This is a genomic window from Aminobacter sp. Piv2-1 (assembly GCF_037625995.1).
GTDB lineage: Bacteria > Pseudomonadota > Alphaproteobacteria > Rhizobiales > Rhizobiaceae > Aminobacter.
The window spans coordinates 57,672-167,477 of sequence record NZ_JARKMU010000008.1 but is presented as its reverse complement, the minus strand read 5'-3'; the positions used below and the strand labels follow the sequence as shown (position 1 = coordinate 167,477).

Genomic DNA, 109,806 nt, shown 5'->3' with positions numbered 1-109,806 from the left:
GACGCGGCCGGTGTCGCGCAGCCACGAATGCTCGGGGCCGACGCCGGGATAATCGAGGCCGGCAGAGATCGAATGGCCGTCGAGGATCTGGCCGTCGTCGTTCTGCAAGAGATAGGTGCGGTTGCCGTGCAGCACGCCGGGCTTGCCGGCGTTCATCGAGGCGCAGTGCTCGACGCCGTCGAGGCCGCGGCCGCCGGCTTCGATGCCGACGATCTTGACGCTGCGGTCATCGAGGAACGGATGGAACAGGCCGATGGCATTCGAGCCGCCGCCGACCGCTGCCACGATCATGTCGGGCAGGCGGCCTTCCTGCTCCAGCACCTGCTGGCGCGCCTCGGAGCCGATCACCGACTGGAAGTCGCGGACGAGTTCCGGATAGGGGTGCGGGCCGGCGGCGGTGCCGATCAGGTAGTAGGTGTCGTGCACGTTGGTGACCCAGTCGCGCAGCGCCTCGTTCATGGCGTCCTTCAGCGTGCCGTGGCCGGCGCTGACCGGGCGCACTTCGGCGCCCAGCAGCTTCATGCGGAAGACGTTGGGCTTCTGCCGCTCGACGTCCGTGGCGCCCATGTAGACGAAGCAGGGGAAGCCGAAGCGGGCAGCGACGGTGGCGGAGGCCACGCCGTGCTGGCCGGCGCCGGTCTCGGCGATGATGCGGGTCTTGCCCATGCGCTTGGCGAGCAGGATCTGGCCCAGGCAGTTGTTGATCTTGTGCGAGCCCGTGTGGTTCAGGTCCTCGCGCTTGAAGTAGATCTTGGCGCCGCCGAGATGGCGGGTCAGGCCCTCGGCGTAATAGAGCTTGGACGGCCGGCCGGCATAGAAGGTCGACAGTTCGTTGAGCTCCGCCTTGAAGGCCGGGTCGTTCTTCGCCTCATCCCAGTGACGCTGCAGATCGAGGATCAGCGGCATCAGCGTCTCGGCGACGAAGCGCCCGCCGAAAATGCCGAACATGCCCTGCTCGTCGGGTCCGGTGCGGAAGGAATTGGGCTCTGCCGGCTGGTTCAAGGCCGATCTCCTTGCGGCTGGAGGCTCACTCAGGCGGCGCTGTCTTCGCGCGCGGCCCGGACGGCCCTGAAGAAATTGTCGATCAGCGCCGCATCCTTGACGCCCGGTGCGCTTTCCACGCCCGAGGAGATGTCGATGCCGGGCGGGTTCGCGAGCCTGAGGGCGTCGCCGATATTGGCGGCGTTCAAGCCACCGGAAAGCATGTAATCGACGGAGGCGTCAAGGCCCGCAAGCAGTCGCCAGTCGAAGGAAACGCCATTGCCGCCGGGCAATTCGGAGCCGGCGGGCGGCTTGGCGTCGAAAAGCAGGCGGTCGGCTGTGCCGCCATAGGGCACGATCGCGTCGAAATCCTTGGCCTCGCGAATGGAAAAGGCCTTCATGACAGGCAGGCCATAGCGCGCCTTCACCTCGGCGACGCGCGCCGGCGTCTCCTTGCCGTGCAGCTGCAGCATGTCGGGTGCCACCGCAGCCACGATCGCGTCGAGGGAGGCATCGTCTGCGTCGACCGTCACGGCCACTGCCTGCGCCCGGCCCTTCGCCGCCTGGCGCAGCTGCCCGGCGAGCGTTGTTGTTACGTTGCGCGGGCTCTTGGCAAAGAAGATGAATCCGACATAGCTCGCGCCATTGCCTAGCGCGGCTTCAAGCGTTTCGGCGGTGCTCAGCCCGCAGATCTTGATGTCGAGTGCCATGGGCCGGGATTGGCACGAAAAGGCGGCGGAGTCGAGGAAAACAGCGAACAGGGAGCAGCAAGTAGCGAATAGGGAATGGTGAGTAGGGAATGGCAAATAGTCTGCCGCGGCTGGTCGGCCTGGCCCGGGGCGCATTGTCCGGGCGCGACCCCACTACTCACTATTCGCTGTTCCTTATTCGCTCACTCGAACACTATCGCCTGCAATGCCCCGCCATTGCGCTTGAGCCATGTCTTGCAGCGCTCGGTGTCGGGGCACAGCTCCTCGCACAGCCTCCAGAATTTCGGGCCGTGGTTCATCTCCCTGAGATGCGCGACCTCGTGGGCGACGAGGTAGTTGATGACCGGCGCCGGCGCCATCATGATCCGCCACGAGAACGACAGCGTGCCGTCTGAGGTGCACGAGCCCCAGCGGCTGGAGGTGTCGCGGAAGCGGATCGCCTTGGCGCGGCGGCCCACGGCCGCGCAGTGCCTTGCCACCATCACTTCTATGTCGCGCTTGGCCTCGCGCTTGAGGAAGTCGGCGACGCGGCGGGCCAGGTGCGCGCGGTCGCCATGGACAACCAGCGTCGGCCCGCTCTCATCCTCCGACTGATGCACGGTGCCGCGCGTACCCCCTTGGTGAACGATGAGATGCGGCACACCGCGAATGGGAATCTTGATGCCGGGGCGCACCTGCGGCCGGTCGGGCACCTTGGCGAGGCGCTGTTCCAGCCAGCCCTGGTGACGGGTCAGGAAGCGCTCGACCTCGCCCTGGCGCAGGCCGGGCGGCACGGTTATGCGCAGGCCTCGGCCACCCGCGTCGATGCGCAGCGTCAGCCGCCGCGCCCGGTCGTTCTCGACGATGCGCAGCGGCAGTGTCCGGCCGGCCACGATGTGCTCGCGCTCCTGCACGGGAGCCGGCTCGCGGAGCTTTCTCAGGAAACCGAAGGGCATGGGCGGGACAATAGGTGATTCGGACCGGAATTTGCGGAAACAAAAACGGCGCCGCGGGTTGCGGCGCCGTGTCGTGGGGGAGAGGCTTTTGCCTCAGTCGTCGAGCAGGCCGGACTTGCCGCCCTTCTTGGGCGTGACCGTGGGCGCGGTCGGCTTGTTGCGGTTCGCCATGAAGCGGTCGAACTCATCCTGGTCCTTGGCGCGGCGCAGTTCGCGGGCATAGGCGTCGAATTCGTCGCGCATCTCATCGAGCTTGCGGCGCTCCTCATTGAGGCGCTCGAGTTCCTTCTCGCGCCAGTCGTCGAAGGCGACGTTGCCGGTCCGGGCGTTGGCCCGGTAGGAAGCCCGGCGGCAGCCGGCGAAGACGCCGTCCGTCGCGCGGTTCACGTCACGCTTGAAGCCGTCAAGCCGGTCGCCCCAGATGATATAGGCAAGCATGGCGAGGCCGAGCGGCCAGAACACCATGAAGCCGATCACCATCAACGCGATGGTTGCCGGCGTCCAAGCCGGACGGATCAGTGCAGTCGTGTTCATCTAGATTGCCGTTCCTTTGTTCGAGGCAGCCGGGGAAAAAGCTGCTCCAATCGACATGGGAAGGCAAAAATGGCGATTCAAGATGGCGTCGTCCAAAACCGGACAAGGCCCTGGAAAGGCGATCCTTTTTTGAGATTCTCCAGGATCAGCACCACCAGCCCCGCGACAAGGCCCCAGAACGCCGAGCCGACGCCGAGCAGGGTGAGCCCGGACGCGGTCACCACGAAGGCCGTGGTTGCGGCCATGCGGTGGTGGTCGTCCTTGAGCGCGATCGCCAGCGCATTGGCGAGCGAGGCCATCAGCGCCAGCCCCGCCACCAGCACGATCAGGCTTGGCGGCAGCACTGCGAAGATCGCCACCAGCGAGGCGCCGAAGGTAGCGAACACCAGATAGGCAAGCGCGTAGAACGGCCCCGTCTTCCAGCGCTCGGCCATGTCGGAATGCACGTCCGGGCCGGTGCAGATGGCGGCCGAGATCGCCGCCAGGTTGGTGGTCGAGGCGCCGAAGGGCGCCGACAGGATAGAGAACAGCCCGGTCACTCCGATCAGCGGGCCCGGTTCGGGGTGGTAGCCGGCCGCCCGCAGCACGGCGAGGCCCGACAGGTTCTGCGAAGCCATGGTGACGAGATAGAGCGGCAGCGCCAGGCCGAAGATGCCGCCGACGCTGAATTCGGGCATGATCAGCGTCAGCGTCGAAAGCTCGGGCGCTGGCAGGCTGCCGACGCGGCCGGTGAGGAACGCGGCAAGCCCGCCGCCGACCAGTACCACCAGTACCGACAGCGCCGGATTGTAGAGCCGGATCAGGAAGAAGGCGGCGATCAGCGGCACGATCAGCCACGGGTCGGACGGCACCGTCTTGGCCGCGTTGATAGCGAAGGTGACGACGATGCCGGCGAGCATGCCCGAGGCCACCGAGGCCGGGATGCGTGAGATCAGCTGTGTCAGCGGCTTGATGAGGCCGGTCAGCACCAGCAGGGCGCCGGCGACCAGGAAGGCGCCGACAGCCTCGCCGATGGAAAAGCCGCTGCTCGCGGCGATCAGCGCTGCCCCCGGCGTCGACCAGGCGGAGATGACCGGCATCTTCGTCCGCCATGACAGCCATGCCGTCTCGAAGGCCATGGCGAGGCAGATGGCGGTGACCCAGCTTGCCGTCTGTATGTGCGTCGCTCCCACCGCGTTCGCCGCGGCGATGATGATGGCGAGCGTGCCGCCGAAGCCGACGATCGCCGCGACGAAGGCCGAGATCGGGATCGAGGCGCGCATCAGCCCGCCCGTCCAATCGTTTCGCCGACGGCGCGGGTGATCAGCTCGAGATCCTCTGGCCGCGACAGGCGGTGGTCACCGCCGGGCACCAGGGACAGCGTCGCGTCGTCGGCGGGCAGGAGGCTCATGAGCTTCAGCGCGTGGCTGTGGGGCACGTCGGGGTCAGCCAGCCCCTGGATGATATGGACCGGGCAGTGGGTGTGGATCGGCCCGGTCATGACGAGATTCCGGCGACCGTCCTCGATCAGGGCGCGGGTGTAGATATAGGGTTCCGGCGAATAGTCCGACGGCTCCTCGAAATAGCCCTTCTCTGCCAGGTCCCTGCGCTGCGCCTCGGTCAGCTGCGGTTCGACCAGCTCGGCGGTGAAGTCCGGCGCCGGCGCCAGAAGCACGAGGCCTGCGACGCGATCGCCTTCGCCCGCCTTGTTGAGCTCGTCATTCATCCTGAGCGCGATCCACGCACCCATAGACGAGCCGACCAGCACCTGCGGTTCCATTGTGAACTCTCGGAACACGGCCAGGCTCTCGGCCAGCCATTTCGAGATCGTGCCGTCGGCGAAAGCGCCGCCGCTCTCGCCATGGCCGGAGTAGTCGTGGCGCAGGAAGCTCCGGCCCTCGCCCGCTGCCCAGGCAGCCAGCGTCTCGGCCTTGGTGCCCAGCATGTCGGACTTGTAGCCACCCAGCCAGACCACGCCCGGCGCCTTGCCGGCCTGCTTGCGGTAGGCGATGCGATTGCCGTCGACGTCGATGAAGGCTGGAGCGCTTGCGGTCATGTCGGATCCCCTCGGCCCGGACTTGTGGCACAGCGCGGCAATGGCGAACAGTCCCGCGAAAAACCTTCGTTTGGCGCAGTCCGCATATATAGATGCTGGTGATTTGTTGTGATTGCTGTGCTATTGACATCGCCCGCGCGCTACCCACATTGGCGCGTCCGAAACCCATCGACGTCAATGGCTCGAGGAGACCACGACCATTCGCAGACCTTTTAAAGCAGCCGCGCCTACCAAGGACGGCCCGCGCTCCAACCGCGACATCCGGGTTCCCCGGGTCCAGCTTATCGACGCCGACGGCCAGAACCGCGGCGACGTCTCCATCAACGAAGCGCTCCTGGCTGCCGAAGAGGCCGGCCTAGACCTCGTCGAAATTTCCCCCAATGCCACGCCGCCCGTCGTCAAGATCCTCGACCTCGGCAAGCTGAAATACGCCAACCAGAAGAAGGCGGCCGAAGCGCGCAAGAACCAGCGGGTCATCGAGATCAAGGAGATCAAGATGCGCCCGAACATCGACACCCACGACTACGAGGTGAAGATGAAGGCAGTGCGCCGCTTCTTCGAGGAAGGCGACAAGGTCAAGCTGACGCTGCGCTTCCGCGGCCGCGAGATGGCGCATATGGAACTCGGCATGCAGCTCCTCAACAAGGTCCGCGACGAAGTCGCAACGATCGCCAAGGTCGAGGCCGAGCCCAAGCTCGAAGGCCGCCAGATGATGATGGTGCTGGCGCCACGTTGATGCCGCAATGCCCCGGCATGAGCCGGGGCCGGCATATCCTTCCATGGTGGGGCGCCAAGCGGTCTGGCCTGTCGGGCGGGCCGCTCGCGTTTGGGCTGGCATGAATTCACGAAACAGGAAAGCGCTGGGGCACTATCAGCGCATGCGCAGGCTCGTGCTTGCGGTGATGGTTGTCGCGATGTTCGCGGCATTGCTGTTCGGTCAGTCCTCCTTCCCGCCAGACACCACCGTCCACGAGGTCGTCGAGATGCTGGGCATCTTGATGATCTTCCTGGGGGTCGTCGGCCGTCTGTGGTGCACGCTCTACATCGGCGGGCGCAAGTCGGACGAGGTGGTGACCGGCGGCCCCTATTCGATGACCCGCAATCCGCTCTACGTGTTCTCGACGCTTGCCGCTGCCGGCGTCGGCGCCCAGATGGGGTCCATCGTCGCCACGATAGGCTTTGCGCTGTTGTGCGCCGGCGCCTTCCACGTCGTCATCCGGCGCGAGGAGCGCTATCTCGCTTCCGAATTCGGCGCCGAATACCAGAATTACCTAGCCCGCGTGCCCCGCTTCTGGCCGAATCCGTCGCTCTATCGGGAGGGCGACACGGGCAGCTTCAGGCCGAAGCTCCTGCTCAACACGCTACTGGATGGCCTCGTCTTCCTGGTGGCGCTGCCGGTGTTCGAGCTGATCGACCATGCCCAAATCACCGGCGCGCTGCCGGTGTTGTTCCGCCTCCCCTGAGGCCGCGGGTTCATTGCGCTTGCGGCCCTTTCAGGGTGTTGCGCTGCGTCGAACTTCCGCGTATATAGCCGCGTCCCAGAACCGCCCGGCAGGGCATGCCGTGGCGGTTTCATTTGCTTTTCGGGCTTTGGTCGGCCTGAAAACAACAACATGAAGGGATTTCGAAGCGCTTTCGGGTACTGCGGAATCCTGAAGAACGGAGTAGCAAAATGCCCAAGATGAAGACCAAATCGGCTGCCAAAAAGCGGTTCAAGGTTACCGCGACTGGCAAGGTCCTGGCGGCTGCCGCAGGCAAGCGCCACGGCATGATCAAGCGCACCAACAAGTTCATTCGCGATGCCCGCGGCACGATGGTTCTGGCTGAACCGGATGCCAAGAAGGTCATCAAGAATTTTCTGCCGAACGGCCTCTGAGCCCACGGCCTGGACAGCGTTTTAAGGAGATCATGACATGGCACGCGTCAAAAGGGGCGTAACCGCCCACGCCAAGCACAAGAAGGTTCTCGAGCAGGCCAAGGGTTTCTACGGCCGCCGCAAGAACACCATCCGCATTGCCAAGCAGGCGGTGGAGAAGTCGAAGCAGTACGCTTACCGCGACCGCAAGAACCGCAAGCGCAACTTCCGCGCCCTGTGGGTCCAGCGTATCAACGCCGCCGTTCGCGAGCATGGCCTGACTTACGGCCGCTTCATCGACGGCCTGAACAAGGCGAACATCGAGATCGATCGCAAGATCCTCTCCGACATGGCCATCCACGAGCCGCAGGCTTTCGCGGCCCTCGTCGCCAAGGCCAAGGTCGCTCTTGAGTACCTCAAGAACACCACCCCGAACGCTTTTGAAAGCGCTGTCGCGTAAAGACCAGCGCTTCCCAAGCTTTCTGCATTGTGATTTGGGAAACCCGCGCTGGCAGGGCTAGCGCGGGTTTTTCTTTTAGGCCGCAAGTCAACTGAAGGCGGATTGTTCGACGAGAACGCGATGATCCGCCGTTTCGAATAGGTTCGTTCATGAACGCCAGCAGCCACGATCTAGGATTGCTCGAAGCATCGCTTCTGGCAGAAATCGCCTCCGCCGCCGACGAGCAGGCGATCGAGGCGGTGCGCGTCGCCGCCCTCGGCAAGAAGGGCTCGGTCTCGGAAATGCTTAAGACCCTCGGCGGCATGAGCCCCGAGGAGCGCCAGACCAAGGGCCCCGCCATCAACGGGCTCAAGAACCGCGTCACCGATGCGCTGGCTGCCCGCAAGGGCGAGCTGCGCGATGTGGCGATCACCGCCCGCCTCGTCGCCGAGAAGGTCGACGTCACCCTGCCGGTGCGCCAGTCGCCTGCCGAGCGCGGCCGCATCCACCCGATCAGCCAGGTGATCGACGAGATCGCCGCGATCTTCGGCGATCTCGGCTTCTCGATCGCCGAAGGTCCCGACGTCGAGACCGACCACTACAATTTCACCGCGCTGAACTTCCCCGAAGGCCATCCGGCGCGCGAGATGCATGACACCTTCTTCTTCCCACCGGCCGCCAATGGCGAGCGCAAGCTTCTGCGCACCCACACCTCGCCGGTGCAGATCCGCACCATGGAGACTGAGAAGCCGCCGATCCGCATCGTCATTCCGGGCAAGACCTATCGCCAGGATTCGGACGCCACGCATTCGCCGATGTTCCATCAGGTCGAGGGTTTGGTCATCGACAAGACCGCCAACATCGCCAACATGAAGTGGGTGCTGGAGGAGTTCTGCAAGGCGTTCTTCGAGGTGCCCTCGGTCAAGATGCGCTTCCGCCCGTCCTTCTTCCCGTTCACCGAGCCGAGCCTCGAGGTCGACATCCAGTGCGACCGCTCGCGCCCCGGCGAAGTGCGCTTCGGCGAAGGCAACGACTGGATGGAGATCCTCGGCTGCGGCATGGTGCACCCGAACGTGCTGCGCTTCGGCGGGCTCGATCCGGACGAGTACCAGGGCTTCGCCTGGGGCATGGGCATCGACCGCATCGCCATGCTGAAATACGGCATGCCCGACCTGCGCGCCTTCTTCGACGCCGATGTCCGCTGGCTGTCGCATTACGGATTTAGGCCCCTCGATCTGCCGACCCTGTTCGGTGGCCTGAGCGCATGACCCAAGCCGCCGACCGATATGCCGGTGCGGTGACCTTCGCCTTTGGCGACAGCCCTGAGCTTGCGGACGAGTTGCTGGCGCTGGTGCTGTCGGGCAAGAAGACCGCGACCTGCGGCGCCTTGCGCGACTATGGCGGCGCCGAGCCGGTGCCGGAGGTCGGCCGCAGGGATGTCGTGCTCGACGGCCAGGGCCGCAGCGCTGCCGTCATCGAGACGGTATCGGTCGAGCACAGGCGCTTCGATGAGGTCGACGCCGCCTTTGCCGCGGCCGAGGGCGAAGGCGACCTGTCCTACGACTACTGGCGTGAGGCCCATGAGGGCTATTTCGCCCGCAACGGCGGCTTTTCGCCTGACATGATTTTGGTTTGTGAGCGGTTCCGCCTGGTGGAAGTGCTCGACCGCAACGACACGAAACGAGTGAACCCATGAAATTCACGCTTTCCTGGCTGAAGGATCATCTCGAAACCGACGCCACGCTCGAAGAAATCGTCGAGCGGCTGACTTCGATCGGCCTCGAAGTCGAGTCGGTCGACGACAAGGCGGCCCTCAAGCCCTTCGTCATCGCCAAGGTGCTGACGGCGAGCCGTCACCCCGACGCCGACAAGCTGCAGGTGCTGACTGTCGATACCGGCGCGGGCACGCCCATCCAGGTCGTCTGCGGCGCCCCCAATGCGCGTGCCGGCCTGATCGGCGCCTTCGCCGCTCCCGGCGCCTATGTGCCCGGCATCGACGTGACGCTGTCGGTCGGCAAGATCCGCGGCGTCGAAAGCCACGGCATGATGTGCTCCGAGCGCGAGCTGCAGCTGTCGGACGAGCACAACGGCATCATCGACCTGCCGGCCGATGCGCCCGTCGGCACGTCCTTCGCCGCCTACGCCCATCTCGACGACCCGGTCATCGAGATCAACCTGACGCCGAACCGCCCCGACGCCACCAGCGTCCATGGCATCGCCCGCGATCTCGCGGCCTCCGGCCTCGGCACGCTCAAGGGCGGCGCGGTCGTGGCCGTTGCCGGTGAAGGCGATTGCCCGGTCAAGGTTTCGATCGAGGCGCCGGAGCTCTGCCCGGGCTTCGCGCTGCGCCTCGTGCGCGGCGTCAAGAACGGCCCCTCGCCCAAGTGGATGCAACAGCGCCTGCTGGCCATAGGCCTGCGCCCCATCAACGCGCTGGTCGACATCACCAACTACGTCACCTTCGACCGCGGCCGCCCGCTGCACGTCTTCGACGCCAGGAAGGTCGCCGGCAATCTGGTGGTCCGTCGTGGCCGCGAGGGCGACAAGGTGCAGGCGCTCGATGGCCGCGAATATGTGCTGACGCCGGAGATGTGCGTCATCGCCGACGACAACGGCGTCGAATCCATCGCCGGCGTCATGGGCGGCGAGCATTCAGGCTGCGACGAGAACACGACCGACGTGCTGATCGAGTCCGCTCTCTGGGCGCCGCTCAACGTCGCCCGAACCGGCCGCACGCTCGGCATCATCACCGATGCGCGCTACCGCTTCGAGCGCGGCGTCGACCCCGAATTCATGGTTCCGGGCGTCGAGCTGGCGACCAGACTGGTGATGGACCTCTGCGGTGGTCAGCCGACCAGGACCGATGTCGTCGGCTACGCCGGCCACGCGGCCAAGGTCGTCTCCTTCCCGCTGTCAGAGGTCAAGCGCCTGACCGGCATCGAGGTCGCGAAGGCCGAGAGCCTGGATATCCTCACCCGCCTCGGCTTCGGCATTTCGGGCAACGGCGATGTTGTCGACGTCTCCGTTCCGTCCTGGCGTCCCGATGTCGATGGCAAGGCCGATCTCGTCGAAGAGGTCATGCGCATTCACGGCGTCGACAACATCGCGCCGCAGCCGCTCGGCGCGCATGACGCCGTCAACGGCAAGATCCTGACCACGCTGCAGATCCGCACCCGCTCGGCGCGGCGCGCGCTCGCCGTGCGCGGCATGATGGAGGCCGTCACCTGGTCGTTCATCCCGGCAAAGCATGCCGAGCTGTTCGGCGGCGGCCAGGAGAGCCTGAAGCTGTCGAACCCGATCGCCTCCGACATGTCCGACATGCGCCCGTCGCTGCTGCCCGGCCTGATGGCCGCGGCCCAGCGCAATGCCGACCGTGGCCTGGGCGACGTCGCTTTGTTCGAGGTCTCCGGCACCTATGAGGGCGACACGGCCGAGGGCCAGCGTCGGGTCGCGGCCGGCGTCCGTCGCGGCACCGCCAAGCTCGAGGGCCCGGGCCGCAACTGGTCGGGCAATGCAGGCAATGTCGGCGTGTTCGACGCCAAGGCCGATGCCATTGCGGCACTCGAAGCCTGCGGCGCTCCGGTCGACCGCCTGCAGATCGAGACCGGCGCGCCCGACTGGTATCACCCGGGCCGATCCGGCGTGATCAAGCTTGGCCCCAAGGTCGTGCTCGGCACCTTCGGCGAGTTCCACCCGAAGACTCTCGAAGGCCTCGACGTGTCGGGCCCGCTCTGCGGCTTCGAGGTCTATGTCGATGCCATCCCGGAGCCCAAGGCCAAGCCGACCAAGACCAAGCCGAAGCTCGAGCTGTCGCCGTTCCAGGCTGTCAAGCGCGACTTCGCCTTCGTCGTCGACAAGGCCGTCGAGGCCGGCACGCTGACCCGAGCCGCCCTTGGCGCCGACAAGAAGCTCATCACCGGCGTCTCCGTCTTCGACATCTTCGAGGGTGCCGCGCTCGGCGAGGGCAAGAAGTCGGTCGCCATCGAGGTCACCATCCAGCCGGTCGAAAAGACGCTGACCGACCAGGACTTCGAGGCGCTGGCGGCCAAGATCGTCGAGAACGTCAAGAAGCAGACGGGCGGTGCGCTCCGGAGCTAGAGTATTTTGCAGCCAGGTGGGATCGCCTGGCGTCGCACAAATGCGGCAAGAATAAACGGATAGAGCGGCAGCCCGGATTTCCCGTGTTCGCCGCTCTAGCCCCTTTCGGGGAGGAGTATGGAGCATCTTCGCTACAAGGGCCTGCCGTTCGAAGACCAGCAGCAGGTCCTGCTCGACATCCTCCTTGCCGACCCCATCGTCCGCCCCGCGCTCGCGGCTGCCGAAAAGTTCGACCTACCTGAGTGGATGCTGGTTTCGGGCGCGCTCTACAACAGCGTCTGGAACCATTTGACAGGCCGCCCGGCCGGTCACGGTATCCGAGACATCGACCTTTTCTACTTCGATGCCTCGGATCTCTCCTGGGAGGCCGAGGACGTGGTCATCCGCCGTGGCGCGGATGCTTTCGCGCATCTACCGCTGCCGGTCGAGATCCGCAACCAGGCCCGCGTCCATCTTTGGTTCGAGGACCATTTCGGCTCGCCGCGCGCCCCGATGGCTTCCTGTGCCGAGTCGCTCGAGCACTTTGCCTCGCGCACCCATGCCGTCGGCATCGCCCTCGTCGACGGCGCGCCGCAGGTCTGGGCGCCCTTCGGCCTCGACGACATCTTCGCCTTTCGCCTCACGCCCAATCATCGCAATGACAACCGCGCCACCCACGAGGCCAAGGGCCGGCGTGCCAGGCAGATGTGGCCCGAGATCACCGTCGTCGACTGGTAAGGTTTGCGCTGTCTGCGGACGAAAACCGTGCCAGATTCGTTGTGCCACGGAGGTGCCGTCGATGCTGCGCAACACCAAGACCCGCTATGGCTGGGCCGCGATCGTTCTCCATTGGCTGATCGCGCTCCTGTTCATCGGCCAGTTCGCACTCGGCCTGGCGATGATCCGGGTGGCCAGCCAGCGCACCTCCTTCGAGCTGATCCAGTTGCACAAGTCCTTCGGTTTCCTGCTGCTCGGGCTGGTGCTGATCCGCATCGGCTGGCGGCTCGGCAATGCCAGTCCGGAGCTACCGGCCGAGGTTGGGGCGATGGAGCGCAGGGCCGCGCCTGCCGTCCACCTTGCGCTTTACGCCGCGCAGCTCGCCGTGCCGCTGTCCGGCTGGGTTCTGGTATCGGTCTCGGTGCTCGAAATCCCCTCCATGCCGTTCAACCTGTTCGTCATGCCGCATCTGCCGTTGGGCGTGTCCGAACAGGCCGAGACCTTCTGGATCTTCGGCCATCGTTGGCTTGCCTATGCCGGCATGGCCCTGGTGGCGCTGCATTTCCTGGCGGCCTTGCGGCATCATTTCTGGTTGCGCGACGCGGTCATGGCGCGGATGATCTCGCCTTCCCTCGGTCGCCGGGATCTCGGTCCGGAATAGCGGCGGCACGAGATTCGTTCACTGCCTGCGCGGCTGGATCTGGCCGTGTCGACAGGGAGTGCCGAGGCAATGATCACTAGACGCTTGGGGCTTGCAGCATTCCTCGCCGTCACCAGCGTCGTCGGAAGCGCCTGGGCGGTGGCGCTTTCCGATGCCGCCGGGCGCTACGCCATTTCCGCCGACGGTTCGGCCATCCGTTTTGCCATCGGTAAGGTTGGCGGCGGCGGACTGAACGGCGCCTTCGGCCGCTTCAAGGGCACCATCCGTATCGACGGTGGCGACATCGGGCGGTCGCGCGTGGACCTGACCATCTTCCCCGACAGCGTCGGCACCGGCGAGGGCCGCGTCGATGCCTTCCTCAAGTCGGATGCGGTCTTCGACACGACCAACGAGCAGGAAATCGTCTTCCGTTCGACCAGCGTGACGCGCACCGGCGAAAACACCGCGATGATCACCGGCCGCCTCACCGCCAGGGGCCGCACCTTCACCGAGAAATTCCAGGCCGAGCTGCAGAGCCTCAATGGTCGCCAGATCCGCTTCCATGTCAGCGGCAACGTGCTGCGCTCGCGCTATCAGATGGATGTCGGTACGCCGATCTATTCGAACATCGTCGCCTTCGACATGGAGTTCACCGGCCGCCGCAGCTGATTGCCCGGGGCCGAATCCACTGGAATTTGACGCCCGCATCGGCCAACATCGGGACGCGGCCGCCACGGCCGATCCCATGACCAGCCAGTCGCGGAGGCCAGATGTTTCGTTGGGGCGTACTATCCACCGCCAAGATCGGGCGCGACCATGTCCTGCCGGCGATCGCCGATTCCGACAACGGCGTGGTCGCGGCGGTCTCCAGCCGCGATCTCGGCAAGGCCAGGGCGCTCGCCGACCGTTTCGGTGCTCGGCACGCCTTCGGCTCCTATGAGGAACTGCTCGCTTTGGATGCGGTCGACGGCGTCTACATCCCTCTGCCCACCTCGCAGCATCTCGAATGGGCGGCCAGGGCGGCCGAGGCCGGCAAGCATGTGCTGGTCGAAAAGCCGCTGGCGCTCAAGGCCGACGACATCGCGCCGCTGATCGCCATTCGCGACCGCAACAAGGTGGTCGTCTCGGAAGCCTTCATGGTCACCTACCACCCGCAGTGGCACAAGGTGCGCGACCTGATCGCGGGCGGTGCCATCGGCAGGCTGCGCCACGTCCAGGGCGCGTTCTCCTATTTCAACGTCGACCCCAACAACATGCGCAACAAGCTTGATCTCGGCGGCGGCGCCCTGCCCGATATCGGCGTCTACCCCACCGTGACGACGCGGTTTTCGACCGGTAAGGAGCCCTTGCGCGTGCAGGCGAGCATCGAGCGCGACGAAAAGTTCGGTACCGACGTCTATTCCAGCGTGCGCGCCGATTTCGGCGAGTTCGAGCTGTCCTTCTACCTGTCCACCCAGCTCGCCAACCGCCAGTTGATGGTCTTCCACGGCGACAAGGGATTCATCGAGGTGCGCTCGCCTTTCAATGCCGGGCTCTACGAGCATCACCGCGTCGAACTGCACAATGCCGGCCACACCGAGGCGACCGTGTTTCGCTTTCCCGGCACGCAGCAGTACCGGCTCGAGGTCGAGGCCTTCGTGCGCGCGGCCCAAGGCGGCAAGGACCGTGTGTTCTCGCTGGAGGAGTCGGTGCTCAACCAGAAGGTCATCGACGCCATCTTCCGCGCCGGCGAGCACGACGGCTGGGAAAAGGTGTAGCAGCGGCGCCGGCCCGCAGAGCGACGACTTGGCGTGTTGGATGGCCCATGCAGCCTGCATTGCCGTCCCGCCGGCTATTTTTTGAATGGCTCCATGTAGTTGAGACTATCGCAGCGCTGCCAAGCTGTCATAGCCTTGGTGGCGCGGGATAGCGAGTTGCCCCGCCGAATTGCTGGTCTACGGCAGAATTTGGCCCAATACTGCTTGGCAACGCATTCACAAGAAATCTCGTTCCGAGCAGTATACACGAATGTTCTATAAATGTTCTTGTATGAGGCAAGTTTTTGTGCTTGTCTGTCTGAGGGGTAGGGCCGTGTGCCTGGGGCAGGCCGCGCTCATCCATCGGACGGGAGGGGCACATGGTTTCGCGCGTTCGCACGGTCGCGTTCCAGGGCATCGAGGCGGTTCCGGTCGATGTCCAGGTGATGGTCGCACCGGGCAAGGCCGGCATGCAGATCGTCGGCCTTCCCGACAAGGCCGTGGCGGAGAGCCGGGAACGCGTGCAGGCGGCACTGCATGCATCGGGGCTGTCGATGCCGCCCAAGAAGGTGACTGTCAACCTCGCGCCCGCGGATCTGCCTAAGGAGGGCAGCCACTATGACCTGCCCATCGCCCTCGGCCTTATGGCTGCGCTGGGGGCCGTGCCGGGCGACGCGCTTGCTGCCTACATCGTGCTGGGCGAGCTTTCGCTCGATGGCACCATAGCGCCGGTGGCCGGCGCGCTGCCGGCTGCGATCGGCGCAAATTCCGAGGGCAAGGGCCTGATCTGCCCCTCGGCGTGCGGGTCGGAAGCGGCGTGGGCCGGGACCGACATCGACATCCTCGCGCCGCGCAGCCTGATTGCCCTGGCCAACCATTTTCGCGGCACGCAGGTGCTGTCGCGGCCCGAGCCGGGCATCCGCGCGCCGTCGACGGGGTTGCCGGATCTAGCAGATATCAAGGGCCAGGAGACCGCCAGGCGGGCGCTCGAGGTGGCGGCGGCCGGCGGGCACAATCTCCTGATGGTCGGTCCTCCTGGCGCCGGCAAGTCGATGCTGGCCGCGCGCCTGCCGTCGATCCTGCCGCCGCTATCGCCCAGGGAACTGCTCGAAGTATCGATGATCGCCTCGGTGGCGGGTGAACTGGCCGAGGGGCGGCTGACCGATCGCCGGCCGTTCCGGGCGCCGCACCACTCGGCCTCGATGGCGGCGATGGTCGGCGGCGGGCTGCGCGCCCGCCCCGGCGAGGTTTCGCTCGCCCATCACGGCGTGCTGTTCCTGGACGAGCTCCCCGAATTCTCGCCGCAGGTTCTCGATTCGCTGCGCCAGCCGCTCGAGACCGGCGAATGCATGATCGCGCGCGTCAATCACCGCGTCACCTACCCCGCCCGCATCCAGCTCGTCGCCGCCATGAATCCGTGCCGCTGCGGCATGGCGGGCGAGCCGGGCTATCGCTGCCTGCGCGGCGCGCGCTGCCAGGCTGATTACCAGGCGCGCATCTCCGGCCCGCTGCTCGACCGCATCGACCTGCGCATCGAGGTGCCGGCGGTGTCCGCCACCGACCTCATCCGTGGCGCAAGGTCGGAGGCGAGCGCCGAGGTGGCGGTCCGCGTCGCCCGCGCCCGCGCCGTGCAGCGGGAACGCCTGGAAAGGCTGGGTGCCACGAACGCCACGACCAACGCCCAGTGCTCAGCCGGCCTGATTGAGGACATCGCTGCCCCCGATGCCGGCGGGCTCGCGCTGCTCAGGGATGCGAGCGAGAAGCTCGGCTTCTCGGCCCGCGCCTATCACCGGGTGCTCAAGGTCGCACGCACGCTCGCCGATCTCGACGGCAGCGACAGCGTGGGCCGCATCCACCTGGCCGAGGCGATCTCTTACCGCATCGCTTCGGAGCGGATGGCGCAGGCGGCGTGACTTTGCGCCCGGTCACCGTCGGGTCGCGGGAGCTTCTGTCGATGCAGCGTCGGGGCGAACAGAAAGAGCCCCGCTTGCTTCGGCGCGGGACCAGCTTGGGCCGAAGGACGAGCCAGGAGCGCGAGACCGCCCGCGGGCGGTCGGAATGTCAGGATGCGTTCGTTCATATGCGCTGATTGCGGCAGCATGGGTCGACTGCCCGCGGGGCAGCAGCCCGGTCGGCGATGAAGGACAAGAGAACCGGAAATTCGGCGGCCTATGGTTGCAGGGCCTGCGAGTTGGAAGGCGATACATGTATTCGGCTGCTGGTCTCTGCGCGAACTGGCAGGCGATCAGTCAAGCCCCAAGGCACGCAGCGGAGTGCCCCGCCGTGCTGACAGCGAAGCGCCCGAACCCTGACGTTGCCGTTGGCTCAGACGAGCTCATGGAAAGTCCGGCGAGCTACTTGACCGAACCGACCAAGGTTGCCTGGCCCTCGCGGATGGAAACCCAGCGGCCCGTATTCTCGGTCGACTGCCGCTTGAGGAAGCGGTATCCCGTCTCGTCCCACTGGCGCACCAGGTCGGTCAGGTTGTCGAGCACGAAGTCGCCCTTGGTGGTCCGCACGGTCAGCACTGCATGCCCTTCGCCATCCGGCTTGCGCACGACGGTGATCAAGAGGTTGGACAGCGACACGCCTTCCTGGCTGAGCGTGCGGCGCTTCTCAAGCACATAGTCCTCGCAGTCGCCCTGGCCGTTGACGGGATAGGTCCAGAACTCGTCGCGGCCATAGATGTCGATATCGTTCATCGGCTTGATCGCGGCGTTGGCCGCCACATTGACGGCGACGAGCTTGCGCCACAGGTCGCCGTTCATCTGCTCGGGGCCGGGGTCACGTTCCTTGATCGAGCATTCGGCCGGGTTGATGCGGCAGAAATCGTAGTGGCCGATGGGCTGGGAGGTCAGTCCCCCCGTCACCATCGGCTGGGCCGCATTGGCCTCGCCGACCGACAGCAGGGCCGCTGCCGCCACGCCTACCAAAACTCCGGCACGCACTGCCGCGTACCGCACGCCTGCTGCGGAAATCATTGCCCCGCTCGCCCCTTCGTATCGTTAATAAAACGTTAAGGTCGAGGGGCATCTGGAGTCAATCGGAGCCGGAAACTGTTTGCGGACATGGTTACCGGGGCGGCGGCGGCGCGACTATTGTGCAACAGAAACGTCGAAGCCCGGCGATCGGGCGCCGGGCTTCGCTGTGGAAAACTCCAGAGCAATTCCAGGAAAAGTGCGAAGCGGCTTTCCGTCCGGAGTTGCGTCAAACCAAAGGAGCACGTCCGCTATTCGAAGAATAGCGGAAATGCTCGTGGTTGGCTCAGGCCCTGGCTTCGCGAACCAGCCTCGGCTTGGCGTTCTTGCGCGCGGCCGCGCCGTAGCTCGCCATGAAGTCGACGATACGCGGCACGATCTCGGCGCGGAAACGCGAGCCGTTGAAGACGCCGTAGTGACCGACGGCCGGCTGCATGTAGTGCGCCTTCATCTCGTCGGGAATGTTGACGCAGAGATCGTGCGCGGCCTGCGTCTGGCCAAGGCCCGAGATGTCGTCGTTTTCGCCCTCGACCGTGAACAGCGCGACGTTGCGGATGGCCGCGAGGTCGACCGGCTGCCCCCGATGGGTCATCTCGCCCTTGGGGAGCGAGTGACGCATGAACACGGTCTCCACCGTTTGCAGGTAGAATTCGGCGGTCAGGTCCATCACCGCCAGATATTCGTCGTAGAAGTCCCGGTGCTTCTCGGCGCTGTCGCCATCGTTCTTCACCAGGTGCATGAAGAAGTCCTTGTGGGCGATGATGTGGCGGTCGAGGTTCATGGTCATGAAGCCCGAAAGCTGCAGGAAGCCCGGATAGACGTCCCGGGAAAAGCCCGGCGCTGGCCACGGCACCTGCATGATGACGTTGTCGCGGAACCAGTCGATGTTCTTCTTCTCGGCCAGCAGGTTCACCGCGGTGGGGTTGCGGCGCGTGTCGATGGGCCCGCCCATCAGCGTCATGGTCGCGGGCGCAAAGCGGTCGCCGCGTGCCTCCATGACCGCCACTGCGGCCAGGACCGGCACGGAGGGCTGGCAAACGCCCATCACATGCGTGTCCGGCCCGAGCATGTGGAACATATCGATGACGTAGTCGATGTAGTCGTCGAGATCGAACTTGCCTTCGCTCACCGGCACCATCCGGGCATCGGTCCAGTCGGTGATGTAGACGTCGGCATGCGGCAGCATCGCTTCCACGGTACCGCGCAGAAGCGTCGCATAGTGCCCGGACATCGGCGCCACGATCAGGAGCTTGGGATCGGGACGGCGTCCTTCTGGCAGGGCGCGCTCGAAATGGATCAGATTGCAGAAGGGCCGCGACCAGACGATGCGTTCGGTCACGGCAGCCGGCTTCCAGTCGACCACCGTCTTGTCGAGGTCGAATTGCGGCTTGCCGTAGCGTCTCGTCGTGCGCTCGAACAACTCGGCCATCGCCGCCACAGAGCGGCCGAGCGGCATGTGCGAGAACGGGTTGAGCGGGTTCGAGTAGAAGAGCCGCACCGCATCGGCATAGGCACGCGCCGGCTGCAGGGCTGCATGCGTCGATTCATAGAGCTGGTAAAACATGCTGTCCCATCCGGTCATCGGGGCGGCGAGCCGGCGTGGGGCCCGTCATGCAATGCAGCAAGGTTAACAAACATCTGCTGCGATGCAATATCCCCTGCTCCGAGAAACGGGCACATCTTTTGGTCCAAACCGTTGAAAATACGTTTCCAATGCGGGCCGCCGGCTTAGCAAGCGGATGCTTCGACTTTGTGCAGTGCCAAAGGAGCGGGCAAACGCATTCGCCGGATCGCAGGCCCTCCAGCCGGCTCTCAGGACCAGAACCTGATGGTGTTGGGGTCAGATACCTTCGACCAGCATGATCTCGCCGACGGCGAATTGCTGGCGTATCGACTTGGCGTGCTGGTACTCGGGCGAGAAGTAGCAGTTGCGCGCGTCTTCCATCGAGGCGAACTCGATGATGACGTTGCGCGCCCGGCCCGGCCCCTCGACCGCCTCGTGGGCGCCGCCGCGGGCGATGAACTTGGCACCGAAGCGCTCGAAGGCTGGTTTGGCGGCCGCGACATAGCCCTTGTAGCCCTCGGGGTCGCGAACGTCGACGCGCGCGATCCAGTATGCCTTGGCCATCATTTCCTCCCCGTTGCTGTCTTGGTGCGAGCCTCGAAGGAGGCACGACGGCCTATGCGGCCACCATCTCCTCCAGGATAGCCTGGGCGGCGGCCCGCCTGTCAACCGCGCCGACGATCGGGCGGGCGACGACGAGGTGGCTCGAACCGTTGCGGATGGCATCGGCCGGGGTGACGACGCGTTTCTGGTCGCCGTGGTCGGCACCGGCGGGGCGGATGCCCGGGGTTACGACCGCCATGTTGGGCCCGACGATGAGGCGCACGGCGGAGGCCTCGCTGGCCGAGCAGACGATGCCGCCCATTCCGGCCCGAAGGGCCTGCTCGGCGCGGCGCAGCACCAGCGTGTGCGGGTCGTATTCATACCCGGCGTCGATCATGTCCTGTTCGTCCATCGACGTCAGCACGGTGACTGCGAGCAGGCACAGGTCGCTGCCCCTGGCGGCTTCCACCGCAGCCCGCATGGCCTTGGGATAGGCGTGCAGGGTCAGCATCGTCATGCCCATCTTGGCTATGTTCTCGACGCCCTTGGCCACCGTGTTGTCGATGTCCAGCAGCTTCATGTCTAGGAAGACCTTCTTGCCGCCGCTCGCCAGCTCGCGGGCGAAGTCGAGCCCGCCGGCAAAGGCGAGCTGATAACCGATCTTGTAGAAGCTGGCCGTGCCATCGAGATCGCGCACGACCTGTTCGGCTTCCCTGACCGTGGGCACGTCGAGCCCGACGATGAGACGGTCGCGCATCGCTTCAACGGTCATGCTTCCACCCGCGTCGACATCGGTATCGCCCTTTCCATCGATATACGGCAAAGCCGTTCCATCGGCGTGCCCCACCAAGGCCGCTCCGAGGTGTCGGGTATAGGCGAACGGCCCGTCAAATCAAGGCGCGGTTCAGTGCTTGCGGCGGCGGTAGACCCACAGCTGCGCCGGCGGGATGTTGCGGAAGACGAAATCGAGATGTTCGATGACGTAGTCGCCCTGGCCGGGCGGCACCGGCGACTTCGGACCATAGGTGATCTGCACGATCGGCCGACCGGCGGGAATGCGGTCGAGCAGGTCGTTGACGTACTTGACCCGCTGCTTGACCGGGAAGTTGAGCAGCGGGACGCCGGAAACGACTGAATCGAACTTCTGGTCCTTCAGCGCGCCCAGCGTGTCGTCGAGATTGAAGGCGTCGCCCTGGATGACGTTGACGCCGGGATAGAGGCGATTGAGGTGGCGGACGAAATCGGCCGAATATTCAACCGCATAGAGGTTTGCCGGTTGCACGCCGCGAGCCAGGATGGCCTTGGTGATGACGCCGGTGCCTGGCCCGAGTTCGAGCACGGGCAGGCCCGAACGCAGGTCCACCACCGAAGCCATGCGGCGGGCGGTGATCGAGCTGGTCGGCACGATCGAGCCGACGGTCTTGGGCTTGTCGATCCAGCCCTTGAAGAACTTCAGCTCGTCGTCGAACTTGGCTGCAAGGGTTTTGCGTATTCCGGAACCGCGTAGCATCGCTTGGATCTCCTCACCCCTGCTGCCGGAGAAATACCAGCAACTCGGATCATGGCAAGCCCAAAGCCAACTCAATTTACGTTACGGCAGCGGTAAGCTTCACTTATCCCCGAAGGACTCGAAGAAATCCTTCATCCGCGAGAAGAACCCGCTCGATTGCGGCGAGTTCTCGGTCGAGGATAGCTTCTCGAATTCCTCCAGTAGCTCGCGCTGCCGGCGCGTCAGGTTCTGCGGCGTCTCGACGGCCGTCTGGATGTACAGGTCACCGATCTGCGGCTGGCGCAGCACCGGCATGCCCTTGCCCTTGAGGCGGAACTGGCGGCCGTTCTGCGTGCCTTCGGGAACCTTGACGCGGGTCTGGGTACCGTCGAGCGTCGCCACCTCGAAGGAGCCGCCGAGCGCGGCCGTGGTCATCGAGATCGGCACCTTGCAGTAGAGGTCGGCGCCGTCACGCTGGAAGAATTCGTGCGGCTTGACCGACAGGAAGATATAGAGATCGCCATGCGGCCCACCCCGCAGGCCGGCTTCGCCTTCATTGGCAAGGCGGATGCGCGTCCCATCCTCGATGCCGGCGGGGATGTTGACCGAGAGCGAGCGCTCCTCGACGGTGCGGCCCTGGCCGGCACACTTGCCGCAGGGGTCCTTGATCGTCTGGCCGCGGCCCTGGCACTGCGGGCAGGTGCGCTCGATCGAGAAGAAGCCCTGGCTCGCCCGCACCTTGCCGTGGCCCTGGCACATCGAGCAGGTCACCGGCTGGGTGCCGGGCTTGGCGCCGGAGCCGTTGCACTCGGTGCAGGAAGCGGAGGTCGGCACGCGGATCTGCGCGGTCTTGCCGGCAAAGGCCTCCTCGAGGGTGATTTCCATGTTGTAGCGCAGGTCGGCACCGCGCTCGCGGCCGTTGGACGAGCGGCGACGGCCGCCGCCGCCCATCATGTCGCCGAAAATGTCCTCGAAGATGTCGGCGAAGCCGCCAGCGCCGAAACCGCCACCGCCGAAGCCGTTGGCACCCATGCCGCCATTTTCGAAGGCGGCGTGGCCGAATCGATCATAGGCCGCACGCTTCTGCGGATCCTTCAGCGTCTCGTAGGCCTCGTTGATTTCCTTGAACCTGTGCTCGCAGGCGTCGTCGCCCGGATTGCGGTCCGGATGGAACTGCATGGCGAGCTTGCGGAAGGCCGACTTGAGCTCCTTGTCGTCGGCGCCCTTCTGAACGCCCAGCGTTTCGTAGAAATCAGCTTTCATATCTTCCCGCTGCCCGGACGCTCAATGTCTTGTGGCATTGTTTGCCGGTGTTGTGGCGACAGGCTTCGATTTAGTGAGCCGGGGGCCGCAATGCCAGAGTTTGCGCGGCATTCGCCGCATTTTTTCGCTTCAGGTTGCAAAAAAGCCCGGCCAAACCGCCGGGCTTTCTTGTCAGAGCCTCTAAACCGGCACTTAGGCCGACTTCTTCTTGTCGTCGTTGTCGTCGATCTCTTCGAAATCGGCGTCGACCACGTCGCTGTCCTTGGCCGCGTCGGCCGCGGCGTCGGATTCGGCCGCTTCCTTCTGCGAAGCCTCGTACATCGCCTGGCCGAGCTTCATCGAAGCTTCGGCAAGGGCCTGCGACTTGGCGTTGATCGCCTCGGCGTCGTCGCCTTCGACGGCGGTCTTCAGCGCTGCGATCGCATCGGAGATCGCGGTGCGGTCGGCTTCGGTGACCTTGTCGCCATATTCCTTCAGCGACTTCTCCGAGGAGTGCAGCAGGCCTTCCGCCTGATTGCGCGCCTCGACGAGCGCCCTGCGCTTCTTGTCGGCGTCGGCGTTGGCCTCGGCGTCCTTGACCATCTTGTCGATGTCGGCGTCCGACAGGCCGCCAGAAGCCTGGATGCGGATCTGGTGCTCCTTGCCGGTGCCCTTGTCCTTGGCCGAGACGTTGACGATGCCGTTGGCGTCGATGTCGAAGGTCACTTCGATCTGCGGCACGCCACGCGGTGCGGGCGGAATGCCGACGAGGTCGAACTGACCGAGCATCTTGTTGTCGGCAGCCATTTCACGCTCGCCCTGGAAGACGCGGATGGTCACCGCCGACTGAGAATCCTCAGCCGTCGAGAAGACCTGGCTCTTCTTGGTCGGGATCGTGGTGTTGCGCTCGATCAGGCGGGTGAACACGCCGCCCAGCGTCTCGATGCCCAGCGATAGCGGGGTCACGTCGAGCAGCAGCACGTCCTTGACGTCGCCCTGCAGCACGCCAGCCTGAATGGCGGCGCCGAGAGCCACCACCTCATCGGGGTTGACGCCCTTGTGCGGCTCCTTGCCGAAGAACTGCTTCACGATCTCCTGGATCTTGGGCATGCGGGTCATGCCGCCGACCAGGACCACTTCGTCGATCTCGCCTGCCTTGAGGCCGGCATCCTTGAGCGCTGCCTTGCAGGGATCGATCGTGCGTTGGACGAGGTCGTCGACCAGCTGCTCGAACTTGGCGCGCGACAGCTTCAGCGTCAGGTGCTTGGGGCCGGTGGCGTCGGCGGTGATGAAGGGCAGGTTGATTTCGGTCTGGGTCGTCGACGACAGCTCGATCTTGGCTTTTTCGGCAGCTTCCTTGAGGCGCTGCAGGGCAAGCTTGTCGTTCTTAAGGTCGATGCCCTGTTCCTTCTTGAACTCGGCCGCCAGGTACTCGACCAGACGCATGTCGAAGTCTTCGCCGCCGAGGAAGGTGTCGCCGTTGGTCGACTTCACCTCGAACACGCCGTCGCCGATCTCGAGGACCGAGATATCGAACGTGCCGCCACCAAGGTCATAGACGGCGATGGTCTTGCCGTCCTTCTTGTCGAGGCCGTAGGCAAGCGCTGCCGCGGTCGGCTCGTTGATGATGCGCAGCACTTCCAGGCCGGCAATCTTGCCGGCGTCCTTGGTGGCCTGGCGCTGGGCGTCGTTGAAATAGGCCGGAACGGTGATGACCGCCTTCTCGACCTTCTCGCCGAGATAGGCTTCCGCCGTTTCCTTCATCTTCTGCAGGATCATCGCCGAGATCTGGCTGGGCGACTGCTTCTTGCCGCCGGCCTCCACCCAGGCGTCGCCGTTGTCACCCTTCACGATGTGATAGGGGACCAGCTTCTTGTCCTTCTCGGTGACCGGATCGTCGTAGCGGCGGCCGATCAGGCGCTTGACCGCGAAGACGGTGTTTTCAGGATTGGTGACCGCCTGGCGCTTGGCCGGCTGGCCGACGAGGCGCTCGCCATCGCCGCTGAAAGCGACGATGGACGGGGTCGTGCGCGCGCCTTCCGCATTCTCGATAACCTTCGCGTCCTTGCCGTCCATGACGGCGACGCAGGAATTGGTCGTTCCCAGGTCGATGCCGATAACTTTTGCCATTTTAGCACTTCTCTCCGCTTAGCAGGCTCTCTGGACCCATTGAGGCGTTCCGTCGAGAGCCCCTTGTCACAAGAAATTCCGCTCCGGATGCCGGATTTCCGGGCCGAAGCGGTGTTGCGGCGTATATAAGAACAGGCTCCTGACAGCGCAAGCGTCCTAGGGATTTCTCAAGAGACCCAGTAACGGTCAGGCCCTAGTTGGCCCCATCCAGACAGGCCTTTCGCTGCGTTGGCACACCACGCAGCACTGAGGATGATCCGGATTTATCCTTACGCGTACAATCTCGCCGGGCCACATACTCTCGGTACGAACCGAATAGAGATTCTCCGCCCGCGCCTCATATTCTCTGCCGTCATGCGTGTACGAAACCACAACGTCGTAGTCGGCTGGATCGGACGCAACAAATATTCGCTCGACCACCTTCGCATCGGCTTCCGGCCAGGACGAGGCCGCTTGCACGAGCTTTCGATTTCTTACTTGTCCCAAGATCAGCAGCGCGATCAGCAGAACGAACGAAAGCAAAATGAGATCTCGCATCCGCGCCGAACGCCCTTGAAGAATCCTCCGGCAACATACATCGATTCAAGATACGATAAAATTGGCTCGCGTGCCGGCCACGAACTGGGAAGCAGCCCTCGGCAAAGCCCTCAAGCCATACCATATTCAAGGACATGGATCGTCCCGACGCCCTCAATCTTCTCGAGCATCGCCGCAACCGGGCGGTGAACGCGCTGCAAACCTGGCTCCTCGGGGCCGGCAGCTTGCTGCTGCTCGCAGTCACCGCCTGGGCCTTCGGCGGCACCACCGGCATCCTCTATGCGGTCGTGTTCGGCGCCGTTTCGATGTGGGCGGTGCGGCGCATCAGCCCGCAGATGGTGCTGTCCATGTACAAGGCCAGGCAGGTAAGCCCTGCAGATTTTCCGGCCGGCTTCCGCATCGTCGAGGAGCTTGCCCGCCGCGCCGAACTGCCGGCCGTGCCGAAACTCTATGTCATCCCGTCCAAGATGATGAACGCCTTTGCCGTCGGCCGCCGCGACGATGCGGCCATCGCCGTCACCGATGCGCTCGCCCGCAACCTGACGCCGCGCGAACTGGCTGGCGTGCTCGCCCATGAGGTCAGCCACATCGCCCATGAGGACGTGAAGGTCATGGCCTTCGCCGACATGGTGTCGCGTTTCACTTCCTTCATGTCGACCGTCGGCCTGATCTCGCTGTTCTTCAATCTGGCCGGCTTTGCCGGAGGCTTCCGCACGCAGGTGCCGTGGCTCGCGGTGCTGGTGCTCCTGGCCGCACCCACGATAGGCGGCCTGCTGCAGATGGCGCTTTCGCGCACCCGCGAGTTCGATGCCGACCTGGGTGCGGTGACGCTGACCGGCGACCCGGACGGGCTAGCCTCGGCGCTGACCAAGCTCGAACGCGCGCAGGGCAGGGTGTGGGAAAACATCCTCTTGCCGAGCGGGCGCATCCCCGATCCCTCGATCCTGAGGACCCATCCGCTCACCGCCGACCGCGTGGCTCGGCTCAGGGCCCTGAAGTCGGCGGACATCGCCACCGAGGCCCGCGACCTGCCACGCACCCAGCGGCCCTCGATGGTGCCCAGGATCCGCGCCCATCCCGGCACCTATCTGCCGCTTGGCGCGCGCGGCTTCATCAACGCCGCCAATACCGACTTCGCCGACGACACGCGCCCGGCCTGCTCCGCTCCGCTCAACCCGCCCGACGGCGGCCCGCGCATCCGCGTCACCCGCGGCGGCGTCTGGTGGTGATTTTGCCGGCGACGGCTATCTGGCCCGCTTGGCTTCCACGGCGTCCCAGAACAGGGCCGCTATGTCGGCGCCGCCGAACTTCTTGACCTCGCGGATGCCCGTCGGCGACGTGACGTTGATCTCGGTCATGTAGTCGCCGATGACGTCGATGCCCACGAGGATGAAGCCGCGTTCGCGCAGCGACGGGCCGATTGCCGCGCAGATCTCGCGCTCGCGCGCTGTGAGTTCGGTCTTCTCGGCGCGGCCGCCGACATGCATGTTGGAGCGGCTGTCATGTTCTGCCGGCACCCGGTTGATGGCACCGACCGGCTCGCCATCGATCAGGATGATGCGCTTGTCGCCCTTGCGCACGTCCTTGAGGTAGCGCTGAACAATGTAGGGCTCGCGGAACATCTGGCCGAACATTTCCAGGAGCGAGGCGAGATTCCGATCGGCCTCGTGCAGGTGGAAGATGCCGGCGCCGCCATTGCCGTAGAGCGGCTTGACGATGATGTCGCCGAATTCCTTGCGGAAGGCGGCCACTTCCAGCGGATCCTTGGTGATCAGCGTTTCCGGCATCAGGTCGGCGAATTCGGTGACGAAGATCTTTTCCGGGCTGTTGCGCACCCAGGCCGGGTCGTTGACGACCAGCGTCTTGGGATGGATGCGTTCGAGGATGTGGGTGGTGGTGATGTAGTTCATGTCGAAGGGCGGATCCTGGCGCAAAAGGATCACATCCATCTCCGACAGGTCGGTGCGCACCGTCTCGCCGAGCGAATAGTGGTCGCCCTTGATGTCGCGCACCTCGAGCTTTTCGACGCGGGCAAAGACCTTGCCGTCGCGCATCGATAGCCGGTCGGGCGTGTAGTGGTAGAGCTCGTGGCCGCGGCGCTGCGCTTCGAGCGACAGCGCGAACGACGTGTCGCCTGCGATCGAGATGGTTGCGATGTGGTCCATCTGGACGGCGATCTTGAGGGTCATGGAGGTCTCCGGCGCGGCTGTCGGTGGTCGATGCGCACAACCGGGCTGCGGCGGCGCTGGTGATGGCGAGGATGTAGCGATTTGCCTGCCTTATGCAATGGCCGGACGCACGCTCGGCTCGCCATGGCCTCGCGCCCGGAGGCTGCATCCGCCTTCAATCCGGCGGGGCCAGTCGCGGGCGAAGGGCGCTCGGTTTCGTGCGCACACCGGTGAAACCGATTTCGACACCAGTGTCGAAATCCAGACGGAGTTGCGTTTTGAATACAAATTCTAAACGGTTGGATGCCACTGTCCGCCGAAACACCTTATCGAGACAGAGACGAGCATGTCATTCGGCGTTGGTCACGCGGACAGGGACACGGATCAGGCATTCACCGACGCCTTGACCGGGCTCGGCAACCAGCGCCGCTTCCACGACAAGATCGAGCGGTTGATCGACGACCGCGCGGAGGATCCCGCCCCCTTCACCGTCGGCATTCTCGACCTCGATGGTTTCAAGCCGATCAACGACCTGTTCGGCCACCGAGCCGGCGACGATATCCTCGTGCAGGTGGCGATGCGCTTGAGGGCGGCGTCCGACGGTTATTCCGCTGTGGCGCGTATCGGAGCCGACGAGTTCGCCTTCCTCTATCCGCTGGTGTTCAGCGAAGAAGCGGCGGCCGACAAGGCGCGCATGCTGATCGAAATCCTGTCCGCGCCTTACGATCTCGGCGAGCGCACGGCTCGTCTGTCGGCTTCCGTGGGCTGCTCGCTGTTCCAGTCGACCGAGGACACTACCGAGACGCTGATGCGCAAGGCGGAGACCGCGCTCTACCACGCCAAGCGCTCAGGCCGCGGCCGCGTCGTGGTCTATACCCGCGAGATGGAGGAGGCGGCCAAGCGCGTCACCCGCATCGAGCAGGCGCTGCGGCGCGCCGTGGCCGCCGGCGAAGTGACCCCGCATTTCCAGCCGATCGTCGATCTCGGCACCCGCCGCACCATCGGCTTCGAGGCGCTGGCGCGCTGGACCGACCGCGATCTCGGTTTCGTCTCGCCGTCGGTATTCATCCCCATCGCCGAGGAACGCGGCATCATCGGGCCGCTGTCGCAACTGGTGCTGCGCAAGGCGGCGGAAGCGGCACGCAGCTGGCCCCAGGACATGTTCCTGTCCTTCAACCTGTCGCCTTCGCAACTGGTCGATCAGAATACCGGGCTGCACATCCTGTCCATTCTCGAGCGTACCGGCTTCGACCCGCGCCGGCTCGAGATCGAAATCACCGAGACCGGCCTGATGACCGATCCGGTTTCGGCCGAAAAGATCGTCGAGGACCTTCGCCGCGTCGGCATCCGGGTGTCCCTCGACGATTTCGGCACCGGCCAGTCGTCGCTCGGGCGCCTGCGCGAATTCCGTTTCGACAAGCTCAAGATCGACCGGGCCTTCGTGGCGTCGATCCTCGACGACCGTCCCTCCGAACACATCATTCGTGCCATCCTCGCCATGTGCGAGGGCCTCGGCATGGACGTCGTCGCCGAGGGCATCGAGAAGGAGGCCCAGGCCGAGCGGCTGATGCAGTTCGGCTGTGCGGGTGGCCAGGGATATCTGTTCGGCCGCCCGGTCGATGCCGATGCAACGCTCGGCTATCTGCGCGAGGCCCATCGCGGCGCGGCCTACGCCAAGGCGATCTGAATCTGGTTCGGCGGAGCTGATCCCTGGGCAGGAAGCGTGCCCTTGGTGCTCGCGGCCTTACCGCTTCGTTGCCCCTTCAATCGCTTGAAAAAGACGGCTTCCGCATCGGAAAAGCGTTTCCGATTTGTATGATGATAGTCTAAGATTTGTATGATGATAGTCCAAGGCAGGCGCGCTTCGACCTGCCCGGACGGGCCCAGCCATGCAGAGGAGCAGGTCATGATGCCATCGGCGCGGTTTCCGGATCTCGCAGGGCGCTCGGTGCTGATCACCGGCGGCGGCTCGGGCATCGGCGCTGCCCTGACCGAGGGATTTGTGCTCCAGGGCGCGCGCGTCGCCTTCATCGACATCGCCGACGGGCCGAGCCATGACCTGTGCGAGCGACTGGAACAGGAAACCGGCAATCGCCCGCTCTACCTGCGCGCCGATCTCACCGAAGTCGATGAGCTGCGCAGCGCCGTTGCCGCGGCCGTCGAGGCGCATGGGCCGGTGACGGTGCTGGTCAACAACGCCGCCAACGACACGCGCCACGAGGTGGCAGACGTGACGCCGGAAAGCTGGGATGCCAACCTCGCGGTGAATTTGCGGCCGCAGTTCTTCGCCATCCAGGCGGTGGCGCCCGACATGGCGGCCGCCGGCGGCGGCTCGATCATCAATTTCAGCTCCACCGCATACATGCTCAACATCGGCACCATGCCGGCCTACACGGCGGCGAAGGCTGCCATCGTCGGGCTGACCAAGGGCATGGCCGGCCGCTACGGCCCGGATCGCATCCGCGTCAATGCGGTGGCGCCGGGCTGGGTCATCACCGAGCGCCAGCGCACGCTCTGGGTGAACGAGGAGAACCTCAACGAGCATATCGGGCGGCAGTGCATCCCCGAGATGATGCTGCCCGGGGACATGGTGGGCCCGGTACTGTTTCTGGCCTCGGACGCCTCTAGAATGCTGACCGCGCAGACGCTGATCGTCGATGGAGGACTGTTGTGAGCGGAGTTTCCAAGCCGGCGATTGCCGCCGTCGACTGGGGCACCACCAGGCTGCGCGTCTGGCTGCTGGACGGGGAGGGCAGGGTGCTCGACGAGCGTCGCGGCGACGAGGGCCTGTTGACCGCCCAGCACAAGGGCTTTGCGCCGATCCTCGACAACCATCTCGCCAGCATGGGCGCGCCCGCCGATCTGCCGGCGATCGTCTGCGGCATGGCCGGCGCCCGCCAGGGCTGGGTCGAGGCGCCTTATGTCGACGTGCCGGCGTCGCTGGCCGATATCCTCGGTGCCGCAGTGCCGGTGCCCGGCATCGCGCGCGACGTTCGTATCGTGCCGGGCCTCGCCCAGCGCAAGGCTGGTGCCCCTGACGTGATGCGTGGCGAGGAGACCCAGCTTGCCGGCGTCGCCGCCGAGATTGGCTCCGGCAGCCATCTGGTGTGCATGCCCGGAACCCACTGCAAATGGGTCGCCGTCGACGACGGCAGGGTCGGTGGCTTCGGCACCTGGCCGACCGGCGAGATGTTTTCGGTGTTTTCCCAGCATTCGATCCTCAGGCACTCGCTCGGCGAAAAGCCCGCGCCGGTGGCGCCCGACAATCAGGTGTACCGCGACTGGTGCCGTGAAGGCTTGACCGACGGCGATATCGGCGCCCGCCTGTTCGGCATCCGCGCCGCCGGCCTGCTCTCCGGCCTCGGTCAGGCCGATGCGGCGGCGGCGCTGTCGGGGCTCTTGATCGGCGCCGAGATCGCCTCGGCGACGCGCCGCTTCGGCAAGCGCGACACGCCCGTGGTGCTGGTCGGCTCCGGGCCGCTGGCCGCGCTCTATGCCGCGGCGCTGAAGCTCGGCGGATTGGCGGTGCGCATCGCCGATGCCGACAAGGCGGTACTTTCGGGACTGGTGGCCGCGGCGCGGCGCAATGGAATGCTTGCAGAAGGATAGCGACATGAACCTGACGGCTCCATTTCCTAGGCTTGGCCGCGGCCTGGTCGCCATCCTGCGCGGGTTGAGGCCCGACGAGGCGCTCGACGTCGGCCGCGCCGTCCATGACGCCGGCATCGAGGCGATCGAGGTGCCGCTCAACTCGCCGGATCCGTTCCGCTCGATCGAGATGCTGGCGAAGGCCTTGCCTGAGGCGTTGGTCGGCGGCGGCACGGTGGTGCGCGGCGAGGATGTCGACCGGCTGCACGATGCCGGCGGGCGTCTGCTGGTCAGCCCCAACATCGACGCCGAGGTGATGGGCCGGGCGATGGTGCACAAGATGGTGACGATGCCTGGCGTCTTCACCCCGACCGATGCTTTCCTGGCGCTGAAGCTGGGCGCCTCGGCGCTGAAATTCTTCCCGGCGAGCGTGCTCGGCACCGGCGGCATTTCCGCCATCCGCGCCGTGCTGCCGGTCGAAACGCAGGTCGGCGTCGTAGGCGGCGTGTCCGAGGTCGATTTCGATGCCTATGCCAAGGTCGGCGTGCAGCTGTTCGGGCTCGGCTCGAGCCTCTACAAGCCCAGCATGACGGCGGCCGAGGTCGGCGCGCGGGCCCGTGCGGCCGTGGCCGGATGGGACGCCATCGGCAAGGGAGGCTGAACAATGGGTGGCGCTTCGATCTTCTCCGACGAGGTTTGCGAACTGGGCGAGGGCCCGAGCTACGATCCTGCGACCGACACGCTCTACTGGTTCGACATCGTCGCGGGCCGCATGCTCGAGAAGAAGGTTTCCGGCGGTGAGACCCGAATACACCAGCTCGGCGAGATGGCGAGCGCCATCGCCGTCATCGACGGCGAACGTCAGCTTCTACTTACTGAGACGGGGCTCCACATCCGCGATGCCGCGACCGGTAAGCTGTCGATGCATCATCCGGTTGAAGCTTCCAACGGCTCCACCCGGTCGAACGACGCACGAGTGCATCCATCGGGCGCGCTGTGGTTCGGCACCATGGGCAAGAAGGCCGAGGCCGGGGCCGGGGCGATCTACTGGTACTTCCGCGGCGAGCTGCGCCTGCTCTACCCTGCGATCAGCATTCCCAACTCGATCTGCTTCACCGAGGACGGCAAGACGGCCTATTACACCGACACTGCGGTGAACATCCTCTATCGGGTCGACTGCGACGCCGACACCGGCCTGCCGGTCGGCGAACCCAAACTTTTCGTCGACAGGCGCGGCGACGAGGGCGGGCTCGACGGCTCCGTGCTCGACCGCGACGGCATATTGTGGAACGCCTGCTGGGGCCTCGGCCGCGTCGATGCCTATGCGCCCGACGGCAGGCATTTGCGCAGCGTGGCCGTGCCGGCGGTGCAGGCGTCGTGCCCAGCCTTCGTCGGGGCAGGGGCCGACCGGCTGGTGGTGACCTCGGCTGCGGCAGGGCTCGATGCCGAAGCGCGGCGGGCCGATCCCCATGCGGGCAAGACCTTCCTGCTCGACATAGCGGTGAACGGCCGCCACGAGCCGTGCGTGCTGATCTGAAATCCGCACGGGCAGGGGTGTCGCTGGAGCGCAGGTTCAAGGTCGATTTCCCGGCAGGGCCGGGATCCGGACGATGCCAATCTCGGGCTGTCGGAATGCCGTTGGCGTCCGCATCAGGAGGAATGACCGATGGCCGGACAGACCCCAACGCTCGTGCTCGTCCACGAACCCGAGCGGGCGTGCTTCGAGCGGCTGCTGGCCGAGGGGTTTGATCGCCGCGCCGCGACCGAAATCACTTCCTATCTGGCGCAATCGACCGATCTTGCCCCCGAATTCGACGCGATAGGCGAAGCTTGCGCGCGCCGAGGCATTCGCTTTCGCGCCGTCGAACTGGATGAGGCGGCCGGCGTCCTGGCAGCCTGCGACCGCTCCGGCACATTGGTTTGGACGCTCACCGACGGCATCGCCTATTTCCGCGGCGGCGCAGCACCTGCGCTGGCGCGGCTCAACGGGCTCGCGACGGTCGGCGCCGACGATTCCGTCTTTGCGCTCTGCCAGGACAAGTTCCGGTCCGGTGCGGTGCTCGGTGCCCTCGGGCTGCCTGTTCCCACAGCCGGCCTTGCCCGTGGCGGCCATTGGCTGGTCGAGCCGCCGGCCTCGCCTGCCGGCTACTTCGTCAAGCCCAACCGGCTCGGGGCCAAGGTCGGCATATGGGAGGATTCGCGCATCGCCAAGGCCGGGGAGGCGCTGGCGCTCGGGCGGCGCGTGCAGGATGCCTATCGCGACGATGTCGTTGTGCAGCCCTATGTTGCGGGCCGCAACGTCCGCGCGAGCTTCCTTGCGGTCGATCCTGCGGCGGGGCCGGAGGTGCTAGGCATTGCCTTCGTCGATTCTGGCGGTGACTTCCAGACCATGGCCGACAGCATGGCGCTCTATGGCGAAACGGGCGCCGCAGCCAGGGGCGAGGGGCGCTATGCCGAGCCGGAGCTCGTGCCGGTGGCCTCGGCTCAGCCGCGAGCGGCGGAGACGATCAGGCGGATCGCAGCGACACTGATGGCCGGTCTCGGGCTGCGCGACGTCTTCTCGTTGGACCTGCGCGTCGAGGCCGACGACACGGTCCATCTCATCGAATTCGAGGTTAGCCCGGGCCTGCCGTGCTTCGACTTCCGTGCCTATTGCCGGAGCCAGTGGGGCATGAGCCTCGCCGAGTCGATGGCCGAGACGGCGGCGCGGCGGGTCGGCTAGCCGCTGTCCCGCGCAATTGCGCGGGCTCGCATCAGGCGCGTTCCATGCACACCGCGGCGTGGCCTGAGCGGACGAAGCCGATCTGCTGCGCGGCGGCCTTGGACAGGTCGAGCACCCGGCCCTTGATGAACGGCCCGCGGTCGTTGATGCGGACAATGACGCTCTTGCCGTTCTTTTGATTGGTGACGCGGAGCTTGGTGCCGAAGGGGAGCGAGCGGTGGGCCGCGGTCATGGCCGATGGATTCATGCGCTCGCCCGAGGCTGTCTTCGACGTCAAGGCGTACCAGGATGCCCTGCCGCATTGCGCGGAGGCGTTTCCGGTGGAGGCGAAAATCATCATTCCGGCGGCGACGGAGGCCGCCACGATCGCTGGCTTAGCGCGCTTCTTCATCTTCTGGTTAATGCCACGTTGTTGAACACACGGAGTGGTTTCGGACGAAATGTGGCAGTGAATGGGGCGAGCCTCGGGCGGTTCCGTGGCGAACGGACACGTTTGGAGTCTCCGGGTAACAGTTTGTCAGGAAGAATCGCGATTCCCGGAAGGAATTTTTTCACAATTTCCGGAGCGAGAGCCAGATCAGCCGAGTTGCCAGGGAATCTTCGTGGAAGAATAATCGAAGCAATATTTCTGAAGTATACTTGCAAAATGATACGGATTCCTGAAGAATTTGCACAAAAGTGCAAAAACTCGTCGCGGAGCTTGCAAGAAAGATTGCATGAGCCGTGCGTCTGCTTGGTGCTGGTACGAGGCCCCTCGCGACGGCGCAGGACCAGAGTCTAGCGCAGAGATGTTTGCGACACGCCGAACAGGGCGTGCATGGCACGACGCAGCAAGCCGGTTACGGCGGCCGCCTCGCCCGGGGCATCGCGGAAGAACTCCGGGTCGGACAAGCGATCGGGGTCATACGGGACCGTGTACAGCGAATGCAGCTTGTCCCAGTCTCTGCCGCGGTCTCCGGCGACGAGTTCGCGCAGATTGGCGGTCGTCTTGGAATCGTGGATGAAGCACAGTTTGGCGTGCTCGGCCATGCGTTCCCGCTCGCGCGTATCGAAGAGCTTCACCAGCTTGTAGTGCCGCATCGGCAGCAGCAGCGGACTGCGCCAGCGCTCGCGCCCGGTCTTGGTCGCATCGGAGAAGGCGACGTCATGGAAGCCGTGATGCAGCGTGATATCGTGGCTGTATCTGACGAGCGGAACCTTGCGCAGCACGTCGAAGGTGCCGGCGAGGCGATACCGGGCATCGATGCAGTAGCTTGCCCGCCAGTGCCTGCCGAAGGCCCAGCGGATCGAACTGTTGCGCTGGTACGCGGCCTTGTCGCCGCTGCCGTCGAACAGGTGGTGGTCGAATTCACGGAGAAAGGAGCCGCGTGCCGTCCCACCGGGCTGATCCGAGGGTGCCGGCAGCATGTCCACGAGCAGCCCCGGCGCCCACGACTGGCCGGCCGCCTCGGCGGCCGCTGCTGCATCCGCCATGGACCTGCCGAGGCTCGAGGGCACATCGACGAATTCGTCGGCGTCGACCGTGAGCGTCCAGCGGCCCTGAGGCAGCACCGCCTTCATCGCCGCCATCAGCCAGGCTGCCTTGCAGGTGCGGTAGTGTCCCACCCTCGGCGTGAGCACGTGCACGTCGGGATAAGGCAAGGTTTCCGAGACCGGCACGGCTGAACCGTCGTCGACGATGAAGAACGGTCCGCAGCCGATGCGGCGGTAGTGCCGGTACCATTCCTCGAACACGAAGGTGTCGTCCTTGACGCAGGCGAAGACAGGGACCAGGCCATCGTCGAGCCGCGGAAGCGGCCGCGCGAGCGGTTCAAAGAAGCATTGCAGTGCCGCCGCCGGGTCCAGTGTCTGGACGGCCGCCTGCGCGCCCGTCATCGCTTCGGCGAAGTAGCGCTCCTTGCCGTCGCTGCTGCGGGCGTTCTTGGCGAAACTGGACGATCGGTTGAAGCGCTGCATCGCTTCGAGGAGCCCGCCATCCTCGATATAGCCCTTCTGCTTCGGGTTGAGCGGCTTGGCGGTGCGCAGGTCGGCCACCGGCCTGCAGTCGATGCCGACCCCTTCGTTGCGCAGGAATTTCGCCGTGGCCTTCGATTTTCGAAGCGCACCTCCCGGGAAATAGGAGACATAGGCGAGCCCGGGCTCGGCCCGGAGTGCGGACAGGATGAGGTCCATCTCGTCGTACTGGCGCGGCAAGGCCCTCTCGTCATAGCCGACGGAACGGTAGAGGTCCGCAGGCAGGGTGATCCTGCCGCAGGTCCCGTCACCCCAGTTGCCGCTGAAATGATGGATCAGCAGCCTGCCCTTATGCTCGGCATGAAGGTCGAGGATCTGCTGCGTTTCTGCGGCCGACACGAAATTGTCGGCGTCGAGGCTCGAATAGAGCTCGGCCGCGACATGGTCGCGGAACACGTTCTTGGCCCGGCCGAAATGCCAGGGGTCGAGGCGCTCGACCGGCACGAACCTGACGCGTCCCGAGGCGAGTTCCGACGCAAAATTCGTGCGGACATGGGATTCCAGCGCCGTGTCGCTGCCAAAGTTGGCGATGACGAACTCGACTGCCTGCCCGAACCGACGGTTGGCATCGAGGTTTTGCCGCAGCGTGGCCTTCAGCTCCGCCAAGCGGTTCTGAACGGGTATGCAATAAGACAGGGTCGGCTTCATCGCGGCTCGCACGCCTTCCATCGGATGCGCCAGATACTTCGATTCTCTGGTTGCAGTCCATGCTTGTTGCTACTTGTAATATGCATCCAAGTGTGTGATACGGAGCCGCCCCCGCACTGAGAGCCACGTCGCCGCTGCCCTGGCGACGCACCGTCGAATGGTTGAATGCGGAGTCAGGGCAGATGTCCTCCAGGTCCATGCCGCGCTTGCGGCTTTGCGTTGCGGCGATCACCCGCGAACGGCCTCTCATGCTCGCCCAACTCATGGCATCCTGGGCCGCGTGCGAGACGCCGCCCGGCGTCGATGTTGCCTTCGTCGTGGTGGAGAATGCGGCACGACCCGATTGCCGCGATCTGGTGGCCGGCGCGGCTGGCGGCCTGAAAATCGACTACCGGCTCGAACCGCGCATCGGCATTCCGATTGCGCGCAACCGCGCCGTGGAGCTTGCGGTTGCGTGCGGCGCCGACCTGATAGCCTTCGTCGACGATGACGAGCGCGTGGCGGCGGACTGGCTGGTGGAACTCGTCGCCGAATACCGCCGCAGCCGGGCGCTGCTCATCGGCGGGCCGGTCGAGGCGCAGGCACCGGCCGCGCCGCTGTCGCGATGGCGCAAGGCGATCCTGCGCGGCGTGCAGCAGCGCTTCGGCCACAAGGCGGAGGTCGCCCGGCGCCAGAACCTGGCGGGCAGGGTCGACCGCGTCACCGTCGTCACCAACAACTGGCTCGCGCACCGCGATCTGTTCGTGGTTCACGGGCTTAGGTTCGACGAGCGCGACCCGCTGACCGGTGGGAGCGATGCAGCCTTCGATCGCGAAGTCACGCGCCGCGGCCTGCTGAAATCCTGGGCGGACAAGGCCGTCGTGTACGAAACCATGCCGCCGGAGCGCCTGACCTTCGCCTATCAATTCCGCCGCGCCCGCGACCAGTCGCTCGCATCGTTTGCCCGCAAGCAGGGGCGGGGATGGCGCACAGCTTCCGGCATTGCGGCGATCCTGCCCTATCGACTGGTCGCGATAGGCGTGGTGACGCTCGCAATTCCACTTCGTGGCGGACCCGGCATCGTCGCCAGCGCGCGGGCGGCCGGCTGGTCCGTTGGCCGGATCCTCGGACTCTTCGGTACCCGGTCGCGCCTCTATGCGGAGGTCACGGGCAAGTAGGTGCACGCGCCGGCACCGTTCCCCGGCGGTTCAACAGGGTTAATTGAACTTGTTGGGGTTTTTTGAGATAATGGCGCCAGTGCGAAGAACGCCCGTTGAGGAGTTCGGCACCACGCACAAGTCCTCACGGGCGTTTGAGCTATACTCGAACTTAGCCTGAGAGGATTTTCGTCATGGCAACTCTTGACAGTATGGGACTGATGCAACACCGGCGCTGGGAGGACGTCGCCTTGATGATCCTCGGTGCCATGGTCCTGGTATCGCCGATGTGGTTCGACATCGGCGGCAACACCACGATGGCCGCAGCGACGGCTCTCGTGGGCGCAGCGATCGTGGTGCTCGGGGGCCTCGAGCAAATCTTCCTGCGGCGCTGGGAGGAAATCCTGACGCTGTTCTGCGGTCTCTGGATGGTCGCCTCGCCCTTCACCTTTGAATATGGCGGAGCGCTGCGTAACTGGCACATGGGCCTTGGCATCGCCGTAGCCCTGCTGGCCATCTTGGAACTCTGGCAGGACCGCAACCGCAATCTCGAAGCCTGACGCTTCGACGACCGGGGCTTGGCCCCCGCTTGGGGCCGAGCCCACTCGGCCAGGCGGCACGGCACGCCAACGGGACGGTGTCGAGCCTGGCCCAAGGCTAAGCTTCCCGGGATAGCAAAAAACCCCCGGGGTGACCGGGGGTTTTGCGTTGTCATGGATGCATCAAGAGCATCCTGAAACGGAAACTGGTGCCCAGAAGAGGACTCGAACCTCCACGCCTCGCGGCACACGGACCTGAACCGTGCGCGTCTACCAATTCCGCCATCTGGGCTGGTGGGCGCTGATGTAAGCGGGCGAAGCGACTGTGTCAACGCGCTTTTTCAGCTTTTGCCGGCGAATACGCCGCAACCCGCGATTTGTCGGCAATCCAGCCGCGGATATTCCCCAGGGGTAGTCTATCCGGAACCCGCAAACGTCAGGGTTTGTGCGCCCTGAAGCGACCGGGCGACGGCTCGACGCCCGATCGCGTGTTCCTGCCGGCCAGACGTGTCAGGCCAGCACTTCCTTCGAAGCGACGGTCGAATCGGCGTTGAGCTTGTAGACGATCGGCACGCCGGTCCCGAGCTCCAGCTTTACGATCTCTTCGCCCGAGATGCCGTCCAGCGCCATGATCAGCGCGCGCAGCGAATTGCCGTGGGCGGCCACCAGCACCGTGCCGCCGGACAGGACGTGCTTTTGCATGTCGTGCAGGTAGTAGGGCCACACGCGGGCGCCGGTGTCCTTCAGGCTCTCCCCGCCGGGAGGCGGCGTGTCGTAGGAGCGGCGCCAGACATGCACCTGTTCCTCGCCCCACTTGGCGCGGGCATCGTCCTTGTTGAGGCCGTTGAGGTCGCCGTAGTCGCGCTCGTTGAGGGCCTGGTCGCGGATGGTGGTGAGATCGCTCTGGCCGAGCACGTCGAGGATGTGCTGGCAGGTCTTCTGGGCGCGCACCAGCGCCGAGGTGAAGGCGATGTCGAACTTGAGCCCGCGGGCCTTGAGCTTTTCGCCAGCTGCCTTGGCTTCGGCGTGGCCTTTCTCGGACAGGTCGACGTCGCGCCAGCCGGTGAACAGGTTCTTGAGATTCCATTCGCTCTGGCCGTGGCGGACAAGCACGAGGGTACCGGACATTTTTGCTCCCTTGGATGAGGACTGGACTTGGATTGGACTAGAGGCCGAGGACGTCACGCATCGAGTAGAGGCCTGGCTTCCTGCCATGCGCCCAGAGCGCCGCCTTGACGGCGCCGCGGGCGAAGATGCCTCGGTCCTCGGCCTGATGGGACATGGTGATGCGCTCGCCGGTTCCGGCAAGGATGACGGAATGGTCGCCGACGACGGAGCCGCCGCGCAGCGTGGCGAAGCCTATGGTTCCGCCCTCGCGCACCCCGGTATGGCCGTCGCGCACCCGCACGCTCTTCTCGGCCAGCGCGATCTTGCGGCCGTGTGCCGCGGCCTCGCCGAGCAGCAGGGCCGTGCCCGACGGCGCATCGACCTTGTGGCGGTGGTGCATTTCCAGGATCTCGATGTCGAAGTCGCTCGGGCCGAGCGCCTGGGCGGCCTTCTCGACCAGCACGGCGAGCAGGTTGACGCCGAGGCTCATGTTGCCGGACTTGACGATGGTGGCATGACGCGCCGCCGCGGCAATCTTCGTGTCGTCCTCGGGCGAGCAGCCGGTGGTGCCGATGATGTGGGCGATGCGCGCCTGGGCGGCGTAGCCGGCGAATTCGACCGTTGCCGCAGGCGCGGTGAAATCGAGCACGCCGTCGGCTTTGGCGAAGGCGGCCAGCGGGTCGTCGGTGATGCCGACGTTGATGATGCCTAGGCCGGCGATCTCGCCTGCGTCCTTGCCGAGATGCGGCGAGCCGGAGCGTTCGACCGCACCGACCACGCGCACGCCGTCCATCGTGTGCACGGTGCGCAGAAGCATCTGGCCCATCCGGCCGGCTGCGCCCACGATCACGAGCCCCATGTCGCTCATAGCTTGCTCCCTGTGCTGGCGCCTGCGCGCGACAACTCCTCATCGGTGCCCAGGTCGTCCACCAGCCCGAGTCCGGCCTCGTCGTGGAGGTTGTGGAAGCGGGCATAGACGCTGCTGGGGTTGGCCATCAATCCGGCATGATTGCCTTCTTCGACAAGCCGGCCCTGGTCCAGCACCACGATATGATCGGCGTTGACCACCGTCGAGAGGCGGTGGGCGATAACGATGGTGGTGCGGCCCTTTGTGGCGGTGGCGAGCGCGGCCTGGACGCGCGCTTCCGATTCGTTGTCGAGCGCCGACGTCGCCTCGTCGAGAAGCAGGATCGGGGCATTGCGGACCAGCGCGCGGGCGATGGAGACGCGCTGGCGCTGGCCGCCGGACAGCGTTGCGCCGTTTTCGCCAACGGCTGTGTCGTAGCCTTCGGTCTGCTGGCGGATGAATTCGTCTGCGAAGGCGAGGCGAGCCGCCTCCTCGATCTCGGCATCGGTGGCGTCGGCGCGGCCGTAGCGGATGTTGTCGCGGATCGTGCCTTCGAACAGATAGGGTTGCTGCGAGACAAAGGCGATCGACTGGCGCAGCGAACGCTTGGTGACGGAGGCTATATCCTGGCCGTCGATGCTGATGCTGCCGCTGTCGACGTCGTAGAAGCGCTGCAGGAGCGCCACCAGTGTCGACTTGCCGGCGCCGGACGCGCCGACGATGGCGGTGGTCTTGCCGCCCTGCGCGGTGAAGCTCAGGTCGTGCAGCACCGCAGCCTCGGGTCCGTATGAGAACGCGACGCGGTCAAAGACGATGTCGCCCTTGCCGACCTGGAGCTGGCCGGCGCCGATGGCGTCGTCCTGGCGCGGTTCGGTGTCGAGGACCTCGTAGATCATGCGCGCATTGACCAGGGCGCGTTCGAGCCCGACCTGGGTGCGGGCGAGGCGGCGGGCCGGGTCGTAGGCGAGGATCATCGCCGTGAGGAAGGCGACGATGGTGCCGGGCGGCTGAGCCCCGAAGGTTGCGCGGTAGCCGGCATATGCAATGACGGTGGCGAATACGAAGCCGCCCAGCATTTCCGAGATCGGCGACAGCCGCTCGGACACGCGGGCGATCTTGTTGGAGCGCGCCTCGGAGTCGGACACCAGCAGGTGCATCTTTCCCGACAACTGGTCTTCCATGGTGAAGGCCTTGACGATGGCCATGCCCTGGACTGCCTCCTGCATCGCCCCGATGAGACGCGAATTGACCAGGATGGCGTCGCGGTTCAGCTTTCGCAGCCGGCGCATCAGGTGGCCGACGAAGTAGACCAGCGGCGGGCCGATCAACAGTGCGAAAAGCGACAGGATAGGATCCTGGAACACCATCACCGCGATCAGCCCGATCAGCGATACGAAGTCGCGGGCGATGGAGGTGACGGTGATGTTGAGGATCGACCGGATACCGCTGACATTTTCGTTGATCTGGGCGGCGACCTGGCCCGAGCGCGTCGCGGAGAAGAACTCCATGTCGAGCTTCATCAGGTGGTCGAAGAGCCGGCGCTGGTAGCGGGCGACGAGGTTGTTGCCCACCTTGGCGAGGATGACGGCCTGACCGTAGGTGGCGATGCCGCGCAGCACGAAGGCGGCGACGATCGACAGGCAGATGAGGACGATGAGGTCGGCGCGCTGCCGGTAGAAGATCTCGTCGACGATATCGCGCATGATCCATGCGGTGAACGCAGTGGTGCCGGCGATGATGGCCAGGAATGCTGCCGCAAGTGCATAATGCCAGACGAAGTCGCGACCGTTCTCGGCGGCGATGCGCTTGATGACGGCGACGACCTCGCCGGGGACTGCCCGGCTGCGTTTTGACTTATTCGAACTCAAGCCGGTTATCCCATTGGCCTCCCGCACGCTCGCGATGCCCTCATAGAGCATGAAGCCCGGCGGGGAAACCGCCTTTTGGCCGCGCCTAGACGTGCCAGCGCCGGTCGCCTGTCTCGATGCCGAAGAGTGACGGCGTGCGCGCATAGGCCGCCAGCCCGGCGAGGGCCGCCAGCGGGTGGGTAATGACATAGACCGGCATCGATCGCATCAGTTCGCGATGCGGAGCCTTGTCCTCGAAGGCCTCGCGGAAATTGCCCTTCTTCAGCGCCGGCACGATCTTCTGGGCGATTCCGCCGGTGAGATAGACACCGCCCTTGCTCTTGAAAACGAGTGCCAGGTCGCCGGCGGTGCGGCCGAGGCAGGTGACGAAGAGCGCCAGCGCCTCCTCGGCGATAGCGTCGCTGCCGTCGAGCGCCGCCGCGGTGACCTGCGCCGGCTGGGTGAGCTTCGGCGTCTTGCCGTCGGCCCTGGCCACGGCGCGATAAGTGTTGACCAGGCCGCGGCCGCACAGGATCTGCTCGCCCGAGATGCGGCCCTCGATCTTCTCGAGGTGGGGAAACACCTCGAAGTCGCGCGCACTCCGCGGGCCGATGTCCATGTGGCCGCCTTCGCCGGGGACGGGAATCCAACGGCCGAGCGCATGCACGAGGCCGGCGACGCCCAGCCCGGTGCCGGGCCCGAGCACGACGCGACCGGCGCCCTCCTCGGGCTCACCGGGGCCGATCTTCTCCATATGCTCGTTGCCGAGGGCGACGACCGCCAGCGCCTGGGCCTCGAAGTCGTTGAGCACCAGGATGTCGCTGAGACCAATGGTCGAGAACATCTCTTTCGGGCGCACCACCCAGGGGCAATTGGTGAGCGCGATCTCCTCGCCTTCCACGGGCCCAGCAACGGCAAGCACGGCCGAGCGCGGGCGTGCCGGCTGCCCGTCGAGAACGGCGAGGATGGCGTCATCGATGCTGGCGTAGCTGGCCGTCTGGACGATTCGCGGCTCCCCCGCCTCCCTGTCGGCGCTCTCGACGATGGCGAAGCGCGCATTGGTGCCGCCGATGTCGCCGATCAGGATCGGGAAGGGGAGTGCCTGCTCGTTCGGTTGTGACATGCCCGGTCTGATTCCCAGATGGTTGGCGGCGACGTTCAGCCGTTCTCTTGATTTTCAAGAATGATCTCGGCGGTCGCGCGGTTCAACGCCATCGGAATGTCGTAGACGATGGCGAGCCGCATCAATGCCTTGACATCGACGTCATGCGGCATCGGCGTCAGCGGATCAACGAAGAAAATCACCGCGTCGATCCTGCCTTCGCTGATCAGCGCGCCGATCTGCTGGTCGCCGCCGAGGGGGCCGCTCTTCAAGGGTGTCAGGTTCAGGCCGGGGCAGGCGGCAAGGACCCGCTGGCCGGTCGTGCCGGTGGCGACGATATGGCAGGTCTCGAGGAATTTGGCATGATCGCCGACGAAGGCGACCATGTCGTCCTTCTTCTGGTCATGGGCGATCAGCGCGACGCGCAAGGCTGGGGTCACAGTCGTTTCCGTGCTGCTTAAATCGGTTGAAATCCCATAAACGGATTTCCGCGCATTTGGAAGCGCCGAGCGGCCCGGCTCATTGCTTCGCCGGGCGGGGCCGTGGCAGCGGAATGTCGACCGACGGCCTGGGCGCATAGGCATCTGCGCTGACCGGCGTGCCGGTATCGGTGACGATCGGGGTCTCCGCGACCCCCGGCGCTGCCGGCGCCGGGGCGGCGACCACGGCCGAAGGGGCACCTCTGCCATACACGGTGACCGCCGCTTCGTTGACGGGCGAGGGCGCGGCGAGCACGGCTCGGCATTCCTTGGGCAGGCTCGCCATGGTCATGATGTCGCGCGCCTTGGGCTTTTCGGGACCGGTTGCCGGACGCCAGGGCTCTTCGGTGAACCACCAGGCCAGCGACTTGTCGCAGCCGTCGCCGGCCGGCGTCGGATCCTGCTCCTCGCAGCCCTTCGACCCGGCCTGGCAGCCGATGCGCATGTGGAAGTGATAGTCGTGGCCCCAGAAGGGACGCACCTTGCGCAGCCAGGAGCGGTCGCCCGTGACGGTGTCGCAGAGCTTCTTCTTGATGCCCGGATTGACCAGGATGCGCTCGACTTCGGGATAGCTCGCCGCCCGCTTGATCAGGCGGGTATGCGCTGGCGTCCAGAGCTTGTCCTTGACCAGGTGGGTCTTCTCGTCGACCATCAGCACGGCGCTCATGTTCTCGCGCTCGGTGGCGGACAGCTTGCGGTCGGGCATCGGGGTCAGCCAGATGTCGGCGTCCAGGCCGATCTGATGCGAGGCGTGGCCGGTCAGCATCGGGCCACCGCGCGGCTGGGAGATGTCGCCGATCAGCAGCCCCGGCCAGCCATCCGCGACGGCGTCGCGCGACAGCCTCTCGATCAGCGAGATCATTGCCGGATGGCCCCAGCGGCGGTTGCGCGACAGCCGCATGGCCTGCCAGGTCGGGCCGTCCGTGGCGATGGCCACACCTCCGGCGAAGCAGCCCTTGGAATAGAAGCCATAGGAGCGCGCAGCCGTCGCCGCGGGCAATTTCGTGCTGCCGAACAGATCCTTGGCAAGCTCGGCGGCGCCGGCCGCCTGCAGGTCGAGGCCGGTCATGCCGAGTGTGGCCGCGACTATCGCGAGCCGCGCCGTCCGTCCGGCAAATCTGCGAAAAAATGACGTCATGCGGTTTGACCCTCTCCGCAAAGCTTGCGCCGCCATGGTTACCTAACGGTAAATCCCGGCGTCACTGTCCTGATCGACTCGCTGCTCGCACTAGGCACGCCGTATCGGACTGCGCTTGTCGCCGTCACCTTCGCCGCGCCAGGAACCGTCCGCCCACATGCTGTCCAGTGCGGCGCGGTAGTCGGGAAAGCTGAGCGTGTAGCCCAGGGCCTTGATAGCCGTGTTTGAGACGCGCTTGTTCTCGCCATAGAAGGATCGCGCCATGGGCGAAAGTTGGGCGGTCTCGAAAGGAATTTCCGGCGGCGGCGCCACGCCCATCAATCCGGCGGCGTAGGCGACCACGTCCTGCGGCGGCGCGGGCAGGTCGTCGGTGACGTTGAACGTGCCGCCATACTCCCCGTCGGCGAGGAACCAGAGCGCCGCGGCGATGTCTTCCACATGGATGCGGTTGAATACCTGGCCTTGCTTGACCAGGCGCTTCGCCGTGCCGTTGGCGAGGTTGACGAAGGCGTTGCGGCCCGGGCCGTAGATGCCCGACAGGCGCAGTATGGCGACTGGCCGGCCCGTTTCCTCGCCGAGCTCGTGCCACTCGCGCTCGGCGTCCAGCCGCATCTGCGAGCGGCCGGGCTTCGGCCGGCACTGCGCCGTCTCGTCGATCCAGGCACCGCCATAGTCGCCATAGACGCCGACCGTGGAGAGATAGCCGACCCAGCGCAGCAGCGGCATGTGATGGGTGATCGCATCATGCGCCACGTTGAGCAGGGGATCGCCATCCTCGTTGGGGGCGGCGGAGACGACGAGATGCGTGGTCTCCTCTAGCTTGGCCCTGATTTCCGGGGACAGCCGGCCGTCGAACTCGAACGGCTCGATGCCGGCGGCCTCGAGGCCGGCGAACTTTTCCCGCGATCGCGTGGTGCCTATGACCGCCACGGCTTGCGGCCGCATGCGCGCGAAGGCCTTGCCGGAATAGCCGGCGCCGAAGATGAAGACCTTTTGTTCGCTCATGCCTGTGCCTGTTTCGAATCCCGGACTGCCAGCGCCGTGTGCCATTCGGCGACGACGTCGGCTGAGCTTTCGGCCTTCAGCGCCTGTTGTGCAAGGGCAGAAAGCGCCGCTGCGGGAAGGAGCCGAGACAATGCCCAGACGGCCGTGCCCCGCACTAGCGGCGACGGATCGGACAGCAGCACCCGGCACGGCTCGGCAAGCGTGGCATCGGCCGAATTGCCGGCGGCGATGAGCACGTTGCGGACGAACCGGTCACGGCCGATGCGCTTGACCGGCGAACCGGAGAACAGGTTGCGGAAGGCGGCGTCGTCGAGCGACAGCAAATCCGAAAGCCGCGGTTCGCGCAGGTCGTCGAGTGCGGCGAGCTTGGCTTCGGAAGCGGCTCTCGCGAACTTGTTCCACGGGCAGGCGGCGAGACAGTCGTCGCAGCCATAGATGCGGTTGCCGATCTTGTCGCGGAACTCGAGCGGGATCGGCCCCTTGTTCTCGATGGTGAGATAGGAGATGCAGCGGCGGGCGTCGAGCCGGTAGGGAGCGGGGAAGGCGCCGGTCGGGCAGGCGTCGAGGCAGGCGCGGCAGGAGCCGCAGCGGTCGATCTCGGGCTCGTCCGGCGCGAGCTCCGCGGTGGTGAAGATGGTGCCGAGGAACAGCCAGGACCCGAAGTCGCGGCTGACAAGATTGGTGTGCTTGCCCTGCCAGCCTAGCCCGGCCGCCTCGGCGAGCGGTTTTTCCATCACCGGGGCGGTGTCGACGAACACCTTCACGTCGCCGCCGGCGCGGGCGACGATCTTGCCGGCGATCTCCTTGAGCCGTCCCTTCATGACGTCATGGTAGTCGCGGTTGCGGGCATAGACCGAGATCGCGGCGCGATCTGTCATCTCCTGGAGTGCGCGCGGGTCCTCGTCGGGCCCGTAGTTCATCGCCAGAACGACGATTGAGCGCACTTCGGGCCACAGCACCGAAGGATCGGCGCGCCGCTCCAGTGTCTCTTCCATCCAGGCCATGGAACCGTGCAGTCCCTCGCCGACGAACTGGGCGAGGCGGGCCGGCGCAAGCGGGATGGCATCGGGACGGGTGACGGCAACGGCAGCGAAGCCGGCGCGAATCGCTTCGCGCTCGATCAGCTGGCGCAGCGCCGTGTCAGAAATCGAGGTCCGCATAGTGCGATGCCGGGGTAAGCCCGCGCACCCTGTCGGCAAGCAGCGGCCTGAAGGAAGGCCGCGACTTGACGCGGGTGTACCATTCGCGCGCGGACGAATATTCGCGCCAGTCGATTTCGCCGAGATAGTCGAGGACCGAAAGGGCGGATGCGGCGGCGAGGTCGGCATAGGTGATGCGCGGCCCAGCGAGCCAGTGGCGCGTGCCGGCCAGCCAGTTGGTATATTTCATGTGCTGGCGGATGTTGGCGCGGGCGGCGCGGATAGCGGCCGAATCGGGCGAACCGCCGCCCGCCGATTCCGGCATCTGCGGCTTCAGCACGCGCTCGCGCACCAGGTGCCGCGTCACCTCGCCTTCGGTCTTGGTCAGGTACCAGTCCGTCAGGCGGCGGATTTCGGCGCGTTCCATGGGGTCTTCGGCGAACAGGCGCCGGTCGCGCTTGAGCACGCCTCGGGTTTCGTCGATGTATTCGGAGATGACCATCGCCCCGACGATCGGCACGTCGCCCTCGGCGAGCAGCACCGGCAGCGTTCCGGCCGGGTTGAGGGCCAGGAACTCCTTGCGCCGGGTCCAGGGCTTCTCTTCGATCAGCGCCAGCTCCTCGCCATACTCTCCGAACGCCAGACGGACGAAACGGCACGTCGCGAACATGGGATGATGGAAAAGCGTCAGCATGGTCCTGCGAAATTTCGTGAACGAGGGCGCTCTGGCGAATCGCCCGCTGGGCCGCTAGAGCATCTGGGCCCGGTTCACCGGGCTCTCGGGCGAACCGACCTATAGGGTGAGTTCCGCCTCGTGACAAGCAATCGCGAATGAACCAGATCGCGGGGATGCGATGGAAAGCCAGACGATCATCGATGCGCTACTTCTCGGCGTGCTCGAGGGACTGACTGAATTCATTCCGGTTTCGTCGACGGGACATATCCTGCTCGCCGGCCATTTCCTGGGCTTCAATTCCACCGGCAAGACCTTCGAGATCCTGATCCAGCTCGGCGCGATCCTGGCGATCCTTTCGGTCTACGCGGCGAAACTCTGGCGGATGGCGGTCGACCTGCCCCGCGACCCGAAGACGCAGCGATTCGTCGCAGGCATCCTCATCGCCTTCCTGCCGGCGGCGGTGCTCGGCGTCTTCCTGCACGGCTTCATCAAGACGGTGCTGTTCGAGACGCCGATCCTGATCTGCATCATGCTCATCCTCGGCGGACTGGTGCTCTTGTTCCTCGACAAGCTCGACCTCAAGGCGAAGTACCACGACATCACCGCATTCCCGCTTTCGGTCTACCTGAAGATCGGCCTGTTCCAGACGCTTGCGATGATCCCGGGCACGTCGCGTTCGGGCGCGACCATCGTCGGCTCGCTGCTGATGGGCGTGGACAAGCGCGCGGCGGCGGAATTCTCGTTCTTCCTCGCCATGCCCACCATGGCCGGCGCCTTCGCCTACGACCTCTACAAGAACCGCGACGTCCTGTCGGCGGCCGACCTGCCTATCATCGGCATCGGCTTTGCCGCTGCCTTCATCACCGCGCTCTTCGTGGTGCGCCACCTGCTCGACTACGTCTCCCGTAACGGCTACGCCCTGTTCGGCTGGTGGCGGCTGCTCGTCGGCGGTGTCGGGCTGATCGCGTTGATGATCTGGGGCTGAGCGGGGCTCATGCTCTGCCCTCCCGCGAGGGGGAGCGTAGGACGCCGCCTCACACCAGCCCCATCAGCCCCCTTCGCAGCAGGTCCAGCGCCAGCACGGTGATGGCGATCTTGAACCATTTGCGAAAGCTCTCCTCCGGCATGCGCTCGAGCAGCCTGGTGCCGTAGAGGGTGCCGAGATAGCCCGACACGATCATCGCCGCGATGAGCGGAAGCCAGTCCCAGAAGGCGAAGCCGGCAAGCCCGAAGACGACGATCTTGAGCCCGTGCTGGGCCACCATGCCGGCGGCGTGGGTGGCGACCAGCGCCTTGCGGTCGTTGGCGAAGAACTGCGCGAACAGCACCGAAACCAGCGGCCCCGTGGCGCCAACCAGCATGCCGACGAGCGCCACCACGACGCTGCCGATGGCAAGTCCCGCGCGGGTCAGCTTGTCGATGCCCGGAATCTTGGTCCAGGTGATCGCGATGACGAAAACGCCGAGCACCAGCTTGAGCAGGGCGTCCGGCAGCTGCACGACCACGAAGGCGCCAATGATCGCGCCGATGACGCTGCCGGCGATGAAGGGGGCCGCCACATCCATGCGCACATTGGCACGCTGGTGCCAGGCGCGGCCGGTATTGGAGCCGAGCTGGACCGCGCCGTGGACCGGAATGAGGGCCGCAACCGGCACGAACAGGCCCATCAGCGTGAGCATCGCGACACCGCCGCCGACGCCGAAGGCGGCAGTCAAGGCCGAGGTGAAGGCGCTGGCGACGACCAGCAGACCCGCGACAAGCGGGTCGAGTCCATTGGGGAGAAGGGCGGCCAGGGCGTTCATCTGCGCCCCATCGGCGTCAGGCCAACGTCCTGTGCGTGAACTGGCCGGCGGCGCGATAGCGCCAGAGATAGGTCGGCAGGATCGAGGCGGTGGTCTTGGGAGCGATGCCGACGGCGGCGATGGTGCGGCCCTCGTCCTGCGCGGCCTCGGAGACGACGTTGTCGCTGCGCAGCAGGATCACCTGGTCCTTGGTGAGCAGCGGATTGGGCAGCATGCCGAGGATCGAGGCCTGCAGGTTGGCCACCCACCACGGCACGGCGACCAGCGTCCGCTTGCGGTCGATGACCTCGAGCATCTCTTCCATGCACTCGCGGAAGCTCAGCACCTGCGGTCCGCCAATCTCATAGATCGTGCCGCCCTTGACCTTGCCGTCTACGGCGCGCGCCACCGCTTCGGCGACGTCGCCGACATAGATCGGCTGGAAGCGGGTTTCGCCGCCGCCGATCAGCGGCAGGACGGGCGAGAAGCGGGCCATGTTGGCGAAGCGGTTGAAGAAGGTGTCCTCGGGGCCGAAGACGATCGACGGGCGATAGATCACCGCGTCGGGCAGCGTGTCGTGCACTGCCTTTTCGCCGCGCGCCTTGGTCTGGGCGTAGAGCGAGGCGGAGCTGGCGTTGGCGCCGAGGGCGGAGACGTGGGTGAGCGTGGCGCCGGCCGCGCGGGCCGCCTCGGCCACGGCGCGGGCGCCGAATTCCTGCACTGTCGAAAACCGCTGGCGGCCGCTTTCGTGCAGGATGCCGACGAGGTTGACGACATGCGCTGCGCCCTGCACGGCCCGGTCGACCGACCAGCGCACGCGCAGGTTGGCCTGGACTGGCTGGATCTGGCCGACATTGCCGAGCGGCTGGAGGTGGTTGGCGAGGTCGGGGCGGCGGCAGGCGACGCGCACCAGATAACCGCGCTTGGCCAGCGCGCGGACGACGTGGCGACCGATGAAGCCGGACCCGCCGAAGACGGTGACGAGTTGCGGGGTCTGGAGGATTTCGGTCATCGCTGGCTCCGGTGGCGCCTGAACGGCTTGGATTGTCAGCGTTTCTTAGCCCGTTTCGCGGAAAAGGCAATCATCGAGCGACCGCCTGGAGCGGCCCGCGCCGATGTGGCGCGGGCGGGTGGACAGCCTTGGGAGGCATTCTTGTCCCGAGGATCAAAACTCGCGGCCGAGACGTGCGTCGACCGAATGCCGGTTGCCGCCGCGGACGGCGAAGAACAGGAAGATCGCCGTCCAGAGAATGGACTTCTCCGCGCCCTCGTAGCCCTGGCCCATGGTCACCCAATGGAACCAGACCGTGACCATGAGCACGAACATGGCGGCGACCGAGGCCGGCCGCGTCAACAGGCCGAGCGCGATGAAGATGCCGCCGAAGAATTCGGTGCCGGACAGGAGCAGCGACCAGAACGCGCCTGGATAGAAGCCCAGTCCTTCGACCATGCCGGCGGCGCCGAACGGGTCGGCGATCTTGGCGAGACCATGGGTGACGAGGGCGGCGCCGGCGACGATGCGCAGGATCGTTTCGGCGGAATCGTGCAGGCTTGCATAGAGCCCGCGCAGGGCGGGAATGAGCAGGCGGCGGCCGGTCGTCTCGGTCGTAAGGGCCAAAGAGGGTCTCCATGTTCGTTGTCGTGTTGCCGCCCCGCGCAGGCGCCAGCAACCCAAACCAGCTCGATCTGGCCGGAAGATGACTTTGCAAGTCATCTTTCTGTGAACGCGGGATTGTGAATATGGGAACCGAGCCTGTCCAGAGGCGTTCAGGAACCAGTGCGGCGGACCTGTCGTGCCAATCCGAAAGGAGAAAGAGCATGAATTGGAACCAGACCGAAGGAAATTGGGAAGAGTTCAAGGGCAAGGTCCAGACCCAGTGGGGTAAGCTGACCGACGACGACCTCGACGTCATCAACGGCAAGCGCAAGGAACTCGCAGGCAAGCTCAAGGCCCGTTACGGCAAGGCGCAGGAAGAGGCCGAACGCGAGATCGACAGATGGCTGATGCGCCACTGAGTGGCGTCGTCTGAACTTGGCGGGTTGATGCGCCCGCCCGCAAAAGCCCCGCCTGACGCGGGGCTTTTTGATGGAAGAATGCCCTTGATGCAGAAAACCCCGCCAGGAGGCGGGGTTTTCCGGGTGGCGCAGATGCGGGCGACCGACGCCCAGGCAATTCGCCTCAGCCAACGTCAGGAGGGCTCCCAGCAGGTCTTGCCGCCCCAGCCCTGTTGACCCGACATCGTGCCACCTGCGGCCTTGCAAGCCTGGACGAACTTGGCATTGCAGGCCGGGAATTTGCTCGAACCGTCCTTGCAGTACTTGTCTTCGGTAGCGCCGCCGCCGTTGGACGAAGCCTTGTCGCTCGGGCCGGACGGCTTGTCGTTGCCCGGCTTGTCCGAGATGTCGCCGGGACCCGAGGGGCCGCCGCCGCCAGGCGCATCGGAGATATCGCTCGGGCCCGACGGACGATCGCCACCGCCAGAACCGGCCGAGAAGCCGCCGGCGGCGTTGGCGCTGCCGATGGCGCCAGCAAGGAGAAGCACTGCGGTCAGGATCGTGATCTTGGTCTTCATGATTGTTTCCCTTTTCGAGGTTGCGTTTCGGGGTCGCGGAAACACATGCTTCCACGTCGGAACGGTCTTTCGGTTTGGGTTCCCCCCCGGTGTTGATCGGGCGAGCTCACCTCGCCCTGGACATGGCTAGGTCGCAGCGGCCAGGAGAAAGGTTCACACGGGGGTTCGAAATTTTTTGAAGTGCCGGGTCAGCCGGTGTTTCGGGCCGCGAACTGGGCGATGCGGGCGTGGATGGCGGCCGGCACGGTGATGCCCTCGGCTTCGGAGCGGGCGCGCGCGGCCGCCTTGGCCGGGCCGGGGATGTGGACGTGATATTGCTCCGACAGTCGGCCGAGCTGTGCCCGCATTCGCTGCTCGAAATCCGGGTCGAACAGCTTGGGGTCGAGCGCCACGATGAACAGGCCGGTGCCCGGGGTCTGGTCGCCCGCCGTGATCGACGGCGCGTCGACCGACCAGTTGGCACCCGAGATGCCGGCGGCAAGCACCTCGACCATCAAGGCGACATTGGCGCCGCGGGCGCCGCCGAAGGCAAGCAGCACGCCCTTCATCGCCTTCTTGGGGTCAGTGGTCGGCTTGCCCCTGGCATCGAGTGCCCAGCCTTCGGGGATCTCGGTGCCTGCCTCGGCCGCCTTGCGGACATTGACGAAGGCGGTGGCGCTGGACGACTGGTCGATGACCAGTGGCGGGCCGTCGGCGGCGGGTGCGGCGAGCGACATCGGGTTGGTGCAGTAGACCGGCTTGGTCGAACCCGAGCCGGCGACGAGCGCGGGGCCGTTCGTGGCGGCAATCGCCACCAGACCGGCTTCGGCGAGGCGGCCGGTGAAATAGCCGAGCGCTCCGCAGGTATAGGCGTTCCTCTGGGCGAATACGGTGACGCCGAACAGACGCGCCGCCTTGGCGATCTCGTCGAAGCTGCGGTCGAAGCCGGTGTGCGCGGCACCGCCCTGCGCGTCGGAAAGATAGATGGCGAGCGCCGGTCTCGTGACCACCGGTTCAGCCTTGCCGTCGATACGGCCAGCCTCCAGCGACTCGAGATAGTCGATGTAGTGCGAGAGGCCGACGCTGGCCTGACCGTCGGCCTCCGCGGCGACGGCGGCCAGTCCGATCGAGCACGCGGTCTCCTTGGAGGCGCCGGCGCCCATCGCCGCGGCGATGCAGAGCGAGCGGGCCTGTTCGAGATCGAGGGTGACGGTTTGGGGCTGCTTTTCGGTCATGGCCTATCCCAATCGAGACGGAATGCGCGCCTCCAGCTTGCGGAAGGCGAAGACGATGATTCCCGTGATCACCAGATAGATCAAGGCGAGCAGCAGCAATGGCTCGTAGACGATGAAGGTATCCTGCCGGACTCGCGACGCCACGGCGTAGATGTCGATCACGGTGATGGTGGCGACGAGCGGCGTCGCCTTGAGCTGCAGCACCGTCTCGCCGGCGAGCGTCGGCAGGGCGCGGTGGATGGCCTGCGGCAGCCAGATGCGGCGGAACCGCTTCCAGGGACTCATGCCGAACGCGCGCGAGGCCTCGAGCTGGCCGCGCGGCACGCCGGCGAAGGCGCCGCGCATCACCTCGCCCTCATAGGCGGCATAAGACAAGGTCAGTGCCACGACGGCATACGGCCACGCCTGTCTCAAGATCGGCCACAGCTCGGACTGGCGGATCCACGGAAACTGCGGAAACAGCGAGCCCAGCCCGTAGTAGAGCAGCCAGAGCTGGAGCAGCAGCGGTGTGCCGCGGACAACCGTGCAGAAGGCCTTTGCCGGCCAGGCGAGCCAGAACGGCCCGGCTGCCTGGGCGAGGCCGAGCGGCACGGCGAGAAGGAAGCCGAGCACCGAAGTGACGACGAGGATCCAGATCGTGCGCCAGATGCCGAGGAGGGCGAGGTCGTAATAGGCGGGCAGCCACTCCCAGCGCAGGAAGAGCACTGCGCAGGCCACCAGCGCCAGGGCGATGCCGATGAGCACGATGCGGTGCGGCTGCAGCCAGGCGGAGCGCGAGGCTTCGATCGGATGCGCATCGGCCGCTGTCGTCATCGGCCGGCCTCTGCCACGGGTGGCATGCCGCGCCGTGCCCAGCGTTCGATGCGGCCGATGATGACGTTGGAGAACAGGGTCAGGAGCAGGTAGAGCACGCCTGCGGCGACGAAGAAGGTGAAGTAGGCCTTGGTGGTGGCGCCCGCCTGGCGGGTCTCCTGGGTGAGTTCGTTGAAGCCGACCACGGCGAGAAGTGCGGTGTCCTTCGTGGCGATGAGCCAGAGATTGGCGAGGCTCGGAATGGCGAAGGGCAGCATGGCGGGCAAGGTGATGCGCCTCAGCATCTTGCCGGGCGGCATGCCATAGGCTCGCGCCGCCTCGATCTGGCCTTGCGGGATGGCGAGGATGGCGCCACGGATGACCTCGGTGGCGTAGGCTCCCTGGACGATGCCGAGCACGGCGATGCCGGCGACCAGGCCGTTGATGTCGATCGCGGCGTAGCCGAGGCTCTCGAGTCCCCGGTTTATGAGGTCGGTGCCGGCATAATAGAGCAGAAGGATCAGCACCAGTTCCGGTACCGCGCGCACGATGGTGGTGTAGATCTCCATCAGGTCGCGCAGCATCGGGCCGCCATAGAGCTTGCCCCAGGCGCCGCCGATGCCGATTGCGAGGCCGAGCCCGAAGGCGCCGACGGCGATCTGGATTGAATTCGCCAGGCCGCGCAGAAGATTGCCGCCCCAGCCTGGCGGGGAGATCGACAGCAGTTCGACCGTCGCGGATTGCAGCAGCGGGTTCAGCAGGTACTCGATGGGCGTGGTCCTTTGGAATTACGGCAGCTCGAACGTGCGAAGTATCGGCAGGATGAACACCCCCTCACCGGCTCGCTGCGCTCGCCACCTCTCCCCCACGTATGGGGGCGAGGAACCCAAGCTCGGCGACGTTGCGCCAAGAATTGGCGATTCCTCTCCCTCACGAAGTGGGGGAGAGGTGCCGAGCACAGCGAGGCGGTGAGGGGGCCTAGACCGCGAGGCGCCCCGCCGGCGTCGCTCACTTGCCGTAGATGTCGAAGTCGAAATATTTCTTGGTAATCTCGGCGTATTTGCCGTTGTCCCGGATCGCCTTGATGGCGGCGTTGAACTTGTCCTTGAGTTCGCTATCGCCTTGGCGCAGCCCGACACCCACGCCCGGCCCCAGCACTTCGAGATCTTCGGCGACGTCGCCCTTCAGGTCGCAGCACGCCTTGCCCTGCTCGCTGTCCAGGAAGGTCTTGAGCGACAGCGAGTCCGCCTGGACCGCATCGATGCGCCCGGCGGCCAGGTCGGCCTGGGCTTCGTCCTGGGTCTGGTAGATCTTGATCTCGGCGGCGACGTCGGCGAAGTGCTTCTTGGCATAGGCCTCATGCACGGTCGACACCTGGACGCCGAGGATCTTGCCCTTCAGCCCTTCTGGCGTGGCGTCGAACTTGGCGTCCTTGGAACCGATGATGCCGGTCGGCGTGTTGTAGTACTTGTCCGAAAAATCGATCGACTTCTTGCGCTCCTCGGTGATCGACATCGAGTTCATGATCGCGTCGATCTTCTTGGAGTTGAGCGCGGGGATGAGCCCGTCCCAGGCGGTCATGCTGATCTCGCACTCCAGCTTGGCCTCGGCGCAGAGCGCGTTGATCATGTCGATCTCCCAGCCGCCCCACTTGCCGGAGGCGTCGGGCGAGGCGAAGGGCGGATAGGGCTCGGGCGCCATGCCCACCTTGATCGCCTGGGCGCTGGCGGCGCCGGCGAAGCCCATCGCAAGGGCGAAGGCCGCAGTTGCAAGCAGTGCTTTCATGCTTTCACTCCCGTCTATTTCGTTGTTCGGATGTTCCCCTGATCTTCCTCCGCGCTATCCGATGCTGCGGATGAATTGCTTGAGCCGCTCTGATTTCGGGGCGCCGAAGATCTGCTCGGGCGGACCTTCTTCCTCGACCTGGCCGTTGCACAGGTAGATGACGTGGGTCGCCACCTCGCGGGCGAACTTCATCTCATGCGTGACGAGCACCATGGTGCGGCCTTCGCGGGCGAGATCGCCGATGACCTTGAGCACTTCGCCGACCAGCTCCGGATCGAGCGCCGAGGTCGGTTCGTCGAAGAGCATGACGCGCGGCTGGATGGCGAGCGCCCGGGCAATCGCTGCCCGCTGCTGCTGGCCGCCCGACAGGAACGCCGGATAGACGTCGCGCTTCTCTGCAAGGCCGACGCGGGCGAGCAGGCGCTCGGCCTCGGCAATCGCCTCGGTGCGCTTGATGCCCAACACGTGCACGGGCACCTCGATGACGTTCTCGATGAGCGTCATGTGGCTCCACAAATTGAAGCTCTGGAACACCATGCCGAGCCGCGAGCGTATGCGCTCGATCTGGCGGCGGTCGGCCGGCACGCAGTCGCCGCGGCCGTTGGGCTTGAGGCGAATCTCTTCGCCGTTGACGCGGATGATGCCGCTCGTCGGGTTCTCCAGGCAGTTGATGCAGCGCAGCAGCGTCGACTTGCCCGAGCCTGAGCCGCCGATGATCGCCACAACCTCGCCGTCGCGCGCCGAAAGGGACACGCCCTTCAACACATGCAACTGGCCGAACCGCTTGTGCAGGTTCTCGACGTGGATGGCTTCGGCAGCGGTGCCGTCGGTGTGGATCGGGGGCCGGGCTGCGTCGACGGCAGCCATCAGCGATGGCTCCGGCGCGTCAACGTCTTCCCGTCAGCTGGCAATCGGCTGCTCATGGTTGCGTCGCGATGTTCCCCTGGCGGTTAGGATGGCCGTCCCGCCCGGCGGCGTCAACGGCATCGCATCCCGCGCTCTTTTGTGCCTCCATTACGGCACTTGCCGCCTTGTTATGCAAGTGTATAAATACTGGAAGGGCCAAGTTCGGCGATTTTTCCGGAAGAAGCGAAGGTGGACATGGCAGTCGCCGCGCGGAGAAAATTCCGCCGGGAAGGCGAGGAGCGCCGCCGGCAGGACCTGATCGAGGCGACGCTGGACTGCGTCGCCGAAAATGGGCTGGCCGGCGCCACGGTTCGTGCCATCGCATTGCGTGCGGGCGTCACCGCCGGGCTGATCAGGCACTATTTTCCGGGCAAGGAAGACCTGTTGCAGGCGGCCTACGCAACCGTCATGGGTCGCATGACCGAGCTGGCGAAATCGGCCCTCGAAAATGTCGAGCGGGCGCCGCGCCGCCGGCTCGCAGCCTTCGTCGAAGCCAGCCTCGTGCCCCCTGTCGTCGACGCGCGTAGCTTTTCGCTGTGGGCGAGCTTCATCGGGCGCGCGGGTTCGGACGCCGCGCTTGGGGCTGCGCACCGCGCCGGCTATTTGGGATTTCGCGACGAGGTCGAAGCATTGGTGGCCGAGGTGCTCGCCGAGGCGGGCGGGCGGGCGGGCGGGGCCGAGTTGCGTCGCCACGCCATCGCCATCAACGCCATCATCGACGGGCTCTGGATAGAAGGCTGCCTCGCCGGGGACATGTTTGGCGCGAGCGAGCTGAGCGAGGTTGGCGTCAGCTCGGTGGAGACATTGCTGGGTTTGAAGTTGCGGGAGAAGGCTGCATGACGACGGTCGGCGAGGCGCTGATAGGGCTGCTCGAGGCGCATGGCGTCGACACGGTGTTCGGCATTCCCGGTGTGCACACGATCGAACTCTATCGCGGGCTGGCAAAGTCGAGGATCCGCCATGTCACGCCGCGCCACGAGCAGGGCGCGGGCTTCATGGCCGACGGCTATGCCCGTGCCTCGGGCAAGCCGGGCGTCGCCTTCGTGATCACCGGGCCGGGCCTGACCAACACGATCACCGCGATAGCGCAGGCGCGCGCCGATTCGGTGCCGATGCTGGTGATTTCGGGCGTCAACGCCATGCCCACCCTGGGCAAGGGCTTGGGCTACCTGCACGAACTGCCCGACCAGCGCGGCATGATGGAGAAGGTGGCGCTGTCGTCGCGGCGGATAACCGACTCAGCCGAACTGCCCGGCGCGATTGCAAGGGCGTTCGAGATTTTCGCAATGCGGCGGCCGGGACCGGTGCATATCGAGATCCCGCTCGATGTCATGGGCAAGCCGGCGGCGGGGCTGCGGCCATTGCCGAAGCGTGCTGTTGCGCATGTTCCCGGCGAGCGCGCGCTCGCTGAAGCGCGGCCCTTGGTCAGCGCGGCCAAGCGGCCGCTGATCCTGGCGGGTGGCGGGGCGCGCCGGGCCGAGGCTGAGCTCAAGGCACTGGCCGTAAAGCTCGACGCGCCGGTCGTCACGTCAGCCAACGGCCGCGGATTGCTCCATGGCCATCCGCTCAACGTTCCGGCGAGCCCGAGCCTCAAGGCGGTCAGGGCGCTGATGGCGGAGGCCGATCTGGTCGTCGCCGCTGGCACCGAGTTCGGACCGACCGACTACGACATGTATGGCGACGGCGGCTTCGTGATGCCGAAGAACCTGATCCGCATCGACGTCGACGAGATGCAGCTAGCCCGGCGCCCCGCGGCGGTTTCGATCTTGGCCGATGCCGGAGCAGCACTTGCGGAGCTGGGCGCCGACATCGGTGCAGCCAGCCAGGCCGGAGGCGCCCTGCGCGCCCGATCCGCCCGCGAGGCGGCATGGCAGGAGATCGGTCCCGCCATGCGGAAGCAGGTGAGTGCCGTCGAGGCGATCCGAGACGCCCTGCCGGGAGCGATCATCGTCGGCGATTCCACCCAGCCCATCTATGCCGCCAATCTCTATTACGACCATGACCGGCCGGGCGGCTGGTTCAACGCCGCGACCGGCTACGGCGCGCTCGGCTTCGGGCCGGCGGCGGCGATCGGCGCGGCGTTGGCCGTGCCGGATGCGCCGGTGGTTTGCCTCAGCGGCGACGGTGGTTTCCAGTTCACCATGCCGGAATTGGGCGCCGCACTCGACGCCGAGGCCCCTGTGATTTTCGTCGTCTGGAACAACCGCGGCTATCGCGAGATCGAGGCCTCGATGCTCGATGCCGGCGTCGAGCCGGTCGGTGTGTCGCCGGTGCCGCCGGATTTTGCGCTGATTGCCCAGGCCTACGGGCTCGGGGCCGAGCGCCTAACCGATATCGCAGCCCTCGGCAGCGCCCTGAAGAAGGCACGCTCGACGGGAAAGCCTTGTCTGATAGAAATTGCCGTGGAATAGGCGGCGCGTCGCGGCTCACTGCGGGGGTCCATCATGACGAAGAGTTTCGAAGGCCGGCACGTCGTCGTCACTGGCGCGACCGGTGCGCTGGGCGCGGCGGTGGCCAGGCACCTGCTGGCCGAGGGCGCAATCTGCCACCTGCCGGTCAGCCGGAAGGCGGTGCCTGACGATTTCGAGTTCTCAGGCCACGAACGGGTGCACATCGCGACAGGTGTCGATCTGACCGATGCCAGGGCGGTGGACGCCTTCTACGACGCCATTCCTGGCCTGTGGGCCTCGATCCATGTGGCAGGCGGCTTCGACATGGGAGCGATCGAAACCGTCGACCCCGACCAGTTCGGCCGGATGATGAACATGAATGCCGGCACCGCCTTCCTGTGCTGCCGCGCTGCGGCCCGGTCGATGATCTCAGGCAAGGCGGGCGGTCGCCTCGTCAACGTCTCGGCCCGTGCCGGCATCGAGCCGCGCAAGGGCGGCGGCATGGTTGCCTATGCGGCGAGCAAGGCGGCCGTCGCGGCGCTGACGGTGGCCCTCGCCGAGGAGTTGAAGGGCGCCGACGTCCTGGTCAATGCGGTGGCGCCGTCGACGCTCGACACCAAGGCCAACCGCGACGACATGCCGAAGGCCGATTTCGCCAAGTGGGTCAGCCTCGAGGCAGCTGCAGCCGCGATCGCCCAGCTCGCCTCGCCGGCCAATCTCGTCACCAGCGGCACGGTTGCGGCGATCTACGGGCGCGCCTGAAACGCAGCCAACCTCCGCCCGGTTCGATCGAGAAGCCTGTTGGCCTACTGCGTCAGCAGGCCGCCATTCGGCACGCCGAGCAGCCGCGCCGGTAGGTAGATGACCAGCGACGCAGCGCCCTTGATGACCTGGCCGCCATCGGCCAGGATCGTCTCGGCCGGCGCGCCTTCGCCCCTGTCGGTGACGTCGTTCATCAGTCCGCCCTTGGCCGTCAGCGCCATCAGCGTCGGCGAGCTGGCGAAGACGCCGTGGCTGCCGCCGTCGAGATTGGACGTGTCGAGCACGGTGATGTTCTCGGCCTGCAGGGCGGCGACATCGGCGCCGGAGCCGACGCGCGGATGGCCGCCGGTCAGCCCGCCCGACAGGTTGAGCGCCTTGTCGCGCGTTGACACCAGGATCGTGAACGGATCCGGCAGGTCGTCGATATCGCGCATCTGGCTCTGGAACACGTCCATGTCGATGTCGGGCGCAGCCAGCACGAGGCCGTTGATGCGGCTGATGTATTTGTCGCGGCCGCTGAGCGACAGGCTGCGCAGCGCCTCCATCACCACATAGCTGCCCATCGAATGGCCGACCAGCACGATGCGCTTGGCCTTGGTGCGCGCGGCGATCTCGATGGTGTCGGCGAGGCCGTCGCGGCTGTAGGCGGCGCTGTCGCGGTCATAGACGTAGAGCGGCAGCGAGCCGGCCGACGGCCAGGCATAGTGCAGCGCCACCGACTTGACCTTGTAGTCGTGGATGATCTGGGCGTTGCGGAAGATGCTGTCGGCGAAATTGTTGTTGTAGCCGTGGACGAAGATGAAGATCTCGCGTTCGGACTCGGGACGGCGCATCAGGTCGGCGTCGAGGGCGGCGACGAACTCAGCCTTCTCGTCATAGGGTTGGAAGGTGCGGGCGACGAAGTTGCGTGCCGGGCTGGGCGAGCGGCTGGCGCTCTCGACCTCGCCGGCGACATGCGTCTTCGGGATGCCGATCTCGAACTTGGCGAAGTTGAGCTGTTTGGCGCGCTCGGACGAATAGGGCAGCGACAGGTCGTTCGACCGGGCCCGCATCGTCGCGACATAGATCGGCACGACGGCAGCCGATTCGCCTTCCTTGCCGTCGTCGAGGCCGAGCACTGCCCGGCCGCCGCAGCCCGACAGGACCAGAAACACCAGGACAAACGTCAGAAAACGCAACTTGGGCATGGTCTGGCTCTGAACGCGGGCAGCAATCCCGCGATTTAAGAGCAGCAATTCCCCGCTGCGGCAACCGCAGAGGCGGCCGCACGACGGCGCGGCGATGAATTCTGCTTTCGTCCTGAAGCATTCCGGCATCACTTCGGCTTCGCAATCTCGTCGCGGTCTGGCCGAAACAAGAAAAAACCCCGCCGGATCGCTCCGGCGGGGTTTCGATGTCGGCTGACTTGAAGCCCGGGCTACTTAGTTGCCGCGGTTCTTCAGGGCAGCACCCAGGATGTCGCCGAGCGAAGCGCCGGAGTCGGTCGAGCCGTACTGGGCAACCGCTTCCTTTTCTTCGGCGATTTCCAGCGCCTTGATGGAGACCTGCAGCTTGCGGGTCTTCTTGTCGAAGGCGATGACGCGGGCGTCGACCTTCTGGCCGACGACGAAGCGCTCGGGGCGCTGCTCGTCGCGGTCGCGCGACAGGTCGGAACGCTTGATGAACGTCTCGATGCCGCTTTCGACCAGACGGACTTCGAGGCCGCCGTCCTTGATCGCGATCACTTCGCAGGTCACGACGGCGTTCTTGCGCAGTTCGCCCGAGGTCGCGGCTTCGCCGACCGAGTCACGGCCGAGCTGCTTGATGCCGAGCGAGATGCGCTCCTTCTCGATGTCGACGTCGAGCACCTGAGCCTTGACCATGTCGCCACGGTTGTACTCTTCGATGACCTGCTCGCCCGGACGGTTCCAGTCGAGGTCCGAGAGGTGCACCATGCCGTCCACGTCGCCGTCGAGGCCGATGAACAGACCGAACTCGGTCTTGTTCTTGACCTCGCCCTCGACCTGCGTACCAGCCGGGTGGTTGCGGGCGAAAGCCTCCCACGGGTTCTCGAGCGTCTGCTTGAGGCCGAGCGAGATGCGGCGCTTGGCCGGATCCACTTCGAGCACGACCACGTCGACCTGCTGGGTGGTCGACAGGATCTTGCCGGGGTGCACGTTCTTCTTGGTCCACGACATTTCCGAAACGTGGATGAGGCCTTCGATGCCCGGCTCGAGCTCGACGAACGCGCCGTAGTCGGTGATGTTGGTGACGGTACCGGTGATCTTCTTGCCGATCGGGAACTTGGTGCCGATATCCGACCACGGATCGCTCTCGAGCTGCTTCATGCCGAGCGAGATGCGGTGGGTTTCCTGGTTGATGCGGATGATCTGCACCTTGACCGACTGACCGATGTTGAGGATTTCGGTCGGGTGGTTGACGCGGCGCCAAGCCATGTCGGTGACGTGCAGCAGGCCGTCGATGCCGCCGAGGTCGACGAACGCACCGTAGTCGGTGATGTTCTTGACCACGCCCTCGACAACCTGACCCTCTTCGAGGTTCTGGACGATCTCGGAGCGCTGCTCGGCGCGGCTCTCTTCGAGAACGGTGCGGCGCGACACGACGATGTTGCCGCGACGGCGATCCATCTTGAGGATCTCGAAGGGCTGCGGGTTGTGCATGAGCGGGGTGACGTCGCGGATCGGACGGATGTCGACCTGCGAACGCGGCAGGAAGGCAACGGCGCCGTCGAGATCGACGGTGAAGCCACCCTTGACCTGGTTGAAGATGACGCCTTCGACGCGCTCACCCTTGGTGAACTTCTCTTCGAGCTTGACCCAGCTCTCTTCGCGGCGAGCCTTGTCGCGCGACAGCATGGCTTCGCCAAGCGCGTTTTCGATGCGCTCGACATAGACCTCGACGGTGTCGCCGACCTTGAGCTGGCCGTCCTTGCCCTTGGCGCCGAATTCCTTCAGCGGCACGCGGCCTTCGACCTTCAGGCCGACGTCGATGATGGCCATGTCTTTTTCGATGGCCGTGACGATGCCCTTGACGACCTGGCCTTCGCCCGAGTGACCGTCCGAGAAGGACTCTTCGAGCAGGCTCGCGAAATCGTCGCGGGAGGGATTAGCTTGTGACATTGGATCTCCTGGTGCGTCCCGTCTTGCGGGAGCGGCGCCGTGGGTTCGTGTTGCGTTGGCCTGCCTGCATTCCGGGCTGAAAGCCCTTGGCCGCCTGAAGCGGCAAATCGGCGCAAGAAGAATGCTGGCAGGTCGGTTAAGCGGCGAAATCCGGGGATTTCAGCCTGTTCTCAGCTTCCGAGGACCCGATCGACGATGTCCCTGGCTGCAGAAAACGCGGCTTCTATATCCATTTCCGACGTATCGAGCAAGTGTGCGTCGTCGGCGGGCCTCAATGGCGAATCGGCGCGGCCGGTGTCGCGCTCGTCGCGGCGCTCGATGTCGGCCAGGATGCCGGCGAAATCGGCGGTGCCACCATTGGCCTCGATCTCGGCGAGCCGGCGCTGGGCGCGAACCTCGGCGCTGGCGGTGACATAGAGCTTCACGTCGGCATCGGGGCAGACGACGGTGCCGATGTCGCGGCCGTCGAGCACCGCCCCTTGCGGCGCGCGGGCGAACTCGCGTTGCTTGTCGACCAAGATTTTCCGGACCTCGGGGATGACCGCCACCTTGGAGGCCGCCTCGCCGACGGCATGCGCCGATAGCACCTTGCGGTCCAGCTGCCCGAGATCGACGAGCTTCGCTGCCTCGATGGCGTGGCCGACATCATCGAGCGGCCAGCCCTTCTCAATCAGCATGTGCGCGACCGCGCGATAGGTCAGCCCGGTGTCGAGCAAGGCGAGGTGGTAGTAGTCGGCCAGGCGCCGCGCGAGCGTACCCTTGCCGGCGCCCGCCGGGCCGTCGATGGCAATGGTGATGGAGTTCGGCATCGGTCGCGCGGTTTGCATTTCAGATGCCGCGCATCAGGCCGCCGTCGACCCTAAGGCTCTGGCCGGTGATGTAGGCTGAAGCCTCCGAGGCCAGGAAGGCGATGGTCGCGGCAACCTCTTCCGAGCGGCCGTAGCGCTGCATCGGCACCCCGGCGCGACGCTCGTCGGTCTGTGGCAGGCTGTCGATCCAGCCCGGCAGCACGTTGTTCATGCGGACATTGTGCTGGGCGTACTGGTCGGCGAAAAGCTTAGTGTAGGCGTTGAGGCCGGCGCGAGCGACCGCCGAAGTCGGGAACATCGCCGCCGGCTCGCTGACCCAGGCGGTCGAGATGTTGACGATGGCGCCGCCCTTCTGGGCGACCATGACCGGAGCGACAAGCCGCACTGCGCGCACGACATTCATGAAATAGACGTCGATGCCGGCGTGCCATTGCTCGTCGGTGATCTCCAGAAGCGGAGCGCGAGGGCCATGGCCGGCGCCGTTGACCAGTGCGTCGATGCGGCCCCATTTGTCCATGGTCAGGTCGACGAAGCGCTTCAGGTCCTCGTTCGACTGGTTGGAGCCGGTGAAGCCGATGCCGCCGAGCTCCTTGCCGAGCGCCTCGCCCTTGCCTGAGGAGGACAGGATGGCAACCGAATAGCCTTCTGCCGCCAGCTTCTTGGCCGCTGCAGCACCCATGCCGCTGCCGCCGCCGACGATCATTGCTACCTTACCGGGCATGCTGCGCTCCCTGTTGCTTGGCCAGACTAGGCGACTGCACGCTCGATCTCCGCCCCGAGCCCAGCCATCAGCCCCATGAACTCGGGGAAGCTGGTGGCGATCATGGTCTGGTCGTCGACCGTGACAGGTTTTTCCGACGCCAGACCCATGACCAGGAAGCTCATGGCGATGCGGTGGTCGAGATGCGTCTTCACCGTGCCGCCGCCAAGGCCCTTGCCGCCGGGCGCGCCACGCACGTACAAGGTCACCTCGCCTTCGGTGCAGTCGACGCCGTTGGCCTCGAGGCCGCGGGCGACGGCTGCCAGGCGGTCGGATTCCTTGACGCGCAGTTCCTCGAGCCCCTGCATCAGCGTCTCGCCTTCGGCGAAGGAGGCCGCGACCGCAAGCACCGGATACTCGTCGATCATCGACGGAGCGCGCTCGGCGGGAACCTTGACGCCCTTCAGTTCCGAGCCGCGCACGCGCAGATCGGCCACGTCCTCGCCGCCGGCACTGCGCCGGTTGAGGATGTCGATCTTGCCGCCCATCTCGATCAGCGTGGTAATGAGGCCGGTGCGGGTCGGGTTCATCAGCACGTTTTCGATGGTGACGTCCGAGCCCGGCACGATGAGGGCCGCCACCAGCGGGAAGCCCGCCGAGGACGGATCGCCCGGAACGGCGATGACCTGGCCGGTCAGTTTGCCCTGGCCCTCGATGAAGATGTGGCGGACGCCCTGTTCATCGGTCTCGACCTCGATGTTGGCGCCGAAGCCCTTGAGCATCTTTTCGGTGTGGTCGCGCGTCATCACCGGCTCGATGACCGTGGTGATGCCCGGCGTGTTGAGACCGGCGAGCAGTACCGCCGACTTCACCTGCGCCGAGGCCATCGGCACTCGGTAGGTGATGGGGGCTGCCTGGCGCGGGCCGCGCAGCGTCAGCGGCATGCGGTCGCCGGGGGCGGCATCGATCACCTGCACGCCCATCTGGCGCAGCGGGTCGAGCACGCGACCCATCGGCCGGCCAGACAGCGAGGCGTCGCCGATGAAGGTGGTTTCCATGTCGTAGGTGCCGACCAGGCCCATGGTGAGGCGCGAACCGGTGCCGGCATTGCCGAAATCGAGCGGGCCTTCGGGCTGGAGCAGGGCGCCGTTGCCGGTACCCTTGATAATCCATTCGCCGTCGCTCTTTTTTATTTGGGCGCCCATCGCCTTCATGGCTTCGCCGGTGCGCATGACGTCCTCGCCTTCCAGCAGGCCGGTGATGCGGGTTTCGCCTGCGGCGAGGCCGCCGAACATGAAGGACCGGTGCGAGATCGACTTGTCGCCCGGCACGCGGGCGGTTCCGGACAAGGGTTGCGACTTCCGGGCGACGGCCGGCTGCGGCACGGCGTTGTGCGACATGATTGTTCCTCTTGCGGAATGCCTTGGGCGGGCTTTCCCAACGATTGCGGCGGTGTCGTAGCATCGATTGCCATGGCGGTCATCCCCCTTGCGCGGCAAGGATTTGCGGCTCGGCCGAATCGCCCGGGATTTGGCTTTGACAGCGCCGCAAACTGCCGCTAAGGGGACCAACTTCTACAAAGACGAGGCCTGACGTGGCAAAATCCGAGCTTGGCACAAAGCGTATCGACCCGGAAACGGGCCGCAAATTCTACGACCTGAACAAGGACCCGATCGTCTCCCCCTACACGGGCAAGACCTATCCGCGTTCTTATTTCGACGACGGCAAGGCGCCGATCCTCGATGAAGAGGAAGACGTCGACCAGAAGGAACTGGATACCGAGGACGAAGGCGCGGAAGTCGTTTCGCTGGAAGACGCCGACGACGAAGCCAAGGGCGGTTCCGACGACCTGCCGGATATGGGCGACGACGACGTTGACCTCGGCGACGATGACGACGACACCTTCCTCGCCGACGAGGAGGAGGAAGACGACGACGTCTCCGACATGATCGGCGTCGGCGACGACGAAGACGAGATCTGACAGGCCTTTGGGAGAAACCGAAAAAAGGTTTCGAACAAGGCTTGCCAAGGGCAGAATGCGGCGCTAGAAGCCGCCCTGCAAATACGGCGCGGGCCACAAAATCCGCGCCGACCTCTTCGCCGGAAACGGCGCCGGCTCAATGCCGGGTGTGGGGCCATAGCTCAGTTGGGAGAGCGCTTGAATGGCATTCAAGAGGTCGTCGGTTCGATTCCGATTGGCTCCACCAAATCTTCTTCCGCTCGCTTGATTTTCTCCAGGTCGGCATGGAAATGTCCGTGGTCCGGCTGCGGGTGTCCGCATCTGCCGTCATCCAAGGCGCTATTCTGACGATGAAGCCCCGAGAAGGCGGCTTCTCGTTCTTTTCGATGTCGACGGCATGCGCCGAACCGTAAGCGTTGCTGCGATCGGGCTACCGATTCGCCGGCCGACGGGTCGCCGGCCTTGCCATCGGCTGACAGAATTGCTCTTGCGATTCAAAATTCACTAGAATGAAAATGAAATTCATGCTATGAATATAGCATACTCGGATTTGGGTCGACAGGACGACCGCTTCCGAACATTCGCAGGCACAACAATCCGTAGCTTCGCTGAAGCGGTCCGCGCTTCAGGCGGATAGCTTTTGACTGGCGAAGACCATGAGCACCGTATCGTCGTTTCTCCAGCTTGTCGCGCTGAGCGCATGCCTCACCGCTTACGCCTGCTCGGCTGGCGCGTTTCCAATTCCGGGTGTCCGCCGGGCCATGCAGACGATGGCGGGAGCTGGCCAGGTCGTGGCGATGGAGAGCCTCGGGCAATCATTTTCGGTGTGAACCTGCCGGGCGCGGTTCGACTGTTCTCGACCGTTGGCGGCAGCTTCCAGCGCGCATCGCCAGGTACCTGCGAGCCGTTCGTGGCATTCCATTCCGAAACGCATATGCGCGGTCTGCGACCAGCCAAGTCCGCACTGACAGCCTGCGGTTCAATGCATGGCTGCTCGCTCCGCGGTGCTCGCTGCGGGTGTGCCGCAGGCGTGCATGTAATTCACGGCGGGCTAGGCTGGAGGTGCGCTTCCGCGCCTGCCCCGCTGTTCCTCGCGGGGCGGTCTGCCGATTGGCGCCGCTTGCGATGAGAGGTGTAGCCAAAGCTGGAAGCCTATGCTATTTGTTGCGAATGGTTTGCAATTGCAGAAGGGTAGGGGCGTGAACGAAACGAAATTGTGGCTGCGGAAGAAGATCGATCGGCGGCTGCTTCTGGCGGGCGGGCTCGCCGCTGCCGGCGGCACGGCGATCGCCGCAGGCACTGCCCGCGGCGAAACCGGACACACCGGCCATGGAGCCGCAGTGGCCCCCGGCGGGCAGGAGCCGCCGGCCCACAACGCTGCTCATGGTGCGATGATCACGGTTGGCGAAGTCGACGACGCGCGCAACGGGTTTGACCCTGAGTTGTTGCTTTCGGAGTGGGAGACCGGCACGGTGTCCACGCTGCCCGACGGACGGACGCTGCGTACCTTCGAGCTGACGGCCGAGGACAAGGAGATCGAGATCGCGCCCGGCATCTTCTTCCCGGCCTGGACCTACAATGGCCGGGTGCCCGGCCCCGCGCTGCGTGCGACGGAAGGCGAGCGGCTGAGGGTCGTCTTCAAGAACGGCGGCTCGCACCCGCATTCCATCCATTTCCATGGTATCCACGCCGCCCGCATGGACGGCGTGCCCGGGGCCGGCCTGATCGGACCGGGCGAGGAGTTCGTCTACGAATTCGATGCCAGGCCGTTCGGCTGCCATCTCTATCACTGCCATGCGCTGCCGCTGAAGCGGCATATCCACAAGGGCATGTACGGCGCCTTCGTGATCGATCCGGACCCAGCCCGGCATCCCGACTACGAGGCGGTCGCCCGCTCGCGGCTGCTCGGTAGCCCGGAGAACGCGGGCTGGCAGGAATTCGTGATGGTGATGAACGCCTTCGACACGAATTTCGACAACGAGAACGAGGTCTACGCGGCCAACTCGATTGCCCACGCCTACGCGAAAAAGCCGATCCGGGTGGTGAAGGACAAACCGATCCGCGTCTATCTCATCAACGTGGTGGAGTTCGATCCCATCAACTCGTTCCATCTCCATGGCAATTTCTTCGATTACTACAACCAGGGCACGACGCTGACGCCGACACTCCGGACGGTCGACCTGATCACCCAATGCCAGGCCGAACGCGGCATCCTTGAGTTCAGCTTCAAGGAGCACGAACCCGGCCTTTACATGTTCCATGCCCACCAGTCGGAATTCACCGAACTTGGCTGGGTCGGCATGTTCGATGTCGTGGAGGCCATTTCGTGACCAATATTGCCGGTTCTTCCCCCGATGCGGGCGCCACGGTGCCGCGCCGCGCCTATCTGCTCTGGATCGCCGTGCCGCTGGCCATTCTTGCGCTTGCGGTCGCCTGGCTGATCGCGGCCGACCCCCTGTCGGCGTTCCGCAACGGTGCGCCGCCGGTCGAGGCGATCACCTTCGAACGCACGATCCTCGACGGCAACGGCATCCGCGTGCTTGTGCGTGCCGGCGGGTCCGAGCCGATGAAAATAGCCCAGGTCCAGGTGGACGACGCCTATTGGCAGTTCACTCAGGAGCCTTCCGGCCCCCTTGCGCGCGGAGATACGGCCTGGATCAGCGTGCCGTTCCCCTGGGTGCTGGGCGAGGCGCACGCGATCAATATCGTCACCAATACCGGCGCGACATTCGCGCATGAGATCCCCGTGGCGGTGCCGACGCCGACACGGGACACCATAAGCCTGACCTCGCAGATCCTGTTGGGCGGCTTCGTGGGGATATTGCCTGTCGCCATTGGACTGATGTTCTACCCGGCTCTGCGTGGTGTCGGACGCGACGGAATGACCTTCCTGCTTTCCCTGACCGTCGGCTTGCTTGCATTCTTGTTCGTGGACGCCTTCGCAGACGCACTCGAACTTGCAGGCGAAGCGGCGGCGCTGTTCCAGGGCTCGACGATGGTCGTCCTGGCTGCCACCGCCAGCTTCCTGTTGCTGCTGGCGGTCGGTCGCTGGAAGGGAGCCCCGCGGGGATTGGCGCTTGCCACCTTCATCGCGCTCGGCATCGGGCTTCACAATCTCGGCGAGGGGCTCGCCATCGGCGCGGCCTTCGCCGCTGGCGCTGCGGGCCTGGGCACGTTCCTGGTGCTGGGCTTCACCTTGCACAACATCACCGAAGGCATCGGCATCGCCGCGCCCATTCTCAAACAGCGCCCGCCGCTGTGGGCGTTCGCCGCGCTGACCCTGCTCGCCGGCGCGCCCGCGGTCGTCGGGCTGTGGATCGGTAGCCTCGCCTATGCGCCGCAATGGTCAGCGCTGGCCCTGGCCATCGGCGCCGGCGCGATCCTTCAGGTCATCGTGGAGGTAGGGGCGATGCTTGCGAGAGATCGCGGCGAAGGATCGCGAGCGCTCCTGGCTCCCAGCGCCATGGCCGGCCTGCTCGCCGGTGCAGGCTTCATGTACGTCACCGCCATGCTGGTGAAGATCTAGGGCGCGCGGCAGCCAGTCGGGCTGTCGCACTCACCAGGCATCTCGAAGCCGGACCGGCGCTTGCCGGCGTTGGACGACCCGGCCACGATGGCCGGGTCGAAGGACGGGCACCGTGCCAGTTCCTCAAGCAACCCTCCTGCGATCGAAGTACGGCAAGCCGGCCGCCCGCAGTTGGGGTATGCTGACCTTACGAGCCCTGGAGAGCCTCATGACCGACATCTTCACCGCGCTGATGATCGAGGACGTCGACGGCAAGCCGCGTGCCGGCTTCCGCGAAATCACCAAGGCGGACCTGCCCAACCACGATGTGCTGGTCGAAATCGCTTATTCGAGCCTCAACTACAAGGATGGCCTCGCCATCTCCGGCAAGGGCCGTATAGCCCGCCGCCTGCCGATGGTCGCCGGCATCGACATTGCCGGCACCGTCGTCGAATCGCGCTCGCCAGCCTGGAAGCCCGGCGACCGCGTCGTCGCCAATGGCTGGGGGGCATGTCCGAGACCGAATGGGGCGCCTACGCCCGCTTCCAGAAGCTGAAGCCGGAATGGCTGATCCCCCTGCCCGATGCTTTCACCATGGAGCAGGCGATGGCCATAGGGACCGCCGGCTATACGGCGGCTCTCTGCGTCGATGCGCTCGAGGCCTGGGGCGCCATCCAGCCCGGCAAGGGCGAGGTGCTGGTGACGGGTGCTGCCGGCGGCGTCGGTTCCACCGCCGTCAGCCTCTTGTCGTCCAAGGGCTACAATGTCGTCGCCTCGACCGGGCGGGCCGAAACGCATGACTATCTGCGCGGGCTTGGCGCTGCTTCCTTCGTCGATCGCGCCGAACTCGCAGGCGAGGTGAGGCCGCTGCAGAAGGAGCGCTGGAGCGGCGCCGTCGATTCGGTCGGATCGACCACTCTTGCCAACGTGCTGGCGCAGACGGTCTATGGCGGCGTGGTCGCCGCCTGCGGCCTGGCCGGCGGCGCAAACCTGCCGGGCACCGTGATGCCGCATATCCTGCGCAGCGTGGCGCTGATCGGCGTGGATTCCGTCTTCGCGCCCTTGGCCAGGCGCCAGAAGGCCTGGCAGACACTGGCTGCCCATCTCGACCGGAACAAGCTAGCGGCGATGACCGAGGTGCACCCGATGAGCGACCTGCCCGCCCTCGCCGAACGCATCGTTGCCGGCCAGGTGCGCGGCCGCGTCGTCATCGAGATCAGCGTTGAAAGCGGTTCAGCTGGCGTGGCGATGCCAGCGCAGTGACATGCAGGACAGGCCGGCGTCGATCTTGCCGATCTCCGTGGTCTTGAGCGGTACGACCCTGTAGCCGAGCTTGTCGAGCATCTCGATGGTGCGCGGATAGTCCGAGCCGACCATCACAACGCCGTTGACGCGGAGCGCATTGGCCGCCGGCTCCTCGCCAGCGGGGATCGTCACTTGCCGGAACCCCGAGAACACGCCCGAGCGCCCCAGCCTTTCGGTGGTCAGCATGGTCTCGTCGTCGAGCAGCGAGCAGTCGGTCTTGAAGTGCAGCACGCCTTCGGGCGTCTGCACGATCTCGCCCTTGCGCCCGAGGCGCTCGAGGCTGTCGATCAGCCCTTTGGCGCCGGCGCGGTCCGTGCGGGCCGAAAGGCCGATCATCACGCTCTTGGGCGTCGTCAGCACGTCGCCACCGTCGGCATAGCCCGGCACGGGCAGGTCGAGCACGGTGCCGAACATCGCTTTCAGCGTCGGCGCGATCTCCACGGTTTCCTTGACGCGCGTCTCCGCGCCCGGCCTGAGCAGGACAGCACCTTCAGGGAAGACGAGCGCCGGGTCCTCGACGAAGATCGAATCCGGAAACGCCTCCAGCGCCGGCAGCACCGTCACCTCGACACCCGCCGCCCGCATTGCCGCGATGTAGGCCGCATGCTCTGCCTTCACGCCCTCATAGGTCGGGTTGCCGCGGTCGTCGGCGCGCAGGCCGTTGACGACGGAGCGTGACGGCTCGCGCACGATCGCCGCGTTGAATTCGTAGACGGCTGGCCTTGATGTCATATCGCTGCGCTCGCTCCGGGGTGTCCGCCTCAACCTGCCCGAATTGGCGGGGCCTGTCGACGGGCACGGCATGGTCCAGAAAAGGCGGTGGCGCGGTTGCTCTCTACTGCCCCCGCGCTCGGCGAAACTCGCTCGGCGACTGGCCGGCGATGCGTCGGAAGTCACGGCTGAAATGATAGGGGTCGGCGTAGCCGGAACTCGACGCCACGGCCGAGATCTTGGCGTCGGAGGAGGTGAGCAGCCGCTTGGCCTGGTTCATGCGTTCATGGCGCATCCAGTCCATCGGCGTCGTGCCGGTCTTCTGGCGGAACTGGCGATGCAGCTGCGAGGCGCTGAGGCTGGAGATCGCGGCCATGTCCTCGATCTGCCAGTTGCGGGCGATGTCGGCCCGCAGCGCCCGCATCAGCCGCTGGATGCGCTCGCCGCTGTCCTCCTCCAGCTCGCCGCGCTCGACGACCAGCAGCGCCACCAGCTGGCCGACGACGGCGCTCGACAGCGCATCAGTGGTCTGGTTGCGACGCGCGAGCATGGCGATCGACTGTTCGAACAGCGGCTCTGCTGCGCTTGATCCAGCGAAGACCGGCGACTGGCCGACGCGCAGGAAGGCAAACACCACGTCGAGCCCATGGCCGTCGATGCTCATCCAGAGATAGCGCCAGTGGTCGGCGTCCGCGTGGCAGCCATGGGCATATTGCATCGCCGTGTCGAGCCAGACGACGCTGCCGGCTTGGGCGGCGAAGCGCTGACCCGCGACCTCGATCAGTCCCCGCCCGGAGATGGTCAGGATCAACGTGTGGTGATGGAAGCGGCGCGTCACCAGCCCGTTGTCGGCGGTGAAGCGGGTGCGCCCGGCGACCAGGACCTTGTAGGGATAGGCTTCCGCATGCCGTCCCGGCGTGTGGAACAGAATCTCGTCGCTGTGGTCGTCGGTCATTTTTGCGCAGGCCGATCATGCAATCTGTTGCCTGCGTTGTAACGGTATGCGGATGGCGATGCGAGTTTTATCCATCAATGCGCGACTGCGGTGCATTCCTATTGGCAGGATTGCAGCTAGCCTAGGCAGGCTGCCGCATAGCGGCGGCAATCCATATCCATTGGAGCGACCAGATGGCGACCGCTACCCCAAAGGCAAGCGTACACGGCGCGGCATTCGAGCCCCTGTCGACCGCCTTCGCCCAGAACCCCTATCCGGCCTATGCGGCGCTGCGCGACAAGGGCGAGCCGCAGTTCTTCCCCGATTTCGGCATGTGGCTGGTCGCCCGCTTTGACGACGTCGCTGCAATCGCCCGCGATAATTCCATAGTGCGGTCGCCCGAGTTCTTCATGTCGCATGAGGAGATCGAGGCCGAGAAGCGCGCCCAGAACTGGCACGACATGCCGCATCATTCCCGCTTCGTGCAATTCTCCATGCTCGACAGCGACGGCGAGGTGCACGACCGGCTGCGCAAGCAGGTGTTCCGCGAGTTCACGCCCGCCTTCGTCGCCCGCCAGCGCGGCATGATCCAGAGCTTCGTCGACAAGCTCGTCGACGGCCTGATCGACAAGGGCGAGATCGACTTTGTCGAGGACCTCGCCGCCCAGGTGCCGGGCCACATCATCGGCCGCGTGCTCGGGGTGCCGGACGAGGACTGTCCGCAGCTGCGGGTCTGGTCGGAGAACGTGGTCAAGTTCTTCGACATCGACCGCAACGACGAGCGCAAGACGACCGCCGAAAAGGCGACGACCGAGTTCTATCACTACCTGCAGAAGCTGATGGCCGAGCGCCGCGCCGCGCCGCAGGAAGACCTGATCACCCGCCTGATCGCCGCACAGGACGCCGGCCACCTCAACGAGGACGAGCTGGTCTCGACCTGCATGCTGATCCTGATGGCCGGCCACGGCTCGACCATCGACGTGTTGGGCTCGGGCATGCATGCGCTGCTGCGCTTTCCCGACCAGATGGAGCGCCTGCGAAACGACCCGGGCCTGATCCACACGGCGATCCAGGAGATGTTTCGCTTCGAGTCGCCGCTGCCCTTCTTCCACCGCTATTCGACCACCGATTGCGTCGTCGGTGGCAAGGCTTTTGCGCGCGGCACCAAGTTCGGCCTGCTCTATGGCGCGGCCAACCGCGACCCCGCCGCCTTCGGCGACGATGCCGGCAGCTTCGATGTCGGCCGCAACCCCAACCGTCACCTCGCCTTCGGCGGCGGCGCCCATTTCTGCCTCGGCAATCATCTGGCGCGCCTCGACATGGAGGTGATCTTCACCACGCTCATCAAGCGGCTGAAGTCGATTTCGCTTGCCGAAGCCGAGCCCCAATACAAGCCCGGCCTGTCCGTGCGCGGCCCCAAGGCGCTGCGCCTGGCGCTGACGCCTGCCTGATGTTTTTGTTGTTGCGCAATTTCGGACGCAAAACCGCTGCGCACTTTTGCCGAATTGCTCCAGGAGACAAAAATGTACCGCGTAACCTTCGTCGACGCCGACGGAAAGGCTAGGGAACTCACCGCCAATGCTGGCCAGAGCGTCATGTCGGTGGCGGTCGCCAACGGTATCGACCAGATCCTCGCCGAATGCGGCGGCTCCTGCGCCTGCGGCACGTGCCACTGCTATGTCGACGACAGCTGGACCGGAAAGCTGCCGGCGCCGGACGATTCCGAGCAGGGCATGATCGAATGCCTGATGAACCCGACGGAGCGCAGCCGCCTCACCTGCCAGCTCAAGATGTCGGCATCCCTCGACGGACTGGTCGTGCACCTGCCGCGCGAGCAATATTGAGGTTGGCCGCCCCGGCCTAAAGACGCTATCTCTAGGGCTTCCCGGCAACAGGAGGCTCTGATGACGCTGCAACTGACGGGTATCCATCACCTGACCGCGATCACCGCCGACGCCCCCGGCAATTTGCGTTTCTACACGCAGGTTCTGGGCATGCGGCTGGTCAAGAAGACCGTCAACCAGGACGACACCAGCGCCTATCACCTGTTCTACGCCGATGGCAAAGCAAGCCCAGGTTCGGACCTGACTTTCTTCGACTGGCCGGTGGGGCGCGAGCGTCGCGGCACCCACAGCATCTCGCGCACCGGCTTGCGCGTCCCCAGTGAGGCGTCACTTGTCTGGTGGCGCGAGCATCTTGCGGCCAAGGGCGTCGAGACCTCGGAGATCAGGGAGGTCGGCGGGCACAGGACCGTCGATTTCGAGGATCCGGAAGGCCAGCGCCTGCGGCTGGTCGATGATGGCGGCAAGGGGCCGGCCAACCAATGGTCCGGCAGCAGCATTCCCGCCGAGCACCAGATCAGGGGGCTCGGGCCGATCACCATCAGCGTGCCCGACCTCTCCAGCACCGAACTGGTGCTGACCAGGGTGATGAACCTGCGCCAGGTGCGCGATTTCGCCTCGCCCGACGGCGAGGGCCATGTCCATGCCTTCGAGATGGGCGAGGGCGGGCCGGCGGCTGAGCTGCATGTCGCCGTGCAGCCGAAGCTCAACCCGGCCATGCAGGGCGCCGGCGGCGTCCACCACGTCGCCTTCCGCACCCCCGATGTCGAGCAGATCCACCAGTGGACGGCGCGGCTGCAGGAGTTCCGCCTGCCGTCGAGCGGCGAGGTCGAGCGCTATTATTTCCGCTCGCTCTATTTCCGCGAGCCCGCCGGCGTGCTGTTCGAGATCGCCACCGACGGGCCGGGTTTCTCCGTCGACGAGCCGATGGAGAGCCTGGGCGAACGCCTGTCGCTGCCGCCGTTCCTGGAGGGCAAGCGCGCCGCGATCGAGGCCAAGCTCAAGCCGCTGAGTTAGCGTCTCGTCGCCGTTAGAGGCCGCGGGCGGCGAGCCACTCCCTGACGATCCCGATGTCGGCGTCCTCGAAGGCGTGGCCGGACGAAATGGTGCGGGCGTCGACATCGGCGCCGGCATCGCGCAGCAGACCGGCGAGTTCGGGGCCGAAGCTGCTGAACACGTCGACATCGCCGGCGACCAGCAGCACATTCGCGTCCGTCAGGTCGGCCACAGGTGGTTGCTCCAGCACCATCGCCGCGCGCAGAAGCGCGGCGCGGCGGATGACATGCGGGTGGAGCAGCATGGTCGCGGCAATCATGTTGGCGCCGTTGGAATGCCCGAGGAAGACAAGTTTTTGCGGGTCGAGCCTGTAAGCCTCGATGGCGCCGTCGACGAAGGCTGCCAGCGCCTCGGCCTCGGACCTGATGTCGGCCTGGTCAAACTTGTTGGCCGAGAAGCGGCGGAACCAGCGCGGCGTACCCTCGTCGGTGGCGCGACCGCGCAGCGCCAGAAGCGTCGCGTTGGGGGAGGCCTTGGCGGCAAAGGGCAGAAGGCTGGTCTCGTTGCCGCCGGAGCCGTGCAGCAAGACGATCATCGTGCCGTCGGGAGTTTCGGGTGTGTAGAAGCGATGCACGAAGGGCAGCTCGCGATAGATGACACGCTCTTCGCCCGGCCAGGAGAACTGCGGCAGTATCACCTTCAATTCGTCGATCTTGTCGGCCCGGTTGGGCGGCACGAAGAGATGGGTGCCAAGGTCGGCCGGTGCCTCGTCCACCATCATGCCTGGCGCGTCGGTCGCCAGCTCGAACAGCGTGCCGCCCGGCTCGCGCACATAGAGCGAGTAGAAATATTTGCGGTCGTGAACGTTGGTGATCGAGGAATTGCCCTTGGCGAGTTCGGCATGCACGGCCTCGACCTGTTCAGTGTCGCGGGCGCGGAAGGCGATGTGGTCGATGGTGCCGGTGCCGGGTGCGCTCGACCAGAAGCCCTTGGCGTCCCTGACGTCGATGATGTCGCCGGAATCGGACACCAGCCGGCGGATGAATTCCGTGCTTTTCTCCGGCCGGTAGCCGAAATGCCTGGTGACGAAGCTTTCGGTCAGCTCCGGCACCTCGGTCATGATGGTGGCGCCTCGGATGCGGCGGATGGCGTGTTCCTGCGGAACCGTCGAGCCGTCCCAGGCCGCCGGCGCCGGAAAGCCCGCGACGCCGACCAGCTTGACGATCACCCCGTCGGGGTCCTTGAGCCTGAGCGTCGGTTCGCCCATCTCTTCCTTCGGGCCCGAGATCTCGATGTGATGGGACAGCGCCCGCGTCAGCCAGAAGCCGATGCTGGCGGGATCGATGCCGAGCGCGATCTCGCTGGGCTGGCCATGGCCGACGCGGCCCGGCGCGCCGTCCTCCCAGACGAGAAAGGTGATCAGCGTGCCGGGATTGGCAGCACCGTCGCCATAGAACAGGTGCAGCTGCGTCGCGTCCTCATAGCCGCCGGTCTGCTTGACCAGCCTGAGCCCGAGGAAGCCGACATAGCAGTCGACATTGGCCTGCACCTTGCGGGTGATGAGGGTGATGTGATGGATGCCTGTGCCCATTACGCACCTCCGGCCGGTTTGCTTCCGGCCGACATTCCATCAGCGAGGCGGGAGGCGCAACCGGCGAACCGCCATGCAATGAGAAAAGGCCCCGACGAGCGGGGCCTTTCGATCTCACCCTGCTGGCCTCAGGCCGACAGCGCCTTGGCCTCGCGGCGGCGGGCATGCAGCACATGCTCGGTATAGCCATTGGGCTGGGTGCGGCCCATGAACACCAGGTCCTCGGCTGCCTTGAAGGCCGGGCTGTCGAAGCCGGGCGACAGCGGCCTGTAGCCTTCGGTCTCGGCGTTCTGCCGGTCGACCACGACGGCCATGCGCTTCATCGTCTCGCGCACCTCGGCCTCGCCGACGATACCGTGGTGCAGCCAGTTGGCGACGTGCTGGCTTGAGATGCGCAGCGTGGCGCGGTCCTCCATCAGCCGGACGTCGTCGAGGTCGGGCACGGTCGACACGCCGACGCCCTGGTCGACCCAGCGCACGACATATCCGAGCAGGCCCTGCAGGTTGTTTTCGAGCTCGGCCTCGATCTCGTCGGCCGTGTAGCCACGGGTCGCCAGCGGAATGGTCAACAGGTCTGCGAGCGACGCCTGCTCCCTGCCACGCAGCTGGTCTTGGACGGCCGACACGTCAACTAGGTGGTAGTGCATGGCATGCAGCACGGCTGCCGTTGGCGTCGGCACCCAGGCGGTGCTGGCGCCAGCGCGGGGATGGGCGATCTTCTGCTCGATCAGATCCGCCATCTGGTCGGGTGCGGCCCACATGCCCTTGCCGATCTGGGCGCGGCCGGGAAGGTTGCGGGCGATGCCGACATCGACGTTGTTGGCCTCATAGGCCGCGAGCCAGGCGGTGTCCGCCATCTCGCTCTTGCGCAGCATCGGGCCTGCTTCCATCGAGGTGTGGATCTCGTCGCCGGTGCGGTCGAGGAAGCCGGTGTTGATGAAGACGGTGCGGTCACGCACCTTGGACAGGCAGGCGGCGAGGTTGGCCGAGGTGCGGCGCTCCTCGTCCATGACGCCGATCTTCATGGTGTATTTCGGCAGGCCGAGCAATTCCTCGATGCGCTTGAACAGCGCGTCCGACAGGCCGACCTCGTCGGGGCCGTGCATCTTGGGCTTGACGACGTAGACCGAGCCGGTGCGGCTGTTGCGCACCGCATTCTCGCCGCGGATGTCCTGTGCGGCGCTGGCGACGGTGATGGCCGCGTCCAGGATCGCCTCGGGCACAGGCTTGCCGGCCTCGTCGCGCACCGCATCGGTGAACATGTGGTGGCCGACATTGCGCACGAGCATGGTCGAGCGGCCATTGAGCGTGAGAGTGCCGCCGCCGGGCGCGGTGAAGACACGGTCGCCGACCAGCCTGCGGGTGATGGTCTTGCCGCCCTTGGCGAATTCGGAACTCAGGCTGCCGTCCATCAGGCGCTGCCAGTTGCGGTAGACGGTGACCTTATCCTCGGCGTCGATGGCGGCTACCGCGTCCTCGAGGTCCATGATGATCGAGATCGCCGCCTCGATGATCACGTCGGCGATGCCGGCGGCGTCGAGCTGGCCAACCGCGTGCTCGCGGTCGACGACCAGTTCGATGTGCAGGCCGTTGTTGATCAGCAGCACGCTCTTCGGCTCGTGGCGCGGCCCGGCGAAGCCGGCGAACTGCGCTGCCGCCTTGAGCCCGGTCTTCGCGCCGTCTGCCAGCATGACCTGGAGCTTGCCGCGCTCGACGATGTAGCTGGTGGCATCGGCATGGCTGCCCGAAGCCAGCGGCACCGCCTGGTCGAGGAAGGCGCGGGCGTAGGCGATGACGCTTTTGGCGCGGACCGGGTTGAAGGCCGTACCCCTCTCGGCGCCGTCGGTCTCGGCAATCGCGTCGGTGCCGTAGAGCGCATCATAGAGCGAACCCCAGCGCGCGTTGGCGGCATTCAGCGCATAGCGGGCGTTCGACAGCGGCACCACCAGTTGCGGACCGGCAACGGTGCCGATCTCGGCGTCGACGTTCTTGGTCGCCACCTGGTAGGCGTCGGCTGCGGGTGCGGGCACCAGATAGCCGATGTCGCGCAGAAACTGCTCGTAGGCGCTCGCGTCGTGTGGCTTGCCCTTCCGCTCGCGATGCCAGGCATCGATCTTTGCCTGCAGGTCGTCGCGGATGGCGAGCAACTCGCGATGGCGCGGCGCCAGGTCGCGAACGATCTCCGCCAGGCCCAACCAGAAGGCCGCCGGATCGACGCGAGCGCTCGGCAGCACTTCATTGTCCACGAAGGCGCGCAGCGCCGGATCGACCGACAGGCCGGCGACGCTTTCATAATTCCTGGTCATCTGGGGCTCCTTCCAAACTCGGTTCTGTCGATGCTGATGGCAAAGATTGTATCCATTGACAAGGATTTTATGATACAAGATAGTGCCCATACGCTGCAAATGCCAGCTGCGGGACTGTGGTTCGCTAACAAGGCGTGGCACATCCAGAATTTGTCCGACGAGGTCGCAGCATGATCGGCATCATCAAGAGTTCCCTGCCGAACGGCCGCACACTCAAGGCGACCGCGGCGCTCCGCCAGGTGGCGGAACTGGGCCTGGAGGGGCTCCTGTTCAATTCGCTCTTCGACGTCAGTCCGACGCTCGATGCAGCCGAAATGACGGCCGTCCGCGCCGAGGCCGACAGGCTTGGGCTGAAAATCTCGTCGATGCTCGGCATCGTCAACCCGACGCTTCCCGCCCGCAGCCAGTCGATCGTCGACGCCGGCGGCGGCGACATGCAGGCGGGCATCGAGCGTCTGGTGACGCTCGCCGCTGGCATCGGCATTCACGACATGTTCTTCATCATCGGCATGATCGAGGATCGCTTCGAGGTCGATGTGAGCTGGCGGACCCAGCTCGATGGCGTTGCCGAACTGCTTTTGCGCTGTGCGCCTGCCCTGCGCCGGAACGGCTCGAAGCTGCTGCTCAAGACCCATGAGGAGATCGCGACGGCCGAGATCGTGGCCCTGGTCGAGCGGGTCGGCTCCGACGTGCTGGGCATCGCCTTCGATCCGGTCAACGTGCTTTGCCGCCTTGAGGATCCCGTCGCCGCCGCACGGCGCGTCGCGCCATATGCCGCCCAGACCTATGTCGACGACGCGGTCGTCCGGTTCCAAGAGGGTGGCATCCGCCGCTTCCTTGCGCCACTCGGCGAAGGCTTTGTCGACTGGGATGCGATCAGGTCGATACTGCCTGATCGCACGGTGTGGTTCGAGATGCATGCAGGCCAGTTCGCCATGCCGGTCTTCGATCGGGATTGGCTGAAGCGGCAGCCGCCCGTCGCTCTTGAGGAGTTTGCGGCCGTTTTGGCCATGGCCGCGAAATTCGGGACGCGCGACGTGCCGTGGGACCAGGCTGCACCTGTCGCCCGGCTGCCGCGGGCCGTCGCCAACTGGCCCCGATAGGCTTTTCCGCCGAATGTTCGACGACAATTTCAGGCAACGATTACAGCCCAGTTTGGGCATGCACACCTTTCAAGCACCCATTTTTGCGCGGTAGGCGACCGCGCCAGTCACCCGAAGGAGAGCCGAGTGTCCGTCAGTCCCTCTGGCAACAGCCCATCGCAGCCGCTGCCGTCGCGGATGCAAAGACAGGCATTCCTCGAGACGTTCGGCAATTGCTTCCGCAATGGAACGCTGCTGGCCGGGCGCGCTTTCGACAAGGGGCTCGATTCCGCCGCGGACACGTCTCGCGGTCTGTTTGAAATCCTGCGGGCGGAGTTTCGCGCCGCAAGCGACACCGAGAAATTCGAGGTGCTCAAGGGCTACACGCCGCTCGACCCGCGGATCGAGGCAGCCAAGGTCGTCGCCGACGAAAGCCAGGCGGCGAGCCTCGACGCCATGACGGACCATCAGAAGGGCAGGCTGCTGGAACTGCTCGGCGCCTATGTCGAAAAATTCGGCTTCGACGCCATCTTCGTGGTGCGCAACTACACAACCGCGCAGCTCCAGGCCGCCTTGGAGGCACGTATCCATACCGATCGCCAGACCGAACTCGCCGTCACCTATGGCGAGGTCGAGCTGCTGGCCGAGATTCAGGTCGAGGCCCGCTTCGCGGCCTGAATTGCCAATGTTTCCTTCGAGGCTCGCCCTCTGGGCGGGCACCTCGGCTCAGGCGTAGCGTGCCAGGATTTCGCTGAGATTGCGCTTGGTGCGCTTGGTCTGGCCGATATTGGCCTGTTCGAATACCTGCCGCAGGTGATCGATGATCGCAGCGGCACTCGCCTGCGGGTCGCGGGCGCGCAACGCCTGCAGGATGGCGACATGCTCGTCGACGCTGCAGTCGGTCTCCTGGTGCGTGCTGTGCTGCGCGAGGATGAGCGACGTGCGTGAGATCAACGACTTGAGGAAGCCGGCGAGCACCTCGTTGCCGGCCATATGCGCGGCGAGCAGGTGGAACTCGCCCGACGCTACGATGGCGGCGGTGTGGTCGCCGGAATGGCTTATGCTGTGCTCCCTTTCGAGGTGCTCTTCCAGCATGGCGATCTGTTTGTCGGTGATGATGGCGGCGAGCTTGGAGAAGATTTCGCGTTCGATGGCGTTGCGCGCCTCGAAGACCTGCCGTGCCTCGTCCGGCGTCGTGCTGGCGACGAACGCGCCGCGGTTCTGCCGGAACTCGACAAGCGACTCGGAGTGCAGCCGGTTGAGGGCGGCACGCACGATGGTGCGGCTCACGGAAAACAGCGACCCGATCGATTCTTCGCTGAGCTTCGTCCCCGGCATCAACTCGCGCGCCAAGATTGCCCTGAACAGCGCCTGGTAGATCGAGTCGATCTTTGAGCCGGCTTTATCGTCGAAATCAGTATTCGCAGCTTTTGCCATTCCAACACCAGACAATGTTACACGGGCAGCACGCAAGAATGCCACGTCTCAGATGCATCGGCCGGGGGCTGAAGACAAGAAGAATGCTGGCTCTTGCCATAATCCCGGTAATGTTCTAGCCGGACTGAAAACGCCGTCTGCTGCTCTCCCTGCAGCCCGGTTCGCCGGCCGTCAGAACCTGCAATCCGCCAGGACGGTTGCGGTGTGCGGCCACCAAGCTGCGCCGGCGGCACTTTAGCATAAGTTGACGGATACAATAGAGAAAACTATCGCGCTCAATCTATAGGTGTTTTGAATACGATTCGAAAATGACGCGGTCCGGCGCCATATGGGTTCCCATTGCTGCCGCTTAGCGGCCGCCGGCCAGGCGTCGAATCGGGGCGGGCGAACCGCCCAGCAGCCCTGCGAGGTGCGGCGACAGGCCGGAGGTCTCGCCGGCGGCCGGGGCCCCGACAGTTGTCGGGCGCGGCAGGCTGGCCAGTCGCAGCGCCTTGCCGATGGCGACGCGATGCGGGTCAAGAATCGGCACCGGCGACAGCTCGGCCACCTCCGGCAGCGAAGGAATCAGGCCTGCGCCGCCCAGCACGATGCGTTCGGCGCCAAGAGCCTCTGCTTCGCCCGCCAGAAATGCGGCAACGGCCGTTGGCTCGTCCGCCACGTCCTCGATTGAACGGATGCCGGCGATTCTGTCGCCGATGCCGAGCTTCAGCACCAGTTCGGAAAGCATCTCGCACCAGACGGTGCCGTTGGTGGCGACGAGGGATGTTCCCGGCAGATCGACTGCCGCCAGCAGTCCCGCTTCGGCGAACCCGACGACTGGAAGCCTCGTCATCTCGGCCAGCGCTTCCCGGCCCGGATCGCCGAAGCAGGCGAGCAGGATCGCGTCGGGCGCGGCCCCCTCGGCGATCGCCCTCGCGGCGGCGTCCAGAACCGCATGCGCGGCAATCGACACCGCCACGCGCGTGGAAATGTAGCTGAAGCCGAAGTCGGCTGTCACGGTCCGGACGTCGGCCACGCCTGCTGTCTCGGCGCGCACGAGCGCGTCGATCGTGTTGCCGACGCCGATCGACGTATTCGGATTGATGACGAGTAGGCGACGCATCGATTCCCTCGAAGAGCAATGAAACGGCAGCTGCACCAATGCGGCTTGGGGCTGGCCTCCCGGGCTAACCCCCAATGTTGATTGGTCTTTATCATTGTATCATATCACCTGTAAAGTTTGTATCCAAATTTGCCGGTCATTCGTTTCATGTATGCGACGGTAGGCAGATGTATGATTTCCGGATTTGGGTATCCTGAAGCGTATGATTTGAGCGTAGGCCGGTGGCCGGAATGAGGGCCAGAGCAGCCGGTTCATTTAGCTCTGCAATAAGTATAGTCATATTAACGCATTGAGTTTGAAAAGAAATTTGGAAAATACCCGGCATGGGAATCATTTTGCATCAGCAGGATAATATTTATGTATCCACTGAGTGAGAAATCGGATACAAAAGTGACAGGGAGAGCCTTTGCAAAAAGGCAGTGTCAGTTCAGCCAACGGGAGAGACAATCATGCATTCGTTCCTGTCCGCCTTGTCCACTCTGTCGCATGGGCGGCGGCAATTCCTCGCGACTGTTGGAAGCGCGGCGATCACCGTGACGATCGGTCTCGGCGGTTCGGCCGTCATGGCGGCAGATCGCGAGCATACGATCATCGTGGGCCTCGGCGGCCAGATCAACACGCTCGACCCGCTGCGCGCCGACTACAACCAGACCAACACCATCATCAGCGCCGTCTACGATACGCTGGTGACGTATGACGAGACCAAGCTCGTCGGATCCCTGGCCACCGAATACGCCTATGGCGCCGATGCCAAGTCGATCACCTTCACCCTGCGCCCCGACGTGAAGTTCCATGACGGCTCGGCGCTGACCGCCAAGGATGTCGCCTACACGCTCGACCGTCTGAAGCGCCTCGGCACGGGCGTCGCTTCGCTGATCGGCGGCTACGAATCGACCACCGTCACCGACGACACGCACCTGACGATCAATCTCTCCAAGCCCAACACCCTGTTCCTGCCGTCGCTGAGCAAGATCTACATCCTCAATTCGGCGCTGGTCGAAGCCAACAAGGGCGCTGACGACGGCCAGGGCTGGCTGCAGGCGCATGACGCGGGCTCGGGTCCCTATGTGATGGGCGACCAGTCGCAGGCTGTGGTGATCGACCTGTACCCGGGTTACTGGGCAGCCGAGGCAGGCCGTCCCGAATCCATCGTCTTCCGCCGCATCGACGAAAGCGCGACGCGCCGCGATGAGCTCCGCGCCGGCAACATCGACGTCGCCTTCGGCTTCGCCGACCGCGATGCCGCCGCCATGGCCACCGACCCGGCGTTGAAGGTCGTGCCGATCAACACCAGCTACCAGACCGAAGTGCTGTTCAACACCAAGGTCGGCCCGACCGCCGATCCGAAGGTGCGCAAGGCGCTGCGCATGGTCTATGACTATGCCGGCGGCCTGCGCGGCATCCGCGGCGGCAACGGCAAGATCGCCAATGGCCCGCTGCCGGCCCGCCTCGACTGCCGCCCTGAACTGCCAGAGGTGAAGCGCGATCTTGACGCTGCCAAGGCGCTGCTCGCCGAGGCAGGTGCGGCGAACCTGAAGCTCAAGATGAACTTCCAGCCGGTGTTCGAGCTGCAGAAGCAGGAAGCGACGCTGTTCCAGTCCAACCTGCGCGAGATCGGCGTCGAGCTCGAGCTCGAGCCCATCGCCTTCCCGAACTACCTCGCCAGCCTGAAGGATCCGAACTCGATCCCGCAGATGATGCTGCTCGAGGACTTCGCCCAGTTCCCTGACGCCGGCATCATGCTGGTCAAGGGCTACAAGTCGGATGCCGTCGGCACCAACCGCACCGGCTACGCCAATCCGGAAGTCGACAAGCTACTGGACGAGGCACTCGCCACCGCCGACGACGCCAAGCGCTGCGATCTCTACAAGCAGGTCCAGACCATTCTCGACAATGACTCCGTGATGGTCGACATGTATGGTGTCTACAAGCCGGCGGCCTATCGTGTCGGCACGCTCGCCGACCTCAAGGCCAGCATGCTCGCCACGCCCGCCGAGCCGGCAGACTTCCGTCTCGCCAAGCCGTAAGCGAGGCCGACAATGCTCGCGTTCCGCGCCTACTCCTGGTTCCTGGGCCGACGCCTGGGCCTGACCCTGCTGACCCTTTGGGGACTGGCCTCGCTGGTCTTCCTGATGATCAAGCTCATGCCCGGCGACGAAGCCCAGATGGCTGCCGGCGCGGACGCCTCCGCCGCCCAGATCGAGGCGGTGCGTGAACGGCTGGGGCTCGATGCCCCGGTCATCATGCAATATCTCAGCTTCCTGGGTCGCCTCCTGCGCGGCGACCTGGGCACCTCCATCGTCACGCTGCAGCCGGTGCTGGCCGACCTCGAAAAGGTCCTGCCGAGCACGCTGGAACTCGTCTTCATCGCCATGCTGCTCAACCTTGCGGTTGCGATCCCGGCCGGCATCGTCGCGGCCTATCGCCAGGGCGGCATCTTCGACACGACAAGCCGCATCACGGCCGTCATGCTCGGTGGCATGCCCGCCTTCTGGCTGGCGCTGGTGCTGCAATATGTGCTGGGCAGCGTCTGGCGCGTGGTACCGATCTCGGGCCAGCAGGGCTACGGCATGAACTCGCCGGTGGTTTCGGGCGCGCCGACGCTCGACGCGCTGATGGCTGGCAATTTCGCCGGCTTCTTCGACGCGCTTCACCACATCGTCCTGCCGGCGGCGGTGCTGGCGGCGCTGTTCGCCACGCAGATCTTCCGCACCCTGCGGGCGGCGTTGCTCGGTGTGTTGCGCTCCGACTTTATCATGGCGGTCCGCGCCAAGGGGGCGACGGCCCGTCACATGCTGGTGCGCCATGCGCTGCCCAACAGCCTGAACCCGGTGCTGACGCTTTCGGGCACCCAGGCCGGTGCCATGATCGGTTCGGCCGTGCTGGTCGAAACCGTCTTCGCCCGCCAGGGCATCGGCGCCTACATGTTCAATGCGGTGGCGCAGAAGGACGCGTTTGCGGTGCTGGGCTCGGTGATGTTCATCGGCACCGTCGTCTGCCTCGTCAACCTGATCGTCGACATCCTCCAGCTTCTGGTCGACCCGCGCATCCGCGCCGCTCAACTGGGGAGCCAAAGCCAATGACCGCCCCCGCCATCGCCCAGCCGGCAACCGCCCGTCGCAAGGAAGGCTTCACGCCGTTCGAAACCTTCGTGTTCACGCTGGTCGTCGCGTTGCTGGCCATCGCCATCGTCGGCCCGCTCTTTGCGCCCGGCAGCGTCTACAACTCCGACATCGCCAACTCGCTGATGCCGCCGAGTGCCGCCAATTGGTTCGGCACCGACGACCAGGGCCGCGACGTGTTCTGGCGTCTCATCGTCGGCGCCCAGACGACGCTGCTGTCGGCCTTCCTCGTCGTGACGCTCTATTCGCTGATCGGCGTCACCATCGCCACCGTTGCCGCAGCCGGCCCACGCTGGCTCGACGAGGGACTGATGCGCCTCACCGACATCGGCCTGGCGCTGCCGGGCATGATCGTGGCGCTCGGCTTTGCCGCCGCCATGGGTGCCAGCCTGCGCTCGGCCGTCATCGCCATGGCGATCACCGGCTGGCCGATCACCGCCCGCATGCTGCGCGGCATCATGCGCCAGACCATGGAACAGCCCTTCGTCGCCGGTGCCCAGGTGCTCGGCGTATCGAAATGGCGGCTGATGACCAAGCACGTGCTGCCCAACTCGCTCGACGTGCTGATCGTCAAATGGGCCGGCGACATCGGCACCACCGTTCTGGTTCTGGCAAGTCTCTCCTTCATCGGCGTCGGTGCCCAGCCGCCGAGCGCCGAGTGGGGCGCCACTATTGCTGCTGCCCGCGGCTACGTCTCGACTGCCTGGTGGACCGTCGTCGCCCCCGGTGCCGCCGTCGCCATCACCTCGATCGCCTTCGGCCTGCTCGGCGACATCATCCAGGTCCGCCGCGACCCGTCGCTCAGGGGCAACTGAGATGAGGACCGTGCACCCCATGCCCGACCAGTCCACCCTCACCCCCGTTCGTCCCCCTCTCGTCACCGTCGACAAGCTCACCGTCGACATGCCGCTGGGCCGCAGCGGCGCCAGCGTCCGCATCGTCGACGGCGTCGACTTCACCATCGGCGTCGGCGAGCGCGTGGCGCTGGTCGGCGAGTCCGGCTCGGGCAAGTCGCTGACGGCACGCGCCCTGATGCGGCTCGACCGCCTGGCCAAACTGTCCGGCCGGGTCGACTTCGACGGCACCGACCTGCTCAAGCTCTCCGACCGCGACATGGGCAAGCTGCGCGGCAGCTCCATTGCCATGGTCTTCCAGGACCCGATGAGCTTCCTCGACCCGCTGATGACCATCGGCGACCAGGTGGCCGAGACGCTGCGCATCCGTGGCGTCGGCAAGGTCGAGGCGCGCAAGCGGGCGCTGGCGGTGCTCGACGAGCTCGGCGTCGACCGCGCCGCCGAACGGCTCGATTCCTATCCGCACGAATTCTCGGGCGGCATGCGCCAGCGCGTCGTGCTGGCCATGGCGCTGGTGGGCGAGCCGCGCCTTTTGATCGCCGACGAGCCGACGACCGCGCTCGACGTGCGCGTCCAGGACCAGGTGCTCGACCTGCTCGACGACGTCTCGGCGCGCCGCGGGCTGGCGGTGCTGTTCATCACTCACGACCTCGGCGTGGTTGCCGGTTTCGCAGAGCGCGTCATGGTCATGTATTCGGGCCGGATCGTCGAGGGCGGCGAGGTCGCAAGCGTCTTCGCCAATCCAAGCCACCCCTACACGCAAGGCCTGATCAAGGCGGTACCGCGCATCGACCAGGATCTGGCGACGCTCTATGCCATCCCCGGCGCGCCGCCGCCGCCTTTGGCGCGGCCGAGCGGCTGCCCGTTCCACCCGCGCTGCGACCAGCGTTTCGACCGCTGCGACAGGGAACTGCCGGCGCTGCTGCCGATCGGCCGGACGCGCGTCGCCTGCCACCTGCATGACGGGAAGGGTGCCTGACCATGCTCATGTCCGTCGACAACATCAGCAAGTCCTATCACGCCTTCCCCAACCCGCCGGCCAAGGTGCTGCACGACGTCTCGATCGACATCGCCGCAGGCGAGGCCATCGGCCTTGTCGGCGAATCCGGGTCGGGCAAGTCGACCATTGCCAAATGCATGCTGGCGCTGATCAAGCCGGAAGTGGGCGCGATCAGCTACGACGGCATCGACGTTATCCACGCCAGGGGCGAGGATTTGCGCCGTTTCCGCCGCGAGGTGCAGATGGTGTTCCAGGATCCCTACGGCAGCCTCAACCCGCGCATGACGGTGGAGGAGCTGATCGGCGAGGGGCTGCTGATCCATAAACTCGAGGCCACGGCGGCGGCACGGCGAGCCCGCGTCGCCGAGATGATGGAGATGGTCGGCCTCAACCCCAACGACATGGACCGCTACACGCGCTCCTTCTCAGGCGGCCAGCGCCAGCGCATCGCCATTGCCCGCGCGCTCGTCATCCGCCCGCGCATCCTCGTCTGCGACGAGCCGGTGGCGGCCCTCGACGTGTCGGTGCAGGCGCAGGTCATCAACCTGCTGCAGGACATGCAGAAGAAGCTCAACCTCGCCATCGTCTTTGTGGCGCACGACCTCGCCGTCGTCCGCCATCTCTGCGAGCGGATCGTCGTGCTGCACAAGGGCAGGGTGGTCGAGCAGGGCACGCGCGAGGAGATCTTCGGCAACCCGCAGCAGGAATACACCCAGTCGCTGCTGGCCGCGGTGCCGGTTCCCGATCCCGTCGTCGGCCGCGCCCGCCGCGCGGCGCGCCACCTCGAACCTGCCAACTGACATAAAGAATAAGGAGACTGCCGATGCGTATCGGTGTCGATGGCCGCAAGATTCCCGAAGCCGCCAAGCGCGGTCCGGTGGCCAGCTTCGATCACGGCAAGGAACTGGGCATGGAGGGCCTGTTCTTCCGCACCGTGCTCGACATGAGCCCGACGCTCGACGCCGGCTATCTCAGCGAGATCAAGCAGCGCGCCGACGAGCTCGGCATGTATCTCGAAACCGGCCTCGGCAAGGTCAACCCCTACGCGACGCCTGAAGGACCGGAACTGCGGCTGATCGGCGACGGCGACATCGTGCTCGGCTTCCGCCGCATGATGGAGGCGTGCGCGGCCATCGACTGCTGCGAGCTGTGGGTGGCGACCGCCAACTACAAGCCGGCCTATACCGGCCGCTTCGCCTATGACCGCTTCCGCACCGACGTGACCTGGCCCGAGCAACTGGAGGCCACCGCGCGCTTCCTCAAGAAGCTCGCGCCGATCGCCCGCGATCTCGGCATCCACATGAACCTCGAGACCCACGAGGAGATCACCTCGTTCGAGCTGGTGCGGCTGGTCGAGCAGGTCGGGCCCGATACGACCGGCATCGTCTTCGATACGGCAAACGTGCTGCAGCGCGCCGAGCACCCTGTGTGGGCGGCGAAACGCGTCGCGCCCTATGTCCGCCAGACTCACATCAAGGACGCGCTGATCGCCTATGATGGCGAGGTGCTCGATTTCCAGATGCGCCCCTGCGGCGGCGGTGTGGTCGACTTCCGCGCCATCATGCCGATCCTGGCCGCGGCCAACCCCGACCTCAACCTGTCGATCGAGAACTACGAATCATTCTCCGACCGTCCCCGCAACCCGCCGAAGATGATCATCGAGATCGCCGATCCGAAATGGCTCGAAGGCCATCCCGACCTCGGCGTCGAGGAATACGCCGACTACATGAAGATGGTGCAGGATTACGCCGCCCGCATCGCCAGCGGCGAGGTCATGGACCGCGAGAGCTTCGCCGCCTGGGCGGTGAAGAACTACCACTATGACGAGACGGTCGCCTACATCAAGGACAGCGCCGCCCACGTCAGGGGCATCTGCGAAGAGCTCGGGCTGCCGCTGCAGAAGGCGGCGTAAGCCGTTTTATCGACGATCGATAAAAACCCGCGGAAGCTGCCTTCCGCGGGTTTTTCTGTTTCCGGCACGCGATCAGATCCCCCTCACCGTCACGGCTTCGCCGTGCCACCTCTCCCCCACTTCGTGAGGGAGAGGAATCGCCAACCGCCGAAGCGGTGACATAGAGGCACGACCTCGCAAGGCTTGGGTTCCTCGCTCCCACGAAGTGGGGGAGAGGTGGCTCGGGCGAAGCCCGAGACGGTGAGGGGGCTTTCGCCAACTACATCATGACCCGCACCAAGAAAAAAAGCCGCGCTGCGAGCGCGGCCTTTGCGTTCAACAGGTATGGCGGCTTACCACTCCAGCACGATCTTGCCGGCTTCGCCGTTGGCGGCGTTGTGGAAGGCAGCCTGGTAGTCGTCGGCCTTCATGCGGCTGGTGATGACCTTGCGGATGTCGAGGCCGCTTTCCAGCATCGCCAGCATCTTGTGCCAGGTCTCGAACATCTCGCGGCCGTAGATGCCCTTGAGCGTGATCATCTTGAACACGATCTTGGCAAGGTCGATGGGGAAGGGCTTGGCCGGAACGCCGAGCAGGGCGATGCGGCCGCCCATCAGCGTGTGCTCGACCAACTGGTCGAAGGCGGCCGGCGAGCCGCTCATCTCGAAGCCGACGTCGAAGCCTTCGCGCATACGCAGGCGTGCCATGGCGTCGCGCAAGTCTTCCTCGGCGACGTTGACGGGGGTGACGTCGGCGACCTGGGTCGCGAGTTCGAGGCGCTTGGGGTTGATGTCGGTGATGACGACATGGCGTGCGCCGCAATGGCGGGCGACCGCCGCACCCATGATGCCGATGGGCCCGGCACCGGTGATCAGCACGTCCTCGCCGGCGACGTCGAACGAGAGCGCCGTGTGCACGGCATTGCCCAGCGGGTCGAGGATGGCGCCGAGCTCGTCGTCGATCGAATCGGGCAGCGGCACCACGTTGAAGGCAGGAATGCGTACATATTCGGCGAAGGCGCCCGGCAGGTTGACGCCGATGCCCTGCGTTTCCGGATCGAGGTGGAAGCGGCCGGCGCGGCTGGCGCGGCTGCGCATGCCGATGACATGGCCCTCGCCCGAGACGCGCTGGCCGACCTTGAAGCCGCGCACATGAGCGCCGAGCTCGACGATCTCGCCGGCATATTCGTGGCCCGTGATCATCGACACCGGCACGGTCCTGGCCGCCCATTCGTCCCACTTGTAGATGTGGATGTCGGTGCCGCAGATACCTGTCTTGTTGACCTTGATCAGCACGTCGTCGGGGCCGACCTCCGGCACGGGCCGGTCTTCCATCCAGATGCCGGGTTCAGCCTTGGCCTTGACCAGTGCGCGCATAAGGAAACTCCTGAAACTCAGATGATGCCGAGCGACTTGCCGGCGTCGGCAAAGGCGTCGATGGCGAAGGCGATGTCCTGGTCGTCGAGGGCGGCCGACATCTGGGTGCGGATGCGCGCCTTGCCCTGCGGCACGACGGGATAGAAGAAGCCGGCGACATAGACGCCGCGCTCGTCGAGCGCCTTGGCCATTCGCTGCGCCAGCACCGCGTCGCCCAGCATGACCGGGATGATCGGCGTCTCGCCCGGGAGCAGCGTGAAGCCGGCTTGGGCGAGGCCTTCGCGGAAGCGTGTGGTGTGGCGGCCGAGCCTGGCGCGCAGGTCGTCGGCGGCCCGCGCGATCTCGATCGCCTTCAGCGACCCGGCGGCAACGGCCGGCGCAAGCGAGTTGGAGAACAAATAGGGACGGGCGCGCTGGCGCAAGAGGTCGATGATCGGCTGCGACGCGGCGATGAAGCCGCCCATGGAGCCGCCAAGCGTCTTGCCCAGCGTGCCGGTGACGATGTCGACGCGGTTGCCGACGCCGGTCAGTGCCGGCGTGCCGCGGCCCCCGTCGCCGATATGGCCGGTGGCGTGACAGTCGTCGACGGCGACGATCGCGCCATGACGCTCGGCGAGATCGCAGATCTCCTTGAGCTTGGCGATGTGGCCGTCCATCGAGAACACGCCGTCGGTGACCACCATCTTGAAGCGGGCGCCGTCGGCGTCGGCCTGCTTGAGCTGGGCCTCCAGGTCGTTCATGTCGCCCTGGGCGTAGCGGAAGCGCTTGGCCTTGGAGAGGCGCACGCCGTCGATGATCGAGGCGTGGTTCAGGCTGTCGGAAATGATCGCGTCCTCGGCGCCGAGCAGCGGCTCGAACAGCGCGCCATTGGCGTCGAAGCAGGCGGCGAACAGGATCGCGTCGTCCTTGCCGAGATAGTCGGCGATGGCGTGCTCGAGCTCGCGATGCAGAGTCTGGGTGCCGCAGATGAAGCGAACCGAGGCCATGCCGAAGCCGAACTCGTCGAGAGCGGTCGCCGCCGCCTTGCGGATGTCGGCATTGTCGGCGAGGCCGAGATAGTTGTTGGCGCAGAGGTTGACCATCTGGCGTTCGCCCGTCGCACCCTTCACCTTAATGCGGCCGGCCTGCATGCCGGAGATCTGGCGCTCGCGCTTGTAGAGGCCGTCGGCCTCGATGCCCCGGAGAAGGTTCGAGATGTGGGAAAGGAAATCCTGGCTCATCGGCATCAAAATCCATTAAGATGGAAATTCCGATATATTGGATGATTTGGAAAGTCCAGTGGAATCGCTGCGATACAGCCGAGGCGGCAAATGGCTCGCGACGCGCCTGCCGCAGTGCTATCAGTCGGCCCGCATGAGGGGATCGAGATGGAACTGAACGACGCGCCGAAGATCGGCCCGGTGATCCAGAAGGAACGCAAGGAGCGCCATCTGACGCTCGACCGGCTGGCGGCGATCTCGGGCGTGTCGCGCTCGATGCTGTCGCAGATCGAGCGCGGCGAGGCCAACCCGACCTTCGCCGTGCTCTGGGCGCTGACCCAGGCGCTCGGCATCGACTTTTCCCAGCTGATCGCCGGCGGCATCGCCCAGCAGAGGAAGGCGGATGCGATCGAACTGGTGACGGTGGCGCTGACGCCCGAGATCAAGAGCCCCGACGGCGCCTGGCGGCTGCGCATCCTGAGTTCGCCGGCGCTGGCCGGCCGCGTCGAATGGTACGAGGTCGAGATCGCGCCCGGCAGCAAGCTGCAGAGCGCCCCGCATGCGCCCGGCACCTTCGAGCACCTCACGGCTTATACGGACGGCCTGCTGGTCGAGACCGAACTTGGCCGCCAAGGCCTCTCCTCGGGAGAGACCGCCCGTTACCGCGCTGACATAGCCCACGAGATCGTCAATGGGGCCGACCATACCGCGCGGGCATTGATGGTGGTGCTCTACGACCAGGGCGGCTGACGGCCGCCGAAGTTCCCGCGTCAACGACGCGCGCCGAAATCCGGGGGAAGAATCAGTTCCTGTAGGCCGGTTCCTGCTCGTCGAGGATGGCCTTGAGTTCGGCGAGGTGGCGCTCGGCCTGGCCGGGATAGTCTTCCTGCTCCTGTGCTGCCTTCTCGGCGATCTCGTCGGACAGCACCCGCAGTGGCCGGCCGGTCCACAGCGCCTTGATGTAGGTCTCGCAGGCGCGCTCGAAATAATAGAGCCGGTTGAAGGTGTCGGCGACGCTGTCGCCGATGACCAGCACGCCGTGGTTGCCCATCACCATCACCTTGACCTTGGGGTCGGCGAGCAGTTGCGAGCAGCGTTCGCCCTCTTCCTCGAAGGCGAGCCCGCCATAGTGGCCGTCGACGACGTGGCGGCGGTAGAAGATCGCGGTGTTCTGGTCGATCGGCGGCAAGGTGGAGTCGGCGAGCGAGGCGAGCACCGTGGCGTGGATCGAGTGCACATGCATGACGCAGCGCGCATGGGCGCGGTTGCGGTGGACCGCACCATGCAGGCCCCAGGCGGTTGGGTCGGGCGCGTTCGGCCCGCTCATCGTCTCGGGGTCGTTGGCGTCGATCAAAAGCAGGTCGCTCGCCTTGATGCGCGAGAAATGCACCTGGTTGGGGTTCATCAGGAAGCGGCTGCCGTCGTCGTTGACGGCGAGCGAGAAGTGGTTGGCCACCGCCTCATGCATGTTGAGCCGCGCCGTCCAGCGGAAGGCGCAGGCGAGTTCGACGCGCTCCTCGTAGAATGGCAGGTTGGTCTGCTTGAGCTGGGTGACGGCCATGTCTTCCTCCCGAATGGTCGAAGGAAGAATGCCGCGCCTCCAGCGACGCGGCAACCGCTCAGGCGGATTTCCGCTGGTCCAGCTTCAGCCCGCCGGTCTCGACGATGAAGTCGATGACCGCTTCCAGCCCCTTGCCGCGCGCGAGATCGGTGAAGCCGAACGGGCGCTTGCCGCGCTGGCGGGCTGCATCGCCCTCCATGACCTCGAGATTGACGTTCACATAGGGCGCGAGGTCGCTCTTGTTGATGACCAGGAAGTCGGAGCGGGTGATGCCAGGGCCGCCCTTGCGCGGGATTTCCTCGCCCTGGCAGACCGAGATGACGTAGAGCGTGATGTCGGCGAGATCGGGCGAGAAGGTGGCCGCCAGGTTGTCGCCGCCGGACTCGATGAAGACGATGTCGAGGTCGGGGAATTTCCGGTTCATCTCGGCGATGGCCTGGAGATTGATCGAGGCGTCCTCGCGGATGGCCGTGTGCGGGCAGCCGCCTGTCTCCACGCCCATGATGCGCTCTTCCGGCAGCGCCTGCAGACGCGCCAGTATCAGCGCATCCTCCTTCGTATAGATGTCGTTGGTGACGACGGCGATGGAGAACTCGTCGCGCAGCGCCTTGCACAGCTTCTCGGTCAGCGTCGTCTTGCCCGAGCCGACGGGGCCGCCGATGCCGATGCGAAGCGGGCCGTTTTTCGAGGTCATGATTGGAATCCGTTGATGGCGAGGATGACGAAGCCCGTGCCGATGATCAGGCACAGCGGCGAATAATACTGACGGTCGAGCCGGGCGAACGGCATCTCGGGCGAGAGCCTGCGCCATGCGGGCGTAAAGCCGGCGATGCCGCGGCCGACAAACACCAGCGCGACCATAAGGGCCGAGGCCGCCAGCCCCGCCCGTGGAAAGGGCGTGGCGAAGATGCCGACGAGCGCCAGCGGCCACAGCGTCGCCAGGATGAGGCAGGCGGTGACGGCGAAGCAGGCAAAGGGTGTGGGCATTGTCTTGATGCCGCGAGCGCCGACGACGGCGCGGGCGCAGGAGGCCTGGTCGGTGCCGGGCCAGACGCCGCCGAGGCCCCAATAGGCGTGCATCGAGGCCAAAAGATACAGCATGAATGCGAGGGCGAAGGCGAGCGCGGTCATGAGCGGAACAGTCTCGAATGTTGGGTCTCGTGGCGCATCGCCATGATGTCGGAAGTTATGGCGGCGGAACCCAGATCGTCGAGCGTCGATACTGCCGCACGCGCAGCGACCACAAGCGCCACCGGCTCGAAGCCGGCGACGATGCCGGTGGCGGCGGTCTGGCCGACGACGCCGAGGCGGATCGCCGCCTGCACGAGATTGGTGGAGAAGGCCTGCAGCCAGGCCGCCAGCGCATCTTCGAGCGCGATGCCGTGGGCGCCGGCAACCGCGCCGACGGCGACGCAGTAAGGGCACTCCGCCGGCAAGCGTTCGATGACAGGATGCGGCCAGGCGGCTGCTGCGGTCAGGAAAGCCTGTCCCTGCAGCATCGATTCCATGTGGCGTTCGCGCGAGCCGGCCAGCGCTTCGGCGAGTTCCGCCACTCCGTTCAGGTCGCCGTCGGCGCGGGCACGGCGCCAGCTCTCGGCGAACAGCACGGCATCGTTCCAGCCCGAACCGATCTCGGCGAGTGCGGTTAGCCATGTGGCGAGGTCGTCGCGGCTGGCGATTAGGTTGTCATGCACGGCGCGTTCGAGCCCGTGGCTGTAAGAGAAGCCGCCGACCGGAAAGGCGGGCGACAGCCAGGCCATCAGGCGCAGCAGTGCGGTGTTGCCGCGCTCAGTCATGGTGGCGATGGTGGTCGCCATGATCGTGATGATGGTGGCCGTTTCCATGGTCGTGGCCATGATGATGGCCGTGATCGTGATCATGGCCGGAATAGGCGCCGCGCACCGGTTCGAACGGGGCTGCGATATCGGTGACGGTGGCGCCCAGACCCTCCAGCATCGCCTTGATGACATGGTCGCGCAGGATGAGGATGCGGTCGGCCGAGATGGCGGCCGCGAGGTGGCGGTTGCCGATGTGCCAGGCGAGTTGCGTCAGGTGGACGGCATCGCGGGCGCGGATGTCATAGAGCTCTTCTTCGGCCGCGACGATGCCGGCGGTGCGACCATCTTCGAGCACGAGCAGGTCGCCGGTTTCGAGCACCACCGGCTCGGGCAGGTCGACCAGCACCCGTTCGCCCTTCGACAACTCGATGGCGCGGCGGCGGATGTGGCGCTCGTCATGGACGAGCACGGCGACGTCGAAGGCTGGCGCCTGGCCCTTGGCAGCGTCGGCACGGATGATCTTGGCTGCGCGCAGCATAGGTATTCCTCGTTCCTCTCGGCGTGATGTTGCGGACATTGCGGCTCACGCGATGGTGCCGAACGGCCGCCAAGCCTACGATAGCTGATAAACCAGAGTCGTCACCACGAAAGCCAGAAGATATCGCCTTTCGTCGGTCGCTGTGACGATGAGGCAAAGTGGCACCAGCGGCGCTCCCACAAAAAACCCCGGCGCGCTGTCGCGGCCGGGGTTTCGTGTTCAGCGACGACGCCGGTGCTCAGGCGGCTTCGGCGACGCCGTCGTTCTTGAGCGCTGCGAGGATGTTCTGCGGCGACGACACGCCGTAGGGATCGCTGTCGCAGTTGTCGGAGAAGCCTTCTTCCTCGAACCACTTCTCGACCTGGCCGTCGTTGATGACGGCGGCGTAGCGCCACGAGCGCATGCCGAAGCCGAGATTGTCCTTGGCGACGAGCATGCCCATCTTGCGGGTGAACTCGCCCGAGCCATCGGGGATCAGCTTGACGTTGGCGAGGTTCTGCGACTTGCCCCAGGCGTTCATGACGAAGGCGTCGTTGACCGAGATGCAGTAGATCTCGTCGATGCCCTCGGCCTGGAATTCGCGGAACAGCTTCTCGAAGTCGGGCAGCTGGTAGGTCGAGCAGGTCGGGGTGAAGGCGCCCGGCAGCGAGAACAGGACGACGCGCTTGCCGTCGAAGAAGTCGGCCGAGGTCTTGTCTTCCCAGCGGAAGGGGTTCGGGCCGCCGACGGCCTCGTCGCGCACGCGCGTGCGGAAGGTGACGGAAGGAACGTTCTTCCCGATCATGTGAAACTCCATTTCCAAGAAAGCGGGACGCCCTGGTCTTGGGTCCAGGGGAATCCTGCCGAATTTTCAGCTAGCGCCGGCACCATAGTGGCTGGCCGGGACCTGTCCAGCCTTGCTGCCGTGGCATCCAGTCGCGGGCAGCCCGCGCAACGGCCCGAAAGGGCAGTGCGCGGGTTCGCGAAGCCTCAGAACAGGAAATAGCGCTGCGCCATCGGCAGCACCGTCGCCGGTTCGCAGGTGAGCAGCTCGCCGTCGGCGCGCACCTCGTAGGTCTCGGGATCGACCTCCATCCGCGGCGTCGCGTCGTTGAGTATCATCGAGCGCTTGCCGATGCCGCCACGCGTGTTCTCCACTGCCACCATCTGCTTTTCGACGCCGATGCGTTCGCGCAGGCCGCCTTCCAGCCCGGCCTTCGACACGAAGGTGATCGAGCTGTTGGTCAGCGCCTTGCCATAGGCGCCGAACATCGGGCGGAAATGGCTCGGCTGCGGCGTCGGGATCGAGCCGTTGGGGTCGCCCATCGGAGCGGTGGCGATCCAGCCGCCGAGCAGAACCATGTCGGGCTTCACGCCGAAGAAGGCCGGGTTCCACAGCACCAGGTCGGCGCGCTTGCCGACCTCGATCGAGCCGATCTCCCTCGACATACCGTGCGCGATGGCCGGGTTGATGGTGTATTTGGCGATGTAGCGGCGGGCGCGGAAGTTGTCGTTGTTGCCTTTCTCCTGAGGCAGCGGGCCGCGCTGTCGCTTCATCTTGTCGGCCGTCTGCCACGTCCGGATGATCATCTCGCCGACGCGGCCCATGGCTTGGCTGTCCGACGAGATCACCGAAAAGGCGCCGAGGTCGTGCAGGATGTCCTCGGCCGCGATGGTCTCCTTGCGGATACGGCTTTCGGCGAAGGCGATGTCCTCGGGGATCGACGGCGACAGGTGGTGGCAGACCATCAGCATGTCGAGATGCTCGGCGATGGTGTTGACCGTGTAGGGCCGGGTCGGGTTGGTCGAGGCCGGGATCACGTTGGGATACTGGCAGACCTTGATGATGTCGGGGGCATGGCCGCCACCCGCGCCCTCGGTGTGGAAGGAGTGGATGGTACGCCCCTTGAAGGCCGCCACCGTGTCCTCGACGAAGCCGCCCTCGTTCAGCGTGTCGGTGTGGATCGCCACCTGGATGTCATAGGCGTCGGCGACCGACAGGCAGGTGTCGATTGCAGCTGGCGTCGAGCCCCAGTCCTCGTGCAGCTTGAGCCCGCAGGCACCGGCAAGCACCATCTCCTCCAGCGCACCGGGCAGCGAGGCGTTGCCCTTGCCGAAAACGCCGATGTTCATTGGCAGGCCGTCGAAGGCCTGGATGATGCGGGCGATGTTCCAGGGGCCGGGGGTGCACGTGGTGGCGAGCGTGCCGTGGGCCGGGCCGGTGCCACCGCCGACCATGCAGGTGACACCCGAGTTCAGCGCTTCGTCGACCTGCTGCGGCGAGATGAAGTGGATATGCGTGTCGATGCCGCCGGCAGTCAGGATCTTGCCTTCGCCGGCGATGATCTCGGTGCCCGGGCCGATGATGATGGTGACGCCCGGTTGCGTATCGGGGTTGCCGGCCTTGCCGATGGCGGCGATGCGGCCGTCCCTGAGGCCGACATCGGCCTTGTAGACGCCGGTGTGGTCGAGAATCAGCGCATTGGTGATGACGCAGTCCATCGCACCCTGGGCGCGGCTCAGCTGGCTTTGGCCCATGCCGTCGCGGATGACCTTGCCACCGCCGAACTTCACTTCCTCGCCATAGACGGTGAAGTCGTTTTCGACCTCGATGAACAGCTCGGTATCGGCGAGCCGCACCTTGTCGCCCACCGTCGGGCCGAACATCTTCGCATAGGAGGCGCGGGAGATTTGAGTGGGCATCAGAGTTTTCCCATCACCTTCTTCTGGAAGCCGTAGACCTCGCGCTTGCCGCCGAGCGGCACCAGCGTCACGTCGCGCTCCTGGCCGGGCTCGAAGCGCATCGCGGTGCCGGCGGCGATGTCGAGCCGCATGCCGCGCGCCTGCTCGCGGTCGAACTTCAGGCCGTTGTTGGTCTCGTAGAAATGATAGTGGCTGCCGACCTGTATCGGCCGGTCGCCGGTATTGGCGACCTTGAGCGTGATCGTCGGCCGGCCCTTGTTGAGCTCGATCGAGCCCTCGGCGGGAATGATCTCTCCGGGGATCATGGCTCTGTCCTCAGGCGCCGAGCAGCGGATGAAAGTCGCCGGCGAGCAGCGAGCCGTGCGCGGCCGGATCGAGGTGTGCAAAGGCAGGCGCGACCGAGAGCGAAGGTGCCGAGAGGGCGAGCGCGAGGCGCGTAAACATCGTGAGTACCTTTCAAATCAAACAATCAGGCGACCGACCTCGGCGCGCAACCTTCGGCTTTCAGCACGCGTTTGGTCGATGCCGGGTATTTCAGAAGCATTGCCGCCGGCCGGATCGGCCGCGCGGAAAAATTGCCGCCGCAATTGGGGCAGGTGCCGCCGAGAACGCCTTCTGCGCAATCGGCGCAGAAGGTGCATTCGAAGGTGCAGATCATGGCGTCAGTCGCCGCGGGCGGCAGGTCGCGGCCGCAGCATTCGCAATTGGGACGCAGCTCGAGCATGGAAGCCTCAGCGGACGGGTTCGTGCACCGTCACCAGCTTGGTGCCGTCGGGAAAGGTGGCTTCGACCTGCACGTCGTGGATCATCTCGGCCACGCCTTCCATCACCTGGGCGCGGGAGACCACATGCGCGCCTGCCTCCATCAACTCGGCGACGGAGCGACCGTCGCGGGCGCCTTCGACGATGAAGTCGGAGATCAGGGCGACCGTTTCAGGATGGTTGAGCTTGACGCCGCGTTCGAGCCTGCGGCGCGCTACCATCGCGGCCATGGCGATCAACAGCTTGTCCTTTTCCCTCGGCGTCAGGTTCATTCGCGCACCAAAAGTCCTAGAGTGACCACAGTCTGGGCAAGCCTGCCTGTCCGTTGAGCAGGGCCACCAGTGGCATGAGTCGCTTACGTAGCTCGTAGCCGTCTTCGGCGCAAAGCCTCGCAAGAAGCTTGCCAGTTTCGCCCACAGTCCAGAAACTCGCGCCGCCGTCGTCGCCGATGATTTTCCGCGCGGCTTCCAGCATCTGCTCGCCGCGCTCGGAGACGAGCAGCAGCGTGGCGAAGGCGATGCGTCCGCCGGCCGAGGCCGGCCGCGACAGCGTCGCCTCGATGTCGGGACCGACGGCAAGATCCTCGGCGTGGACCGGCCTGCCGCCCTGCCGGATCCGCCAGCGGTCGCGGAACGTACCGTATCGGGCGCGCTCGCCCATGGCGCTGCGGCCGAAGATCGTGGCCTCCACGATCAGCGCCTCGGCTCCCGGCGCAAGGTCGACGTCGAGCCGGCGCGAAAAGGCGGCACGGTCGAAGACGATGGTTTCCTGCGGCAGCCAGCCAAGGAAGCCGCCTTCGCCGACGCTCAGGCGCACGTCGACCTCGGCACGGCCGGCCAGCGCGCGATAGACCTTTTCGCAGGCCTGGGTGGTCAGCGAAGCCCTGGCCTTTGCGCCGATCGCCGCCTCCCACGCGATCCTGTCGTCGCCGGTCAATCCGCCGGCCATGTTGATCAGCACCGCCTCGAGCGGGCCCGCGCCGGTGTCGGGAAGCCGGATCTTGGCCGCACCCTCCTGGAAGAGCCGGGAGAGACGGCTGCGGCCGTCGCGCCACTGAACCTCGAGCCTGCCGGTCGCGGCGACGCGTTGCGAGGACATGGCCGCAGCGTCGGTCGCTACGGATGGGGAAATGCCGATGGTCATGATGCCCTGAGGTTAGCCGAGACGGCGGTTTTGTCGATATATAGCTTGTTGCCTCCCTGCGTTTCGGTTTCTATAGAGAAACGACATCTTTGGCTCATATCGGGGGCTGGATTGCCCGAGGGGTCTCATTCAGGCCCGCCGCGGGAATGGGCGATTGCCTGACAATGAAAAGTTCTGGGGAAGGGCGCTTATGGCCGATCAACTGGCAACGGACATCATCGACAAGATCAAGGCTCACGCCGAACCCAGCGGCGAAGAGATCACCCTGGACACCGAACTGACGTCGCTCGGCATCCATTCCCTCGAACTGACCGAGATCATCTTCGACCTGGAAGAGGAATACGGCATCGAGATCGAGATGAACACGGTCGAGGCCTGGAGCAGCCTCAAGAACGTCGGCGACATGGTCGAAGCCGTTCGCGGCCTGATTGCCCAAAAAGCCTGACATGAACCGCCAGCGTATCGTCATCACCGGCATCGGCGGGCTGTGCGCGCTCGGCAATGGCGCGCCCGCCATCTGGGACGCCATGCGCAACGGCCGCTCGGCCATCGGCCAGTTGGTCCATTCGCCGCTCCATGACCTGAAGACCCGCAGCGGCGCCGAGATCACCGAGCTGCCCGATCACGGCATCGACCGCAAGCAGCTGGTATCGATGGACCGCTTCAGCCTTCTGGCGGTGATTGCGGCCCGCGAAGCGATGGCGCATGCCGGGCTCGTTTCCGACGAGACCAATACCTACCGCATGGGAACCATCGTCGGCGTCGGCGTCTGCGGCTGGGAGGCGATCGAGGAGAACTACCGCGCCATCCTGCTCGACGGAAGGAACCGCGCCGGCATCTTCACGGTGCCCAAGGTCATGCCGGGGGCGGCCGCCGGCCAGGTCAGCATGAGCCTGGGCCTGCGTGGTCCGGTATTTGGCGTCACCTCGGCCTGCTCCTCGTCAAACCACGCCTTTGCCTCGGCGGTCGACCAGCTGCGTGCCGGCCGCGCCGACGTCATGGTCGCCGGCGGCACCGATGCGCCGTTGGTCTGGGGCATCGTCAAGGCCTGGGAAGCGCTGCGCGTGCTTTCGCCCGACACCTGCCGGCCGTTCTCGGCCGATCGCCAGGGCCTGGTGCTCGGCGAGGGCGCCGGCATGGCCGTGCTCGAGACCTACGAACATGCCGTTGCCCGTGGCGCGACCATCCTGGCGGAGCTGGCGGGCGCCGGCATGTCGGGCGATGCCTCCGACATCGTTGCCCCCACCGTCGACGGACCTGCCGCCGCCATGCGCGCCTGCCTGCTCGATGCCGGCCTGGCGCCCGAGGAGGTCGATTACATCAACGCTCACGGTACCGGCACCAAGGCCAACGACCAGATCGAGACTGCAGCCATCAAGCGCGTCTTCGGCGCCCATGCCGGCAAACTGTCGGTGTCCTCGACCAAGTCGATGCATGCCCACTGCCTCGGCGCGTCGGGTGCGCTGGAGATGATCGCCTGTGTGATGGCCGTGCGCGAAGGTCTGGTTCCTCCGACGGCCAATTATCGCGAGGCGGATGCCGATTGCGACCTCGACGTCACCCCGAATGTCGCCAGGCGGCGCGAGGTGCGCGTGGCGCTGAGCAACGGTTTTGCCTTCGGCGGCACCAACGCCGTCGTGGCGGTCAGGGCGGCCTGAACGGGCTGCAACTCCTTACGGTTGGCTAGCGGGGTTTGCGCGTTTGCATATTGATGCGGCGCGCGCGCATGCCTAACTCTTGCGTGCCCCCACCTTCCTGGCCGGCGCCGTCGCGCGGGCATCACCCCAAGGAACCGTCCATGAGCGATCTTACTCCCTTTCCTGTTGCCCTGCGGTGGCCGGCCAAGCATCCCGACCGCATCCAGCTCTATTCCTTTCCGACGCCGAATGGCGTGAAGGTGTCGATTGCGCTGGAAGAACTCGATCTCCCCTATGAGGCGCACGCCATCAACATCGGCAAGAACGAGAGCTGGACGCCCGAGTTCCTGTCGCTGAACCCGAACGGCAAGATCCCCGCGATCATCGATCCCAACGGCCCGGGCGGCAAGCCGCTGGCCCTGTTCGAATCGGGCGCGATCCTGCTCTATCTCGCCGAGAAGACCGGCCGCCTGATCCCCGCCGACCGCGCCCGCCACTACGAGACCATCCAGTGGGTGTTCTTCCAGATGGCGTCGGTCGGGCCGATTTTCGGCCAGCTCGGCTTCTTCCACAAATTTGCCGGCCGCGAGATCGCCGACAAGCGTCCGCTGGATCGCTATCGCGACGAGTCGCGCCGCCTGCTCGGCGTGCTCGACAAGCGGCTCGAGGGTCGCAAGTGGATCATGGATGACGACTTCACCATCGCCGACATCTCCATGCTCGGCTGGGTGCGCAACCTGATCGGCTTCTACGAGGCCCGCGACCTCGTCGGCTTCGACGATTTCAAGCATGTCGCGGCGTGGCTCGAACGCGGCCTGGCGCGGCCGGCCGTTCAGCAGGGTCTCAATATTCCACCGCGACCCTGAGGAGAGCCTGCCGGAGCCGCGCCGCGGCTCCGGCTCGATGGCAGGTCAGATCACCAGGTCGGCTTCGCGGCGTGCGTGCAGCACCCGCTCGATGTTGGGCATGTCGTTGGTGTCGATCCAGTGGCGCGCGTCGGCGTCCGATCGGCCGTGTTCGCGCCAGCGCTCCACCAGCCGCCGCTCGAGCTCCTCGCGCGGCGCGTCGACGAAAATGGTGAAGTCGAACAGCGGTGCGAGCCGCCGCCATGGGTCCTCGTCGAGCAAAAGGTAGTTGCCCTCGACGAGGATGAACTTGATGTCGGATCCGACCACGGCAGCGGCCGCGCGTGACAATTCGATGCTGCGGTCGAAAACCGGGATGGCGATGTCGGGCTCGGCGCTGCGCAGGCGCTTGAGGAGCACCTCGAAGCCGGCAAAGTCGAAGGTTTCCGGTGCCCCCTTCCGCGCCCTGAGCCCGCGCTGTTCGAGCACGATGTCGTCAAAGTGGAATCCGTCCATCGGCACCACGGCAGCCGCGCCTTCCGGCAGCACGTCATGCAGTGCCGTCGCGAGCGTCGACTTGCCTGAGCCCGGCGGTCCGGCGATGCCGACGACGAACCGGTCGGCATGGTGGGCGCGCTTGAACAGGGTTGCGGCGATGTGGGCGATCTCTGACATGGGCCTCCTCAGGAAAGTTTGGCATCCTGCCCCGGCTAACGTCAAAATTGAGGCCGCGGTGCCCTCAATTCAAGGGCGATTGTCCGATACGGAGGAACTTGTCGTCGAAAGCCACAAGCTCTTGCGCGCCGTCGGCGAATTCCACCCTCAGTGTGCCGTCTGCCGCGGTCACCGAAACCGGCGCGTCGCCGCCGTGCGCGGGAATGGCGCCGACGACATGGCGGAAGGCGATTTTTCCACCCAGCTCGAAGGCGGTCGCCACGCCCTCGCGCCGCAGCCAGTTGTCGCCGAGCGAAGCCGCGTGCCCGACAGCCGTGCGCCCGTCCTCCATGCCGATCACGCCGTGGCGGCCGTTCCACGGCGAGTAGTAGCGTCCGCCGTTGCTGATCCACAGCATCGTCACCGGCAACTCCTCCGGGTTCTTCATCACCAGCACGATGTCGGCTTCGGCACGCCTGGCTGCCGCCGTCCAGCCGATGCCGCCATGCGCCGCCTCGACGAGCGTGATGAAGTCTTCGTGGCGCAGGTCGGCCCGGAAATCGGCGAGATCGACCGTGCCTCCCGCGGCCGTCGGGAATCGGCCGAGGTCCTCGCTGCGGGCGGGATAGGCCAGCATGCTCTTGCCGCGCGCGGGGTCGGGCTCCGGCGCATTCTCCGGCGTGGCGGCAAGCCGCTTCGGCGAGAATGCCAGCCTGCCGCCCTCGCGCATCTCCGTCATCGGGTGGCACGCCACTGGGATCGATCCCGAACCGCCAGTGAAGACATGTTCCTCGTAGAGGAAGGGATGGTGGTCGCGCAGCGTCAGTACCTTGTCCACTGTCGCGCCCATCACCTTGCGCAGCAGCCTGAACCTGGCCTGCCTGCCGCCCTCGATGGCGTCTTCGGAAACCGCCTCCCAGGCGCTGTTCGCCGTCCAGCCGTGCAAGGGCGCTTCTTCGATGTCGCTGCGCGAGAAGGGAGCGCAGAGAAAATCGCCCGACAGCCGCGCCACGCCGGCCGACAGGTCCGGCGGCACCTGGTCTTGCGGGCCGTCCGCCCATGAAGCCCGGTGCAGCGGGTGCAGCACTCGTCCGCCCCGTTCGATCGCAAGGTCGGCGATGTGGCCGACCGCAAGGTCGAGCTTCACCGCAATTCCCTCTGCCCGAAAAGCATATTCGTTCATCGCAAGACCTTCTGCCGCTGCCTGTTTTGGAGACAAGCCGATTTGGGGGCCGTGGCGCAAGGCCCGTGCAAGCGGCCGAGTGTAACCAATGTTCAACACTGTGGCGCCAACATGCGAGGAACCGAGTGAGCCAAATGGACGGCGCATCGCGCGTTCTGTAGCTTCCCGGCTTCCGCCGCACGAAGACGTCTGCTTCGGCCGGTCGGGATCGTCAACGACAGGGTTTGCTTTGTTAGCCCAGGCGCTTTCTCCTTCACCCTTGATCGGCCGTCCCCGGCCGCTATGGTCCGGCCTGTTGCGCCGGGTGGTGGCGCTGTTCGCCCTGGCTGCGCTCACAGCCGGCTGCGCCACGACGGACACGCTCGGCGTCGCGCCGCCGCAAGCCGCGCCGGAGAAATACGCGGCCATCGTCGTCGATGCCGGCACTGGAAAGACCTTGTTCCAGGCCTATGCGACCGCTCCGCGCTACCCGGCCTCGCTGACCAAGATGATGACGCTCTATCTGGCCTTCGAGGCGATGCAGCAGGGGCGGCTGTCGGGCACGACGCTGATTCCCGTTTCCGACAACGCCGCTTCCCAGCCTCCGTCGCGTTTGGGTCTCAAGCCCGGCGGTCAGATCGACGTCGACTCGGCTGTTCAGGCGCTGGCCACCAAGTCGGCCAACGACGTCGCCGTTGCGGTGGCCGAATATCTCGGCGGCTCGGAGGAGGGCTTTTCCAGGCAGATGACCGCGCGGGCGCGGCAGCTCGGCATGACCGGGACGGTGTTTCGCAACGCCTCGGGCCTTCCCGATCCCGAGCAGCGCACGACGGCGCGCGACATGGCCGTGCTCGGCATGGCGCTGCGCCAGCGCTTCCCGCAGTACTATCACTATTTCTCGGCAACCGAATTCAGTTACCGCGGCAAGCGCATCCGCGGCCATAACGACACGCTTGGCAGGATCGACGGCGTCGACGGCATCAAGACCGGCTACATTCGCGCGTCCGGGTTCAACATCGTCACCTCGGTGAATGCCGGCGGACGCAAGCTGGTCATCGTAGTTATGGGCGGTGAAACCGCGCGCAAGCGCAACGCCCGTGTCGAGGAACTCATCGCCCGCTACCTGCCGCAGGCCTCCGGCGGCAGCCTTGCGACTTCGCTTTACCAGGCGCCGCCGGCCGCGCCTGCCGTTGCGCAGGTGCCTGCCCAGGGCCTGGGGATGCCCATGCCCGTGCCCGCGGCGTTGACGCTGCCGGACGGTTCGCCCGTGCCGGAAGCCGAGGTCCGTTAGAAAGTCCGGGCGGCAAGCGTCAGGCCGACGGGTGTGTGCCCTTGGCCATGAGCCTCGGCGCTGGCGCGAAAATTCTCACTCGAATGTCACATTCCGCTCGTTCCAGTCGTCATGTCTCCGAAAGCCCCTGAAGTGGAGATGACGATGACATTTGGACTGAACCCCGCCACCGCCGATTTCGAAGGGCGTGATCATGCCGGCAAGATCCTGGTCGTCGGCGGTGGATTTGCCGGCTTCTGGGCGGCGGTCGCGGCCCGGCGGCTCGCTGGCCCCCGAGCACATGTAAGCTTGGTGTCACCTGAGCCGATGCTCCAAATCCGGCCGCGGTTGTACGAAGCGCTGCCTGAGACGCTTGGCGTTCCGCTGTTGCCCCTCCTGCACAAGGTGGAAATCGCCTTCGTGCCCGGCGAGGCGGTCGGACTGGACACTCCTACCAGGACTGTGAAGCTCTCTGGCGGTGAGCGGCTCACCTATGACCGCTTGATCGTCGCCACCGGCAGCCGGATGCGCCGCCCCCAGGTGACGGGCGCCGAGACTGCGTTTTCGGTCGACACCCAGGCTGAGGCGATCACCTTCGATCGGCGCCTGGGCGGCATCGTCCGTGAGGTTGCGTCTCCGACCATCGCCGTCGTCGGTGCGGGCTTCACCGGCATCGAACTGGCGCTTGAGCTGCGCGACCGGCTGGTTGCCCACGGCGGCGATGATGCCGCCGAGCGGCTGCACATTGTGCTGATCGATCGGGCCGAGACCGTGGGACCCGAGCTTGGATTCGGGCCGCGAGCGGAAATCGAGGCGGCGCTGGTGGCAGCCGGCGTAGAGCGGCGCCTCGGTGCTGCGGTGCGAGCCTTGGCTGCGGACCGTGTGAGCTTTGATGACGGCACCGTGCTTGCTGCCGATGCCGTGGTTCTGGCGACTGGGATGGCCGCCTCTGCTTTCGCGGCGCAGGTCCCGGGCGCGCATGACAGGCTCGGCCGGGTTGTCGTCGATACCGCACTCAGGGCACCCGCCGCGCCTGAGGTCTTCGTTGCTGGTGACGCCGCGACGGCCGATACCGGTGATGGGCACCGGACGCTGCAATCCTGCCAGCACGCGGGGCAACTCGGCCGTGTCGCTGGCGAGAACGCCGCACGTGACCTGCTTGGCCTGCCGACCGTGCCCTACACGCAACTGCGCTATGTTACCTGCCTCGACCTCGGCCGCTCCGGCGCGGTCGTCACCCAGGGCTGGGAGCGGAGGGTCGAGAAGACCGGCTGCGAAGGCAAGGCGGTGAAGCGGCTGGTCAACACGCAAGTCATCTATCCACCGGCCGATGGCTCGGCCGAAGCGTTGCTTGCGAGTTCGAGCATCGACCTTGCCGAAAGGGCTCGCCGGGTAGACGGCCCGAAAGCCGATCTCGAGCCGGTGCGGCGAAAGGCAATCTGATGGCACCCGTCTCGAGCCAGGACGCTGCCGCCGTCTTCGATCCGCTTCGGCCGGCTCTTGTGCGCGTTGCCTATCGGATGCTGGGCTCGGTCGCGGAAGCCGAGGATGTGGTCCAGGACGCCTTTCTGCGCTGGCTCGGTATCGACCGGGGTGCCGTGCGCGAGCCGACGGCCTTTCTGCGCCGAGTCGTCACGCGTTTGTGTCTGGACCGGCTCAAGTCGGTCCGGCGCGAGCGTGCGGCGTATGTCGGCTCGTGGCTGCCGGAGCCAATTGTGGAATCGGGCGAGGATGTGGTGGACGACGTCACCTTGCCGCTGCTGATGGCGCTGGAGCGTCTGTCGCCATTGGAACGTGCAGCCTTCCTGCTTCATGACGTGTTCGGGCTCGGCTTCGAGGAGGTCGCGGCCACGATCGGGCGAGACCCGACCGCGTGTCGGCAGCTGGCAGGTCGCGCCCGTGCCCATGTTCGTGCGGATCGTCCGCGCTATCCGGTGCCGAAGGAATGGGGCCTCGAGATCGCGAAAGCCTTCTTCACAGCGTCCCGGGACGGTGAGATGGAGCGCCTGCGCGCGCTGCTTGCCGCGGACGTCACCGTCTATGCCGATGGCGGCGGCAAGGCGACGGCTCACGGCGCGCCGCTCTCCGGGCTCGACAGCGTCATGCTGCTGTTTGCGACCTTCGCGTCCGCATTCGCCGAAAGCAGGTCGCGACTGGTGCGCTATGGCGTCATCAACGGCCTGCCCGGGTTCATCACCGTCGAGCGGGGCGACATCCTCCAGACCACGGCCCTGGAGCTTGAGAATGGCCGCATCGTCGGCATTTATGTCGTGCGCAATCCGGACAAGCTGAAGCACATCGCGGAAACGCTGCACTGATCGATGCCGGCCGGCTGTCCGTGCTACCTCCGATGGCCTCCGTGTAGGCGGCCAAGCTAAGGTGAGCCGGCGGACGGTTCGCCCGTGCCGGCAGCCGAGGTCCGTCGGGGAGGGGGTGTCAGGCCGGCGCCCGGTACTGTTCGTCCGACACGTGTTCGAGCCAGTCGACGGCCTTGCCGTCTTGCGCTTCCTGGATGGCGATGTGGGTCATTGCCGTGCTGGCGGTCGCGCCGTGCCAGTGCTTCTCGCCGGGCGCGAACCAGACGACGTCGCCGGTCCGGATCTCCTCGATCCGACCGCCCCAGACCTGGGCCCAGCCGCAGCCCGATGTGACGACCAGCGTCTGCCCGAGCGGATGGGTGTGCCAGGCGGTGCGCGCGCCGGGCTCGAACGTCACGGTCACGGCACGCACCTGCGCCGGGGCAGGAGCCTCGATGATCGGATCCTGGCGCACCGCACCGGTGAAGTAGTCGGGCGACGGCTTGGCCGACGGCCTTGATCCGCAGCGCTTGATCTCCATCTGATGTCTCCTTCCGATTCCTGTCACATAGGTCGAGCCAGTTCACCCTATCCGCTCGCGCCCGGCCGAAAAAGGCAAACGGCGCGGCCGGCTTTGATCAGCCCGCGAACCTGATCGTTGCGCGCCCGCTGGTAAGGTCGGCGATCAGCCGGGCGATTGCCACTGAATCTGCTTCCGGCAGCCTGACCGTGAGCTCGGCTCCGGTAGCGTTGAAGTTCTCGGCTTGGATGCTTGTGCCCGGCGACGCGGTGAGCCTTGCCTTGACCAGCGCCAGGTCGGCGAAGTCGCAGCTGACGCGGGCGTCCGTCGTCGCCACCAGCGCGGTCTTCTCCGCCGCCCGCAGGCAGGCGGCGGCGGTACCGCCGTAGGCCCGCACCAGCCCGCCGGTACCCAGCAGCACGCCGCCGAACCAGCGCGTGACGACCACCGCTACATTGTCGAGCGACTGGCCGTCGAGTGCCTGCAGTATGGGCTTGCCGGCCGTGCCGCTCGGCTCGCCGTCGTCGCTGAAGCGGTAGTTCTGGCCGATGCGCCAGGCCCAGCAATTGTGGTTGGCGGCGGGCTCCGAACGTGCCGCAACAAACTCCCTTGCCGCCG

General features: G+C 65.8%; 110 protein-coding genes, 2 tRNA genes and 2 pseudogenes (2 of these 114 running past the window's edge). 50 read left to right on the top strand and 64 right to left on the bottom strand.

Features of this window, described 5'->3' with window-relative positions:
- The 6 genes from trpB to AmiPiv_RS16245 form a co-directional block, all read right to left on the bottom strand.
- A protein-coding gene (gene trpB, locus AmiPiv_RS16270; protein ID WP_340038525.1) for a tryptophan synthase subunit beta crosses the window boundary here: on the bottom strand, positions 1–1,002 show its 5' portion. It extends 219 nt beyond the left edge of the window; 1,002 of the gene's 1,221 nt are visible here — the first part of the coding sequence; its start codon is at positions 1,000–1,002; the stop codon falls past the left edge of the window.
- Between the two features lie 29 nt (positions 1,003–1,031).
- Positions 1,032–1,691: a phosphoribosylanthranilate isomerase gene (locus tag AmiPiv_RS16265; RefSeq protein ID WP_340038524.1), complete on the bottom strand. Its 660-nt coding sequence runs from the start codon at positions 1,689–1,691 to the stop codon at positions 1,032–1,034.
- Between the two features lie 182 nt (positions 1,692–1,873).
- On the bottom strand, positions 1,874–2,626 hold the full coding sequence (locus tag AmiPiv_RS16260; protein WP_340038523.1) for a M48 family metallopeptidase: 753 nt from the start codon (positions 2,624–2,626) through the stop codon (positions 1,874–1,876).
- 93 nt (positions 2,627–2,719) lie between these two features.
- Positions 2,720–3,160 carry a DUF2852 domain-containing protein gene (locus tag AmiPiv_RS16255; protein ID WP_340038522.1) on the bottom strand — a complete coding sequence of 147 codons (441 nt, stop codon included), beginning with the start codon at positions 3,158–3,160 and terminating at the stop codon, positions 2,720–2,722.
- A gap of 77 nt (positions 3,161–3,237) precedes the next feature.
- On the bottom strand, positions 3,238–4,422 hold the full coding sequence (locus tag AmiPiv_RS16250; protein WP_340038521.1) for a benzoate/H(+) symporter BenE family transporter: 1,185 nt from the start codon (positions 4,420–4,422) through the stop codon (positions 3,238–3,240).
- Positions 4,422–5,195, bottom strand: coding sequence for an alpha/beta hydrolase (locus AmiPiv_RS16245; protein ID WP_340038520.1), 774 nt, complete (start codon positions 5,193–5,195; stop codon positions 4,422–4,424). The genes AmiPiv_RS16250 and AmiPiv_RS16245 overlap by 1 nt, the downstream gene beginning before the upstream one ends.
- Before the next feature lie 199 nt (positions 5,196–5,394).
- On the opposite strand from AmiPiv_RS16245, the gene infC reads away from it, so the two are divergent.
- From infC to AmiPiv_RS16185, 12 genes are all read left to right on the top strand, one after another.
- Entirely contained in the window at positions 5,395–5,931 is a 537-nt protein-coding gene (infC, locus tag AmiPiv_RS16240; protein ID WP_340038644.1) for a translation initiation factor IF-3, read from the top strand.
- Positions 5,932–6,073: 142 nt separating this feature from the next.
- Positions 6,074–6,658 carry a methyltransferase family protein gene (locus tag AmiPiv_RS16235; protein ID WP_445206966.1) on the top strand — a complete coding sequence of 195 codons (585 nt, stop codon included), beginning with the start codon at positions 6,074–6,076 and terminating at the stop codon, positions 6,656–6,658.
- 209 nt (positions 6,659–6,867) lie between these two features.
- Complete coding sequence (gene rpmI / locus AmiPiv_RS16230; RefSeq protein WP_340038518.1) at positions 6,868–7,071, top strand: 50S ribosomal protein L35; 204 nt, start codon at positions 6,868–6,870, stop codon at positions 7,069–7,071.
- 37 nt (positions 7,072–7,108) lie between these two features.
- Positions 7,109–7,510, top strand: a complete 402-nt coding sequence (rplT, locus tag AmiPiv_RS16225) for a 50S ribosomal protein L20 (protein ID WP_067955711.1) — start codon at positions 7,109–7,111, stop codon at positions 7,508–7,510.
- 149 nt (positions 7,511–7,659) lie between these two features.
- Positions 7,660–8,757: a phenylalanine--tRNA ligase subunit alpha gene (pheS, locus tag AmiPiv_RS16220; RefSeq protein ID WP_340038517.1), complete on the top strand. Its 1,098-nt coding sequence runs from the start codon at positions 7,660–7,662 to the stop codon at positions 8,755–8,757.
- Entirely contained in the window at positions 8,754–9,185 is a 432-nt protein-coding gene (locus AmiPiv_RS16215; RefSeq protein WP_340038516.1) for an ASCH domain-containing protein, read from the top strand. The genes pheS and AmiPiv_RS16215 overlap by 4 nt, the downstream gene beginning before the upstream one ends.
- Positions 9,182–11,587 carry a phenylalanine--tRNA ligase subunit beta gene (pheT, locus tag AmiPiv_RS16210; RefSeq protein ID WP_340038515.1) on the top strand — a complete coding sequence of 802 codons (2,406 nt, stop codon included), beginning with the start codon at positions 9,182–9,184 and terminating at the stop codon, positions 11,585–11,587. Before AmiPiv_RS16215 ends, pheT begins: the two co-directional genes overlap by 4 nt.
- Positions 11,588–11,704: 117 nt before the next feature.
- Positions 11,705–12,304, top strand: a complete 600-nt coding sequence (locus tag AmiPiv_RS16205; protein ID WP_340038514.1) for a nucleotidyltransferase family protein — start codon at positions 11,705–11,707, stop codon at positions 12,302–12,304.
- A gap of 61 nt (positions 12,305–12,365) precedes the next feature.
- Complete coding sequence (locus AmiPiv_RS16200) at positions 12,366–12,944, top strand: cytochrome b (RefSeq protein WP_445206965.1); 579 nt, start codon at positions 12,366–12,368, stop codon at positions 12,942–12,944.
- Positions 12,945–13,013: 69 nt separating this feature from the next.
- Positions 13,014–13,592 carry a YceI family protein gene (locus tag AmiPiv_RS16195; protein ID WP_340038512.1) on the top strand — a complete coding sequence of 193 codons (579 nt, stop codon included), beginning with the start codon at positions 13,014–13,016 and terminating at the stop codon, positions 13,590–13,592.
- 101 nt (positions 13,593–13,693) lie between these two features.
- Entirely contained in the window at positions 13,694–14,680 is a 987-nt protein-coding gene (locus AmiPiv_RS16190) for a Gfo/Idh/MocA family protein (protein WP_340038511.1), read from the top strand.
- Positions 14,681–15,039: 359 nt separating this feature from the next.
- A complete protein-coding gene (locus AmiPiv_RS16185; protein WP_340038510.1) occupies positions 15,040–16,572 on the top strand; it encodes a YifB family Mg chelatase-like AAA ATPase in 1,533 nt (510 codons plus the stop codon).
- Between the two features lie 441 nt (positions 16,573–17,013).
- On the opposite strand, the gene AmiPiv_RS16180 is transcribed toward AmiPiv_RS16185, so the two are convergent.
- The 7 genes from AmiPiv_RS16180 to dnaK all read right to left on the bottom strand — a co-directional run bounded on the left by AmiPiv_RS16180 (position 17,014) and on the right by dnaK (position 24,605).
- Positions 17,014–17,640, bottom strand: a complete 627-nt coding sequence (locus tag AmiPiv_RS16180) for a transglutaminase-like cysteine peptidase (RefSeq protein ID WP_340038509.1) — start codon at positions 17,638–17,640, stop codon at positions 17,014–17,016.
- Between the two features lie 283 nt (positions 17,641–17,923).
- On the bottom strand, positions 17,924–19,201 hold the full coding sequence (locus AmiPiv_RS16175; RefSeq protein WP_340038508.1) for a polyhydroxyalkanoate depolymerase: 1,278 nt from the start codon (positions 19,199–19,201) through the stop codon (positions 17,924–17,926).
- Positions 19,202–19,477: 276 nt separating this feature from the next.
- The gene (locus AmiPiv_RS16170; protein WP_340038507.1) at positions 19,478–19,765 is read right to left on the bottom strand and encodes a DUF1330 domain-containing protein; all 288 of its coding nucleotides are present in this window, start codon (positions 19,763–19,765) and stop codon (positions 19,478–19,480) included.
- Between the two features lie 52 nt (positions 19,766–19,817).
- The gene (pyrF, locus tag AmiPiv_RS16165) at positions 19,818–20,516 is read right to left on the bottom strand and encodes an orotidine-5'-phosphate decarboxylase (RefSeq protein WP_340038506.1); all 699 of its coding nucleotides are present in this window, start codon (positions 20,514–20,516) and stop codon (positions 19,818–19,820) included.
- 132 nt (positions 20,517–20,648) lie between these two features.
- Complete coding sequence (gene pmtA, locus AmiPiv_RS16160; protein ID WP_340038505.1) at positions 20,649–21,254, bottom strand: phospholipid N-methyltransferase PmtA; 606 nt, start codon at positions 21,252–21,254, stop codon at positions 20,649–20,651.
- Positions 21,255–21,353: 99 nt separating this feature from the next.
- Positions 21,354–22,496, bottom strand: coding sequence for a molecular chaperone DnaJ (gene dnaJ / locus AmiPiv_RS16155; protein WP_340038504.1), 1,143 nt, complete (start codon positions 22,494–22,496; stop codon positions 21,354–21,356).
- A gap of 192 nt (positions 22,497–22,688) precedes the next feature.
- On the bottom strand, positions 22,689–24,605 hold the full coding sequence (gene dnaK, locus AmiPiv_RS16150) for a molecular chaperone DnaK (RefSeq protein WP_340038503.1): 1,917 nt from the start codon (positions 24,603–24,605) through the stop codon (positions 22,689–22,691).
- A 671-nt stretch (positions 24,606–25,276) separates the two neighbouring features.
- Between dnaK and AmiPiv_RS16145 the strand changes: the two genes are divergently transcribed.
- Complete coding sequence (locus AmiPiv_RS16145) at positions 25,277–26,371, top strand: zinc metalloprotease HtpX (RefSeq protein WP_340038502.1); 1,095 nt, start codon at positions 25,277–25,279, stop codon at positions 26,369–26,371.
- Between the two features lie 15 nt (positions 26,372–26,386).
- Here AmiPiv_RS16145 and gshB read toward each other — a convergent pair whose 3' ends face one another.
- Positions 26,387–27,331: a glutathione synthase gene (gshB, locus tag AmiPiv_RS16140; protein WP_340038501.1), complete on the bottom strand. Its 945-nt coding sequence runs from the start codon at positions 27,329–27,331 to the stop codon at positions 26,387–26,389.
- A 325-nt stretch (positions 27,332–27,656) separates the two neighbouring features.
- On the opposite strand from gshB, the gene AmiPiv_RS16135 reads away from it, so the two are divergent.
- The 6 genes from AmiPiv_RS16135 (at position 27,657) to AmiPiv_RS16110 (ending at position 33,620) form a co-directional block, all read left to right on the top strand.
- Positions 27,657–28,997 (top strand): putative bifunctional diguanylate cyclase/phosphodiesterase, encoded by a 1,341-nt coding sequence (locus tag AmiPiv_RS16135; RefSeq protein ID WP_340038500.1) that lies wholly within the window; start codon positions 27,657–27,659, stop codon positions 28,995–28,997.
- A gap of 219 nt (positions 28,998–29,216) precedes the next feature.
- Positions 29,217–29,984 (top strand): SDR family NAD(P)-dependent oxidoreductase, encoded by a 768-nt coding sequence (locus tag AmiPiv_RS16130; protein WP_340038499.1) that lies wholly within the window; start codon positions 29,217–29,219, stop codon positions 29,982–29,984.
- Positions 29,981–30,919 (top strand): 2-dehydro-3-deoxygalactonokinase, encoded by a 939-nt coding sequence (locus tag AmiPiv_RS16125; RefSeq protein WP_340038498.1) that lies wholly within the window; start codon positions 29,981–29,983, stop codon positions 30,917–30,919. Before AmiPiv_RS16130 ends, AmiPiv_RS16125 begins: the two co-directional genes overlap by 4 nt.
- A 4-nt stretch (positions 30,920–30,923) precedes the next feature.
- On the top strand, positions 30,924–31,559 hold the full coding sequence (locus AmiPiv_RS16120) for a 2-dehydro-3-deoxy-6-phosphogalactonate aldolase (RefSeq protein WP_340038497.1): 636 nt from the start codon (positions 30,924–30,926) through the stop codon (positions 31,557–31,559).
- A 3-nt stretch (positions 31,560–31,562) separates the two neighbouring features.
- Complete coding sequence (locus tag AmiPiv_RS16115) at positions 31,563–32,435, top strand: SMP-30/gluconolactonase/LRE family protein (protein WP_340038496.1); 873 nt, start codon at positions 31,563–31,565, stop codon at positions 32,433–32,435.
- Between the two features lie 129 nt (positions 32,436–32,564).
- Complete coding sequence (locus tag AmiPiv_RS16110; RefSeq protein WP_340038495.1) at positions 32,565–33,620, top strand: D-alanine:D-lactate ligase-like protein; 1,056 nt, start codon at positions 32,565–32,567, stop codon at positions 33,618–33,620.
- Positions 33,621–33,651: 31 nt separating this feature from the next.
- Here the strand turns inward: AmiPiv_RS16110 and AmiPiv_RS16105 are convergent, their stop codons facing one another.
- Both AmiPiv_RS16105 and AmiPiv_RS16100 read right to left on the bottom strand, forming a co-directional pair.
- Positions 33,652–34,011: a septal ring lytic transglycosylase RlpA family protein gene (locus AmiPiv_RS16105; RefSeq protein WP_340038494.1), complete on the bottom strand. Its 360-nt coding sequence runs from the start codon at positions 34,009–34,011 to the stop codon at positions 33,652–33,654.
- A 386-nt stretch (positions 34,012–34,397) separates the two neighbouring features.
- A complete protein-coding gene (locus AmiPiv_RS16100) occupies positions 34,398–36,302 on the bottom strand; it encodes a glycosyltransferase family 2 protein (protein ID WP_340038493.1) in 1,905 nt (634 codons plus the stop codon).
- A gap of 227 nt (positions 36,303–36,529) precedes the next feature.
- Between AmiPiv_RS16100 and AmiPiv_RS16095 the strand changes: the two genes are divergently transcribed.
- The gene (locus tag AmiPiv_RS16095; RefSeq protein ID WP_445206964.1) at positions 36,530–37,438 is read left to right on the top strand and encodes a glycosyltransferase family 2 protein; all 909 of its coding nucleotides are present in this window, start codon (positions 36,530–36,532) and stop codon (positions 37,436–37,438) included.
- Positions 37,439–37,611: 173 nt separating this feature from the next.
- Complete coding sequence (locus tag AmiPiv_RS16090; protein ID WP_340038491.1) at positions 37,612–37,977, top strand: SPW repeat domain-containing protein; 366 nt, start codon at positions 37,612–37,614, stop codon at positions 37,975–37,977.
- 186 nt (positions 37,978–38,163) lie between these two features.
- On the opposite strand, the gene AmiPiv_RS16085 is transcribed toward AmiPiv_RS16090, so the two are convergent.
- The 10 genes from AmiPiv_RS16085 to AmiPiv_RS16040 form a co-directional block, all read right to left on the bottom strand.
- Positions 38,164–38,248, bottom strand: a tRNA-Leu gene (locus AmiPiv_RS16085).
- Between the two features lie 218 nt (positions 38,249–38,466).
- Positions 38,467–39,084 (bottom strand): 2,3-bisphosphoglycerate-dependent phosphoglycerate mutase, encoded by a 618-nt coding sequence (locus tag AmiPiv_RS16080; RefSeq protein WP_340038490.1) that lies wholly within the window; start codon positions 39,082–39,084, stop codon positions 38,467–38,469.
- A gap of 37 nt (positions 39,085–39,121) precedes the next feature.
- Entirely contained in the window at positions 39,122–39,931 is an 810-nt protein-coding gene (dapB, locus tag AmiPiv_RS16075; protein WP_340038489.1) for a 4-hydroxy-tetrahydrodipicolinate reductase, read from the bottom strand.
- On the bottom strand, positions 39,928–41,829 hold the full coding sequence (locus AmiPiv_RS16070) for an ABC transporter ATP-binding protein (RefSeq protein WP_340038488.1): 1,902 nt from the start codon (positions 41,827–41,829) through the stop codon (positions 39,928–39,930). Before AmiPiv_RS16070 ends, dapB begins: the two co-directional genes overlap by 4 nt.
- 34 nt (positions 41,830–41,863) lie before the next feature.
- A complete protein-coding gene (locus AmiPiv_RS16065) occupies positions 41,864–42,880 on the bottom strand; it encodes a glucokinase (protein WP_340038487.1) in 1,017 nt (338 codons plus the stop codon).
- A gap of 35 nt (positions 42,881–42,915) precedes the next feature.
- The gene (locus tag AmiPiv_RS16060; protein ID WP_340038486.1) at positions 42,916–43,299 is read right to left on the bottom strand and encodes a methylglyoxal synthase; all 384 of its coding nucleotides are present in this window, start codon (positions 43,297–43,299) and stop codon (positions 42,916–42,918) included.
- Between the two features lie 79 nt (positions 43,300–43,378).
- The gene (mepA, locus tag AmiPiv_RS16055; RefSeq protein ID WP_340038485.1) at positions 43,379–44,476 is read right to left on the bottom strand and encodes a penicillin-insensitive murein endopeptidase; all 1,098 of its coding nucleotides are present in this window, start codon (positions 44,474–44,476) and stop codon (positions 43,379–43,381) included.
- A gap of 90 nt (positions 44,477–44,566) precedes the next feature.
- On the bottom strand, positions 44,567–45,481 hold the full coding sequence (locus AmiPiv_RS16050) for an SDR family oxidoreductase (protein ID WP_340038484.1): 915 nt from the start codon (positions 45,479–45,481) through the stop codon (positions 44,567–44,569).
- On the bottom strand, positions 45,478–46,641 hold the full coding sequence (gene queG, locus AmiPiv_RS16045) for a tRNA epoxyqueuosine(34) reductase QueG (RefSeq protein ID WP_340038483.1): 1,164 nt from the start codon (positions 46,639–46,641) through the stop codon (positions 45,478–45,480). The genes AmiPiv_RS16050 and queG overlap by 4 nt, the downstream gene beginning before the upstream one ends.
- Positions 46,622–47,314 carry a glutathione S-transferase family protein gene (locus tag AmiPiv_RS16040; protein ID WP_340038482.1) on the bottom strand — a complete coding sequence of 231 codons (693 nt, stop codon included), beginning with the start codon at positions 47,312–47,314 and terminating at the stop codon, positions 46,622–46,624. The genes queG and AmiPiv_RS16040 overlap by 20 nt, the downstream gene beginning before the upstream one ends.
- 160 nt (positions 47,315–47,474) lie before the next feature.
- On the opposite strand from AmiPiv_RS16040, the gene AmiPiv_RS16035 reads away from it, so the two are divergent.
- A complete protein-coding gene (locus tag AmiPiv_RS16035) occupies positions 47,475–48,281 on the top strand; it encodes an undecaprenyl-diphosphate phosphatase (RefSeq protein WP_340038481.1) in 807 nt (268 codons plus the stop codon).
- 49 nt (positions 48,282–48,330) lie between these two features.
- Here AmiPiv_RS16035 and AmiPiv_RS16030 read toward each other — a convergent pair whose 3' ends face one another.
- The 3 genes from AmiPiv_RS16030 to AmiPiv_RS16020 all read right to left on the bottom strand — a co-directional run bounded on the left by AmiPiv_RS16030 (position 48,331) and on the right by AmiPiv_RS16020 (position 50,695).
- Complete coding sequence (locus AmiPiv_RS16030) at positions 48,331–49,098, bottom strand: sulfite exporter TauE/SafE family protein (protein WP_340038480.1); 768 nt, start codon at positions 49,096–49,098, stop codon at positions 48,331–48,333.
- Positions 49,099–49,114: 16 nt separating this feature from the next.
- Positions 49,115–50,089 (bottom strand): complex I NDUFA9 subunit family protein, encoded by a 975-nt coding sequence (locus AmiPiv_RS16025; RefSeq protein ID WP_340038479.1) that lies wholly within the window; start codon positions 50,087–50,089, stop codon positions 49,115–49,117.
- 153 nt (positions 50,090–50,242) lie between these two features.
- Positions 50,243–50,695 carry a DoxX family protein gene (locus tag AmiPiv_RS16020; RefSeq protein WP_340038478.1) on the bottom strand — a complete coding sequence of 151 codons (453 nt, stop codon included), beginning with the start codon at positions 50,693–50,695 and terminating at the stop codon, positions 50,243–50,245.
- Between the two features lie 200 nt (positions 50,696–50,895).
- Between AmiPiv_RS16020 and AmiPiv_RS16015 the strand changes: the two genes are divergently transcribed.
- Positions 50,896–51,093 carry a CsbD family protein gene (locus AmiPiv_RS16015; RefSeq protein WP_340038477.1) on the top strand — a complete coding sequence of 66 codons (198 nt, stop codon included), beginning with the start codon at positions 50,896–50,898 and terminating at the stop codon, positions 51,091–51,093.
- Between the two features lie 173 nt (positions 51,094–51,266).
- Here the strand turns inward: AmiPiv_RS16015 and AmiPiv_RS16010 are convergent, their stop codons facing one another.
- From AmiPiv_RS16010 to AmiPiv_RS15985, 6 genes are all read right to left on the bottom strand, one after another.
- Positions 51,267–51,650, bottom strand: coding sequence for a hypothetical protein (locus AmiPiv_RS16010; RefSeq protein ID WP_340038476.1), 384 nt, complete (start codon positions 51,648–51,650; stop codon positions 51,267–51,269).
- Between the two features lie 188 nt (positions 51,651–51,838).
- On the bottom strand, positions 51,839–52,864 hold the full coding sequence (locus tag AmiPiv_RS16005) for an Ldh family oxidoreductase (RefSeq protein WP_340038475.1): 1,026 nt from the start codon (positions 52,862–52,864) through the stop codon (positions 51,839–51,841).
- A gap of 3 nt (positions 52,865–52,867) precedes the next feature.
- On the bottom strand, positions 52,868–53,677 hold the full coding sequence (locus AmiPiv_RS16000) for an ABC transporter permease (RefSeq protein ID WP_340038474.1): 810 nt from the start codon (positions 53,675–53,677) through the stop codon (positions 52,868–52,870).
- The gene (locus AmiPiv_RS15995) at positions 53,674–54,402 is read right to left on the bottom strand and encodes an ABC transporter permease (RefSeq protein ID WP_445206971.1); all 729 of its coding nucleotides are present in this window, start codon (positions 54,400–54,402) and stop codon (positions 53,674–53,676) included. The genes AmiPiv_RS16000 and AmiPiv_RS15995 overlap by 4 nt, the downstream gene beginning before the upstream one ends.
- A gap of 262 nt (positions 54,403–54,664) precedes the next feature.
- On the bottom strand, positions 54,665–55,441 hold the full coding sequence (locus AmiPiv_RS15990) for a transporter substrate-binding domain-containing protein (protein WP_340038473.1): 777 nt from the start codon (positions 55,439–55,441) through the stop codon (positions 54,665–54,667).
- Between the two features lie 54 nt (positions 55,442–55,495).
- Positions 55,496–56,308: an ABC transporter ATP-binding protein gene (locus AmiPiv_RS15985; protein WP_340038472.1), complete on the bottom strand. Its 813-nt coding sequence runs from the start codon at positions 56,306–56,308 to the stop codon at positions 55,496–55,498.
- Positions 56,309–56,542: 234 nt separating this feature from the next.
- Here AmiPiv_RS15985 and AmiPiv_RS15980 point away from each other — a divergent pair, with 234 nt between their 5' ends.
- Genes AmiPiv_RS15980 through AmiPiv_RS15970 form a run of 3 tightly spaced genes read left to right on the top strand, consistent with a single transcriptional unit; the run spans position 56,543 to position 59,499 of the window.
- Positions 56,543–57,187: a TetR/AcrR family transcriptional regulator gene (locus AmiPiv_RS15980; protein WP_340038642.1), complete on the top strand. Its 645-nt coding sequence runs from the start codon at positions 56,543–56,545 to the stop codon at positions 57,185–57,187.
- Positions 57,184–58,758, top strand: a complete 1,575-nt coding sequence (locus AmiPiv_RS15975; protein ID WP_340038471.1) for a 5-guanidino-2-oxopentanoate decarboxylase — start codon at positions 57,184–57,186, stop codon at positions 58,756–58,758. The genes AmiPiv_RS15980 and AmiPiv_RS15975 overlap by 4 nt, the downstream gene beginning before the upstream one ends.
- 33 nt (positions 58,759–58,791) lie before the next feature.
- Complete coding sequence (locus AmiPiv_RS15970) at positions 58,792–59,499, top strand: SDR family NAD(P)-dependent oxidoreductase (protein WP_340038470.1); 708 nt, start codon at positions 58,792–58,794, stop codon at positions 59,497–59,499.
- A gap of 44 nt (positions 59,500–59,543) precedes the next feature.
- Here the strand turns inward: AmiPiv_RS15970 and AmiPiv_RS15965 are convergent, their stop codons facing one another.
- The 5 genes from AmiPiv_RS15965 to aroA form a co-directional block, all read right to left on the bottom strand.
- Positions 59,544–60,686, bottom strand: a complete 1,143-nt coding sequence (locus AmiPiv_RS15965; protein ID WP_340038469.1) for an alpha/beta hydrolase — start codon at positions 60,684–60,686, stop codon at positions 59,544–59,546.
- A 234-nt stretch (positions 60,687–60,920) separates the two neighbouring features.
- Entirely contained in the window at positions 60,921–62,618 is a 1,698-nt protein-coding gene (gene rpsA, locus AmiPiv_RS15960; RefSeq protein ID WP_340038468.1) for a 30S ribosomal protein S1, read from the bottom strand.
- A gap of 170 nt (positions 62,619–62,788) precedes the next feature.
- The gene (gene cmk, locus AmiPiv_RS15955; RefSeq protein WP_340038641.1) at positions 62,789–63,427 is read right to left on the bottom strand and encodes a (d)CMP kinase; all 639 of its coding nucleotides are present in this window, start codon (positions 63,425–63,427) and stop codon (positions 62,789–62,791) included.
- Positions 63,428–63,446: 19 nt separating this feature from the next.
- Positions 63,447–64,148 carry an SDR family oxidoreductase gene (locus AmiPiv_RS15950; RefSeq protein WP_340038467.1) on the bottom strand — a complete coding sequence of 234 codons (702 nt, stop codon included), beginning with the start codon at positions 64,146–64,148 and terminating at the stop codon, positions 63,447–63,449.
- Positions 64,149–64,174: 26 nt separating this feature from the next.
- Complete coding sequence (aroA, locus tag AmiPiv_RS15945) at positions 64,175–65,527, bottom strand: 3-phosphoshikimate 1-carboxyvinyltransferase (RefSeq protein WP_340038466.1); 1,353 nt, start codon at positions 65,525–65,527, stop codon at positions 64,175–64,177.
- Positions 65,528–65,721: 194 nt separating this feature from the next.
- On the opposite strand from aroA, the gene AmiPiv_RS15940 reads away from it, so the two are divergent.
- From AmiPiv_RS15940 to AmiPiv_RS15915, 6 genes and pseudogenes are all read left to right on the top strand, one after another.
- Positions 65,722–66,108 (top strand): TIGR02300 family protein, encoded by a 387-nt coding sequence (locus AmiPiv_RS15940; RefSeq protein WP_340038465.1) that lies wholly within the window; start codon positions 65,722–65,724, stop codon positions 66,106–66,108.
- Between the two features lie 150 nt (positions 66,109–66,258).
- A tRNA-Ala gene (locus AmiPiv_RS15935) sits at positions 66,259–66,334 on the top strand.
- Between the two features lie 409 nt (positions 66,335–66,743).
- Positions 66,744–66,917 (top strand): hypothetical protein, encoded by a 174-nt coding sequence (locus AmiPiv_RS15930; RefSeq protein ID WP_340038464.1) that lies wholly within the window; start codon positions 66,744–66,746, stop codon positions 66,915–66,917.
- A 369-nt stretch (positions 66,918–67,286) separates the two neighbouring features.
- The gene (locus AmiPiv_RS15925; protein WP_340038463.1) at positions 67,287–68,417 is read left to right on the top strand and encodes a multicopper oxidase domain-containing protein; all 1,131 of its coding nucleotides are present in this window, start codon (positions 67,287–67,289) and stop codon (positions 68,415–68,417) included.
- A 5-nt stretch (positions 68,418–68,422) separates the two neighbouring features.
- Positions 68,423–69,613 (top strand): metal transporter, encoded by a 1,191-nt coding sequence (locus tag AmiPiv_RS15920; protein WP_445206970.1) that lies wholly within the window; start codon positions 68,423–68,425, stop codon positions 69,611–69,613.
- 208 nt (positions 69,614–69,821) lie between these two features.
- Positions 69,822–70,855, top strand: a pseudogene (locus AmiPiv_RS15915) (MDR family oxidoreductase).
- Here the strand turns inward: AmiPiv_RS15915 and AmiPiv_RS15910 are convergent.
- Positions 70,826–71,629, bottom strand: a complete 804-nt coding sequence (locus AmiPiv_RS15910) for an arginine deiminase family protein (RefSeq protein ID WP_340038461.1) — start codon at positions 71,627–71,629, stop codon at positions 70,826–70,828. The pseudogene AmiPiv_RS15915 and the gene AmiPiv_RS15910 sit on opposite strands and share 30 nt — an antisense overlap.
- A 103-nt stretch (positions 71,630–71,732) precedes the next feature.
- On the bottom strand, positions 71,733–72,563 hold the full coding sequence (locus AmiPiv_RS15905) for a helix-turn-helix transcriptional regulator (protein WP_340038460.1): 831 nt from the start codon (positions 72,561–72,563) through the stop codon (positions 71,733–71,735).
- Positions 72,564–72,736: 173 nt separating this feature from the next.
- On the opposite strand from AmiPiv_RS15905, the gene AmiPiv_RS15900 reads away from it, so the two are divergent.
- The 3 genes from AmiPiv_RS15900 to AmiPiv_RS15890 all read left to right on the top strand — a co-directional run bounded on the left by AmiPiv_RS15900 (position 72,737) and on the right by AmiPiv_RS15890 (position 75,400).
- Complete coding sequence (locus AmiPiv_RS15900; protein ID WP_340038459.1) at positions 72,737–73,993, top strand: cytochrome P450; 1,257 nt, start codon at positions 72,737–72,739, stop codon at positions 73,991–73,993.
- A 72-nt stretch (positions 73,994–74,065) separates the two neighbouring features.
- Entirely contained in the window at positions 74,066–74,386 is a 321-nt protein-coding gene (locus AmiPiv_RS15895) for a 2Fe-2S iron-sulfur cluster-binding protein (RefSeq protein WP_340038458.1), read from the top strand.
- Positions 74,387–74,446: 60 nt separating this feature from the next.
- On the top strand, positions 74,447–75,400 hold the full coding sequence (locus tag AmiPiv_RS15890) for a ring-cleaving dioxygenase (RefSeq protein ID WP_340038457.1): 954 nt from the start codon (positions 74,447–74,449) through the stop codon (positions 75,398–75,400).
- Between the two features lie 13 nt (positions 75,401–75,413).
- Here the strand turns inward: AmiPiv_RS15890 and AmiPiv_RS15885 are convergent, their stop codons facing one another.
- The gene (locus AmiPiv_RS15885; RefSeq protein ID WP_340038456.1) at positions 75,414–76,970 is read right to left on the bottom strand and encodes a VOC family protein; all 1,557 of its coding nucleotides are present in this window, start codon (positions 76,968–76,970) and stop codon (positions 75,414–75,416) included.
- 128 nt (positions 76,971–77,098) lie between these two features.
- On the bottom strand, positions 77,099–79,276 hold the full coding sequence (locus AmiPiv_RS15880) for a malate synthase G (RefSeq protein WP_340038455.1): 2,178 nt from the start codon (positions 79,274–79,276) through the stop codon (positions 77,099–77,101).
- Between the two features lie 170 nt (positions 79,277–79,446).
- Between AmiPiv_RS15880 and AmiPiv_RS15875 the strand changes: the two genes are divergently transcribed.
- Both AmiPiv_RS15875 and AmiPiv_RS15870 read left to right on the top strand, forming a co-directional pair.
- Entirely contained in the window at positions 79,447–80,379 is a 933-nt protein-coding gene (locus AmiPiv_RS15875) for a sugar phosphate isomerase/epimerase family protein (RefSeq protein ID WP_340038454.1), read from the top strand.
- 126 nt (positions 80,380–80,505) lie between these two features.
- A complete protein-coding gene (locus tag AmiPiv_RS15870) occupies positions 80,506–81,036 on the top strand; it encodes a 2-oxo-4-hydroxy-4-carboxy-5-ureidoimidazoline decarboxylase (protein ID WP_340038453.1) in 531 nt (176 codons plus the stop codon).
- A gap of 48 nt (positions 81,037–81,084) precedes the next feature.
- On the opposite strand, the gene AmiPiv_RS15865 is transcribed toward AmiPiv_RS15870, so the two are convergent.
- Together AmiPiv_RS15865 and AmiPiv_RS15860 are read right to left on the bottom strand one after the other, a co-directional pair.
- Positions 81,085–81,795 carry a GntR family transcriptional regulator gene (locus tag AmiPiv_RS15865; RefSeq protein ID WP_340038452.1) on the bottom strand — a complete coding sequence of 237 codons (711 nt, stop codon included), beginning with the start codon at positions 81,793–81,795 and terminating at the stop codon, positions 81,085–81,087.
- A 349-nt stretch (positions 81,796–82,144) separates the two neighbouring features.
- Positions 82,145–82,933 (bottom strand): aspartate/glutamate racemase family protein, encoded by a 789-nt coding sequence (locus tag AmiPiv_RS15860; protein ID WP_340038640.1) that lies wholly within the window; start codon positions 82,931–82,933, stop codon positions 82,145–82,147.
- 413 nt (positions 82,934–83,346) lie between these two features.
- Here AmiPiv_RS15860 and AmiPiv_RS15855 point away from each other — a divergent pair, with 413 nt between their 5' ends.
- From AmiPiv_RS15855 to AmiPiv_RS15830, 6 genes are read left to right on the top strand one after another with little or no spacing between them, the layout of a single operon-like run.
- The gene (locus AmiPiv_RS15855) at positions 83,347–84,924 is read left to right on the top strand and encodes an ABC transporter substrate-binding protein (RefSeq protein WP_340038451.1); all 1,578 of its coding nucleotides are present in this window, start codon (positions 83,347–83,349) and stop codon (positions 84,922–84,924) included.
- Positions 84,925–84,936: 12 nt separating this feature from the next.
- Positions 84,937–85,980 (top strand): ABC transporter permease, encoded by a 1,044-nt coding sequence (locus AmiPiv_RS15850; RefSeq protein ID WP_340038450.1) that lies wholly within the window; start codon positions 84,937–84,939, stop codon positions 85,978–85,980.
- On the top strand, positions 85,977–86,834 hold the full coding sequence (locus AmiPiv_RS15845; protein WP_340038449.1) for an ABC transporter permease: 858 nt from the start codon (positions 85,977–85,979) through the stop codon (positions 86,832–86,834). The genes AmiPiv_RS15850 and AmiPiv_RS15845 overlap by 4 nt, the downstream gene beginning before the upstream one ends.
- A 19-nt stretch (positions 86,835–86,853) precedes the next feature.
- Positions 86,854–87,852, top strand: coding sequence for an ABC transporter ATP-binding protein (locus AmiPiv_RS15840; protein ID WP_340038448.1), 999 nt, complete (start codon positions 86,854–86,856; stop codon positions 87,850–87,852).
- Between the two features lie 2 nt (positions 87,853–87,854).
- Positions 87,855–88,673: an ATP-binding cassette domain-containing protein gene (locus tag AmiPiv_RS15835; protein ID WP_340038447.1), complete on the top strand. Its 819-nt coding sequence runs from the start codon at positions 87,855–87,857 to the stop codon at positions 88,671–88,673.
- Between the two features lie 23 nt (positions 88,674–88,696).
- Positions 88,697–89,785 (top strand): sugar phosphate isomerase/epimerase family protein, encoded by a 1,089-nt coding sequence (locus tag AmiPiv_RS15830; RefSeq protein ID WP_340038446.1) that lies wholly within the window; start codon positions 88,697–88,699, stop codon positions 89,783–89,785.
- A gap of 332 nt (positions 89,786–90,117) precedes the next feature.
- On the opposite strand, the gene tdh is transcribed toward AmiPiv_RS15830, so the two are convergent.
- Both tdh and AmiPiv_RS15820 read right to left on the bottom strand, forming a co-directional pair.
- A complete protein-coding gene (gene tdh / locus AmiPiv_RS15825) occupies positions 90,118–91,140 on the bottom strand; it encodes an L-threonine 3-dehydrogenase (protein ID WP_340038445.1) in 1,023 nt (340 codons plus the stop codon).
- A gap of 17 nt (positions 91,141–91,157) precedes the next feature.
- Positions 91,158–92,360: a glycine C-acetyltransferase gene (locus AmiPiv_RS15820; protein ID WP_340038444.1), complete on the bottom strand. Its 1,203-nt coding sequence runs from the start codon at positions 92,358–92,360 to the stop codon at positions 91,158–91,160.
- Between the two features lie 147 nt (positions 92,361–92,507).
- On the opposite strand from AmiPiv_RS15820, the gene AmiPiv_RS15815 reads away from it, so the two are divergent.
- Positions 92,508–93,089, top strand: coding sequence for an XRE family transcriptional regulator (locus tag AmiPiv_RS15815; protein ID WP_340038443.1), 582 nt, complete (start codon positions 92,508–92,510; stop codon positions 93,087–93,089).
- A gap of 52 nt (positions 93,090–93,141) precedes the next feature.
- Here AmiPiv_RS15815 and AmiPiv_RS15810 read toward each other — a convergent pair whose 3' ends face one another.
- The 12 genes and pseudogenes from AmiPiv_RS15810 to AmiPiv_RS15755 all read right to left on the bottom strand — a co-directional run bounded on the left by AmiPiv_RS15810 (position 93,142) and on the right by AmiPiv_RS15755 (position 100,803).
- Positions 93,142–93,900 carry a class II aldolase and adducin N-terminal domain-containing protein gene (locus AmiPiv_RS15810; RefSeq protein WP_340038442.1) on the bottom strand — a complete coding sequence of 253 codons (759 nt, stop codon included), beginning with the start codon at positions 93,898–93,900 and terminating at the stop codon, positions 93,142–93,144.
- A 58-nt stretch (positions 93,901–93,958) separates the two neighbouring features.
- Complete coding sequence (gene ureG, locus AmiPiv_RS15805; protein WP_340038441.1) at positions 93,959–94,594, bottom strand: urease accessory protein UreG; 636 nt, start codon at positions 94,592–94,594, stop codon at positions 93,959–93,961.
- The gene (locus tag AmiPiv_RS15800; RefSeq protein ID WP_340038440.1) at positions 94,591–95,031 is read right to left on the bottom strand and encodes a DUF3995 domain-containing protein; all 441 of its coding nucleotides are present in this window, start codon (positions 95,029–95,031) and stop codon (positions 94,591–94,593) included. Before AmiPiv_RS15800 ends, ureG begins: the two co-directional genes overlap by 4 nt.
- On the bottom strand, positions 95,028–95,744 hold the full coding sequence (locus tag AmiPiv_RS15795; RefSeq protein ID WP_445206969.1) for an urease accessory protein UreF: 717 nt from the start codon (positions 95,742–95,744) through the stop codon (positions 95,028–95,030). The genes AmiPiv_RS15800 and AmiPiv_RS15795 overlap by 4 nt, the downstream gene beginning before the upstream one ends.
- Positions 95,689–96,216, bottom strand: a complete 528-nt coding sequence (locus AmiPiv_RS15790; RefSeq protein WP_340038439.1) for an urease accessory protein UreE — start codon at positions 96,214–96,216, stop codon at positions 95,689–95,691. Before AmiPiv_RS15790 ends, AmiPiv_RS15795 begins: the two co-directional genes overlap by 56 nt.
- 238 nt (positions 96,217–96,454) lie before the next feature.
- On the bottom strand, positions 96,455–97,000 hold the full coding sequence (locus AmiPiv_RS15785) for a peroxiredoxin (RefSeq protein ID WP_340038438.1): 546 nt from the start codon (positions 96,998–97,000) through the stop codon (positions 96,455–96,457).
- A 185-nt stretch (positions 97,001–97,185) separates the two neighbouring features.
- Positions 97,186–98,898: an urease subunit alpha gene (gene ureC / locus AmiPiv_RS15780; RefSeq protein ID WP_340038437.1), complete on the bottom strand. Its 1,713-nt coding sequence runs from the start codon at positions 98,896–98,898 to the stop codon at positions 97,186–97,188.
- On the bottom strand, positions 98,898–99,203 hold the full coding sequence (locus AmiPiv_RS15775; RefSeq protein ID WP_340038436.1) for an urease subunit beta: 306 nt from the start codon (positions 99,201–99,203) through the stop codon (positions 98,898–98,900). The genes ureC and AmiPiv_RS15775 overlap by 1 nt, the downstream gene beginning before the upstream one ends.
- A gap of 13 nt (positions 99,204–99,216) precedes the next feature.
- Positions 99,217–99,342: pseudogene (locus AmiPiv_RS15770) on the bottom strand (HupE/UreJ family protein); the annotation flags it as partial.
- Between the two features lie 25 nt (positions 99,343–99,367).
- Entirely contained in the window at positions 99,368–99,622 is a 255-nt protein-coding gene (locus AmiPiv_RS15765) for a DUF1272 domain-containing protein (RefSeq protein WP_340038434.1), read from the bottom strand.
- Between the two features lie 7 nt (positions 99,623–99,629).
- Positions 99,630–99,932, bottom strand: a complete 303-nt coding sequence (locus AmiPiv_RS15760; protein WP_340038433.1) for an urease subunit gamma — start codon at positions 99,930–99,932, stop codon at positions 99,630–99,632.
- 16 nt (positions 99,933–99,948) lie between these two features.
- Positions 99,949–100,803 (bottom strand): urease accessory protein UreD, encoded by an 855-nt coding sequence (locus AmiPiv_RS15755; RefSeq protein WP_445206963.1) that lies wholly within the window; start codon positions 100,801–100,803, stop codon positions 99,949–99,951.
- A 190-nt stretch (positions 100,804–100,993) separates the two neighbouring features.
- On the opposite strand from AmiPiv_RS15755, the gene AmiPiv_RS15750 reads away from it, so the two are divergent.
- The 3 genes from AmiPiv_RS15750 to AmiPiv_RS15740 all read left to right on the top strand — a co-directional run bounded on the left by AmiPiv_RS15750 (position 100,994) and on the right by AmiPiv_RS15740 (position 103,306).
- The gene (locus AmiPiv_RS15750; protein ID WP_340038431.1) at positions 100,994–101,248 is read left to right on the top strand and encodes an acyl carrier protein; all 255 of its coding nucleotides are present in this window, start codon (positions 100,994–100,996) and stop codon (positions 101,246–101,248) included.
- A gap of 1 nt (position 101,249) precedes the next feature.
- Positions 101,250–102,461, top strand: coding sequence for a beta-ketoacyl-[acyl-carrier-protein] synthase family protein (locus AmiPiv_RS15745; protein WP_340038430.1), 1,212 nt, complete (start codon positions 101,250–101,252; stop codon positions 102,459–102,461).
- Positions 102,462–102,601: 140 nt separating this feature from the next.
- Positions 102,602–103,306, top strand: a complete 705-nt coding sequence (locus AmiPiv_RS15740; protein ID WP_340038429.1) for a glutathione S-transferase N-terminal domain-containing protein — start codon at positions 102,602–102,604, stop codon at positions 103,304–103,306.
- A 45-nt stretch (positions 103,307–103,351) separates the two neighbouring features.
- Here the strand turns inward: AmiPiv_RS15740 and AmiPiv_RS15735 are convergent, their stop codons facing one another.
- Together AmiPiv_RS15735 and AmiPiv_RS15730 are read right to left on the bottom strand one after the other, a co-directional pair.
- Positions 103,352–103,960, bottom strand: a complete 609-nt coding sequence (locus tag AmiPiv_RS15735) for a nucleoside triphosphate hydrolase (protein ID WP_340038428.1) — start codon at positions 103,958–103,960, stop codon at positions 103,352–103,354.
- Between the two features lie 64 nt (positions 103,961–104,024).
- A complete protein-coding gene (locus AmiPiv_RS15730) occupies positions 104,025–105,122 on the bottom strand; it encodes a hypothetical protein (protein ID WP_340038427.1) in 1,098 nt (365 codons plus the stop codon).
- A gap of 307 nt (positions 105,123–105,429) precedes the next feature.
- Here AmiPiv_RS15730 and AmiPiv_RS15725 point away from each other — a divergent pair, with 307 nt between their 5' ends.
- From AmiPiv_RS15725 to AmiPiv_RS15715, 3 genes are all read left to right on the top strand, one after another.
- Positions 105,430–106,392: a D-alanyl-D-alanine carboxypeptidase family protein gene (locus tag AmiPiv_RS15725; protein WP_340038426.1), complete on the top strand. Its 963-nt coding sequence runs from the start codon at positions 105,430–105,432 to the stop codon at positions 106,390–106,392.
- A 144-nt stretch (positions 106,393–106,536) separates the two neighbouring features.
- On the top strand, positions 106,537–107,814 hold the full coding sequence (locus AmiPiv_RS15720; RefSeq protein WP_340038425.1) for an NAD(P)/FAD-dependent oxidoreductase: 1,278 nt from the start codon (positions 106,537–106,539) through the stop codon (positions 107,812–107,814).
- Positions 107,814–108,689 carry a sigma-70 family RNA polymerase sigma factor gene (locus tag AmiPiv_RS15715; RefSeq protein ID WP_340038424.1) on the top strand — a complete coding sequence of 292 codons (876 nt, stop codon included), beginning with the start codon at positions 107,814–107,816 and terminating at the stop codon, positions 108,687–108,689. Before AmiPiv_RS15720 ends, AmiPiv_RS15715 begins: the two co-directional genes overlap by 1 nt.
- A 118-nt stretch (positions 108,690–108,807) precedes the next feature.
- On the opposite strand, the gene AmiPiv_RS15710 is transcribed toward AmiPiv_RS15715, so the two are convergent.
- Positions 108,808–109,209: a (R)-mandelonitrile lyase gene (locus AmiPiv_RS15710; RefSeq protein WP_340038423.1), complete on the bottom strand. Its 402-nt coding sequence runs from the start codon at positions 109,207–109,209 to the stop codon at positions 108,808–108,810.
- 97 nt (positions 109,210–109,306) lie between these two features.
- Positions 109,307–109,806, bottom strand: the 3' portion of a protein-coding gene (locus AmiPiv_RS15705; protein WP_340038422.1) for an IMPACT family protein. Its footprint extends 88 nt past the window's final position; the window shows 500 of its 588 coding nt (coding positions 89–588); its start codon lies beyond the right edge, outside the window — the gene reads right to left on this strand; the stop codon is at positions 109,307–109,309.

Excerpts from the sequence above, each read along its gene's own strand:
- AmiPiv_RS16015 (WP_340038477.1), top strand. The coding sequence starts at position 50,896 with ATGAATTGGAACCAGACCGAAGGAAATTGGGAAGAGTTCAAGGGCAAG.
- AmiPiv_RS15890 (WP_340038457.1), top strand. The coding sequence starts at position 74,447 with ATGACGCTGCAACTGACGGGTATCCATCACCTGACCGCGATCACCGCC.
- cmk (WP_340038641.1), bottom strand. The coding sequence starts at position 63,427 with ATGCCGAACTCCATCACCATTGCCATCGACGGCCCGGCGGGCGCCGGC.
- AmiPiv_RS16205 (WP_340038514.1), top strand. The coding sequence starts at position 11,705 with ATGGAGCATCTTCGCTACAAGGGCCTGCCGTTCGAAGACCAGCAGCAG.
- AmiPiv_RS16035 (WP_340038481.1), top strand. The coding sequence starts at position 47,475 with ATGGAAAGCCAGACGATCATCGATGCGCTACTTCTCGGCGTGCTCGAG.
- AmiPiv_RS15820 (WP_340038444.1), bottom strand. The coding sequence starts at position 92,360 with ATGAGCCAGGATTTCCTTTCCCACATCTCGAACCTTCTCCGGGGCATC.
- AmiPiv_RS16255 (WP_340038522.1), bottom strand. The coding sequence starts at position 3,160 with ATGAACACGACTGCACTGATCCGTCCGGCTTGGACGCCGGCAACCATC.
- AmiPiv_RS15730 (WP_340038427.1), bottom strand. The coding sequence starts at position 105,122 with ATGAACGAATATGCTTTTCGGGCAGAGGGAATTGCGGTGAAGCTCGAC.
- rplT (WP_067955711.1), top strand. The coding sequence starts at position 7,109 with ATGGCACGCGTCAAAAGGGGCGTAACCGCCCACGCCAAGCACAAGAAG.
- AmiPiv_RS16200 (WP_445206965.1), top strand. The coding sequence starts at position 12,366 with ATGCTGCGCAACACCAAGACCCGCTATGGCTGGGCCGCGATCGTTCTC.
- AmiPiv_RS15815 (WP_340038443.1), top strand. The coding sequence starts at position 92,508 with ATGGAACTGAACGACGCGCCGAAGATCGGCCCGGTGATCCAGAAGGAA.
- pmtA (WP_340038505.1), bottom strand. The coding sequence starts at position 21,254 with ATGCTACGCGGTTCCGGAATACGCAAAACCCTTGCAGCCAAGTTCGAC.
- AmiPiv_RS15755 (WP_445206963.1), bottom strand. The coding sequence starts at position 100,803 with ATGACCATCGGCATTTCCCCATCCGTAGCGACCGACGCTGCGGCCATG.
- AmiPiv_RS16080 (WP_340038490.1), bottom strand. The coding sequence starts at position 39,084 with ATGTCCGGTACCCTCGTGCTTGTCCGCCACGGCCAGAGCGAATGGAAT.
- AmiPiv_RS16265 (WP_340038524.1), bottom strand. The coding sequence starts at position 1,691 with ATGGCACTCGACATCAAGATCTGCGGGCTGAGCACCGCCGAAACGCTT.
- AmiPiv_RS16110 (WP_340038495.1), top strand. The coding sequence starts at position 32,565 with ATGGCCGGACAGACCCCAACGCTCGTGCTCGTCCACGAACCCGAGCGG.
- AmiPiv_RS16235 (WP_445206966.1), top strand. The coding sequence starts at position 6,074 with ATGCGCAGGCTCGTGCTTGCGGTGATGGTTGTCGCGATGTTCGCGGCA.
- AmiPiv_RS15765 (WP_340038434.1), bottom strand. The coding sequence starts at position 99,622 with ATGCTCGAGCTGCGTCCCAATTGCGAATGCTGCGGCCGCGACCTGCCG.
- AmiPiv_RS16180 (WP_340038509.1), bottom strand. The coding sequence starts at position 17,640 with ATGATTTCCGCAGCAGGCGTGCGGTACGCGGCAGTGCGTGCCGGAGTT.
- dnaJ (WP_340038504.1), bottom strand. The coding sequence starts at position 22,496 with ATGAAAGCTGATTTCTACGAAACGCTGGGCGTTCAGAAGGGCGCCGAC.
- AmiPiv_RS16170 (WP_340038507.1), bottom strand. The coding sequence starts at position 19,765 with ATGGCCAAGGCATACTGGATCGCGCGCGTCGACGTTCGCGACCCCGAG.
- AmiPiv_RS15900 (WP_340038459.1), top strand. The coding sequence starts at position 72,737 with ATGGCGACCGCTACCCCAAAGGCAAGCGTACACGGCGCGGCATTCGAG.
- AmiPiv_RS16115 (WP_340038496.1), top strand. The coding sequence starts at position 31,563 with ATGGGTGGCGCTTCGATCTTCTCCGACGAGGTTTGCGAACTGGGCGAG.
- AmiPiv_RS15930 (WP_340038464.1), top strand. The coding sequence starts at position 66,744 with ATGAGCACCGTATCGTCGTTTCTCCAGCTTGTCGCGCTGAGCGCATGC.
- AmiPiv_RS15970 (WP_340038470.1), top strand. The coding sequence starts at position 58,792 with ATGACGAAGAGTTTCGAAGGCCGGCACGTCGTCGTCACTGGCGCGACC.
- AmiPiv_RS15895 (WP_340038458.1), top strand. The coding sequence starts at position 74,066 with ATGTACCGCGTAACCTTCGTCGACGCCGACGGAAAGGCTAGGGAACTC.
- ureC (WP_340038437.1), bottom strand. The coding sequence starts at position 98,898 with ATGCCCACTCAAATCTCCCGCGCCTCCTATGCGAAGATGTTCGGCCCG.
- AmiPiv_RS16000 (WP_340038474.1), bottom strand. The coding sequence starts at position 53,677 with ATGACGACAGCGGCCGATGCGCATCCGATCGAAGCCTCGCGCTCCGCC.
- AmiPiv_RS16030 (WP_340038480.1), bottom strand. The coding sequence starts at position 49,098 with ATGAACGCCCTGGCCGCCCTTCTCCCCAATGGACTCGACCCGCTTGTC.
- aroA (WP_340038466.1), bottom strand. The coding sequence starts at position 65,527 with ATGTCGCACAACGCCGTGCCGCAGCCGGCCGTCGCCCGGAAGTCGCAA.
- AmiPiv_RS16215 (WP_340038516.1), top strand. The coding sequence starts at position 8,754 with ATGACCCAAGCCGCCGACCGATATGCCGGTGCGGTGACCTTCGCCTTT.
- pheS (WP_340038517.1), top strand. The coding sequence starts at position 7,660 with ATGAACGCCAGCAGCCACGATCTAGGATTGCTCGAAGCATCGCTTCTG.
- dnaK (WP_340038503.1), bottom strand. The coding sequence starts at position 24,605 with ATGGCAAAAGTTATCGGCATCGACCTGGGAACGACCAATTCCTGCGTC.
- AmiPiv_RS16190 (WP_340038511.1), top strand. The coding sequence starts at position 13,694 with ATGTTTCGTTGGGGCGTACTATCCACCGCCAAGATCGGGCGCGACCAT.
- AmiPiv_RS15775 (WP_340038436.1), bottom strand. The coding sequence starts at position 99,203 with ATGATCCCCGGAGAGATCATTCCCGCCGAGGGCTCGATCGAGCTCAAC.
- AmiPiv_RS15720 (WP_340038425.1), top strand. The coding sequence starts at position 106,537 with ATGACATTTGGACTGAACCCCGCCACCGCCGATTTCGAAGGGCGTGAT.
- AmiPiv_RS15950 (WP_340038467.1), bottom strand. The coding sequence starts at position 64,148 with ATGCCCGGTAAGGTAGCAATGATCGTCGGCGGCGGCAGCGGCATGGGT.
- AmiPiv_RS15840 (WP_340038448.1), top strand. The coding sequence starts at position 86,854 with ATGCCCGACCAGTCCACCCTCACCCCCGTTCGTCCCCCTCTCGTCACC.
- AmiPiv_RS15760 (WP_340038433.1), bottom strand. The coding sequence starts at position 99,932 with ATGAACCTGACGCCGAGGGAAAAGGACAAGCTGTTGATCGCCATGGCC.
- AmiPiv_RS15975 (WP_340038471.1), top strand. The coding sequence starts at position 57,184 with ATGACGACGGTCGGCGAGGCGCTGATAGGGCTGCTCGAGGCGCATGGC.
- AmiPiv_RS16120 (WP_340038497.1), top strand. The coding sequence starts at position 30,924 with ATGAACCTGACGGCTCCATTTCCTAGGCTTGGCCGCGGCCTGGTCGCC.
- gshB (WP_340038501.1), bottom strand. The coding sequence starts at position 27,331 with ATGACCCTCAAGATCGCCGTCCAGATGGACCACATCGCAACCATCTCG.
- AmiPiv_RS15785 (WP_340038438.1), bottom strand. The coding sequence starts at position 97,000 with ATGATCGGGAAGAACGTTCCTTCCGTCACCTTCCGCACGCGCGTGCGC.
- mepA (WP_340038485.1), bottom strand. The coding sequence starts at position 44,476 with ATGACGTCATTTTTTCGCAGATTTGCCGGACGGACGGCGCGGCTCGCG.
- AmiPiv_RS15855 (WP_340038451.1), top strand. The coding sequence starts at position 83,347 with ATGCATTCGTTCCTGTCCGCCTTGTCCACTCTGTCGCATGGGCGGCGG.
- AmiPiv_RS15830 (WP_340038446.1), top strand. The coding sequence starts at position 88,697 with ATGCGTATCGGTGTCGATGGCCGCAAGATTCCCGAAGCCGCCAAGCGC.
- AmiPiv_RS15845 (WP_340038449.1), top strand. The coding sequence starts at position 85,977 with ATGACCGCCCCCGCCATCGCCCAGCCGGCAACCGCCCGTCGCAAGGAA.
- AmiPiv_RS15965 (WP_340038469.1), bottom strand. The coding sequence starts at position 60,686 with ATGCCCAAGTTGCGTTTTCTGACGTTTGTCCTGGTGTTTCTGGTCCTG.
- AmiPiv_RS15715 (WP_340038424.1), top strand. The coding sequence starts at position 107,814 with ATGGCACCCGTCTCGAGCCAGGACGCTGCCGCCGTCTTCGATCCGCTT.
- AmiPiv_RS16005 (WP_340038475.1), bottom strand. The coding sequence starts at position 52,864 with ATGACCGAAAAGCAGCCCCAAACCGTCACCCTCGATCTCGAACAGGCC.
- AmiPiv_RS15980 (WP_340038642.1), top strand. The coding sequence starts at position 56,543 with ATGGCAGTCGCCGCGCGGAGAAAATTCCGCCGGGAAGGCGAGGAGCGC.
- AmiPiv_RS15990 (WP_340038473.1), bottom strand. The coding sequence starts at position 55,441 with ATGAAAGCACTGCTTGCAACTGCGGCCTTCGCCCTTGCGATGGGCTTC.
- AmiPiv_RS15865 (WP_340038452.1), bottom strand. The coding sequence starts at position 81,795 with ATGGCAAAAGCTGCGAATACTGATTTCGACGATAAAGCCGGCTCAAAG.
- AmiPiv_RS15810 (WP_340038442.1), bottom strand. The coding sequence starts at position 93,900 with ATGGCCGTCACCCAGCTCAAGCAGACCAACCTGCCATTCTACGAGGAG.
- AmiPiv_RS15875 (WP_340038454.1), top strand. The coding sequence starts at position 79,447 with ATGATCGGCATCATCAAGAGTTCCCTGCCGAACGGCCGCACACTCAAG.
- pyrF (WP_340038506.1), bottom strand. The coding sequence starts at position 20,516 with ATGACCGTTGAAGCGATGCGCGACCGTCTCATCGTCGGGCTCGACGTG.
- AmiPiv_RS16245 (WP_340038520.1), bottom strand. The coding sequence starts at position 5,195 with ATGACCGCAAGCGCTCCAGCCTTCATCGACGTCGACGGCAATCGCATC.
- AmiPiv_RS16105 (WP_340038494.1), bottom strand. The coding sequence starts at position 34,011 with ATGAAGAAGCGCGCTAAGCCAGCGATCGTGGCGGCCTCCGTCGCCGCC.
- AmiPiv_RS16095 (WP_445206964.1), top strand. The coding sequence starts at position 36,530 with ATGCTCGCCCAACTCATGGCATCCTGGGCCGCGTGCGAGACGCCGCCC.
- AmiPiv_RS15800 (WP_340038440.1), bottom strand. The coding sequence starts at position 95,031 with ATGACCGCGCTCGCCTTCGCCCTCGCATTCATGCTGTATCTTTTGGCC.
- AmiPiv_RS16185 (WP_340038510.1), top strand. The coding sequence starts at position 15,040 with ATGGTTTCGCGCGTTCGCACGGTCGCGTTCCAGGGCATCGAGGCGGTT.
- AmiPiv_RS16090 (WP_340038491.1), top strand. The coding sequence starts at position 37,612 with ATGGCAACTCTTGACAGTATGGGACTGATGCAACACCGGCGCTGGGAG.
- AmiPiv_RS15795 (WP_445206969.1), bottom strand. The coding sequence starts at position 95,744 with ATGGAAACGGCCACCATCATCACGATCATGGCGACCACCATCGCCACC.
- rpmI (WP_340038518.1), top strand. The coding sequence starts at position 6,868 with ATGCCCAAGATGAAGACCAAATCGGCTGCCAAAAAGCGGTTCAAGGTT.
- AmiPiv_RS15750 (WP_340038431.1), top strand. The coding sequence starts at position 100,994 with ATGGCCGATCAACTGGCAACGGACATCATCGACAAGATCAAGGCTCAC.
- AmiPiv_RS15880 (WP_340038455.1), bottom strand. The coding sequence starts at position 79,276 with ATGACCAGGAATTATGAAAGCGTCGCCGGCCTGTCGGTCGATCCGGCG.
- AmiPiv_RS15910 (WP_340038461.1), bottom strand. The coding sequence starts at position 71,629 with ATGACATCAAGGCCAGCCGTCTACGAATTCAACGCGGCGATCGTGCGC.
- AmiPiv_RS15740 (WP_340038429.1), top strand. The coding sequence starts at position 102,602 with ATGAGCGATCTTACTCCCTTTCCTGTTGCCCTGCGGTGGCCGGCCAAG.
- rpsA (WP_340038468.1), bottom strand. The coding sequence starts at position 62,618 with ATGTCACAAGCTAATCCCTCCCGCGACGATTTCGCGAGCCTGCTCGAA.
- AmiPiv_RS15905 (WP_340038460.1), bottom strand. The coding sequence starts at position 72,563 with ATGACCGACGACCACAGCGACGAGATTCTGTTCCACACGCCGGGACGG.
- dapB (WP_340038489.1), bottom strand. The coding sequence starts at position 39,931 with ATGAGCGACATGGGGCTCGTGATCGTGGGCGCAGCCGGCCGGATGGGC.
- AmiPiv_RS15885 (WP_340038456.1), bottom strand. The coding sequence starts at position 76,970 with ATGGGCACAGGCATCCATCACATCACCCTCATCACCCGCAAGGTGCAG.
- AmiPiv_RS16260 (WP_340038523.1), bottom strand. The coding sequence starts at position 2,626 with ATGCCCTTCGGTTTCCTGAGAAAGCTCCGCGAGCCGGCTCCCGTGCAG.
- AmiPiv_RS16135 (WP_340038500.1), top strand. The coding sequence starts at position 27,657 with ATGTCATTCGGCGTTGGTCACGCGGACAGGGACACGGATCAGGCATTC.
- AmiPiv_RS15790 (WP_340038439.1), bottom strand. The coding sequence starts at position 96,216 with ATGCTGCGCGCAGCCAAGATCATCCGTGCCGACGCTGCCAAGGGCCAG.
- AmiPiv_RS15985 (WP_340038472.1), bottom strand. The coding sequence starts at position 56,308 with ATGGCTGCCGTCGACGCAGCCCGGCCCCCGATCCACACCGACGGCACC.
- AmiPiv_RS16130 (WP_340038499.1), top strand. The coding sequence starts at position 29,217 with ATGATGCCATCGGCGCGGTTTCCGGATCTCGCAGGGCGCTCGGTGCTG.
- AmiPiv_RS16010 (WP_340038476.1), bottom strand. The coding sequence starts at position 51,650 with ATGAAGACCAAGATCACGATCCTGACCGCAGTGCTTCTCCTTGCTGGC.
- AmiPiv_RS15850 (WP_340038450.1), top strand. The coding sequence starts at position 84,937 with ATGCTCGCGTTCCGCGCCTACTCCTGGTTCCTGGGCCGACGCCTGGGC.
- AmiPiv_RS16070 (WP_340038488.1), bottom strand. The coding sequence starts at position 41,829 with ATGCTCTATGAGGGCATCGCGAGCGTGCGGGAGGCCAATGGGATAACC.
- ureG (WP_340038441.1), bottom strand. The coding sequence starts at position 94,594 with ATGACCTCGAAAAACGGCCCGCTTCGCATCGGCATCGGCGGCCCCGTC.
- AmiPiv_RS16100 (WP_340038493.1), bottom strand. The coding sequence starts at position 36,302 with ATGGAAGGCGTGCGAGCCGCGATGAAGCCGACCCTGTCTTATTGCATA.
- AmiPiv_RS16145 (WP_340038502.1), top strand. The coding sequence starts at position 25,277 with ATGGATCGTCCCGACGCCCTCAATCTTCTCGAGCATCGCCGCAACCGG.
- tdh (WP_340038445.1), bottom strand. The coding sequence starts at position 91,140 with ATGCGCGCACTGGTCAAGGCCAAGGCTGAACCCGGCATCTGGATGGAA.
- AmiPiv_RS16065 (WP_340038487.1), bottom strand. The coding sequence starts at position 42,880 with ATGTCACAACCGAACGAGCAGGCACTCCCCTTCCCGATCCTGATCGGC.
- AmiPiv_RS15710 (WP_340038423.1), bottom strand. The coding sequence starts at position 109,209 with ATGGAGATCAAGCGCTGCGGATCAAGGCCGTCGGCCAAGCCGTCGCCC.
- AmiPiv_RS15745 (WP_340038430.1), top strand. The coding sequence starts at position 101,250 with ATGAACCGCCAGCGTATCGTCATCACCGGCATCGGCGGGCTGTGCGCG.
- AmiPiv_RS16025 (WP_340038479.1), bottom strand. The coding sequence starts at position 50,089 with ATGACCGAAATCCTCCAGACCCCGCAACTCGTCACCGTCTTCGGCGGG.
- AmiPiv_RS16175 (WP_340038508.1), bottom strand. The coding sequence starts at position 19,201 with ATGTTTTACCAGCTCTATGAATCGACGCATGCAGCCCTGCAGCCGGCG.
- AmiPiv_RS16250 (WP_340038521.1), bottom strand. The coding sequence starts at position 4,422 with ATGCGCGCCTCGATCCCGATCTCGGCCTTCGTCGCGGCGATCGTCGGC.
- AmiPiv_RS16040 (WP_340038482.1), bottom strand. The coding sequence starts at position 47,314 with ATGCTGACGCTTTTCCATCATCCCATGTTCGCGACGTGCCGTTTCGTC.
- AmiPiv_RS16050 (WP_340038484.1), bottom strand. The coding sequence starts at position 45,481 with ATGAGCGAACAAAAGGTCTTCATCTTCGGCGCCGGCTATTCCGGCAAG.
- AmiPiv_RS15835 (WP_340038447.1), top strand. The coding sequence starts at position 87,855 with ATGCTCATGTCCGTCGACAACATCAGCAAGTCCTATCACGCCTTCCCC.
- queG (WP_340038483.1), bottom strand. The coding sequence starts at position 46,641 with ATGCGGACCTCGATTTCTGACACGGCGCTGCGCCAGCTGATCGAGCGC.
- pheT (WP_340038515.1), top strand. The coding sequence starts at position 9,182 with ATGAAATTCACGCTTTCCTGGCTGAAGGATCATCTCGAAACCGACGCC.
- AmiPiv_RS15735 (WP_340038428.1), bottom strand. The coding sequence starts at position 103,960 with ATGTCAGAGATCGCCCACATCGCCGCAACCCTGTTCAAGCGCGCCCAC.
- AmiPiv_RS16195 (WP_340038512.1), top strand. The coding sequence starts at position 13,014 with ATGATCACTAGACGCTTGGGGCTTGCAGCATTCCTCGCCGTCACCAGC.